The 115343-nt window shown below is 63.4% G+C and carries 103 protein-coding genes, 1 tRNA gene and 3 pseudogenes (2 of these 107 running past the window's edge); 61 read left to right on the top strand and 46 right to left on the bottom strand.

What is annotated here, in order from left to right:
• Positions 1-635, bottom strand: the beginning of a protein-coding gene (locus tag FJV80_RS09980) for an amidohydrolase family protein (RefSeq protein ID WP_142876260.1). It extends 646 nt beyond the left edge of the window; the window shows 635 of its 1281 coding nt (coding positions 1-635); the start codon lies at positions 633-635; its stop codon lies beyond the left edge, outside the window.
• 152 nt (positions 636-787) lie between these two features.
• Here FJV80_RS09980 and FJV80_RS09975 point away from each other — a divergent pair, with 152 nt between their 5' ends.
• Entirely contained in the window at positions 788-2542 is a 1755-nt protein-coding gene (locus tag FJV80_RS09975; protein ID WP_142876259.1) for an ABC transporter ATP-binding protein, read from the top strand.
• A 163-nt stretch (positions 2543-2705) separates the two neighbouring features.
• Here FJV80_RS09975 and ilvD read toward each other — a convergent pair whose 3' ends face one another.
• Positions 2706-4550 (bottom strand): dihydroxy-acid dehydratase, encoded by a 1845-nt coding sequence (ilvD, locus tag FJV80_RS09970; RefSeq protein ID WP_095787197.1) that lies wholly within the window; start codon positions 4548-4550, stop codon positions 2706-2708.
• A 267-nt stretch (positions 4551-4817) separates the two neighbouring features.
• Here ilvD and FJV80_RS09965 point away from each other — a divergent pair, with 267 nt between their 5' ends.
• Positions 4818-5288, top strand: coding sequence for a VOC family protein (locus FJV80_RS09965; protein WP_095771705.1), 471 nt, complete (start codon positions 4818-4820; stop codon positions 5286-5288).
• 48 nt (positions 5289-5336) lie between these two features.
• Here FJV80_RS09965 and FJV80_RS09960 read toward each other — a convergent pair whose 3' ends face one another.
• The 3 genes from FJV80_RS09960 to FJV80_RS09950 all read right to left on the bottom strand — a co-directional run bounded on the left by FJV80_RS09960 (position 5337) and on the right by FJV80_RS09950 (position 8552).
• Positions 5337-6929 (bottom strand): peptide chain release factor 3, encoded by a 1593-nt coding sequence (locus FJV80_RS09960; RefSeq protein ID WP_095771704.1) that lies wholly within the window; start codon positions 6927-6929, stop codon positions 5337-5339.
• 100 nt (positions 6930-7029) lie between these two features.
• Positions 7030-7959 (bottom strand): haloalkane dehalogenase, encoded by a 930-nt coding sequence (locus FJV80_RS09955; protein WP_142876258.1) that lies wholly within the window; start codon positions 7957-7959, stop codon positions 7030-7032.
• On the bottom strand, positions 7956-8552 hold the full coding sequence (locus FJV80_RS09950; RefSeq protein ID WP_142876257.1) for a TetR/AcrR family transcriptional regulator: 597 nt from the start codon (positions 8550-8552) through the stop codon (positions 7956-7958). Before FJV80_RS09950 ends, FJV80_RS09955 begins: the two co-directional genes overlap by 4 nt.
• 127 nt (positions 8553-8679) lie before the next feature.
• Here FJV80_RS09950 and FJV80_RS09945 point away from each other — a divergent pair, with 127 nt between their 5' ends.
• Positions 8680-9753: an FAD-binding oxidoreductase gene (locus FJV80_RS09945; RefSeq protein WP_142876256.1), complete on the top strand. Its 1074-nt coding sequence runs from the start codon at positions 8680-8682 to the stop codon at positions 9751-9753.
• On the opposite strand, the gene FJV80_RS09940 is transcribed toward FJV80_RS09945, so the two are convergent.
• The 3 genes from FJV80_RS09940 to FJV80_RS09930 all read right to left on the bottom strand — a co-directional run bounded on the left by FJV80_RS09940 (position 9747) and on the right by FJV80_RS09930 (position 12364).
• On the bottom strand, positions 9747-11120 hold the full coding sequence (locus FJV80_RS09940; RefSeq protein ID WP_142876255.1) for an amidase: 1374 nt from the start codon (positions 11118-11120) through the stop codon (positions 9747-9749). The two genes, FJV80_RS09945 and FJV80_RS09940, sit on opposite strands and share 7 nt — an antisense overlap.
• Positions 11121-11299: 179 nt before the next feature.
• Positions 11300-12100, bottom strand: a complete 801-nt coding sequence (locus tag FJV80_RS09935; protein ID WP_142876254.1) for a class II glutamine amidotransferase — start codon at positions 12098-12100, stop codon at positions 11300-11302.
• 15 nt (positions 12101-12115) lie between these two features.
• Entirely contained in the window at positions 12116-12364 is a 249-nt protein-coding gene (locus FJV80_RS09930; protein WP_095771698.1) for a DUF6356 family protein, read from the bottom strand.
• 113 nt (positions 12365-12477) lie between these two features.
• Between FJV80_RS09930 and FJV80_RS09925 the strand changes: the two genes are divergently transcribed.
• The 5 genes from FJV80_RS09925 to FJV80_RS09905 all read left to right on the top strand — a co-directional run bounded on the left by FJV80_RS09925 (position 12478) and on the right by FJV80_RS09905 (position 15993).
• Entirely contained in the window at positions 12478-12948 is a 471-nt protein-coding gene (locus FJV80_RS09925; protein ID WP_142876272.1) for an Lrp/AsnC family transcriptional regulator, read from the top strand.
• A gap of 96 nt (positions 12949-13044) precedes the next feature.
• Complete coding sequence (dut, locus tag FJV80_RS09920; protein WP_142876253.1) at positions 13045-13530, top strand: dUTP diphosphatase; 486 nt, start codon at positions 13045-13047, stop codon at positions 13528-13530.
• On the top strand, positions 13530-14189 hold the full coding sequence (locus FJV80_RS09915; protein ID WP_185975175.1) for an HAD family phosphatase: 660 nt from the start codon (positions 13530-13532) through the stop codon (positions 14187-14189). Before dut ends, FJV80_RS09915 begins: the two co-directional genes overlap by 1 nt.
• A 71-nt stretch (positions 14190-14260) precedes the next feature.
• Positions 14261-15115, top strand: coding sequence for a hypothetical protein (locus FJV80_RS09910; RefSeq protein WP_142876251.1), 855 nt, complete (start codon positions 14261-14263; stop codon positions 15113-15115).
• A 74-nt stretch (positions 15116-15189) separates the two neighbouring features.
• Entirely contained in the window at positions 15190-15993 is an 804-nt protein-coding gene (locus FJV80_RS09905; RefSeq protein WP_095771694.1) for an oxaloacetate decarboxylase, read from the top strand.
• On the opposite strand, the gene FJV80_RS09900 is transcribed toward FJV80_RS09905, so the two are convergent.
• Together FJV80_RS09900 and FJV80_RS09895 are read right to left on the bottom strand one after the other, a co-directional pair.
• The gene (locus tag FJV80_RS09900; RefSeq protein WP_142876250.1) at positions 15990-16718 is read right to left on the bottom strand and encodes a sulfate transporter family protein; all 729 of its coding nucleotides are present in this window, start codon (positions 16716-16718) and stop codon (positions 15990-15992) included. The two genes, FJV80_RS09905 and FJV80_RS09900, sit on opposite strands and share 4 nt — an antisense overlap.
• Positions 16719-16806: 88 nt before the next feature.
• Positions 16807-17709, bottom strand: coding sequence for an EamA family transporter (locus FJV80_RS09895; RefSeq protein ID WP_142876249.1), 903 nt, complete (start codon positions 17707-17709; stop codon positions 16807-16809).
• A gap of 247 nt (positions 17710-17956) precedes the next feature.
• Here FJV80_RS09895 and FJV80_RS09890 point away from each other — a divergent pair, with 247 nt between their 5' ends.
• Complete coding sequence (locus tag FJV80_RS09890; protein WP_095771691.1) at positions 17957-18949, top strand: adenosine kinase; 993 nt, start codon at positions 17957-17959, stop codon at positions 18947-18949.
• 231 nt (positions 18950-19180) lie between these two features.
• Positions 19181-19873 carry an antitoxin Xre/MbcA/ParS toxin-binding domain-containing protein gene (locus FJV80_RS09885; RefSeq protein WP_142876248.1) on the top strand — a complete coding sequence of 231 codons (693 nt, stop codon included), beginning with the start codon at positions 19181-19183 and terminating at the stop codon, positions 19871-19873.
• 53 nt (positions 19874-19926) lie between these two features.
• On the opposite strand, the gene FJV80_RS09880 is transcribed toward FJV80_RS09885, so the two are convergent.
• Positions 19927-21012: a sensor domain-containing diguanylate cyclase gene (locus FJV80_RS09880; RefSeq protein WP_142876247.1), complete on the bottom strand. Its 1086-nt coding sequence runs from the start codon at positions 21010-21012 to the stop codon at positions 19927-19929.
• 176 nt (positions 21013-21188) lie between these two features.
• Positions 21189-23468: an NADP-dependent malic enzyme gene (locus tag FJV80_RS09875; protein ID WP_095771688.1), complete on the bottom strand. Its 2280-nt coding sequence runs from the start codon at positions 23466-23468 to the stop codon at positions 21189-21191.
• Between the two features lie 215 nt (positions 23469-23683).
• On the opposite strand from FJV80_RS09875, the gene mutS reads away from it, so the two are divergent.
• Positions 23684-26413, top strand: coding sequence for a DNA mismatch repair protein MutS (gene mutS, locus FJV80_RS09870; RefSeq protein ID WP_142876246.1), 2730 nt, complete (start codon positions 23684-23686; stop codon positions 26411-26413).
• Here the strand turns inward: mutS and FJV80_RS09865 are convergent, their stop codons facing one another.
• The 3 genes from FJV80_RS09865 to FJV80_RS09855 all read right to left on the bottom strand — a co-directional run bounded on the left by FJV80_RS09865 (position 26414) and on the right by FJV80_RS09855 (position 30319).
• Positions 26414-27259, bottom strand: a complete 846-nt coding sequence (locus tag FJV80_RS09865; protein ID WP_142876245.1) for an aldo/keto reductase — start codon at positions 27257-27259, stop codon at positions 26414-26416.
• An 89-nt stretch (positions 27260-27348) separates the two neighbouring features.
• Positions 27349-27741: a DUF305 domain-containing protein gene (locus tag FJV80_RS09860; RefSeq protein WP_095787180.1), complete on the bottom strand. Its 393-nt coding sequence runs from the start codon at positions 27739-27741 to the stop codon at positions 27349-27351.
• 58 nt (positions 27742-27799) lie between these two features.
• Positions 27800-30319 (bottom strand): heavy metal translocating P-type ATPase, encoded by a 2520-nt coding sequence (locus FJV80_RS09855; protein ID WP_142876244.1) that lies wholly within the window; start codon positions 30317-30319, stop codon positions 27800-27802.
• Positions 30320-30736: 417 nt separating this feature from the next.
• Between FJV80_RS09855 and FJV80_RS09850 the strand changes: the two genes are divergently transcribed.
• From FJV80_RS09850 to FJV80_RS09815, 8 genes are all read left to right on the top strand, one after another.
• Entirely contained in the window at positions 30737-31534 is a 798-nt protein-coding gene (locus tag FJV80_RS09850) for a glycosyltransferase family 25 protein (RefSeq protein ID WP_142876243.1), read from the top strand.
• Between the two features lie 90 nt (positions 31535-31624).
• The gene (locus FJV80_RS09845; protein WP_142876242.1) at positions 31625-34426 is read left to right on the top strand and encodes a [protein-PII] uridylyltransferase; all 2802 of its coding nucleotides are present in this window, start codon (positions 31625-31627) and stop codon (positions 34424-34426) included.
• Positions 34427-34576: 150 nt separating this feature from the next.
• Positions 34577-36157, top strand: coding sequence for a murein biosynthesis integral membrane protein MurJ (gene murJ, locus FJV80_RS09840; protein ID WP_095771681.1), 1581 nt, complete (start codon positions 34577-34579; stop codon positions 36155-36157).
• A gap of 165 nt (positions 36158-36322) precedes the next feature.
• Positions 36323-36853 carry a dTDP-4-dehydrorhamnose 3,5-epimerase family protein gene (locus FJV80_RS09835; RefSeq protein WP_095771680.1) on the top strand — a complete coding sequence of 177 codons (531 nt, stop codon included), beginning with the start codon at positions 36323-36325 and terminating at the stop codon, positions 36851-36853.
• 2 nt (positions 36854-36855) lie between these two features.
• Entirely contained in the window at positions 36856-38157 is a 1302-nt protein-coding gene (locus FJV80_RS09830; protein ID WP_142876241.1) for a glycosyltransferase, read from the top strand.
• Between the two features lie 150 nt (positions 38158-38307).
• Positions 38308-39375, top strand: coding sequence for a tryptophan--tRNA ligase (trpS, locus tag FJV80_RS09825; RefSeq protein ID WP_142876240.1), 1068 nt, complete (start codon positions 38308-38310; stop codon positions 39373-39375).
• A gap of 281 nt (positions 39376-39656) precedes the next feature.
• The gene (locus FJV80_RS09820) at positions 39657-40148 is read left to right on the top strand and encodes a universal stress protein (protein WP_010913128.1); all 492 of its coding nucleotides are present in this window, start codon (positions 39657-39659) and stop codon (positions 40146-40148) included.
• A gap of 146 nt (positions 40149-40294) precedes the next feature.
• Complete coding sequence (locus FJV80_RS09815; protein ID WP_095771677.1) at positions 40295-40864, top strand: NifU family protein; 570 nt, start codon at positions 40295-40297, stop codon at positions 40862-40864.
• 149 nt (positions 40865-41013) lie between these two features.
• Here FJV80_RS09815 and FJV80_RS09810 read toward each other — a convergent pair whose 3' ends face one another.
• Positions 41014-41631, bottom strand: a complete 618-nt coding sequence (locus FJV80_RS09810) for a L,D-transpeptidase (RefSeq protein ID WP_095771676.1) — start codon at positions 41629-41631, stop codon at positions 41014-41016.
• A 226-nt stretch (positions 41632-41857) separates the two neighbouring features.
• Between FJV80_RS09810 and cueR the strand changes: the two genes are divergently transcribed.
• The 3 genes from cueR (at position 41858) to FJV80_RS34490 (ending at position 43746) form a co-directional block, all read left to right on the top strand.
• Entirely contained in the window at positions 41858-42280 is a 423-nt protein-coding gene (cueR, locus tag FJV80_RS09805; RefSeq protein WP_142876271.1) for a Cu(I)-responsive transcriptional regulator, read from the top strand.
• A gap of 168 nt (positions 42281-42448) precedes the next feature.
• Positions 42449-42781, top strand: coding sequence for a hypothetical protein (locus tag FJV80_RS09800; protein WP_142876239.1), 333 nt, complete (start codon positions 42449-42451; stop codon positions 42779-42781).
• Between the two features lie 800 nt (positions 42782-43581).
• Complete coding sequence (locus tag FJV80_RS34490; protein ID WP_185975174.1) at positions 43582-43746, top strand: hypothetical protein; 165 nt, start codon at positions 43582-43584, stop codon at positions 43744-43746.
• 231 nt (positions 43747-43977) lie between these two features.
• Here the strand turns inward: FJV80_RS34490 and FJV80_RS34485 are convergent, their stop codons facing one another.
• Both FJV80_RS34485 and FJV80_RS09795 read right to left on the bottom strand, forming a co-directional pair.
• Positions 43978-44121, bottom strand: a complete 144-nt coding sequence (locus FJV80_RS34485; RefSeq protein ID WP_179301035.1) for a hypothetical protein — start codon at positions 44119-44121, stop codon at positions 43978-43980.
• Positions 44122-44351: 230 nt separating this feature from the next.
• A tRNA-Cys gene (locus FJV80_RS09795) sits at positions 44352-44425 on the bottom strand.
• A 162-nt stretch (positions 44426-44587) separates the two neighbouring features.
• Between FJV80_RS09795 and FJV80_RS09790 the strand changes: the two genes are divergently transcribed.
• From FJV80_RS09790 to FJV80_RS34480, 3 genes are all read left to right on the top strand, one after another.
• Complete coding sequence (locus FJV80_RS09790) at positions 44588-45535, top strand: IS1595 family transposase (RefSeq protein ID WP_142876238.1); 948 nt, start codon at positions 44588-44590, stop codon at positions 45533-45535.
• A gap of 81 nt (positions 45536-45616) precedes the next feature.
• The gene (locus FJV80_RS09785) at positions 45617-47068 is read left to right on the top strand and encodes an ATP-binding protein (protein ID WP_142876237.1); all 1452 of its coding nucleotides are present in this window, start codon (positions 45617-45619) and stop codon (positions 47066-47068) included.
• Between the two features lie 124 nt (positions 47069-47192).
• Positions 47193-47465, top strand: a complete 273-nt coding sequence (locus tag FJV80_RS34480) for a hypothetical protein (RefSeq protein WP_185975173.1) — start codon at positions 47193-47195, stop codon at positions 47463-47465.
• Between the two features lie 9 nt (positions 47466-47474).
• Here FJV80_RS34480 and FJV80_RS09775 read toward each other — a convergent pair whose 3' ends face one another.
• The gene (locus FJV80_RS09775) at positions 47475-47729 is read right to left on the bottom strand and encodes a hypothetical protein (RefSeq protein ID WP_142876236.1); all 255 of its coding nucleotides are present in this window, start codon (positions 47727-47729) and stop codon (positions 47475-47477) included.
• Positions 47730-48157: 428 nt separating this feature from the next.
• Here FJV80_RS09775 and FJV80_RS09770 point away from each other — a divergent pair, with 428 nt between their 5' ends.
• Complete coding sequence (locus FJV80_RS09770; RefSeq protein WP_167470424.1) at positions 48158-48658, top strand: MmcB family DNA repair protein; 501 nt, start codon at positions 48158-48160, stop codon at positions 48656-48658.
• Between the two features lie 24 nt (positions 48659-48682).
• Here FJV80_RS09770 and nhaA read toward each other — a convergent pair whose 3' ends face one another.
• From nhaA to FJV80_RS09740, 5 genes are all read right to left on the bottom strand, one after another.
• Positions 48683-49879, bottom strand: a complete 1197-nt coding sequence (gene nhaA, locus FJV80_RS09765) for a Na+/H+ antiporter NhaA (protein WP_142876235.1) — start codon at positions 49877-49879, stop codon at positions 48683-48685.
• 305 nt (positions 49880-50184) lie between these two features.
• Positions 50185-50748 carry an ActR/PrrA/RegA family redox response regulator transcription factor gene (locus FJV80_RS09755; protein WP_010913121.1) on the bottom strand — a complete coding sequence of 188 codons (564 nt, stop codon included), beginning with the start codon at positions 50746-50748 and terminating at the stop codon, positions 50185-50187.
• A 64-nt stretch (positions 50749-50812) separates the two neighbouring features.
• On the bottom strand, positions 50813-52144 hold the full coding sequence (locus tag FJV80_RS09750; RefSeq protein ID WP_095771671.1) for an ActS/PrrB/RegB family redox-sensitive histidine kinase: 1332 nt from the start codon (positions 52142-52144) through the stop codon (positions 50813-50815).
• A 26-nt stretch (positions 52145-52170) separates the two neighbouring features.
• On the bottom strand, positions 52171-54633 hold the full coding sequence (gene hrpB, locus FJV80_RS09745) for an ATP-dependent helicase HrpB (protein ID WP_142876233.1): 2463 nt from the start codon (positions 54631-54633) through the stop codon (positions 52171-52173).
• Positions 54634-54680: 47 nt separating this feature from the next.
• Complete coding sequence (locus FJV80_RS09740; RefSeq protein WP_142876232.1) at positions 54681-55571, bottom strand: DMT family transporter; 891 nt, start codon at positions 55569-55571, stop codon at positions 54681-54683.
• A 27-nt stretch (positions 55572-55598) separates the two neighbouring features.
• Between FJV80_RS09740 and FJV80_RS09735 the strand changes: the two genes are divergently transcribed.
• The 14 genes from FJV80_RS09735 (at position 55599) to dhaK (ending at position 68377) form a co-directional block, all read left to right on the top strand.
• On the top strand, positions 55599-56297 hold the full coding sequence (locus FJV80_RS09735) for a PIG-L deacetylase family protein (RefSeq protein WP_142876231.1): 699 nt from the start codon (positions 55599-55601) through the stop codon (positions 56295-56297).
• A 231-nt stretch (positions 56298-56528) separates the two neighbouring features.
• The gene (locus tag FJV80_RS09730) at positions 56529-57860 is read left to right on the top strand and encodes an ABC transporter substrate-binding protein (protein WP_095771667.1); all 1332 of its coding nucleotides are present in this window, start codon (positions 56529-56531) and stop codon (positions 57858-57860) included.
• A 126-nt stretch (positions 57861-57986) separates the two neighbouring features.
• On the top strand, positions 57987-58934 hold the full coding sequence (locus FJV80_RS09725; protein WP_095771946.1) for a sugar ABC transporter permease: 948 nt from the start codon (positions 57987-57989) through the stop codon (positions 58932-58934).
• Positions 58931-59881, top strand: a complete 951-nt coding sequence (locus FJV80_RS09720; RefSeq protein ID WP_010913114.1) for a carbohydrate ABC transporter permease — start codon at positions 58931-58933, stop codon at positions 59879-59881. Before FJV80_RS09725 ends, FJV80_RS09720 begins: the two co-directional genes overlap by 4 nt.
• Complete coding sequence (locus tag FJV80_RS09715) at positions 59878-60084, top strand: hypothetical protein (protein ID WP_095771666.1); 207 nt, start codon at positions 59878-59880, stop codon at positions 60082-60084. The genes FJV80_RS09720 and FJV80_RS09715 overlap by 4 nt, the downstream gene beginning before the upstream one ends.
• 2 nt (positions 60085-60086) lie before the next feature.
• On the top strand, positions 60087-61199 hold the full coding sequence (locus tag FJV80_RS09710) for an ABC transporter ATP-binding protein (protein ID WP_142876230.1): 1113 nt from the start codon (positions 60087-60089) through the stop codon (positions 61197-61199).
• A complete protein-coding gene (locus tag FJV80_RS09705; RefSeq protein WP_142876229.1) occupies positions 61192-62205 on the top strand; it encodes an ABC transporter ATP-binding protein in 1014 nt (337 codons plus the stop codon). The genes FJV80_RS09710 and FJV80_RS09705 overlap by 8 nt, the downstream gene beginning before the upstream one ends.
• 73 nt (positions 62206-62278) lie before the next feature.
• On the top strand, positions 62279-63922 hold the full coding sequence (locus FJV80_RS09700) for a dihydroxyacetone kinase subunit DhaK (RefSeq protein WP_142876228.1): 1644 nt from the start codon (positions 62279-62281) through the stop codon (positions 63920-63922).
• Between the two features lie 72 nt (positions 63923-63994).
• Positions 63995-64597, top strand: a complete 603-nt coding sequence (gene dhaL / locus FJV80_RS09695; RefSeq protein WP_095771945.1) for a dihydroxyacetone kinase subunit DhaL — start codon at positions 63995-63997, stop codon at positions 64595-64597.
• Complete coding sequence (dhaM, locus tag FJV80_RS09690; RefSeq protein ID WP_010913108.1) at positions 64594-64983, top strand: dihydroxyacetone kinase phosphoryl donor subunit DhaM; 390 nt, start codon at positions 64594-64596, stop codon at positions 64981-64983. The genes dhaL and dhaM overlap by 4 nt, the downstream gene beginning before the upstream one ends.
• A 20-nt stretch (positions 64984-65003) precedes the next feature.
• A complete protein-coding gene (locus FJV80_RS09685) occupies positions 65004-65306 on the top strand; it encodes an HPr family phosphocarrier protein (RefSeq protein ID WP_095771662.1) in 303 nt (100 codons plus the stop codon).
• A 41-nt stretch (positions 65307-65347) separates the two neighbouring features.
• Positions 65348-66922, top strand: a complete 1575-nt coding sequence (gene ptsP, locus FJV80_RS09680) for a phosphoenolpyruvate--protein phosphotransferase (protein ID WP_185975172.1) — start codon at positions 65348-65350, stop codon at positions 66920-66922.
• A gap of 11 nt (positions 66923-66933) precedes the next feature.
• Positions 66934-67359 (top strand): hypothetical protein, encoded by a 426-nt coding sequence (locus FJV80_RS09675; RefSeq protein WP_019862863.1) that lies wholly within the window; start codon positions 66934-66936, stop codon positions 67357-67359.
• Between the two features lie 31 nt (positions 67360-67390).
• Entirely contained in the window at positions 67391-68377 is a 987-nt protein-coding gene (gene dhaK, locus FJV80_RS09670; RefSeq protein ID WP_095771661.1) for a dihydroxyacetone kinase subunit DhaK, read from the top strand.
• A gap of 449 nt (positions 68378-68826) precedes the next feature.
• Here the strand turns inward: dhaK and FJV80_RS34475 are convergent, their stop codons facing one another.
• Positions 68827-69003: a hypothetical protein gene (locus tag FJV80_RS34475; RefSeq protein ID WP_185975171.1), complete on the bottom strand. Its 177-nt coding sequence runs from the start codon at positions 69001-69003 to the stop codon at positions 68827-68829.
• A gap of 142 nt (positions 69004-69145) precedes the next feature.
• Here FJV80_RS34475 and FJV80_RS09665 point away from each other — a divergent pair, with 142 nt between their 5' ends.
• From FJV80_RS09665 to FJV80_RS34975, 3 genes and pseudogenes are all read left to right on the top strand, one after another.
• Positions 69146-71053 carry a propionyl-CoA synthetase gene (locus tag FJV80_RS09665; protein WP_142876227.1) on the top strand — a complete coding sequence of 636 codons (1908 nt, stop codon included), beginning with the start codon at positions 69146-69148 and terminating at the stop codon, positions 71051-71053.
• 365 nt (positions 71054-71418) lie between these two features.
• On the top strand, positions 71419-72501 hold the full coding sequence (locus FJV80_RS09655; RefSeq protein ID WP_095771659.1) for an acyltransferase: 1083 nt from the start codon (positions 71419-71421) through the stop codon (positions 72499-72501).
• Positions 72502-72572: 71 nt separating this feature from the next.
• Positions 72573-72846: pseudogene (locus FJV80_RS34975) on the top strand (OsmC family peroxiredoxin); the annotation flags it as partial.
• Between the two features lie 55 nt (positions 72847-72901).
• Here FJV80_RS34975 and FJV80_RS09645 read toward each other — a convergent pair.
• The 6 genes from FJV80_RS09645 to FJV80_RS09620 all read right to left on the bottom strand — a co-directional run bounded on the left by FJV80_RS09645 (position 72902) and on the right by FJV80_RS09620 (position 80631).
• Entirely contained in the window at positions 72902-75289 is a 2388-nt protein-coding gene (locus FJV80_RS09645) for a polysaccharide biosynthesis tyrosine autokinase (protein WP_095771658.1), read from the bottom strand.
• A gap of 285 nt (positions 75290-75574) precedes the next feature.
• The gene (locus FJV80_RS09640) at positions 75575-76471 is read right to left on the bottom strand and encodes a UTP--glucose-1-phosphate uridylyltransferase (protein WP_142876226.1); all 897 of its coding nucleotides are present in this window, start codon (positions 76469-76471) and stop codon (positions 75575-75577) included.
• Between the two features lie 74 nt (positions 76472-76545).
• Positions 76546-77514 (bottom strand): glycosyltransferase family 2 protein, encoded by a 969-nt coding sequence (locus FJV80_RS09635; protein ID WP_095771657.1) that lies wholly within the window; start codon positions 77512-77514, stop codon positions 76546-76548.
• Positions 77504-78454: a glycosyltransferase family 2 protein gene (locus FJV80_RS09630; protein ID WP_095787162.1), complete on the bottom strand. Its 951-nt coding sequence runs from the start codon at positions 78452-78454 to the stop codon at positions 77504-77506. The genes FJV80_RS09635 and FJV80_RS09630 overlap by 11 nt, the downstream gene beginning before the upstream one ends.
• Positions 78454-79443, bottom strand: coding sequence for a glycosyltransferase family 2 protein (locus FJV80_RS09625; protein ID WP_142876225.1), 990 nt, complete (start codon positions 79441-79443; stop codon positions 78454-78456). Before FJV80_RS09625 ends, FJV80_RS09630 begins: the two co-directional genes overlap by 1 nt.
• A 15-nt stretch (positions 79444-79458) precedes the next feature.
• The gene (locus tag FJV80_RS09620; protein WP_142876224.1) at positions 79459-80631 is read right to left on the bottom strand and encodes a glycosyltransferase family 4 protein; all 1173 of its coding nucleotides are present in this window, start codon (positions 80629-80631) and stop codon (positions 79459-79461) included.
• 188 nt (positions 80632-80819) lie between these two features.
• Here FJV80_RS09620 and FJV80_RS09615 point away from each other — a divergent pair, with 188 nt between their 5' ends.
• Both FJV80_RS09615 and FJV80_RS09610 read left to right on the top strand, forming a co-directional pair.
• Entirely contained in the window at positions 80820-82316 is a 1497-nt protein-coding gene (locus tag FJV80_RS09615; protein WP_095771653.1) for a lipopolysaccharide biosynthesis protein, read from the top strand.
• 53 nt (positions 82317-82369) lie between these two features.
• Positions 82370-83392: a phosphoribosyltransferase family protein gene (locus FJV80_RS09610; RefSeq protein ID WP_142876223.1), complete on the top strand. Its 1023-nt coding sequence runs from the start codon at positions 82370-82372 to the stop codon at positions 83390-83392.
• Positions 83393-83415: 23 nt separating this feature from the next.
• Here FJV80_RS09610 and FJV80_RS09605 read toward each other — a convergent pair whose 3' ends face one another.
• The 8 genes from FJV80_RS09605 to FJV80_RS09570 all read right to left on the bottom strand — a co-directional run bounded on the left by FJV80_RS09605 (position 83416) and on the right by FJV80_RS09570 (position 91816).
• Positions 83416-84495, bottom strand: coding sequence for a glycosyltransferase (locus FJV80_RS09605; protein WP_095792013.1), 1080 nt, complete (start codon positions 84493-84495; stop codon positions 83416-83418).
• 38 nt (positions 84496-84533) lie between these two features.
• Entirely contained in the window at positions 84534-84983 is a 450-nt protein-coding gene (locus FJV80_RS09600) for a hypothetical protein (protein ID WP_142876222.1), read from the bottom strand.
• A gap of 13 nt (positions 84984-84996) precedes the next feature.
• Positions 84997-86439 carry a GMC family oxidoreductase gene (locus tag FJV80_RS09595; protein ID WP_142876221.1) on the bottom strand — a complete coding sequence of 481 codons (1443 nt, stop codon included), beginning with the start codon at positions 86437-86439 and terminating at the stop codon, positions 84997-84999.
• Positions 86440-86503: 64 nt separating this feature from the next.
• Complete coding sequence (locus tag FJV80_RS09590; protein ID WP_095771649.1) at positions 86504-87835, bottom strand: UDP-glucose/GDP-mannose dehydrogenase family protein; 1332 nt, start codon at positions 87833-87835, stop codon at positions 86504-86506.
• A 49-nt stretch (positions 87836-87884) separates the two neighbouring features.
• The gene (locus FJV80_RS09585) at positions 87885-88766 is read right to left on the bottom strand and encodes a family 16 glycosylhydrolase (RefSeq protein WP_095771648.1); all 882 of its coding nucleotides are present in this window, start codon (positions 88764-88766) and stop codon (positions 87885-87887) included.
• 156 nt (positions 88767-88922) lie between these two features.
• The gene (locus FJV80_RS09580; protein WP_142876220.1) at positions 88923-89324 is read right to left on the bottom strand and encodes a hypothetical protein; all 402 of its coding nucleotides are present in this window, start codon (positions 89322-89324) and stop codon (positions 88923-88925) included.
• A gap of 280 nt (positions 89325-89604) precedes the next feature.
• Complete coding sequence (locus FJV80_RS09575; RefSeq protein ID WP_142876219.1) at positions 89605-90627, bottom strand: glycosyltransferase; 1023 nt, start codon at positions 90625-90627, stop codon at positions 89605-89607.
• A 64-nt stretch (positions 90628-90691) separates the two neighbouring features.
• Positions 90692-91816: a nucleotidyltransferase family protein gene (locus FJV80_RS09570; RefSeq protein ID WP_095787155.1), complete on the bottom strand. Its 1125-nt coding sequence runs from the start codon at positions 91814-91816 to the stop codon at positions 90692-90694.
• 517 nt (positions 91817-92333) lie between these two features.
• On the opposite strand from FJV80_RS09570, the gene FJV80_RS09565 reads away from it, so the two are divergent.
• The 6 genes from FJV80_RS09565 to FJV80_RS09540 all read left to right on the top strand — a co-directional run bounded on the left by FJV80_RS09565 (position 92334) and on the right by FJV80_RS09540 (position 98282).
• Entirely contained in the window at positions 92334-92486 is a 153-nt protein-coding gene (locus FJV80_RS09565) for a lasso peptide (RefSeq protein WP_010913078.1), read from the top strand.
• A gap of 137 nt (positions 92487-92623) precedes the next feature.
• A complete protein-coding gene (locus FJV80_RS09560) occupies positions 92624-92923 on the top strand; it encodes a PqqD family protein (protein WP_095792017.1) in 300 nt (99 codons plus the stop codon).
• 88 nt (positions 92924-93011) lie between these two features.
• Positions 93012-93422, top strand: a complete 411-nt coding sequence (locus FJV80_RS09555) for a lasso peptide biosynthesis B2 protein (RefSeq protein ID WP_246688938.1) — start codon at positions 93012-93014, stop codon at positions 93420-93422.
• Positions 93419-95404, top strand: coding sequence for a lasso peptide isopeptide bond-forming cyclase (locus FJV80_RS09550; protein ID WP_246688937.1), 1986 nt, complete (start codon positions 93419-93421; stop codon positions 95402-95404). The genes FJV80_RS09555 and FJV80_RS09550 overlap by 4 nt, the downstream gene beginning before the upstream one ends.
• On the top strand, positions 95401-96429 hold the full coding sequence (locus tag FJV80_RS09545; RefSeq protein WP_142876217.1) for a serine kinase: 1029 nt from the start codon (positions 95401-95403) through the stop codon (positions 96427-96429). The genes FJV80_RS09550 and FJV80_RS09545 overlap by 4 nt, the downstream gene beginning before the upstream one ends.
• A gap of 8 nt (positions 96430-96437) precedes the next feature.
• A complete protein-coding gene (locus FJV80_RS09540) occupies positions 96438-98282 on the top strand; it encodes an ABC transporter ATP-binding protein (protein ID WP_142876216.1) in 1845 nt (614 codons plus the stop codon).
• 23 nt (positions 98283-98305) lie between these two features.
• Here FJV80_RS09540 and FJV80_RS09535 read toward each other — a convergent pair whose 3' ends face one another.
• Positions 98306-98581, bottom strand: a complete 276-nt coding sequence (locus FJV80_RS09535; RefSeq protein ID WP_095771639.1) for an exopolysaccharide production repressor exox — start codon at positions 98579-98581, stop codon at positions 98306-98308.
• Positions 98582-99181: 600 nt separating this feature from the next.
• On the opposite strand from FJV80_RS09535, the gene FJV80_RS09530 reads away from it, so the two are divergent.
• Together FJV80_RS09530 and FJV80_RS09525 are read left to right on the top strand one after the other, a co-directional pair.
• The gene (locus tag FJV80_RS09530) at positions 99182-99859 is read left to right on the top strand and encodes a sugar transferase (RefSeq protein WP_095771942.1); all 678 of its coding nucleotides are present in this window, start codon (positions 99182-99184) and stop codon (positions 99857-99859) included.
• A gap of 84 nt (positions 99860-99943) precedes the next feature.
• Positions 99944-101203, top strand: coding sequence for a polysaccharide biosynthesis/export family protein (locus tag FJV80_RS09525; protein ID WP_185975170.1), 1260 nt, complete (start codon positions 99944-99946; stop codon positions 101201-101203).
• A 292-nt stretch (positions 101204-101495) separates the two neighbouring features.
• Here the strand turns inward: FJV80_RS09525 and FJV80_RS09520 are convergent, their stop codons facing one another.
• Both FJV80_RS09520 and FJV80_RS35690 read right to left on the bottom strand, forming a co-directional pair.
• Positions 101496-102812 carry an O-antigen ligase gene (locus tag FJV80_RS09520; protein ID WP_142876214.1) on the bottom strand — a complete coding sequence of 439 codons (1317 nt, stop codon included), beginning with the start codon at positions 102810-102812 and terminating at the stop codon, positions 101496-101498.
• Between the two features lie 335 nt (positions 102813-103147).
• Positions 103148-103234 (bottom strand): annotated as a pseudogene (locus FJV80_RS35690) (3-oxoacyl-ACP reductase); the annotation flags it as partial.
• Positions 103235-103268: 34 nt separating this feature from the next.
• On the opposite strand from FJV80_RS35690, the pseudogene FJV80_RS09510 reads away from it, so the two are divergent.
• The 6 genes and pseudogenes from FJV80_RS09510 to FJV80_RS09485 form a co-directional block, all read left to right on the top strand.
• Positions 103269-103460, top strand: a pseudogene (locus tag FJV80_RS09510) (helix-turn-helix transcriptional regulator); the annotation flags it as partial.
• Positions 103461-103561: 101 nt separating this feature from the next.
• The gene (locus FJV80_RS09505) at positions 103562-104311 is read left to right on the top strand and encodes an SDR family NAD(P)-dependent oxidoreductase (protein WP_095792023.1); all 750 of its coding nucleotides are present in this window, start codon (positions 103562-103564) and stop codon (positions 104309-104311) included.
• A 227-nt stretch (positions 104312-104538) separates the two neighbouring features.
• Entirely contained in the window at positions 104539-105888 is a 1350-nt protein-coding gene (locus tag FJV80_RS09500) for a glucoamylase family protein (RefSeq protein ID WP_142876213.1), read from the top strand.
• Positions 105878-107407 (top strand): mercuric reductase, encoded by a 1530-nt coding sequence (locus FJV80_RS09495; RefSeq protein WP_142876212.1) that lies wholly within the window; start codon positions 105878-105880, stop codon positions 107405-107407. Before FJV80_RS09500 ends, FJV80_RS09495 begins: the two co-directional genes overlap by 11 nt.
• A 170-nt stretch (positions 107408-107577) precedes the next feature.
• Positions 107578-108801 carry a glycosyltransferase family 4 protein gene (locus FJV80_RS09490; protein ID WP_095771634.1) on the top strand — a complete coding sequence of 408 codons (1224 nt, stop codon included), beginning with the start codon at positions 107578-107580 and terminating at the stop codon, positions 108799-108801.
• On the top strand, positions 108798-110372 hold the full coding sequence (locus tag FJV80_RS09485; protein ID WP_142876211.1) for a glycosyltransferase: 1575 nt from the start codon (positions 108798-108800) through the stop codon (positions 110370-110372). Before FJV80_RS09490 ends, FJV80_RS09485 begins: the two co-directional genes overlap by 4 nt.
• Here the strand turns inward: FJV80_RS09485 and FJV80_RS09480 are convergent.
• From FJV80_RS09480 to FJV80_RS09470, 3 genes are all read right to left on the bottom strand, one after another.
• Positions 110355-111347, bottom strand: a complete 993-nt coding sequence (locus FJV80_RS09480) for a hypothetical protein (RefSeq protein ID WP_142876210.1) — start codon at positions 111345-111347, stop codon at positions 110355-110357. The two genes, FJV80_RS09485 and FJV80_RS09480, sit on opposite strands and share 18 nt — an antisense overlap.
• Before the next feature lie 64 nt (positions 111348-111411).
• Entirely contained in the window at positions 111412-111987 is a 576-nt protein-coding gene (locus tag FJV80_RS09475) for a DUF1349 domain-containing protein (protein WP_095771632.1), read from the bottom strand.
• Between the two features lie 54 nt (positions 111988-112041).
• Positions 112042-113481 carry an aldehyde dehydrogenase family protein gene (locus FJV80_RS09470; protein ID WP_142876209.1) on the bottom strand — a complete coding sequence of 480 codons (1440 nt, stop codon included), beginning with the start codon at positions 113479-113481 and terminating at the stop codon, positions 112042-112044.
• A gap of 240 nt (positions 113482-113721) precedes the next feature.
• On the opposite strand from FJV80_RS09470, the gene FJV80_RS09465 reads away from it, so the two are divergent.
• Together FJV80_RS09465 and FJV80_RS09460 are read left to right on the top strand one after the other, a co-directional pair.
• On the top strand, positions 113722-114381 hold the full coding sequence (locus FJV80_RS09465) for a TetR/AcrR family transcriptional regulator (protein ID WP_179296377.1): 660 nt from the start codon (positions 113722-113724) through the stop codon (positions 114379-114381).
• 149 nt (positions 114382-114530) lie between these two features.
• The gene (locus FJV80_RS09460; protein WP_142876267.1) at positions 114531-115205 is read left to right on the top strand and encodes a helix-turn-helix domain-containing protein; all 675 of its coding nucleotides are present in this window, start codon (positions 114531-114533) and stop codon (positions 115203-115205) included.
• Between the two features lie 36 nt (positions 115206-115241).
• Here FJV80_RS09460 and FJV80_RS09455 read toward each other — a convergent pair whose 3' ends face one another.
• A protein-coding gene (locus FJV80_RS09455) for an epoxide hydrolase family protein (RefSeq protein ID WP_142876208.1) crosses the window boundary here: on the bottom strand, positions 115242-115343 show its 3' portion. The gene runs 1110 nt beyond the window's last position; 102 of the gene's 1212 nt are visible here — the last part of the coding sequence; its start codon lies beyond the right edge, outside the window; it ends in the stop codon at positions 115242-115244.

Here is a 115343-nt window from a genome sequence, read left to right as displayed (position 1 = left end):
TCGCAATGCAGGTCGACCATCAGGCCACGTTTGGCCGCGATCTCGCACAGTTCTGTCACCGAGCGCGTGCCGTCTGCCATGCTGCGTTCGAAATGCGGAATGCCGCCGACGATGTCGACGCCCATGTCCAGCGCACGGATGGTGTTTTCACGCGCCTTCGGCGAGCGGTAGAAACCGTCCTGCGGAAAGGCCACGAGTTGCAGGTCGATGTAGGGCGCGATCGTTTTCTTGACGTCGAGCAGGGCCTCGACCGCCAGCAGCCTGTCGTCGCAGACGTCGACATGGGTGCGGATGGCGAGCAGGCCCATCGACACCGCCCAGTCGCAATAGGCGAGCGCCCGGTCGCGCACCGCCTCATGCGTCAAATGCGGCTTCAACTCACCCCATAGCGCAATGCCTTCCAAGAGCGTGCCCGAGGCGTTGATGCGCGGAATGCCGTAGGACAGCGTGGCATCCATATGGAAATGCGGATCGACAAAGGGGGGCGAGACCAGATTCCCGCGACCATCGACCTCGGCCCGGGCGGAACCCTGCAATTTGGGCTCGATCGCGGCGATCGTCTCGCCGCTGATGCCGATATCGGCAATCCTGCCATCCGGCAGCGTGCCGCCACGAACGATAAGGTCGAAATCCATCTGTCGTCATCTCGCCTGAAGAATCACTTTGCCATCGTGTCGCAAAAGACAGCATGACGCAGCGGTTTCTTTCCAGAAGCCGCCAATGGTTCCATCCGGCGACAACTCCCTCTATAAGCCGCCTTCGTCATTGCGCCACCAAGGATCAGCCTTTGTTTCGTTTCTTCCGCTCGACGGAAAACCAGCGCCTCGTCGCAAGGCTGGTCAAGGAATCGTTCCGGGAGCATATGTTCGGATATGGCGCGGCCATTCTTTCGATGCTGGTGGTGGCCGGCATGACCGCCGCCAGCGCCTGGATCCTGCGCGAAATCACCAATGAATTCGTGATCGACAAGCGGGTCGACCGCGTCAACATGATTGCCGCGGCGGTCGCCGGGATCTTCATCCTCAAGGGCCTCGCCAATTTCGTCCAGGCTTATTTCATGAGCCGGGTCGGCAATGCCATCATCGCCGACCGGCAGCGCAAGATCTACGACCGCATCCTGGCGCAAGGCATCGAATTCTACCATTCGACCTCGTCATCCGACCTGATCACCCGCATGACCAACAATGCCCAGGCGGCACGCAACGTGCTCGACCTGATCGTCACCTCCTATGTGCGCGATCTGGTGACCCTGCTTGCCTTGGTTGGTATCATGGTCTGGCAGCAGCCGGTGCTGTCGCTGATCTGCTTCGTCGCCGGGCCTGTGGCCATCTATGGCGTCAACCGCATCCTGAAGCGTGTGCGCAAGTTCGCCGCCATGGAGTTCCGCTCGGTTGGCCAGATCGTTCAGGTGATGCAAGAAACCGCTATCGGCGTGCGCGTGGTCAAATCCTTCAACCTCGAAAGCTTGATGCGCAAGCGCATGTACAAGGCGGTGGCAGACGTCGAGGATCGGGCCAACAACATTGCCGCGCTGGAAGCGGTGACCAGCCCGGTGATGGAGACGCTGGCCGGGCTGGCGATCGCCGGCGCCGTCATGGTCAGCGGCCTCCTGGTTCTGCAGGGCGGCCAGATGCCCGGCAACATCATGGCGTTCATCGCGGCGCTGCTGCTCGCCTATGAACCGGCAAAGCGCCTGGCGCGCGTGCGCATCTCACTGGAAAGCGGCATTGTCGGCGTGCGCATGATGTTCCAGCTCGCCGACGAGCCGCTGACACTGGCCGAGAAGCCCGATGCAAAGCCGCTTCGGGCCGGACCGGGCGAGATCCGGTTCGACGCCGTCAGCTTCGCCTACCAGAATGGGCCGCCAGTGCTCGACCGGTTCGACCTCACCCTTGAGCCGGGAAAGATGACGGCGCTGGTCGGGCCCTCCGGCGGCGGCAAGTCGACGATCCTGAACCTGATCATGCGCATGTATGACCCGAAGAACGGCAAGGTGCTGCTCGATGGCCAGGACATTTCGCATGCCACCCTCGCCTCGCTGCGGGAAAAGATCGCCTATGTCAGCCAGGACACGTTCCTGTTTGCCGGCACCATCATGCACAACATCCGGCTCGGGCGGCAGGACGCGACCGATGAAGAGGTGATTGCCGCGGCCAAAGCCGCCAACGCGCATGACTTTATCATGGCGCAGGCCAAGGGCTACGAGACAGAAGTCGGTGAGAATGGCGGCCTCTTGTCGGGCGGCCAGCGCCAACGCATCTCGATCGCGCGTGCCATGCTGCGCAACGCCGAAATCCTGCTGCTGGACGAGGCGACCAGCGCGCTGGACGCCGAATCCGAAGCGCTGTTCCGCGACGCGCTGCAGCAGCTGACCGAAGGCCGCACGACGATCGTCATCGCGCACCGCCTGTCGACCGTGCACCAGGCCGACACGATCGTGGTGCTGGAAGGCGGCAAGGTGGTCGAGAGCGGGCCGCATCGTGCCCTGCTCACGCAGGGCGGGCTTTACCAGAAGCTCTATGAATATCAGCTGATGCCGTGAGGATTCTTCCTTCTCCCCGTGTGGGAGAAGGTGGATCGGCGCGTCAGCGCCGAGACGGATGAGGGGTGTTCCAGCGGAGTGAGACGTTGGCGTTCCCTGGAACACCCCTCATCCGTCGCCTTCGGCGACACCTTCTCCCACAAGGGGAGAAGGAAGAAACGTGCTATTCCGGCACTTTCCGCACGGCGCCCTTGTCGGCGCTGGTGGCGAAGGCGGCGTAGGCGCGCAGCGCAGTCGTCACCTTGCGCTTACGCTTTTCCTCCGGCTTCCAGGCCAGGGCGCCCTTGGCTTCCATCGCCGCCCGGCGCGCTTCAAGTTCGGCGTCGCTGACAGCGAGGCGGATGGTGCGGTTGGGGATGTCGATCTCGATCGTGTCGCCTTCCTGCACCAGTCCGATCGTGCCGCCTTCGGCGGCTTCCGGCGAGGCATGACCGATCGACAGGCCCGACGTGCCGCCGGAGAAGCGGCCGTCGGTGACCAGCGCGCAGGCCTTGCCGAGGCCCTTCGACTTCAGATAGCTGGTCGGGTAGAGCATCTCCTGCATGCCGGGGCCGCCACGCGGGCCCTCATAGCGGATGACGACGACATCGCCGGCCTTGATCTCGTTGGACAGGATGGCCTTGACCGAAGCATCCTGGCTTTCGAACACCCGCGCCGGGCCGGTGAACTTCAGGATCGACTCGTCGACGCCGGCCGTCTTCACGATGCAGCCGTCGAGCGCCAGATTGCCTTTCAGCACGGCAAGACCGCCATCTTTCGAGAATGGCGTTTCCGCCGAACGGATGACACCCTTTTCACGATCGAGATCGAGCTCCTCCCAGCGGCGGTCCTGGCTGAAGGCGACCTGGGTCGGCACGCCGCCGGGGGCGGCGAGGAAGAAGTCGCGGACATTCTGGCTGGAGGTACGGGAAATATCCCAATGGTCGAGCGCCTCGCCGAGGCTTGATGTGTGCACGGTCGGCAGGTCGCGGTTGATCAGCCCGGCATTATCGAGCTGGCCGAGGATGGCCATGATGCCGCCGGCGCGATGAACGTCTTCCATGTGGACGTCGGACTTGGCCGGCGCCACCTTGCAGAGCACCGGAACCCGCCGCGACAGCCGGTCGATATCCTCCATCGTGAAGTCGACCTCGCCCTCATGGGCGGCGGCCAGGATGTGCAGCACGGTGTTGGTCGAGCCGCCCATGGCGATGTCGAGCGTCATGGCGTTTTCGAAGGCGCCTTTCGAGGCAATGGTGCGCGGCAGTGCCGTTTCGTCATCCTGCTCGTAATAGCGCTGGGCCAGATCGACGACGAGATGGCCGGCCTCGACGAACAGCCGCTTGCGGTCGGCATGCGTGGCCAGCGTCGAGCCGTTGCCTGGCAGCGACAGGCCGAGCGCCTCGGTCAGGCAGTTCATCGAATTGGCGGTGAACATGCCCGAGCAGGAGCCGCAGGTCGGACAGGCCGAGCGCTCGATGACCTTGACGTCCTCGTCGGAGATTTTGTCGTCGGCGGCCGCGACCATGGCGTCGACCAGGTCGAGCGCCTGGGTCTTGCCGGCCAGCACCACCTTGCCGGCTTCCATCGGCCCGCCGGAGACGAAGACGGTCGGAATGTTGAGGCGCAGCGAGGCCATCAGCATGCCGGGGGTGATCTTGTCGCAATTGGAGATGCAGACCATGGCGTCGGCGCAGTGGGCGTTGACCATGTATTCGACGGAGTCGGCGATCAGCTCGCGCGACGGCAGCGAATAGAGCATGCCGTCATGGCCCATGGCGATGCCGTCATCGACGGCGATGGTGTTGAATTCCTTGGCGACGCCGCCAGCCTTCTCGATCTCGCGTGCCACCAGTTGGCCGAGGTCCTTCAAATGCACATGGCCCGGCACGAACTGGGTGAAGGAATTGACCACCGCGATAATCGGCTTGCCGAAATCCGAATCCTTCATGCCGGTGGCGCGCCACAGGCCGCGGGCGCCGGCCATGTTGCGGCCATGGGTGGTGGTGCGGGAGCGATAGGCAGGCATGTTTTTTCCTTGGTGGCTGGCCGCAGCCCGGGAACGACGCGGCGGAGCTGAATTCGGATCGCTGGCTTTATAGACGCGCAAGTATGGTCTGGCCACATTTTTGCAATGCGCCAGAGTCTCCCGAAAAACGCGAGCTCCCGAAAGAAATTACATGCGGCTGTCGGATCGCGTCGCGCAGGACCGTCCTTGGGCGGACGGTACGGAGATGGCACCATTCTCGGAGTCAACCGTTTCATCGTAACAGCAAAAGCAACCGAGGAGCACGACATGCAAAAGATCACCACCTGCCTGTGGTTCGACGACCAGGCCGAAGAGGCGATGAATTTCTACGTCTCCATCTTCAAGAATTCGAAGGTGCTGAGCGTGATGCGTTGGCCCGAAGGCCACGCCGATGAAGGCAAAGTGCTGGTGACCACGTTCGAGCTCGACGGCGTGCAGTTCCAGGCGCTGAACGGCGGACCGCAATTCAAGTTCAACGAAGCGATGTCGCAGTCGATCGACTGCAAGACCCAGGAAGAGGTGGATTATTTCTGGGACAGGCTCATCGAAGGCGGCGGCGAACCATCGCAATGCAGCTGGCTAAAGGACAAGTTCGGCGTTTCCTGGCAGGTCGTGCCGGAACAGCTGCCGCGCCTGCTCGGGGATGCGGACCGGGCCAAGGCCGGCCGGGTGATGGATGCGATGATGCAGATGGGCAAGATCGACATCGCCAAGCTGGAAGAGGCGGCGAAAGGGTGAGAGCCGTGATCTTCCCTTCTGCCCAAGGGGGAGAAGGGAAACTGGCGCTCAAGCCGCCTTGTCGCGGACCTGATAGTCCTTGATCGTGGCGAAGCGGATCGCTTTCCAGCGCTCGGCTTCGTAGTTCAGCGAGAAAGCGTGCTGGGCCAGAAATACCGGGTCGTTGTCGAGGTCCCTGGCGATGTCGCCGCGATGCGCCTCGATGAAGCGAAGCGTCTCGGCCTTGTCGTCAGCCGAGATCCAGCGGCAGACGGAAAAGCGCGACATTTCGAATTCGACCGGCAGCGTGTATTCGAAGTTCAGCCGCTCCTTCAGCACATCGAGCTGCAGGGCGCCGACGACGCCGACGATGGCCGGTGAGCCATCCTCGGGCGAGAACAGCTGCACGACGCCTTCCTCGGCCATCTGGTGCAGCGCTTCCTTGAGTTTCTTGGCCTTCATGGCGTCGCCGAGGCGCACGCGGCGCAGGATTTCCGGGGCGAAGTTCGGCACGCCCCTGAAAAGAATCTCCTCGCCCTCGGTCAGCGTGTCGCCGATGCGCAGCGTGCCATGGTTGGGAATGCCGACGACGTCGCCGGCAAAGGCTTCATCCGCCGTGACGCGGGTGCGGGCGAAGAAGAACTGCGGCGCCGACAGGCTCATCGGTTTGCCCGTTCGCACCAGCTTGGCTTTCATGCCGCGCTCGAGCTTGCCCGAGCAGACGCGCACGAAAGCGATACGGTCGCGGTGGTTGGGATCCATATTGGCCTGGATCTTGAAGACGAAGGAGGTCATCTTGTCCTCGGTCGCCTCGACCTTGCGGGTGTCGGCCTCCTGCGCGCGCGGCGGAGGCCCGAAGGCGCCGAGCGCCTCGATCAGGTCGCGCACGCCATAATTGCGCAGCGCCGAGCCGAAATAGACCGGCGTCAGATGGCCCTCGCGAAAGGCGTCGATGTCGAGCGGCCGGCAGGCTTCGCGCGCGAGCTCCAGTTCCTCGATGAAGGCCTCGCGCTCGTTTTCCGGCAGCAGCCCGGCGACGCGGTTGGAATCGGGACCGTTCACTGGCGTGCGTTCCCTCTCGTCGTCGCCCTTGCGCACCGCGTTCAACGCCAGGTGATAGGTGCCGGAAAACGTCCTGCCGCGGCCGATCGGCCAAGTGATGGGTGCGGTATCCAGCGCCAGCTTCTGCTCGATCTCGTCCAGAATCTCGAACGGATCGCGGCTTTCGCGGTCCATCTTGTTGACGAAGGTGATGATCGGGATGTCGCGCAGCCGGCAGACTTCGAACAGTTTCAGTGTACGCGGCTCGATGCCCTTGGCGGCGTCGATGACCATGACGGCCGAGTCGACCGCCGACAGCGTGCGGTAGGTGTCGTCGGCGAAATCCTCGTGGCCGGGCGTATCGAGCAGGTTGAAGACGTTGTCTTCATACTCGAAGGTCATCACCGATGTGACGACCGAAATGCCGCGCTCGCGCTCGATCTTCATCCAGTCGGAGCGCGTCTGGATCTTGTCCTTCTTGGCCTTGACCTCGCCGGCAAGCTGGATGGCGCCGCCGAACAGCAGCAGCTTTTCGGTGAGCGTCGTCTTGCCGGCGTCGGGGTGCGCGATGATCGCGAAGGTGCGGCGGCGCGCCACTTCCTCTGGTATTGTTTCGGGCATTCTCTGGGATTTCCGTGTGACAGGCCGGGCTTCTAGCAGCGTAGTGCCGGGCTGGCTACGGGCCCGGCGGCGCGGCCGCCGCCGGATGCCATGGCTTGCCTCAGGCCAACTCGCCCATCCGGTTCGCCGAAACCACCTCCGGAAGCCAACTGGCGATGGCGCCGCCAATCGCGTCGGGATGATCCTCCTGAAGATAGTGCGCACCAGGCCCAAGATTGATGAAACTGCAGTTCTTCAAACCGACCGCGAATTCGCGCGCGGCCTGTGGCCCGATCAGCGCGCCCGGATCACCCGCGAACAGCAGTTTCGGATAGGTGGACAGCCGCAGCGCGCGATGGTCGTGCGCGCTAATGGCGGCGACGTCGGCGGGCTGGCCTTCGATGGGCATTTCCCGGGGCAGGCGCAACACCGGCCTGCGCGATTGCGGCGTCGGGAACGGCGCCCGATAGGCGGCCATTTCCTCGTCGCTCATCGTGCGCAGCACCGAGGCCGGCAGCACTTTCTCGACGAAGACATTGTCCTCCAGAACCAGCTTTTCGCCGACGCCGGGCGTGCGGAGCGCCTTGAACATTTCGCGGGCTTGCGGGCGCTGGTGAAAATCCTCCCAGCGCTCGAAGGGCCGGATGAATTCCATGAAGGCAAGGCCGAGGATGCGCTGCGGCCGCCTTGCCGCGAGATGGAAGGCAAGTGCCGTGCCCCAATCCTGCGCGACCAGCACCACATCGCTGATGTCGAGGGCGTCGAGGAAGGCATCGAGATAGCGGACCTGGTCGAAGAAGCGATAGTCGATATCGGGCTTGCCGGACTGGCCATAGCCGATCAGGTCGGGCGCGATGCAGCGGCCGAACGGCGCGACATGCGGGATGATGTTGCGCCAGATATGGGACGAGGTCGGGTTGCCGTGCAGGAACAGCACGGTCGGGCCGGACGCTCCCGCCTCGACATAGGACATGGTCGAATCGAGTACGGGAATCTGCAAGCGTTTCGGCGCGGTGGCGACGGGCTGAGGCGGGTTGGCTTTCGAACTCATGGGGTCGGCTCCTTTGCAAACACTGTGCTGAAGATGACCTTCTTGAACCGCTCGAGCGGTTCGGGGCTGCGCTCGACCTTCATGCGCAGCATGGCGCCCTGCCAGGACGACAGCAGGAAGTCGGCGAGGTCCTCGGCCTCGAAGGTCTTGGCGATGTCGCCGGCCGCCTGGCCTTCGGCGATGCAGACGGCGAATGGCTGGCGCCAGCGCTCGAAGATGGCGACGAGTTGCAAGCGCAACGGCTCGCTGTGCACGGCTGTCTCGAGGCTGAGATTGCCGATCATGCAGCCGTGCGCCCAGTCATGCGCCTCGAGCTTCGAGGTGATGACGTCGAGGTAGCGGCTCAGCCTGCCTATGGGCGGCGTGCCGTCCTGCGCCAGCGCAGCCTCGACCAGCCCGCTGACATAGGTGAAGTAGCGGTCCAGCACTTCGCCGGCGAACGCCTCCTTGGAGGCGAAATGGTTGGTGAAGGATCCCGGCCGGGCGTCGGCGGCGGCAACGATGTCGCGCACGCCGGCTGCGGTGTAGCCTGAATTCCAGATGGTCCGGAAACCGGCGTCGAGAAGTTTTTCGCGGAGTGATTGTCTAGCCATGGTCAAATAATACGTACGTACGTATTGATGTCAAGCGCATATTTTTGCTGTGTCCGATGTTGGCAAGTGACGAACGGGGTGGCACTGCAAGAGTGTCCTCGGCGGACAACCAGGTAAAGGAGCGAACATGGCTGCGGCGAAACAAGTGATCGTCATCGGCGCCGGCATCATCGGCGCCTCGGTCGCCTGGCATCTGACCAGGGCAGGCGCCCAGGTCACGGTCGTTTCCGAAAGCGGCGCGGGTGGCGTCGCGACGCCCAATTCCTTTGCCTGGATCAACGCCAGCTGGGGTAACCCCGAAATCTATTTCCGGCTGCGCACCCGCGCCATGGCCGAGTGGAGGCGACTGGCGAACGAACTGCCTGCGCTGCCGCTCGCCTGGTGTGGCGGGCTGTGCTGGGACTTGCCGGCCGACCGGCTCGAAGCCTACGCGGCCGAACATTCTTCATGGGGCTACGGCATTGAACGCGTTGGCCGCGAGCGGGCGACGCAAATCGAACCCAACCTGGTCGAGCCTCCTGAATTCGCTGTTCATGTCGCGGAGGAAGGCGTGGCCGAGCCGGTCGCGACGGCCAGGGCCTTGCTGGCGGATGCCGGACGGCATGGCGCGCGGGTCATTGCCAGCACGGTCTCGGCGCTGGCCCAGACCAACGGCAGGACGACCGGCGTGGACACATCGCATGGGCTGATTGCCGCCGACGAAGTGGTGATCGCCGCTGGCGTCGGCTCGCCCGACATTGCCGCGACGGCCGGCATCAAGCTGCCGATCGAAACGCCACCTGGCCTGATCGTCCATTCGCGGCCATACAAGAAGCTGCTCAACGGTCTGGTGCATGTCGAGAGACTGCATATGCGCCAGACGGCAGAGGGCCGCATCATCGCCGGCTCTGATTTCGCCGGCGGCGATCCCGGCCAAAACCCCGAAGCGACGGCGCGCGACCTGTTCGCGGTGACGAAGGCGGCATTGCGCGGCGCCGAAGGGCTGGAGCTCGATTTCCACACCATCGGCTACCGTCCCCATCCGATCGATGGCTTTCCGATCATCGGCCGCGCCGAGGGCATGGACGGGCTCTATGTCGCGGTGATGCATTCGGGCATCACGCTGGCGCCGGCCGTCGGCCTGTTTGCGACCCGGGAAATCCTCGACGGCGAGCGCGATCCGCTGCTGGCACCCTATGGGCTGTCGCGCTTTGCTCAATAAGCCGGCGGGCGGCGAAAGCCACCGGTAAGCGGCTCAATGGCCGCCGCGACACCAAGCAGCCGCGCCTCCGACCAGCGTTTGCCGACCAATTGCAGGCCGATCGGCAGGCCGTCGCGATCTTTTCCGCACGGCATCGAAAGTGCAGGATGGCCGCTGTAGTTGAAGACGGCGCCATAGGCCGGCAGCATCCAGTAGTCTTGATCCTTGCCGTCGACCTTGATCGGCGTGCCCGGCTCGCAATGCGAAAAGGCCGTGGTCATCGCGACCGGGCAGAGCAGCGCGTCCCAGTCGTCCAAGAACCGGTCCCAGGCGAGAATAGATTTGTCGCGGCGGGCAAGCGCCTCGAACCAGCGCGAGACCGACGTCGGCCGCTCCGGCGGCTCGGGCTGCGCGGCCTCCATCATCATGCCGATCAGCGCGCCGCCCTGCGCGAGATCGTCGTGCAGATCGAGCTCGGGCAGCTTCGCCTGTTCCACGATCGCCCCCGCCGATTGCAGCTGCCTTGCGAGATTTTCAACCGCGGCGCCGATAGCGCCGGCCACCGGGAAGCCGGGCAAGGACGGAGCGAAGGCAATGCGCACGGTCTTCAGGCTGAGCTTCGGCGTGATCTCGGCCGGCACCGGCGCCAGATCGGTGTCACGCCCGTCCGGCCCGGCGATGATTCGGTGAATCAGCGACAGATCATCCACGCTGCGCGCCAGCGGGCCGAGGCAAGACATCAGCCGCACGCTGCGCGCGGCATTGCCAGGATTTGGGAAGGCGCCGGCCAGCGAGACGCGGTGTTCGGTCGGCTTCAGGCCGTACACGCCACAGAAGGCGGCCGGAAGCCGGATGGAATCCTGCATGTCGGTGCCGACATCGAACGGCGTCATGCCGGCCGCCACCGCCGCCGCTGCGCCGCCGCTTGAGCCGCCCGCCGTGCGCTCAAGGTTCCATGGATTGCTCGTGCGCCCGAACAGCGGATTGTTCGACTGCCAGTCCGACAGCATGGTGGCGACATTGGTCTTGGCCATCAGCACGCCGCCGGCCGCCTTCAGTCTCGCAACGACCGGGCTGTCGTGGCTGGCGACATAGTCGGCGAAGGGCGGGAAGCCCACCGTGGTTTTCATGCCGATGGTTTCGTGCATGTCCTTCAGCGTGAAGGGAACGCCATGCAACGGCCCGGGTGTGGCCCCGCGCGCAAGTGCCGCGTCGGCCTTCCCGGCGCGTTCGTACGCGCCCTCCCGGTCGAGCGAGATGACGGCGTTGACGCCTTCATTGTGCCTGTCGATCTGCGCCAGATGGGCGTCGAGGGCTTCGACGGCGGAGATTTTGCGACGAGCGATGGCGGCGGCGAGTTCGACGGTTGAGGAGAAGACGATGTCCATGGCGAATGCTCCGGCTTGGCCGCGCTCATCAGATCAAGATGGCGGAGAGCGGCGCGGCTTCAAGCAGAGTTGAGCATTCGGAGCCTGGTAGTGCTTGATCGAAATTGCGCCGACCGTCCGTTGAGGTCTGCGCTCTACGGCGCCCCCTGTCCTGCGGCGGTTCCGACTTAGAGAAGGATTTACCCGACCAAGGCCAACTTCGCCGCCGCCGGAGCAAAGGGCCGAATGCTGATCCCGTCCCCAGTCATGGTGACGAAACTCGACGGCGGGATCGCCTGCCAGTCACCGCCCTCGCGATCGAAAGGTTCGGAGACGATGCAGCGGCCGCCGCCTTTGCGCAAGGAGGAGGTGTAGAGCGTCGGCGCATGGGCGTCGGTGGCATAGCGCACCGCGTGCATCGCCTGCCCGTCCGAGAAGGCGGCGGTGAGTTTCAGTGCAGGTTCGAGGCCGGCCCGGCGCGAGGCCTCGAGCACGCGGGCAGTGGCGCGCGAGACCGCGCCTTGCGGGTCGCCGGCCAGGCCCTCGTCGATCATCAGGAGAAAGAACAATTCGGAATCGGTGGTGCCTTCGCGCTGGTCGAAGACGGCGTCGGACAGCGAATTCTCCAGCGCGCGGCGGATTTTCTCGAAGCCGCCGATCTGGCCATTGTGCATGAACGACCAGGAACCGGAGATGAAGGGATGGCAGTTCATGCGGCTGGTGGCGCCGCCGGTCGAGGCCCGCACATGGGCGAGGAACAGGCCGGATTTGATCTGCCGGCACAGGCTCTTCAGATTGGGATCGGACCAGGCCGGCAGGATGTCGCGGTAGAGGCCGGGCTCCGGCCGGTCGCCATACCAGGCGAGGCCGAAACCGTCGCCATTGGTCGGCGACTTGGCTTCCTGGGCGCAATGGCTCTGGGCAATCAGCGAGTGGCAGGGCGCCGTGAGAATGTCTTCAAGAAAGACCGCTTCACCGAGATAGGCCGCCCACCGGCACATCGCTTCTGTCGTCCTCTAGGCGCGATCCATGAGAGCCGCCGGCTCCTTGGTCGCGTGTGTGCCTCTGTTGTGCGTCCGGTCGTAAAGCTCGCGGACGATTCGGCTGGCGGTAGTCTCGAAGAGAAATGGCAAGAAAGCGTGAACGAGGGCGGCGCCGGCCGCCAGCAGCAGGCGCGAGGAGAACCAGGCGGCAAAGGCCATATGGCCGAAATAGGTTTCGCCGACCTTGGCGGGATGGGAAGTGAAGATCCTTGCAACCGACATTGAGGTCCCCTTCAGCGCTTGCGTTCAGATATGAGTATCCTGACACGCTTCGCCGGTTCATCGGTCTCAAAATGTCCTTGTATTTTGTCACTCTGTGGGACAAACATCCCAACATGATGCTGGATGTCGATGAAATAGACCGAAAACTGCTTACCGAATTGCAACGCGACGGCACGCTGTCGGTCGACCAGCTGTCGGAACGGGTGGCGTTGTCGCGCAATGCCTGTTGGCGGCGCGTCAAGCGGCTGGAGGAGGATGGCGTCATCACCGGCCGCGTGGCGCTGGTCGATGCCGACAAGCTCGGGCTTGGCCTTTCGGTGTTCATCCTGGTCCGTACGTCCAACCATGATCCCGACTGGTTGCAAAAGTTTCGGGCGGCGGTGACCAGCCTTCCCGAGATCACCGGCGTCTATCGCATGTCCGGCGACCTCGACTATGTCTTGCGTGCCCGCGTTGCCGACGTGAAGGCTTACGACCGGCTCTACCAGCGGCTGATCGCCAAGGTGGCGCTGTCCGATGTGTCCGCCTCCTTCGTCATGGAGGAGATCAAGGAGACGACGGTTGTTCCAATGGAAGTGCGCTAAAGCGTGCTCAGGCCATAGTGATGCCTGAAAGAAAGCCGTTGATAGCGGCGCGGGCGAATTGACCGAATCGGCAATCGCGCCGATAGGATCGATTTTATGCGCGCAGCCCTCCAAAACTCCTCCGTCATCGGTCCGACCGTCGGCTTCGTCAGATTGCCGCATGCTGAAGGACTTCCCCTCCCCGCCTACGAAAGCGCCGGCGCGGCCGGCATGGATCTTCGCGCGGCGGTACCCGACGACCGGCCGCTGCTGATCCTGCCTGGGAAACGCGCTTTGGTGCCGACCGGGCTGATCCTCGAGATCCCCGACGGCATGGAAGGCCAGGTGCGGCCGCGCTCCGGTCTCGCTTTCAAGCACGGCCTCACCGTCCTCAATTCACCCGGCACGGTCGACAGCGACTATCGCGGCGAGGTGAAGGTGCTTTTGATCAATCTCGGCGACGAGGATTTTGCCGTGACGCGCGGCATGCGCATCGCCCAGATCGTTTTCGCCGCGGTGACGCAGGTGGCCGTCGAAGAGCGTTCGCTGGCCGGCGGCACGGCGCGTGGTTCGGGCGGGTTCGGATCGACCGGCACCGTCTGATGCAAATACCAAAGCTGGTCATCTTCGACTGCGACGGCATTCTCGTCGACACCGAGAATCTCGCCAATCGACGCCTCGCCGAATGGTTGACGGCCGCCGGCTATCCGACGAGCTTCGAATATTGCCGCAGGAATTTCTCCGGCCGCAGCATGGCCTCGGTGCAGAAGGAGATCGAAGAGCGGACCGAGGTTCGTCTCGGCGCCGAGTTCGTCGATCGCTGGAATGCCGGCCTGCCGGACCTGTTCTCCCATGGCGTCGAAGCGATCCCCTACGTGCGGGAGTTCATCGAGGCGGTCCGCGCGGCCGGCATCCCCTATTGCGTCGCCACCTCGGCCCGGATTTCGAAGATGCACATCACGCTCGGCCAGACCGGGCTGTTGCCGCTGTTCGAACATGCGATGTTTTCCTCGACCATGGTCGGGCGCGGCAAGCCGTTCCCCGACCTGTTCCTGCATGCGGCCAAGACCTTGGGCTTCGCGCCGGCCGACTGCATCGTCATCGAGGACAGCGTCGCCGGCACGCAGGCCGGCATCGCCGCCGGCATGCGGGTGTTTTCCTATCATGGCGATCCTTATTCCGACCGTGACGGCCTGATCGAGGCGGGCGGCATCCTGTTCGACGACATGCGCGAACTGGCCGGGCTTGTGCCGATCCACTGATCCGGGTCCAGCACGGCTGCGCGATGCTGGAACCCGTGCTAGCGTGAGTGGCCTGATCTTGGGGGGCGCTCATGCCAACGAACTTTTTCCGCTTGATCCTCGCCGTGATGATGCTGCCGTTCCTGTGGACCGTGGCCGGCGCTCAAGCCGTCAGCTTCCCGGATCTCGGCAGCTCGCTGCCCGGCCGCAGCGATGTTACCTATCTCGACCTGGCCAGAATGGTCATTCCGAGCCTCGCCGCGGACGGAGACGGTTTCTACAAGGGCGGATTGCCGATCGAGATGCGCCACATCGAGGGACCGGATAGCGGCGGTTCGCCGCCCGAGACATCCAGCTTCCCCAACGCCGCCGTGCTTCCCGTCAAGGCCGGCGGCAAGGACCGGCTGGCCATGCTGTTCGACCTTGGCGATTCTCCCGACAGCGCAGAGGGCTATGCGGTGCTTGCACTCTACGACGTCACGGCCACGCCGAAACTGCTCGATGCGGCCAATGTCGCGGTCGACCGCAGCACCTATTTTCGCGAGCCGAACAAGCTTTCGATCGGCGCCGGCGACGACATGCTCATCACCATGAGCACGCATTTCAATTCGAGCCAGGGCTATGTGATCACCCCGCTGATCATGGTCCGCGACGACAAATTCGAGCTGATCGACATGATCTACACGTTCGACGAAAGGCTCTGCGCCTACAGCCGCAAGCAGGATGTGGCCTTCCAGACCATCGCCGACGGCCAGCCCTATGCCGCCGTCAAGGCGACGGTCACCGACAGCACCGTGCCAAGCGATGAAAGCTGCGATGACGCGCCGCCCCAAGCGTCGTCGCACGACATTTCCGTCACCTATCATTGGGACAAGAAGACATCGCGCTACGTCAAGGATTCCGACGCATTCGAGAAATTGGCAGCAGAGAACGAGAAACGCTTCTGAACCAAGCGCATTTATTTGCCCGGCCGAAGACGGCGCGATAGCATCCGCCCCGACACTTCTGATGGGGAGCATTCATGGACAAGGGCAAGATCTTTCGCGACCTGCATGCCTCGACCTTCGTCATGCCCAATCCCTGGGATCCGGGCACGACCAAGCTGCTCGGATCCTTCGGCTTCAAGGCGCTGGCGACGACCAGCGCCGGCTTTGCCTTTTCGCGCGGCCTGCCGGACGGCGCGGTGACCTTCGAGCAGATGATCCATCACTGCCGCGAGGTGACGGCGGCGACCGACCTGCCGGTCTCGGCCGATCTCGAGAAAGGCAAGGGCGACAGCGCCGAGCGGGCCGCCGAAACCATCTTCGCGGCGGAAGCGGCCGGCCTTGCCGGCTGCTCGATCGAGGACCACACCGGCGATCCCGACAGGCCGATCTATGATTTCTCCCACGCGGTCGAGCGCGTCGCGGCGGCGGTGGAGGCGGCTCGGGCCTTGAAACGCGATTTCGTCTTCACCGCGCGGGCCGAGAATTTTCTGTGGGGCAAGCCCGATCTCGACGACACCATCAAGCGGCTGCAGGCCTTCGAGAAGGCCGGCGCCGACGTGCTCTATGCGCCTGGGATCGGCGATGTCGAGATGGTGAAAACGTTGTGTTCGGCGGTCAGCAAGCCGGTCAACGTCATGGCGAAACCTGGCTTCACCATCGCCGATCTCTCAAAGGCTGGCGTGAAGCGCATTTCGCTCGGGCCCTGGCTGACCAATTTCGCCTATGGCATGCTGGAGACGGCGACGCGCGAAATCCAGCAGGACGGCACGTTCGGCTTCACCCGCGCCGCCATGCCGTTCGGCAAATTGCAGGCGCTGTTCGGCAAATCCGCCGATTAAACGGCGGCCGTCATATGGCGACCGCGGTCAGCGGCGGTTTCCCGCGCCGAGACCGCCTTGTGCAGATGCACCATCATGGCGGCGGCGAAGAGCGGCGTCAGCAAATTGAGCAGCGGCACGGCAAGGAAGGCCGCTATGACCAGCCCGGCGAGAAACACCGTGCCGGCATACTGCCGGCGCAAGGCCCTGGCTTCGTCCTCAGGGCGAAAGCGCATCGCGGCGAATTCGAAGAATTCGCGGCCGAGCAGATAGCCGTTGACGATGAAGAAGGCGGCGATGTTGATACCGGGCACCAGCAGGAGCATGAGCGCCACGATGTTGCCGAGGATGACGACGCCAAGGAATTTTATCGCCAGCACCAGCGAGCGCAATGCCGGCATGGCGCGCCCGACGGGGTCGCGGGGATAGTCGGTGCGCTCGACCACTTCGGCGACATCGTCGAGGAACAGGCCGGCGATCACCGCCGTGACCGGGGCGACGAGCAAGGCCATGCCGAAGGCAAGGGCGATGGCCGCGATGATGCCGCCAAGCCAGCCGGCCCAGGACGGCATGCCCGGCAGCAATGTCTGGAGCCATGGCAAAGCCAGCCACTCGACAAGACTGGTCAGGCCAAACCACAAGGCGACCAGCGCCAGCACGGTCAGGCCGAGCGTCTTGATGAACACGGCACGAAACGGCGGCGAGAGCAGCTCGAGGACCGCGATGCGGGCAGCGTCGAAAATCACCGTGCTTCAACCCCCGGGTCAGCGGACACCGCCGACAGGCGGGACGCTCCCGAGATAGGCAGCGCTGGCCGCGAGCACAAGCATATCGCTATCGGGCAAAGGCCGACTTTCTAACCGGGATGGTCATGGCCGCGACGCCGGACACGACAAAAGCCATGCCCAGCCATGCCGTCGGCCCCAGACTTTCGCCGAGGAAGACGGCGCCGATGCCGACGCCGATCGGCACGCGCAGATAGGCCTGTGACGTGGTGCCGACCGAACCCAGCGTGTGGATGAGGCGGAAATAGATGACGAAGGCAAGCGCGGTCGAAAACACCGACAGGCCGAGCAGAGCCAGGATCGACGCCGTCGATGGCGAGAGCGTCCAGGGCTGGTCGACCACCAGGCTGAGCGGCACCAGCATGACCGCGCCGCACAGCATCGAGCCTGCCGCCGGCAGCATCGGATCGAGGCCCTTGAAGCCACGGCCGAAAATGGCGGCGCCGGCATAGCAGATCGTTGCCGCGACGATGGCGACCTGCGCCCACAGCTCGTGGCCGATGCCACCCAACGCCTCGGTGCCGACGATGAGGCATATTCCGGCTATGCCGGCGCCGACACCGATCAACTTGCGCACCGTGACCGGCTCATGGCGGGTGATCAGAGCGGTGAGCAGGAAGGTGAAGATCGGCGAGGTGGCGTTGAGAATGGTGGCGAGGCCGGCATCGACCGAGCGCTCGGCCGCGGCGATCAGCGTGAACGGTATGACGCTGTTGAGGCAGGCCTGGAAGGCGAAGCGGCGCCAGGTGGCTGTGTCGCGTGGCATGGCAAGTCCGCGCCGGCGGATGATGGCCAACAGGATGCCACCGGCGATCAAGGTGCGCGCGGCGATGAAGGTGACGGGCGGGATGGTCTCGACGCCGATCTTGATGAAGGTGTAGGAGGCGCCCCACAGCACAGCCAGCACGCCGAGCAAGGCTAGGTCGATTGTCGTATCGTTCTTTGCAGACATGGGGACTGGCTTGCCTTTGATGGGTAATCGGCAGAGCCAGCTTGTAAGCGACGGCCAGACGAAATGCTTCGTCCACGGTCGAATTGTCGTAGCGCCTGGCGTGCCGCGCTCCAGGGTTCGTTGCAATGCAAGTCAGGCCGGCAGCACCTCAATAGCAACACACCCTAGGCAAAGCCGCCGCGAATCGCTAAACCCGCGCCCGGCCAGCGTGGCAAGAAGCCGGCTCGGGTTTTTGGCGGAGACATTGATGCCGGATTATGACGTGCTTTGCATCGGCAATGCCATTGTCGACATCATCGCCCAGTGCGAGGAGGCATTCCTCGAAACCAACGGCATCATCAAGGGCGCGATGAACCTCATCGACACCCACCGCGCCGAACTGCTGTACAGCCGGATGGGTCCGGCGATCGAAGCCTCCGGCGGCAGCGCCGGCAACACGGCGGCCGGTGTTGCCTCCTTCGGCGGACGCGCCGCCTTCTTTGGCAAGGTCTCCAACGATGCGCTGGGCGGAATCTACGCGCACGACATCCGCGCGCAGGGCGTCGCCTTCGACACCAAGCCGCTCCAGGGCGAGCCGCCGACGGCACGCTCGATGATCTTCGTCACACCCGACGGCGAACGCTCGATGAACACCTATCTCGGCGCCTGCGTCGAGCTTGGGCCTGAGGATGTCGAGGCCGACAAGGCCTCTGCGGCCAAGGTCACCTATTTCGAAGGCTATCTGTGGGACCCGCCGCGCGCCAAGGAGGCGATCCGGCAGACGGCCCGGCTGGCGCACGCCGCAGGCCGCGAAGTCTCCATGACGCTGTCGGATTCGTTCTGCGTCGACCGCTACCGCGACGAATTCCTCGAGCTGATGCGGTCGGGCACGGTCGACATCGTCTTTGCCAACAGTCACGAGATCAAGTCGCTCTACCAGACATCGTCCTTCGACGAGGCGCTGGCCAAGATCCGCAAGGACTGCGGAATAGCCGCCGTCACGCGGTCGGAAAAAGGCTCGGTCATCGTGCGCGGCGACGAGACCGTGGTGATCCAGGCGACGGCGATCCGGGAACTGGTCGACACGACGGGCGCCGGCGACCTCTATGCCGCCGGTTTCCTGCACGGCTATACGCAAGGCCGCGACCTCAAGACCTGCGGCGACCTTGGCTCACTGGCGGCCGGTCTTGTGATCCAGCAGATCGGCCCAAGGCCGAGGCAGAACCTGCGCCGCGAGGCGGAACTGGCTGGGTTGCTGTAGCAGCCGCTTCTCACCGTCGCGCAGTTGTCACATACCGCTCCTAGACGAAATCGAGAGCGTCCCGTGACTGACATTTCGGGGCGCCCGCAGTCAGATGGGATGTTGAAAAGATGCAAGACAGCAAGCTGTCGGGCGGCGTGACCCGTCGCCGCCATGATTTCCGTTTTCCGCAGTAGAAATTCAGCAATCGGCCGCGGCTGAGGGAGGAGCGCGCGGCCGGAAGACATGTGCATGAGCAGATTTCAGACAACCGGTCTTGGACAGGACGACTTCGCGGAGATGGTCGCGGAGGACGTCGAACGCGCGCTTGCCCATTATGACGAGGCCATAAACCAGTCCACCGTGGTCTCGGTCGGCAAGATCGCCGGCAGCATAGCATCCGCCGTCACCTTGCTGTCGCCGAAGCACCAGCGCGCCATCGACGCCATCCATGCCGACCTTCCCGGCCTTGCCTCGAAATTCGTGCGCGCTCTGGCGGCGGAAGCCGCGCGCCGCAGCGAGGCCGGCTCCACCGATATGCCGACGGCTTTGCCGGCCGATGAAACGCTTGCCGCGCCGCCACGGTCCGACGACCTGGAATCGATGCTGATCGAGGACTGGGCCGGCCGTGTCGCCGGCTCGACCTATCTGGAAGAGAATCTGCGCATCGCCCGCTCGACCCTGCACCGCTGGCAAAGGCGCGGCGATGTCATCGCCTTGCGCAAGGGCAGCCGCAAGCACGTTTTTCCGCTGGCGCAATTCGTCGACGGCAGGCCGGTCGCGGGCATAAGCGACGTGCAGTCGCTGATCGGCAATGCGAGGCTCGCCTGGCTGTGGCTGACGCGCCCGGCAGCACAACTCGACGGCCGCATTCCGATCGACCTGCTGCGGCAGGACCAGATCGAGGACGTCGTCGAAGCGGCACGGGCGTTCGCGCCGGGCTGAAGCCGGCGCGGTCATCCCTTGGATTTTGGAGTCGGCACAGTTCTTGGCGATAACTAGGCCGTCTTGCGAAGGCGAGGCCTGGACGACGGCTGTTGCGGCGCCATTTCGCTGGCGGTGACCAGCCGATTTCGGCCGCTCTTCTTGCCGATGTACATCAGCCGGTCGGCGAGCGCGATCAGCGCTTCGGAGTCGCCAGCTTCCGCCGGATACATGGCCACGCCGACGGTGCAGCCGACCTGGATGGCGCCATTGGGCGTGGGAACCTTGATCCGCAACCTTTCCAGGATGCGTTCGGCGACGCGCACGGCCTTCTGCCGTGCCAGCTCGGTGTCGGCCGAGAACAGGAAGGCGAACTCGTCGCCGCCGAGCCGGGCGACGAAATCGGCGCTGCGCAGGATCGAGCGAAGCTGGCTCGACACGCGCTGCAGCAGCGCATCGCCGGCCTCGTGGCCAAGCGTGTCATTGACTTCCTTGAACCGGTCGAGATCGATGAACAGCAACCCGGCCGCCTCGCCGGTGGCGCCGCAGCGGGTGACGACCGATCTGAGCTCGTTGTGGAAGGCACGCCGGTTGGGCAGGTCGGTCAAGGCATCGTGGTTGGCCGAATGGTCGCTCTGCTGCTTCGCCACCTCGATCTCGCGCTTTTGCGCCGAGAGTTCCTCGTTGGCGATCTTCAGATCCAGGACCAACTGGGCGTTCAGGTCCTCGACGACCTTGCGGTCGCTGATGTCGACGACGAAGCCCTCCAGAAATTCGAGTTCGCCGGCTTTGTCCCAGACACCGCCGCCGATCTCGCGGACCCAGAGCGGTTCGCCGGCCCTCGGCACAATGCGATAGTCGACGTTCCAATTGCGGCGCGCCTCGAGCGCGGCGTCGACGGCGGCATAGACCGACGGGAGGTCATCCGGGTGGATGGCTGAGACGTAGTCGCGCACCGCATTGTGGATGAAATCGCTCGGCCGATAACCGCTGACGGTGAAGATGCCGTCGCTGATATAGAGCATGGTGTAGGACGCGTCGTTGCGGCAGCGATAGAGATAACCGTCCATACGGCCGGTGATGCTGAGCAAGGCGTCCAGCCGCTCGTCGTGGTAGACCACTGGGCCGACCGTGGATACGGAAACTCCGTCATGCTTCATGGCCGCACCCCCATTTAGCGGTCTGAGCGCGCCGTGGATGCCGTTACGGCATGTCGGCAAGAGCTTCCCTATATCAGCTGAATCTTATCAATCTGTTATGGGGAGCCGGCGGCGTTTCGAGCCGCCGGGTTCGAAGAGCCAGATCGTTAGCTTCCGCCTTCCACGCGGACCGCCCCTCAAGTCCCCGCCGTATAGGCCGCGATCGCGGCCATGTTGACGATGTCCGAATCCTTGGCATTCAGCGAGACGATCTGCACCGGTTTGTTCAGGCCGACCAGTAGCGGGCCGATCACTGTCGAGCCGCCGAGTTCCTGCAACATCTTGGTGGAGATCGAGGCCGAGTGGAAGGCCGGCATGATTAGCACATTGGCCGGGCCGGTGAGGCGGATGAACGGGTATTGCGCCATCGCCCGGGCATTCAGCGCGACATCGGCGGCCATTTCGCCGTCATATTCGAAATCGACGCGGCGCTTGTCGAGGATGCGCACTGCCTCCTGGACACGCTCGGACCGCTCTCCTTGCGGGTGGCCGAAGGTGGAATAGGCGAGCATGGCGAGCCTCGGCTCATAGCCCATGCGGCGGGCGAAGCCTGCCGCCTCCTCGGCGATGTCGGCGATCTGCTCGGCATTGGGCATGTCGTGCACGGCGGTGTCGGCAACGAGGACGGTTTTACCTCGCGCCAGCACGATCGAGACGCCGATGACGCGGTGGCCGGGCTTGGCGTCGATGACGCGGCGGATGTCGTCGAGCGCGGTGGAATAGTTACGGGTGACGCCGGTGACGATGCCGTCGGCGTCGCCCAGCGCCACCATACAGGCGGCGAAATGGTTGCGGTCGTTGTTGATCAGCCGCTGGCAATCGCGGAACAGGAAACCTTTGCGCTGCATGCGCTCGTAGAGATAGTCGGTGTAGATGCCGTTGCGGCGCGACAGCCTTGCATTGATGATCTCGATGCCTTGCTTGTTGAGGTCGATGCCGGCGTGCTTGGCGTTTTCCTTGATGACATCGTCGCGGCCAAGCAGGATGGCGGTGCCGAGGCGCTGGTTCACATAGGAGACGGCGGCGCGCATCACCTGCTCCTCCTCGCCCTCGGCGAAGACGATGCGCTTGGGCTGGCGGCGCACGCGGTCGTAGATGCGCTGCAGGGTAGAGGCGATCGGGTCGCGGCGAGCCGACAGTTCCTGCGCATAGCGGTCGAGATCGAGGATCGGCTTGCGGGCGACGCCCGACTCCATCGCCGCCTTGGCCACCGCTAGCGGAATGGCCGAGATCAGCCGCGGGTCGAACGGCACCGGAATGATGTAGTTGGGGCCGAATCTCGGCCGGTTGCCCTGATAGGCGGCGGCGACGTCGTCGGGCACGTCCTGGCGCGCCAGCTCGGCGAGCGCGCGGGCCGCGGCGATCTTCATGTCGTCATTGATGGTGGTGGCCCGCACATCCAGCGCGCCGCGGAAGATGTAGGGGAAGCCGAGCACGTTGTTGACCTGGTTCGGATAGTCCGAACGGCCCGTCGCCATGATGGCGTCGGTGCGGATCTCGGCCACTTCCTCCGGGGTGATTTCCGGGTCGGGGTTGGCCATGGCGAAGATGATCGGGTTCTTGCCCATCGACTGCACCATGGCGGTGGTCAGCGCCCCCTTGGCCGAGAGGCCGAGGAAGACGTCGGCGCCGTCGAGCGCCTCGGCAAGGCTGCGTGCCTCGGTCTTGACCGCATGCGCCGATTTCCACTGGTTCATGCCTTCGGTGCGGCCCTGGAAGACCACGCCCTTGGTGTCGCACAGGATGATGTTTTCGGGCGCGAAGCCCATCGCTTTCATCAGCTCGATACAGGCGATGCCGGCGGCACCCGCACCGTTGCAGACCATCTTCGTGGTCTTCATGTCGCGGCCGGTGATCTCCAGCGCGTTGATCAGCCCGGCGGACGAGATGATGGCGGTGCCGTGCTGGTCGTCGTGGAAGACCGGGATGTCCATCAGTTCGCGCAGGCGCTGCTCGATGATGAAGCATTCCGGCGCCTTGATGTCTTCCAGGTTGATGCCGCCGAAGGAGGGTCCGAGGAAGCGCACGCAGTTGATGAACTCGTCGGCATCCTCGGTGTCGACCTCGAGATCGATGGAATCGACATCGGCGAAGCGCTTGAACAGCACCGCCTTGCCTTCCATCACCGGCTTGGAGGCCAGCGCGCCGAGATTGCCGAGGCCAAGGATGGCGGTGCCGTTGGAGATGACGGCCACCATGTTGCCGCGCGTCGTGTAGTCGAAGGCGCGGCTGGGGTCCTCGGCGATGGCGCGTACCGGCACGGCGACGCCCGGCGAATAGGCGAGGCTCAGATCGCGCTGCGTCGTCATCGGCTTGGTGGCGACGATCTCCAGCTTGCCGGGCCGGCCCATCGCGTGAAATTCGAGCGCTTCCTGCGCGCTGACGGACGGACCGTTGTTCTCGGTTTTCCTGGCCATGATGCTTTTCGATTTCCTCGCCGGTGCAGCACCTCCTTGAAGCGGGTGCTTTGTTTCGGTCCGAATTAAGACCACGCGCCGCCGCGTGTAAACCGCCAGCGCGCGGGAATCGCAGGCCGACGGGCAATTGCTTGCAAACCATCGCCTCGGTCTTCCCCTGCTTTTCGAAGCCCCGGCATTAAACCCGGCCACCACATCTGCTAGCGTGCCGCGCCATGAACATGCACATAGCCAATGAGCCCGACGCCCCCGAGGTGATGACGCCGCCCCAGCCCGGCACGGCCGCCGTCACGCCGATGATGGAGCAGTTCATCGAGATCAAGGCGGCGAACCCGGATTCGCTCTTGTTCTACCGCATGGGCGATTTCTACGAGCTGTTCTTCGACGACGCCGAAAAGGCGAGCCGGGCGCTGGGCATCGTCCTGACCAAGCGCGGCAAGCACCAGGGCCACGATATCCCGATGTGCGGCGTGCCGGTGCATGCGGCCGACGACTATCTGCAGAAGCTGATCGGCCAGGGATTCCGCGTCGCCGTCTGCGAGCAGATCGAAGATCCGGCCGAAGCGAAGAAGCGCGGCTCCAAATCGGTGGTGCGCCGCGACGTGGTGCGGCTGGTGACGCCGGGCACCATCACCGAGGACAAATTGCTGGCGCCGTCGGAATCGAGCTTCCTGATGGCGCTGGGGCGGGTGAAGGGCGGCAGCGACCATGCCTTCGCAATTGCCTGGATCGACATCTCGACCGGCGCCTTCCGCGTTGCCGAGACCACCGCCGACCGGCTGCTGGCCGACATCTTCCGCGTCGATCCGCGCGAGCTGATCGTCGCCGAGCCGGTGTTCCATGATCCCGAGCTGAGGCCGGTGTTCGCCGTGCTCGGCCGCGTCGCCAACCCGCAGCCGCCATCGCTGTTTGATTCGGCCTCGGCCACCGGGCGCATCGCCCGCTTCTTCGAGGTGGCGACGCCGGACAGCTTTGGTACGTTTTCGCGCGCCGAACTGTCGGCGATCTCCGGCGCCATCGCCTATGTCGAGAAGACGCAGAAAGCCGAGCGCCCGCCTTTGTCGCGGCCCGAGCGCGAGGAGCAGGGCTCGACCCTGTTCATCGATCCGGCGACGCGCGGCAATCTCGAGCTCTTACGCACGCTGTCGGGCAGTCGCGAGGGCTCGCTGTTCAAGGCGATCGACCGCACGGTGACCGGCGGCGGCGCAAGGCTGCTCGCCGACCGGCTGATGGCGCCGCTGACCGACCCGGCGGCGATCGGCGCGCGCCTGGATTCGGTGTCGTTCTTCCGCTCCGAAACCCGGCTTTGCCAGGCGGTGCGGACGAGCCTGAAAAGCGTCGCCGACATGCCGCGCGCGCTGTCGCGGCTGGCGCTCAACCGCGGCGGCCCGCGCGACCTCGGCGCGCTACGCGCCGGTTTCGAGGCGGCCGGCGCCATCGTCGAAATCTTCGCCGCGACCGCCCTGCCCCAGGAACTGGCGGAGGCGATGGCCGCCATCCAGGCGCTGCCGCAGGCGCTTGCCCAGCATCTGACCCAGGCGCTCGGCGAGGAATTGCCGCTGCTCAAGCGCGACGGCGGCTTCCTGCGCGGCGGCTATCACCCGGAACTCGACGAGATGCGGGCGCTGCGCGACGAATCGCGAAAAGTGATCGCCGGGCTGGAGCGCTCGCTGATCGAGGAGACCGGCATCCGTTCGCTGAAAATCCGGCACAACAACGTGCTGGGTTACTACATCGAGGTGACCGCCAATCACCACACGGTCATGACCGGCAGCGATGGCGCCAAGGCGCGCTTCATCCACCGCCAGACCATGGCCAATGCCATGCGCTTCACCACGACGGAGCTTGCCGAACTCGAGACCAAGATCGCCAACGCCGCAGACCGGGCGCTCAGCATCGAGCTGGCAGCGTTCGATGCGCTGACGGCGCAAGCCGTCGGCGAGGCGGAAAAGATCCGTGCCGGCGCCGATGCGCTGGCAGCGATCGATGTCTCGGCGGCACTTGCGTTGCTTTCGGAAAGCGAAGCCTGGTGCCGGCCGGTGGTGGATTCGAGCCTTGCCTTCGAGATATCAGGTGGCCGTCATCCGGTGGTCGAGCAGGCCTTGCGCCGTTCGGGCGAGGGACCGTTCGTCGCCAATGATTGCGACCTGTCGCCGGAAGGGAACGGCAAGAACGGCGCGATCTGGCTGCTAACCGGCCCCAACATGGGCGGTAAATCGACGTTTCTGCGGCAAAACGCGCTGATCGCCATCTTGGCCCAAACCGGCTCCTTCGTGCCGGCGGCATCGGCCCATATCGGCGTCGTCGACCGGCTGTTCTCGCGCGTCGGCGCTTCGGACGATCTGGCGCGCGGCCGCTCGACCTTCATGGTCGAGATGGTCGAGACGGCGGCGATCCTCAACCAGGCCGGCGAACGGGCGCTGGTGATCCTCGACGAGATCGGCCGCGGCACCGCCACCTTCGACGGCTTGTCGATCGCATGGGCGGCAGTGGAATATCTGCATGAGAAGAACCGCTGCCGGGCGATCTTCGCCACCCATTTCCACGAAATGACCTCGCTGGCCGGCAAACTGGCGCGGCTCCACAACGTCACCATGCGGGTCAAGGAATGGGAAGGCGACGTCGTCTTCCTGCACGAGGTCGGCAAGGGTGCCGCCGACCGCTCCTACGGCGTGCAGGTGGCGCGGCTCGCAGGCCTGCCGGAGGCGGTGGTCGACCGCGCCAAGCAGGTGCTCCACCAGCTGGAGGAAGGCGAGGTTTCCGGCAAGACCAACCGGCTGGTCGACGACCTGCCGCTGTTTTCCGTGGCGGTGAAGCGGGAAGCGCCGAAGCCGGTGAAGAGCGACGCGCTCGGCGCTGCCCTCGGCGACATCAATCCAGACGAGATGACGCCGAGGGAAGCGCTGGAAGCGCTTTACCGGCTGAAGGGACTGGCGGGGAAGTAGTCAGATCATCTCCAGGCCGCGCCTGCGTGTTGGCGGCGGAAAGGCGCGGTCGAGGTCGGCGAGATCCTCGCCCGTAAGCTCGATGTGGAGCGCCGCGAAATTCTGGCGGACGTGCTCCTGGCTGCTGGCCTTCGGAATGGCGATGACGCCGTCCTGATGCATTACCCAGGCCAAGGCGATTTGTGCCGCGGTCGCATTGTGGCGGTCGGCGACGGCATCGAGCCTGGCATTGCGCGCCAGCGCGCCCTGCTCGACCGGCGAATAGGCCATCAGGGGAATGCCGCGCCTGCGGCTCCAGGGCGCCAGATCGAATTCGGGGCCGCGCCGGACCAGATTGTAAAGCACCTGGTTGGTCTGGACGTTGCCGCCATCGGGCAAGCCGGCCAAGTCCTCCATGTCCTCGGTGTCGAAATTGCTGACGCCCCAATGGCGGATCTTGCCGGCCTTCTTCAAGGCCTCGAAGGCCTCGACCGTCTCGGCCAAAGGCACACTGCCCGGCCAATGCAGGAGGTAGAGATCGATGCGGTCGGTGCGCAGGCGCTTGAGGCTGTTCTCGCAGGCGCGCTGCACGCCCGCGCGCGATGCGTTCGACGGCAGAACCTTCGAGACCACGAAGACCTCGGCGCGGCGCCCGGCAATGGCTTGCGCCACCACTTCCTCGGCGCCGCCGCTGGCATACATTTCGGCGGTGTCGATCAGCGTGAGGCCAAGGTCGAGGCCGAGTTTGAGAGCGTTGACCTCATCGGCACGGCGGCGCGAATCCTCACCCATCTTCCACGTGCCCTGGCCGAGCACCTGAACCGCTTCGCCAGAGGGCAGCGTGGTGGTTCTGATGGTCGATGGCATGGCAGGCTCCGTTCGAGGCCGAATCGCATCACAGGACGGGCGAGAAAATCCAGAGGCGTTGTCGCCCAAATCTAACCGTCGCGAAAGGCTCACTTGACCGGATGCGCGGCGAGCCAGTCCTGCATCTGCTTGATCTCGGCTTCCTGCGCGGCGATGACGCCTTCGGCGAGCTTGCGGATTTCCGGGTCCTTGCCGTTGGCAAGCTCGACCTTGGCCATGTCGATGGCGCCCTGATGGTGCGGGATCATGCCGCGGACGAAATCGACATCGGCATTGCCGGTGTATTGCGACGCCATCATGTCGGCATGCATCTTGTCCATCGCCGCCTTGTAGCCTTCGGTCGAAGGGCCGGTGGTGCCCATCGACATCCCAGCCATGTCGTGTTTCATCTCTTCGCTCTGCGCCGGAACGCTTTCGAGGAAGACGGCGATCAGCATTCCGGCCGCCATCAGCAAAAGCACGAGTTTCTTGGCCAAGGTCATTCATGGTCTCCTGTTGCTTTGGTTCGGTATCTGGGGGTTTCGTATTTGGGGGTTTGGATCAGAGTTTCAACGTCCGCAGCCGCAATGCGTTGGCAATGACCGAGACGGAGGACAGGCTCATCGCCGCCGCCGCCAGCATCGGCGACAAGAGCATGCCGGTGATCGGATAGAGCACGCCCGCGGCGACCGGCACGCCAAGCACATTGTAGAGGAAGGCGAAGAACAGGTTCTGGCGGATGTTGCCGATCGTCGCCTGGGCCAAGGTGCGGGCGCGGACGATGCCGTTGAGGTCGCCCTTGACCAAAGTGATGCCGGCGCTTTCGACCGCGACATCGGCGCCGGTGCCCATGGCAATGCCGACATCGGCGCTGGCCAAGGCCGGCGCATCGTTGACGCCGTCGCCGGCCATGGCGACACCGGCGCCCCTGCCGCGCAGTTCCTCGACCAGGGCTGCCTTCTGTTCCGGCAACAGGCCGGCGCGAACCTCGTCGATGCCGAGGCTTTTGGCGATTGCGTTGGCCGTGCGCTCATTGTCGCCGGTCGCCATGATGATCCTGAGGCCGCTGTCATGCAGCGCCTTGATCGCCTCGGGGGTGGTCGCCTTGATGGGATCGGCGACGGCGACGATGCCGGCCAGCCTGCCGCCGACAGCGACGAACATCGCCGTCTTGCCGTCGCCCTGCAGCGCTTCTGCGCTGGCCGCAAGGAAAGAGACATCGACGCCGAGATCGCCCATCATCGCGGCATTGCCGAGCGCCATGGCCTTGCCCGACACCGTGCCGGAAACACCCTTGCCGGTAACCGCCTCGAAATCGCCGGCGTCGGTGACGGCCGCTCCGCGCGCCGCGGCGCCCTCGACGATGGCCTCGGCCAGCGGATGTTCCGAGCCCTTCTCCAGGCTCGCGGCGTGCCCCAGCAAATCGTCTTCGGAAAAGCCGTCTGCCGCGATGACATCCGTCAGTTTCGGCCTGCCCTCGGTCAGCGTGCCGGTCTTGTCGACGATCAGCGTGTCGACGGAGGCGAAGCGTTCGAGCGCGGCGGCTTCCTTGATCAGCACGCCTGCATGCGCCCCGCGCCCGGTGGCGGTCATGATCGACATCGGCGTGGCGAGGCCAAGCGCACAGGGACAGGCGATGATCAGCACCGAGACCGCCGAGACGATGGCGAAGATCAGGCTGGGCTCGGGACCGAAGACGGCCCAGGCGATGAAGGCCACGACGGCGACAAGGACGACGGCCGGGACAAAGTAGAAGGAAACGCGGTCGGCCAATCCCTGGATCGGCGCGCGCGAGCGCTGTGCCTTGGCGACGAGTTCGACAATGCGCGCCAGCGTGGTCTCCGCGCCGATCCGTTCGGCGCGCATGATCAGCGAACCCTGCCTGTTGAGCGTGCCGCCGGTGAGAGCATCGCCCTCGGCCTTTTCGACCGGCAGCGGCTCGCCCGTGATCATCGATTCGTCGATGGAGGAGCGGCCTTCGAGCACCGTGCCGTCGACCGGCACCGCATCACCGGGCCGGATGCGCAGGCGATCGCCAGCCTTGACGCTGTCCAGCGGCACATCGGTCTCGGAACCGTCTTCGGCCATACGCCGCGCGGTCTTCGGCGCCAGATCGAGCAAGGCGCGGATTGCCGAGCCGGTCTTTTCGCGGGCACGCAGTTCCAGCACCTGGCCGAGGAAAACCAGCGCGACAATGACGGCGGCGGCCTCGAAATAGACCGGCACAGCCCCGCCATGGCCGCGGAACTGATGCGGGAAGATGTCGGGAAACAGGGTGGCGACGACGCTGTAGAGGTAGGCCGCGCCGACGCCCAGCGAAATCAGCGTCCACATGTTGGGGCTGCGGTTGAGGACAGACTCCCAGCCACGGTGGAAGAAGGGAAAAGCGGCCCAGAGCACCACCGGGCTTGCCAGGAGCAATTCTATCCAGACCTTTGTGCGATCATCGACCCAGCTTTCGAACGACACACCAATCATCGGCGCCATCGCGACGATCAGAAGCGGGACCGACAGGACCGCGCTGACCCAGAACCGCCTGGTGAAATCGACCAGTTCGGGATTTGGCCCCTCATCGCCCGATGGCACGCCCATCGGCTCAAGCGCCATGCCGCAGATCGGGCAGGAGCCGGGCTTGTCGCGGACGATTTGGGGATGCATCGGGCAGGTATACTGCGTGCCCTTGGGCGCGGGCGGCAGTGCCGGCCTGTCGCCGAGATAGGTCTGCGGTGCCGCCTCGAATTTCGCCTTGCAGCCGGCGGAACAGAAATAGAAGCCCTGGCCTTCATGGCGCGCGAAGTGCCTGGCTGTGCCACGTTCGACGCTCATACCACAGACGGGGTCGGTGGCCGTCAGGTATTGCTCCGGCTCGGCCTGGAATTTCGAACGGCAGCGCTCGCTGCAGAAATGATAGAGGCGGCCGCCATGCTCCGATGTCGGCTTGCCGGCGGCTGGATCCACGGTCATGCCGCAGACCGGATCGCGCAGAACGGCTGGCGCATCGGCACCGTTCGGCACGCAACAGCTGCCGTGCGGGCCATGTGCGTGGTGATCGCCGCGATGGTCATGGTCTGGGTGCGTCATTCCAAAATGCCTCTATGCCTCTGCCTGATTGCGGAGGTAGTGCTTCCAGTAACTGGAAGGTCAAGGGCTGTTCCGATTTTTTCGTTTCCAGCCCGGCATTGGCCGCTCGCCCGTTACCGGCGGCTGCATCATGTCGAGGCAAATGGCACGCGACGTCCTCGACGCTACCGCACCGGCCTGCGCGTAGCCGATGATCTCGTCTTCAATCCGGCGTTCCCGACATCGGGCGCAATCTCCCGGGAAATCAGGCTGGCCTTGAGAGCTTGGCTCTCTGTTGGCTCTCTCCTTGCGGCATGATATTCACGCCGGAAAAGATCAACAAATCGTAGCGTCCCCCGTGCTAGAAGGCTCCTGCGGTGCTTGGCGGTTCACGCCGGTTCCGTGGAAGCAAGGGTTTCGAAAAAATAGCTCGTGAAAATGAAGCGTCTGGTCATCAACCTCGATCGATCTCCCGAGCGGCTTGCTCACATGTCGAGGGAATTCGCCCGCATCCGCATTGGGTTCGAGCGGGTCGCGGGGATCGATGGCAAGGAACATCCCGACCTGATGCTGCAGCCGCAGCACGCAATACACGCCACCCGGCCGCTCTCCGGCAGTGAAATCGCCTGCCTGCACAGTCATCGAGCCTGCTGGACGATCATTGCACAGGACGGGGCCCCATACGGCGCCGTGTTCGAGGACGACATGGTCTTCTCCAGTAAGGCCGGGGCGTTGCTGGGCGATACGAGTTGGGTGCCGGCGGACGCCGATGTCGTGAAGCTCGAGACGTTCTTCTCCAGAACCGTGATCCAGAGGAGAAGGACCCCTGCCGGGCATGGTTTTTCCATGTTCCGTCTCCGCAAGGGCCATCCGGGGGCGGGCGGCTATCTGCTCTCGCGGCGAACGGCACGCGATTTTCTGCAGGCAACGGCGCAGGCCAACATTGCTGTCGATGATCTCATCTTCAACCCCATCATGTCGGCCGGCAAGACCATCTACCAACTTGTTCCGGCGCTCTGCGCACAGGATCAATTCGTCGACGGAAGGCTGGCGAGCCTGCTTGACCAGGAACGCGATGCCGCGCGGACCGCGAGCGGGCTTATGGCAAGGCAGAGGAAGCCGATGGCCGTGAGAATCAGCAGAGAGGCCGGGCGAACCGCACGGTGGATCGCCGATTTCTGCAGATTCCGGCAACGGATCGTCGTTCCCCTCGATCCGGTCGAGGCATCGGAATAAGTCGCTTGCCGGGCCATCAGCGGGCCCCATACCCAGCGCCGCGAAAACACGCTATAGACGCCGCCCAAATGGCAAGGCCGACTGATACCTATGGCGAAAATCTCCCTGAAGCTCGATGAACTGATCGACGGCGAAGCCTTGCGCCGCGAGATGACCGCGCTGACGACGGCCACGGCGGGTGATGGTTCGGGACCCGCCGCCCGCGCCGGCGTGCTGCAGCTTCTCAAGGCCCGGCTCGCCGAAGGCCGAAGGATTGCCGAGGCCATGCTGAAGCAGGATGGCGGCGGCAATGCCTGCGCCGAGCGATTGTCGCATTTGATGGATGATCTGATCCGGGCGCTTTACGATTTCGCGGCGACGCATGTGTACCGCGTGAAGAACCGTTCGTCGGCCGAACGCATGGCCGTCGTGGCGGTCGGCGGCTATGGCCGCGGCACACTGGCGCCGGGATCCGACATCGATCTGCTGTTCCTCTTGCCCTACAAGCAGACGCCGTGGGGCGAACAGACCGTCGAATACATGCTCTACATGCTGTGGGATCTCGGCTTGAAGGTCGGCCACGCCACCCGCAACATCGATGAGTGCCTGCGGCTGTCGCGCACCGACATCACCATCCGGACCTCGATCCTCGAGGCGCGGTTCCTGTGGGGCGAACGCAAGCTCTATGACGAGCTGATGGTGCGCTTCGACCACGAGGTGGTGCGCACGACCGGCCCCGAATATGTCCAGGCCAAACTTGCCGAACGTGACGATCGCCATGCCAAGGCCGGCGAAAGCCGCTATCTGGTCGAACCCAACGTCAAGGACGGCAAGGGCGGCCTGCGCGACCTGCAGACGCTGTTCTGGATCGGCAAGTATTTCTACCGCGTGCGCACCGGCGAGGAACTGGTCGAAAAGGGCGTCTTCACCGAGGCCGAGTACCGCGAGTTCCAGAAGGCCGAGGACTTCCTGTGGGCGGTGCGCTGCCACATGCATTTCCTCACCGGCAAGGCCGAGGAGCGGCTGCATTTCGACATCCAGCGCGAGATCGCCGAGCGGCTCGGCTACACCACCCATCCCGGCCTGTCGGCGGTCGAGCGCTTCATGAAGCACTATTTCCTCGTCGCCAAGGATGTCGGCGACCTGACCCGCATCTTCTGCGCGGCGCTCGAAGAGGAACAAGCCAAGCACGTTCCCGGCTTCAACCGCATCTTCCTCACCTTCCAGCGCCGCAAGCGCAAGCTTGCCGGCACTTCCGATTTCATTGTCGACAACCACCGCATCAACATCGCCGACGACCAGGTGTTCGAGCGCGATCCGGTCAACCTGCTCAGGCTGTTCTGGTTCGCCGACAAGCACGGGCTGGAATTCCATCCCGATGCGCTGAAACTGCTCACCCGCTCGCTCGGCCTGGTCAACAAATCGCTGCGGCGCGACGAAGAGGCCAACCGGCTGTTCCTCGACATATTGACCTCGGACCGCAATGCCGAACTCAATCTGCGGCGCATGAACGAGGCCGGGCTGCTGGGCAGGCTGATCCCCGATTTCGGCAAGATCGTCGCCATGATGCAGTTCTCAATGTACCACCACTACACGGTCGACGAGCACCTGATCCGCTGCATCGGCGTGCTGGCCGAGATCGAGCGCGGCGATGGCGAAAAGGTGCATCCGCTGTCGCATTCGCTGATGCCCGGCCTCAAGAAGAGCCGCGAGGCGCTTTATGTCGCCGTCTTGCTGCACGACATCGCCAAGGGCAGGCCGGAAGATCATTCCGAGGCCGGCGCCCGCATCGCACGGCGCATCTGCCCGCATATGGGGATGTCGGTGGCGGACACGGAAACCGTCGCCTGGCTGGTCGAGAACCACCTCGTCATGTCGATGACGGCGCAGACCCGCGACCTCAACGACCGCAAGACCATCGAGGATTTCGCCTCGATCGTGCAGTCGGTCGAGCGGCTGAAGCTGCTGTTGGTCCTCACCGTCTGCGACATCAGGGGTGTCGGGCCGGGTGTGTGGAACGGCTGGAAGGGCCAGTTGCTGCGCACGCTCTATTACGAGACAGAACTGCTGCTGACCGGCGGTTTTTCGGAAGTGTCGCGCGCCAAGCGCACGGCGGCGGCGCGCGAACGCCTGGCCGAGGCGCTCGCCGACTGGTCCGGCAAGGACCGCAAGCGCTATGTCGGGCTGCATTACGAGAACTACCTGCTGACCGTCGACCTGCCGGATCAGCTGCGCCACGCCGAATTCGTCCGCGAGGCCGACGCCGCCGGCAAGAAGCTCGCCACCATGGTCAAGACCCACCAGTTCGAGGCGGTGACCGAAATCACCGTGCTGGCGCAGGACCATCCCCGTCTCCTCTCGGTCATTGCCGGGGCATGCGTCGGCGCCGGCGGCAATATCGTCGACGCGCAGATCTTCACCACCGCCGACGGCCGCGCGCTCGACACCATCCTGATTTCGAGGGAATTCGACCGTGACGAGGACGAACGCCGGCGCGCCGAGCGTGTTGGCCGGCTGATCGAGGACGTGCTGTCGGGCAAGAGCTGGCTGCCGGAGATGATCGAGAAGCGCACCAAGCCAAAGCGCGGCGCCAAGGTGTTCAAGATCCCGCCACGCGCCGAAATCCGCAATACGCTCTCGAACCGGTTTTCGGTCATCGAGGTCGAGGGGCTCGACCGCCCGGGCCTGCTGTCGGAGATCACCGGCACGCTGTCCGACCTGTCGCTCGACATCGCATCGGCACACATCACCACTTTCGGCGAAAAGGTCATCGACACCTTCTATGTCACGGACCTCACCGGCCAGAAGATCGACAGCCCGACCCGCATCGCCACCATCCGCAACCGGCTGACGACAACGCTCGAAGGCATCTCGCCCGAACGCGGCGGCAAGGCCAAGGCGGCCGCCGAGTGACTGCCATCCCCACCTTGTCCCACGCTCCAGGGCTGTTCATTGTTTCATGGAAACGGCGAACCGCTCCAGCTTTTTGTTCCAACGCAATTCCCGAGGCAAAGCGCGACGCGCTTTTTCCGGGAAAACCGCTCTAAGGCAGTCTTCGAACGCATGAGCCTCGTCAAGAAATTCGCTACCGTCGCTTCCGGCACGCTGATGAGCCGCGCGCTCGGTTTCGGCCGCGAGATGCTGATGGCGGCGGCGCTCGGCACCGGACCGGTGGCCGACGCCTTCAACGCGGCGTTCCAATTCCCCAACACCTTTCGCCGGCTGTTCGCCGAAGGCGCCTTCAACGCAGCCTTCGTGCCGCTGTTTGCCAAGGAGATCGAGACGCACGGCACCGACGGCGCCAAACGTTTTTCCGAGGAAGTGTTCGGCGTCCTGTTCTCGGCACTGCTGGCGCTGACCATCGCCATGGAACTGGCGATGCCGCTGCTCGTGCGCTACCTGGTGGCGCCTGGCTTTGCCGACACGCCGGGCAAGTTCGAGACGACCGTCCTGCTGGCGACGATCATGTTCCCCTATCTCATCTGCATGTCGCTGGCGGCCATGATGGCCGGCATGCTGAATTCGCTGCGCCGCTATTTCGCGGCAGCGATCGCGCCCGCCTTCCTCAACATCATCCTGATCAGCGTGCTTGGCTATGCCTGGTACCGCGGGCTGGACGCGCATGCCGTAGGCTTCAGCCTGTCCTGGGGCGTGCTGGCTGCGGGGCTCGTGCAGCTCGCCATCGTGTGGGTGGCGGTGCGCAATGCCGGCATCTCGATCGGCTTCCGCCGGCCGAAGATGACGCCGAACGTCAAGCGCCTGCTGATCCTGGCCCTGCCGGCGGCGATCACCGGCGGCATCACCCAGATCAACCAGCTGATCGGCACGGCGATCGCGTCGGCGCAGGACAGTGCGGTGTCCTCGCTCGCCTATGCCGACCGCGTCTACCAGCTGCCGCTCGGTGTGGTCGGCGTGGCGGTGGCGATCGTGCTGTTGCCGGAACTGTCGCGGGCGCTGAAATCGGGCAATCTCATCGAGGCGGCCAATCTGCAGAACCGCTCCGTCGAATTCACCCTGTTCATGACGCTGCCGGCGGCGGCGGCGCTCTGGGTGATGTCGGAGCCGATCGTGCGGCTGGTCTATGAGCGCGGCGCGTTCGCCGCCAACCATTCGACGCCGACCGTGGCGGCGATCCTGGCGATCTTCGGCCTTGGCCTGCCGGCCTTCGTGCTGATCAAGGCCTTCACCCCGGGCTATTTCGCCCGCGAGGACACGCGCACGCCGATGATCTTCGCCGCCATCTCGGTGGCGGTGAACGTCGCCACCGCGCTGACGCTGTTTCCCAGGATGGGCGCACCCGGCATTGCGGTGGCCTCGGCCGTGGCCGGCTGGGTCAACGCGCTGATGCTGCTTGCGGTCTTGATCCGGCGCGGCCATTGGGGCCGCGACGTGCCGCTCCTGAAGCGCATTCCCCGACTGGTCCTGTCGGCGGCGGTGATGGCGGTGGCGCTGTATTTCGCCGAGCACTGGCTGGCCGCCAGGCTCGGTCCCGGCTCGCCGCTGGTCGTCAAGGCGACGACGCTGCTGGCGTTGGTGGCCGGCGGGGCGTTGCTCTACTTCGTCACCGCCTTTGCCACCGGCGGCGCTGATTTCGGCATGATCCGGAGAAATATCGGGCGTAAGGGATCGCCGCCTGTCGGCTGACGATCACCGGACTCTTGATACTGCCGCCGCGGATGCCGTGCGACCGCCTTGAACCCTGTGGATATGCGAGTGCTGAGGCGCCATCGCCTCTTCGTGTATTGCCTTTGGCGCCGACTGACAGCAGGACAAGCCTAGATTGCGTTGCCACTAACGTTGGAGGGCTCGATGGACAGGCTATCACTCGAAGATTTTGTTGATGATCAGCCTTGGGGAGACGACGTTCCGCTTCTGGAAGACATTTCCATTGAAAATCCGATAGCGGGCGTGCGGATGCAGCGGCTGGTTACAAGGGGCGACAAGCGTGGCGAGCTTACGGTCCTCATGTCGGCACTGCTGGAGCCCATAAGTCCGCCGCCACATGTCTATCTGGTATCGGCCGAGGCGGGATCGATCAGGGCGTGGGTCTATCACAAACGACAGTTCGACCGGCTCGCCTATACAAATGGCGACCTCAGGGTCGTACTCTACGATCTGCGCGAGGATAGCCCGACATACCAAAAACTGGAGGTCCTCGACGTCGGTGCGGCGAACAAGATCCTGCTGACGATTCCGCCCTGTGTCGTTCACGGGATTCAGAATCGGGGCAAGAGCATCGCGACATTCATCAACATGCCGACAACCGTCTACGATCCTAAACATCCGGACAAATCACGAATCCCCTACGATCATCCAGGCATCCCTTACAAATTCGGATAAACATGACCACGTTTTCCGTCATCATGGCCACCTACAATCGCGGCAGACATATTCTTCCGTCGATACAATCGGTGCTGCGCCAGACCTGTCGGGACTTCGAGCTGTTGGTGGTAGGCGATTGCTGCACTGACGATACGGCCGATGTGGTTCGGGCGCTCGCGTCTCCGCAAATCCGCTGGCTGAACCTGCCCGAGCGCGGCGGCAGCCAAGCCTTCCCCAACAATGCGGGCATAGAGATGTCGCGCGGGCAATACATTGCCTATCTCGGTCATGACGATATCTGGGCTCCGGACCATCTCCAGGCACTGGCAGATCTTTTCGGGCACAACCCGCAGCCGGACTTTGTCGTGAGCGGCGCGATCTTTCATGGCCCCAGGGCAAGCAATTTTCGGTGGGTGACCGGCATTTTCGACGAATCGGACACCGCTCTCAGGCACTTCTTCCCGCCTTCCAGTTTCGGTCACCGACGCGACGTCACCGATCGAATTGGGAAATGGCGCCATGCCAAAGAGATCACAGCGCCCGTTGACGCGGATTTCCTTTTGCGGGCGGCAAGGTCCGGGATGAATTTTGTCTCGACACAGCGGGTCACTGTCCACAAGTTCGCGGCCGGCCACCGCTACCTGAGTTATACGAGCCACACTTCGGACGAGCAGGAGCGAATGGTCCGGCGAATAGCCCGGCCGGGATATGACGGCTATCTGGCGTCCGAACTGGCCAAGGCGAAGGCCGCCGGCGCTTACATGATCGTCGTTCATCCGGACTACGAGCGCTATGAAAATGGTCAGGTTTCGAGTCAGAATGCGATGGCCAAGGGCGTCGTCCGCCCGGATCTGCGCAAGCTCAGACAGCGCGAGGTCATCAAGCAGGACAACTCGCCAAAAGCGCTCGACTGGTTTCCACTCGAAGCGGGCGGCGACTGGGTATTGTGGGTCGGCTGCAATCCGCGCCCAAAGCTGCTTGTGCCGTTCAAATATGCCGGCAAGGCGTGGATTCGCCTGGACATCCGGCACCCCCTACGCGAGGCGCTGACCGAGCTCAAATTGTCCGCAAACGGACAGCCGGCTGTGGCAAGCCTTTGCAACGTGCGCCAGGAAGGCAATCTCTGGAACGCACAAGCGACGTTTGAAACGGCGCTACGAAGGCACGATCATACGATTCTGGAACTTCATCTGACCAGATTGCAAAGACCCGCGGGACGCAGCGGCATCGGCGTTGCCGACATAGTGGTGACCCCGTTGGGGTGGCGAAGCATTGTTGCAAAAGGCACGCGGCTGCTGGCAAAGTTCCGCCCAGCCCGCTGATACCTCTTGCCGGTTTTTCACCCGTCGTCCATAAGCGCGCCGTCGCAAGACTTTCGCCGCGCGCGGTTTCCAGCCGCGTGATTGGCTCCAAAAAGTCTGCAACTTTTTGGAATCATGCTTATACGGCCCTCCACAAGCCATGAGGAACCCATGTCCGCCTTCAAGCCACTCGTCTTTTCCGGCGTCCAGCCGACCGGCAACCTGCATCTCGGCAACTATCTCGGCGCCATCAAGAAATTCGTCGCCCTGCAGGACACGTCCGATTGCATCTACTGCGTCGTCGACCTGCATTCGCTGACCGCGCAACTCGTTTATGACGACCTTGCCGACCAGACGCGCTCGATCACCGCCGCCTTCCTTGCCTCCGGCATCGACCCGAAGAAGCACATCGTCTTCAACCAGTCGCGGGTGATGCAGCATGCCGAGCTTGCCTGGATCTTCAATTGCGTCGCGCGCATCGGCTGGATGAACAAGATGACGCAGTTCAAGGACAAGGCCGGCAAGGACCGCGAAAATGCTTCGCTGGGCCTGCTCGCCTATCCCTCGCTGATGGCTGCCGACATCCTGCTCTACCGCGCCACGCATGTGCCGGTGGGCGAGGACCAGAAGCAGCATCTGGAGCTGACCCGCGACATCGCCCAGAAATTCAACAATGATTTTTCCGACCGCATCGCCCGGCTTGGCGTCGGCGTCGAGATGCAGGTCGGCGAGGAGACGGTGAACGGCTACTTCCCGATCACCGAACCGGTGATCGGCGGCCCGGCGGCGCGCATCATGAGCCTGCGCGACGGTTCGAAGAAGATGTCGAAGTCGGACCCGTCGGACCTGTCACGCATCAACCTGACCGACGATGCCGACACCATCTCGAAGAAGATCCGCAAGGCCAAGACCGATCCCGAGGCTTTGCCGAGCGAAGTCGACGGGCTGGAAAGCCGGCCGGAAGCGGAAAACCTGGTCGGCATCTATGCCGGGCTGGCCGAGATGTCGAAGGCCGACGTGCTGAAGGAATTCGGCGGCCAGCAGTTTTCCGTGTTCAAGCCGGCACTGGCCGACCTTGCGGTGGAGAAGCTGGCGCCGATCGCCGGCGAGATGCGCCGCATCGAAGGCGACCGCGCCTATGTCGACGCGGTGCTCAGGGATGGCGGCGAACGCGCCGGCGTGCTCGCCGAGGCGACGATGAAGACGGTGCGCGACATCATCGGGCTGCTTCAGAACTGATCCGCATCGTCAGTGCAGCGCACCATTCCGGCGCAAGACATACTGGCCTAAGGTCGGCGGCTTGCCGCCGGTCGGCGGCGGTGGCAGATTGCGGCCGAAAACGCACTCGCGTCACTGATTTTGAAGTTCGCCAGAGTTGGATATCAAGGGCAATGCGAATTTCAAAATCAGGGACACGAGCAAACTATTGATTTCCAGTGTCGTTTTTGATTTCGAAGTTCGCTCGGAGCGCGATATCGAAAGCAGGCGAACTTCGAAATCACGACACTAGGTAGATAGACATGGTCTCCAAACGCCTCAGCCGCGAAGCCGGTCATCGCAGGAAATTCCTGACGATCATCGACGATACGCCCGAGTGCGAGCGCGCCGTCGCCTACGCCTCGAAGCGGGCGCAGAGCACCAGCGGCACGCTGGTGCTGCTCTATGTCATCGTGCCGGACGATTTCCAGCATTGGCTGGGCGTCGAGAAGATCATGCGCGAGGAGGCGAACGCCACGGCGCGGGCGGCTCTCGATGGCTACGCCAACAAGGTACGCCAGAAGCTTGGCATCGAGCCGGAGATGGTGGTGCGTGAAGGCAAGCCGACGGAAGAGATCCACAAACTGATCGAGGAGGACCAGGACATCGCCATCCTGGTGCTGGCGGCCGGCGCCGGCAAGGAAGGTCCCGGGCCGCTGGTCGGTGCCGTGGCCGGCAAGGGCGCCGCCTTCCCCATTCCGGTCACGGTGGTGCCGCAGAATCTGTCGGACGAGGAGATCGACAGCCTCGCCTGACGCCCGCCCGGGATTCTGTCCCCCAGCCAGCAAAAACATTCCGCCAGCCAACCGTTCGGGCGATGCGTTTCGCTTGAATGTCCAGCCGATAAAGCCTATTTAGAACTATTCCAAACTATCTGCCCGTAGCGGGCACGGAGACGGCCATGTTCATACAGACCGAATCGACGCCCAATCCGGCGACGCTGAAATTCCTGCCCGGCAAGGAAGTGCTGGTGGAAGGTACCGCCGATTTCCGCGATGCCGACAGCGCGGCAACAGCCTCGCCGCTGGCCGGCCGGCTGTTCGAAATCCCCGGCGTCACCGGCGTCTTCTTCGGCTACGATTTCATCACGGTGACCAAGGACGGGCCCGACTGGCAGCACCTGAAGCCGGCGATCCTCGGCGCCATCATGGAGCATTTCATGTCGGGTGCGCCTGTCATGGCGAAAAGCGGCCCGGCCGCGGAGACCAGCCAGACCGGCGAGTTCTACGACAAGGCGGACGAGGAACTTGTCATCACCATCAAGGAATTGCTCGACACCAGGGTGCGCCCGGCGGTGGCCCAGGATGGCGGCGACATCACCTTCCGCGGCTTCGAGAACGGCACGGTGTTCCTGCACATGAAGGGTGCCTGCGCCGGCTGCCCGTCATCGACGGCGACGCTGAAGCACGGCATCCAGAACCTGCTTCGGCATTTCGTGCCGGAAGTGCAGCAGGTCGAACAGGTCGCCTGATCGTCCCCGTTGCCAGCACGACTTCAGTCGTAAAAAACAAAAAACCGAGCCGAATTGCCCGGTTTTCTGTTTGGGACGTCCGTTGTTGCCTAGACGGTCCGCGTATGAACTTGTCTTCTCGTCCGTGACCCCGCGAGGGATCATGGTCCTTACATCACGATGACCTTGGCGCCGACCGAGGCGCGGTCATAGAGATCGATGATGTCCTGGTTCATCAGCCTGATGCAGCCGGACGACATCGCCTTGCCGATCGAATTCCATTCCGGGCTGCCGTGCAGGCGGTAGCCCATGTCGCCGCCCTTGTTGAAGAGATACATGGCGCGCGCGCCAAGCGGGTTCTTCAGGCCTGGCTCCATGCCATTGGCGAACTTCGCCAGTTCCGGCTGGCGCCTGATCATTTCGCGGGGCGGCGTCCAGGTCGGCCATTCGCGCTTCAGCGCGATATGGGCGGTGCCGTGCCACTCGAAGCCTTCGCGACCAACGCCGATGCCGTAGCGGATCGCCAGGCCGTCACCCTCGACGAAGTAGAGGTACTTGTTCTGCGTATCGACTATGATGGTGCCCGGCTTTTCCTTGGTGTCGTAGTTCACTTCCTGCCGGCGATACTGCCTCGGCACCTTTTCGATCGGGACGCGCGGCAGTTGGTAGCCAGCATCGGTCACTGCGCCGTAGTCGTTGGAGAAGATCTGTCCGCCTATGGTGCTGCAGCCGGCGATGGCCGTGGACAGCGCCAATGCGGCAATTATTGCAAGCGACTTCATGCGCATGAGATGATCCGGTGCCCTGCCCAAACTTCAGCGGCACGAGTCGGCCGCTTTCTTGCCTTCATTCATGCTGGCATTTGCTTTGCTTGCCAAGCGCACGATGCCTATATGCTGGGACTTACGTGCTGGTAAGCGTATCAGTATGGCATTTCGGCAACAGCCTTCACCGGATTGTGAAGGAAATTCAATGGGCCTGACTCGCGGGCCCGGCAAGATCGAGGACAACGCCATGAATGTCGGCGACGCCGCCCATCGTTCAGGCCTGCCGGCCAAGACCATCCGCTACTATGAGGAGATCGGCCTGATCGCGCCGGCGCGCGCCGCCAACGGTTACCGCGATTATTCCGGTGACGACATCCATCGGCTGACCTTCCTGCGCCGCGCGCGCAACCTCGGCTTTTCCATCGACGATTGCCGCCAGCTGATGGCGCTTTACCAGGATCGCAGCCGCGCCAGCGCCGACGTGCGCGAGATCGCCGCCGCCCATGTCACGGCCATCGAGGAGAAGGTGCGCGAGCTGCAGTCGATGCGCTCGACCCTGCAGAAACTGATCCACGCCTGCCATGGCGACGAGCGGCCGGATTGCCCGATCCTGGATGACATGGCAGGGGCCGCGGCGCCTGGCGACAAGGCCGTCCCGGCGAGACCATAGCAGACCCCTAGCAGGGATTTTGGGCAGAGCGAGAGAGATGGCTTTCCGTCATGCACCGCATTGGGCGCCAGTGTTCGCCTTCTGCCGGCCGGAACGGCGCGCCATTAAGTTAGACAATGCTTATAGACACATCGCCGGAGCGGCGGCATTCTCCCCTCGGGAGGGGGAGTGGACAAGTCTCGCTACGACAATCGTTCCGACCGCTGGCGAAGGCGCGCCAGGCGTCGCCGGCATTGGCGTCCCTCGCGCAACACCATCTGGTGGACGTTGATTGCCGCGGCGATCGCCATCCTGGCCAGCCTGATCGCAGTCAAGGCCGGGCCGCCTCTGGTGGGCTGCAACATCAAGGGAAACATCAGCTACAATACGGGCGAGCGCATCTATCACGTTCCCGGACAGCAATATTACAACGAGACCCGGATCAGCTTGTGGAAGGGCGAACGCTGGTTCTGTTCGGAGCAAGAAGCCCGGAAGGCTGGCTGGCGAAAATCAAGATTATGAGGACGTCCGGCCAGGTCCGGTGGAACCAGGGACTTCAGTCTTATTTGCGCGATTGCTAATATACATATAGGTTAATCAGCGCGGGGACAATCACACCCAAAGCCCAAACCCGCAATGGCCGGTGCAGCCCCCTATAACCCAAAGCCAAACTGCGCCGGCCATTCCGCCAGGCATATTCCTTACGCCAACCCTTATATGCCGACTATCTAAAGTAATGGAACGTCTAATGGACATTTGAGGAACCTAAAAGGTCCCCTCAGACCTTTGTACACCGGCACGCAAGACTTTAGTCTTGCCGCTCTCTAGTGAAGAGCGCAAGTTGATCGCCACGACATAGGGCTCCACAGAGATGAATACCAGACTGCCCCCAGCCGGATATTGCGCGATCACGGAAGGTCCCCAGGGCTGGGGTTCGCCACCTAATCGGCCGGCATATCGCGATTGCATAATCGACAGACCATTGTTCCGCGAGCGATCGCGCCTTGGATGCGCCGCTTGCCACGCACCCGCAGGAACGACCCGGCACGCTCGCAGTCGGGGGGACATGGGGTCGTGCCGGGTCGTTGCGGGTCAGGCTTTTGGGATCGTCTCCGCACTGCCTAAGCTATATCTATATTAGCTTCATCTCAATTAAGACTGAAGTCCTGCCCATGGACTGCCAACTTCAGAGAGCAGAACCTGTTCCGCACTTCCACGGGATGAATATTTAAGGCCGATACACCCAAAAGAAGTCAGGATCGGTTCTTGAAGGCTTGACTTGAAGGGCATACCGTCAGCCCAATGGGCCTGGCGACACAATATTGAACGACGAAAAAGACAAGCAGTTTTGGGCTTTGGACCTGGACGCTCTGCGCAAGGCTTTCGACACATACGTTCAAGAGCACAAAACCACGGCAGCGGAGTGGGGGGAACACGCCAAGCGGTTCCTCGAAAAACAACGCGTACGTCAGCGCGAATCGAACTGATTCCCAGCCGCAGGGGTCTGCATCGGTCTGCTAGACAGATTCGACTTCCCTACCACCACCCCCTACGGGCCTGCATCGGTTGTAGGTCTGCCCGCGTATAATGTCGCCTATCACGAGCCGATCATATATTTGACAAACCCGTAGCCCGCAGGACCAAGATCGCTCACGCGCCAAGCTCACCAATGAGCAGATAATGGAATCGGCGCGGCAGAAGCGTGGGCAATAGAAGGGCTAGACCACAAACCACGTCAGCCCTAGCATCAACATGCCGAACGTGACGATGCAGTCGAGAATTCTCGCCTGCCGAACGCCGATTAGAGCCATCCCGCTGCCAAGAAGGCCGCCGATCGTTCCAGCAAGTATCAACTGGGTCATGCTGCCTCCGACATTCAACCATGGCACATTGCCGGTAGTATGCCCAGCGCATCCGCTCGGGAGAGGCACCATTAGGTGATTCCCTAGAGGTGGGCGCGGATCAATCCGACGACGCTTTCGAGGCGGCGGTCAACAAGATCGCCCACGCACCGAAGCTCACCAATGAGCAGATAAAGGAACTGGCGCGACGGAAGCGTCAACAAGAGGACTGAACCGGCCTGCTAGGGGGGTGGAGGTCTGAATGGGAATTGAACCCATTACGTCGGTTTTGCAGACCGATGCGTCACCGTCCCGCCCTCAGACCTTGTATGCCTCTATGCCCAATCCGTCAGCAACTAGTCAACCTTGTCATCGGGGGCTCCCTCGGACTCTTGGTTTGTCAACCAGATAATCGCCCGTCACAAGGCGATTATATATTTGACAGACCCAAACGGACGTGCGATAACGATTCCAAAGAGTTATCGCTATGTCCGTTCTGTCCCGCCCCTACTTCCACGACGAAGCCGCCGCCTTCGAACACGTCGAGGGCATGCTGTGGCCGCAGGGTCCGGTCTGCTTTCATTGCGGCTCGATGGAAAAGCACTATGCCTTGAAGGGCGGTCGCACCAAGCCTTCCAAGAAGAACCCGCATGGCCTCGAAATACACGGCCTCTACAAGTGCAGCGATTGCCGCAAGAAGTTCACCGTTCGCATGGGCACCATCTTCGAGGAAAGCCATTTGCCACTTCACATTTGGTTGCAGGCTCTGCATGCTATGTGTGCCAGCAAGAAAGGCGTTTCGGCTCATCAGCTGCACCGCGCGCTGGAGATCACGTACAAGACCGCTTGGTTCCTTTGCCATCGCATCCGCGAAGCCATGCGCTCGGATGACTTCACGCCCATGGGTGGAGCTGGCAAGTTTGTCGAAGTGGACGAAACCTACATTGGCCGCTTGAAGGGCACGCCGGTTAAGCCCGGTGGTGGCGCGCACAAGAACACCGTGGTTGCTCTGGTTGAGCGCGGTGGCCGCGTCCGCACCTTCCATGTCGATACTGCCCGTATGGGCACGGTGATGCCTATCGTCCGCGCCAACATTTCCAAGGAAAGCGCGATCATGACGGACGAAAGCGGCATCTATCGCCGCGCCAGCCGGGATTTCGCCTCGCATGAATTCGTCACTCACTCGAAGGACGAATACGTTCGCGGCAACGTCCACACCAACACGGTCGAAGGCTATTTCTCTATCTTCAAGCGCGGCATGAAAGGCGTCTATCAGCATTGCGCCGAACACTATCTGCATCGCTATTTGGCGGAATTCGACTTCCGCTATTTGAACCGCGTTGCCATGGGCATTGACGACAACGTTCGTTCGCTCATCGCCTTGAATGGTGCCAAGGGCAAGCGACTGACCTATCGCAGGCCTGTTGAAATCTAAGGAAACGCACTATCGTAAACCGGTCCAATTGACGTTGCCTCTTTGGCGTTTTGAACGTCGCAGCCGTAAGCGGTCCAAGTAATGACTATCCATGACGCTGAACAACTGGTGCGACGGCTGGTCGGTTATCCTCGCGAGAGCGAGTGGCTTGAATTTAAGGTCAATGAGTTTCAGCCAGACACGGTTGGAAAATATGTTTCGGCGCTTTCAAACGGTGCCATTCTAGCCGACGAAGACTGCGGCTATCTTGTGTTCGGCGTCGAAGATGGAACCCACAATATCCTTGGCACGACCGTTAAGCTTGCGCATGAAAAAGTCGGGAATGATACTTTCCTGCACTGGCTTAACGGACGCCTCTTTCCGCGCGTCATGATCGATCTGAAAAGCGTCTTCATAGAGGGCAAACGTGTTGAGGTGCTAGCGGTCTCCCATGGCTACCAACAGCCGGTAAAGTTCAATGGAACTGCATACATTCGGATTGATACGTCGCTTCACCCGGTGGGTAACGACAGCGAGCGAGAGCGGGCACTTTGGCAGACCACAAACCGCTTTTCGTTCGAGCAGGCATTCGTTCAGTCTCACGTGCCTGTAGAGCAATTGATGGACAGGTTTCACGTGCCAGAATTGCTTGGCGGATTAGGCCTCACAAGGCAGACTGTCGGCGGGTATGTGGAATACCTCATCCAAGAGGATCTGATACGCGACAACAGGCAAGGCGGCTTTGACGTGACAAATCTTCTTGCCATCGCGGCTGCCAAGAACATGCGGAAAATTGCTGGTCTGGAGCGAAAGGGGGCGCGGGTAATTGCCTATCGGGGAAAAGCAAAAACCGAAATGCTGCGGGAGCTTCACGGCCAAAAAGGCTACGGCGTAACATTTGAGGCGTTGCTCGATTTTGTAATGGGGTATCTCAATCCCAGCGAAGAAATGCAGCACGGGAAAAGAGTGGTTGTTCATTCCATCCCAAAGGTCGCGGTCCGCGAGATCGTGGCGAACGCAATTATCCATCAGGATTTCACCGCCAACGGCGACGGCCCGGTTATTGAGGTCTTCACCGACCGCCTGAAAGTTACAAATCCTGGGAAGCCTCTCGTGCCGCTCGACAGATTCATCAATGCGCCGTCCACCTCGCGCAACAGCCGCTTCGGACATTTGATGCGCCGTTTGGGTATTTGTGAGGAACGGGGCAGCGGCGTAGATCGAGCATTGACCGCTATTGAACGCGCAATCCTGCCACCACCACTCTTTCAGGAGGAAGAAAACTCGACTGTCGTTACGCTTTATGGGCCGAAAACCTTTGCAGATATGACGAAGGAAGAACGAGTTAGAGCTTGCTATCAGCATGCCTGTTTGTGCACGGAAAAGAACGAGCACATGAGCAATGCGTCATTTCGAACGAGGCTCGGTTTGAGCGAGAAACAGTACCCACAGGTCTCGCTGGTGATAGCGGACGCGAGAGACGCAAATCTGATTAGGGCGCTAGACGAGGACCAAGCAAAGCGCAATGCGCGCTATGTTCCGTATTGGTTCTAGTTTATGTAATTGGTTCGCCGCCAGATTCTTAAACTTTTGTCAACACCCGGAAAAAGCGCCGGTAAAACAATGCGTTACAGATAAGTCGATCTAGACCGATTATGTAATTCGAAAGGTGCTAGAGATGCCGAAGACCCCCACCAAGCCCCAAATCGAAAAATTTCGCGATCTGGCTCGCAAGATCGAAACCGTCGATTCCGAAGAGCCGTTGAACGCGGCGCTTAGAAAGGTAGCAAAATCATCCCATGGGCTGAAAGTCTGTCCCGAGTGCCAGCATGTGTTTCAGGGCAACGGGTGGGACGGAATTGACGCTCATTGGAAGGCTAAGCACGAAAGCGTCATGCCCTACGCTGAAGCGTGGCCGCTTATTAAGGCGGGCAAATACTTGAAGGCGTGAAGCCATTTCCTACGGCTGGGTAGCGGCCTTCTTCGTCGGCAGAAGGGGGAGGCGCCTTGTAGGCGCAGGCTTCACCGGCTCTTTCGCCTCAACCTTGTTCTGCCTGGCGCGGTATTGGAGCATCTCGGCAATAACTGCCTTTGCGATGCGTTTGAAGTCCTCGGACTTTTCGGAGGCCTCAACCAGTTTCTTGAAGTCTGCGATAACTTCCGCCTCGTTGAAAAGATGCCGGGGGAAGTTTACGACTTTTTTCGCCTTCGCCATTTGCGTTCCCTTTCCTCTATATTGGGAATGAGACCCTATCAGCGCCAGCTTATGAAACGCAAACGGCCCGCCTTGTGAGCGGGCCGCCTAGTTCACTTGCGTCGCAGATGGGCGCGGATAGCAAGGAGGGATGCAACCATCCCGACCATGCTCGCCGCTATACTCAGCGCGGCGGCGACTTCACCCACAGTCATAGGATACTCCTACAAATGCGGGCCTATGGGTACGACGCGCCGCCGGCGTTCACGCGTCAGAATGGTGGGGTTAACGATAGGACATTATCGCTGTTGGAATTAGAAATAGGTGGCCCAATTAGCCCTAAAGCCAACGAACCCGCATTTTACTCCTGCTAATTGGGTCTGTCAAATATACAGTCGCCTATCACAAAAGAGTTCAAACCGTGAACAAAATCTGGCATGGTGCCTGCCATGCCGATCATTTCCCCTATCGCAATCAACCCCCTCATCGACGGTCGCCAGTCCGAACGCGCCATGCTGGTGCGGCGCGGCGTGCAGCGGCTGCTCATGGCGATGGGCGCGCATGTGCTGCCTGAACTGTCGCTGGCCACCGGCCGCCGCGCCGACCTCGTGGCGCTGACACGTCAGGGCGACATCTGGATTATCGAGATCAAATCCTCGATCGAGGATTTCCGGGTCGACCGCAAATGGCCCGATTACCGGCTGCATTCCGACCGCTTCTTCTTCGCCACCCATCCCGGCGTGCCGGCGGAGATCTTTCCGGAAGAGTGCGGCTTCATCCTCTCCGACGGCTATGGCGCCGAGATCCTGCGCGAGGCGCCGGAGCACCGTATGGCGGCGGCAACGCGCAAGGCGCTGATGCTGCGCATCGCGCGCGCCGGTGCGGCGCGGCTGCTGGCGGCGGAACTGGCCGGCGTCTCGGTGCCGGCGCTGGAAGGGGAGAGCGAATAGTTCGCGGAACCGCGAACCGCGCCGCTACTCCTCACCGTCTTCCGCCCCACCCGCGGCCGGCGCCATCAGCAGCACGGCGGCGCCGAAGATGGCGGCGACGAAGGAGCCGGCGAGGATGCCGACCTTGACCGCATCCTGAAGGGCCACGTCGCCGGCAAAGGCGAGCAGGCCGATGAACAGGCTCATGGTGAAGCCGATGCCGCAGAGCAGCGAGATGCCGATCATATGCGACCAGCCGGCATGGGCCGGCAGGTCGGCCAGGCCGAGCCTTATGGCGAGTGCCGAGGAGCCGAACACGCCGACCAGCTTGCCGGCCACCAGGCCGGCGGCGACGCCCAGCGTCAGCGGCTCGATCAGCGCGCCAAAACTCAGGCCGGCGAGCGAAACGCCGGCATTGGCGAAGCCGAAGATCGGGATGACGAAAAAGGGGACGATCTTGTGCAGGCCGTGCTCGAGCCGGTGCAGCGGCGAATGGTCGAGATCGTGGCCGATCCCGGCGGAGCGCTCGAGCGGAATGGTCAGCGCCAGCGCAACGCCGGCAAGCGTGGCGTGGACGCCCGATTTCAGCACCAATACCCACAGGATTGCGCCGAGCACGAGATAGGGCACCAGCGTCATCACCCGCATGCGGTTGAGCACGACAAGCACCGCAATGACGGCGAAGGCGGCGCCGAGATAGATGAGCGACAGGCCGCTCGTATAGAAGATGGCGATGATGATGACAGCGCCGAGGTCGTCGATGATGGCGAGCGCGGTCAGGAAGACCTTCAGCGAAGCCGGCACGCGGCTGCCGAGCAGCGACAATACGCCAAGCGCGAAGGCGATGTCGGTGGCGGTCGGGATCGCCCAGCCGGAGAGTGCCGCCGGATTGTTGCGGTTGATCAAGACATAGACCAGCGCCGGAACCACCATGCCGCCGGCCGCGGCGATGCCGGGCAGGACGCGGCGCGGCCAGGTCGACAGCTGGCCGTCCAGCATCTCGCGCTTGATCTCCAGCCCGACGAGCAGGAAGAACACCGCCATCAGCCCGTCATTGACCCAGTGCGAGATGCTGAGCGGGCCGAGATAGGCATGGAGAACGGAGAAATAGGTTTCGGCGAGCGGTGAGTTGGCGACGATCAAGGCGAGTGCCGCCGCCACCATCAGGATGATGCCGCCAGCCGCCTCGCTGTCGAGGAATTCGCGGAAGACGGAAACCGGCCGCTGCTTCAAATCCTGCATGTCGCCTCCGTTAAGCCGCCTGATCAGCAGGCTTCACTATCCAAACGCCGGTGTCGCCCCTCACCTGCCTGCCGGCATCCTCTCCCCGTATAGTGACGGGGAGAGGGGCGCTGTCATCGCCGATTTCGCCAATCGCCAACGTCGCAAGAAGGGCGCCGGCATCGCGGCCAGCCCCCTTCTCCCCGTCACTATACGGGGAGAAGTGCCCGGCAGGGCGATGAGGGGCGGCGCTGACTTTGAGAATTGACGGCCTCCACCGCGAACTCGAAATCGGCCCAAGGCAATTGCCTTGCGTGTCCTGGATCCTAACGCGGCGCGCGCTTGGCCAGTATGCGCTGCAGCGTGCGGCGATGCATGTTGAGCCGGCGCGCTGTTTCGGAAACGTTGCGCTCGCACATTTCGTAGACGCGCTGGATATGCTCCCAACGCACGCGGTCGGCCGACATCGGGTTTTCCGGCGGTGCGGCGCGCTCGCCCGAGGTGCGGGTGAGGGCGGCGAAGATGTCGTCGGCATCGGCAGGCTTCGACAGATAATCGACGGCGCCAAGCTTCACCGCGGTCACCGCGGTGGCGATGTTGCCGTAGCCGGTCAGGATGATGGTGCGGGAATCTTCGCGCTTCTCGCGGATGGCGGCGACGACATCGAGGCCGTTGCCGTCGCCGAGCCGCATGTCGACCACAGCATAGGCCGGCGGATTGGCGCGGGCCTTGCCCACGGCCTCCTCGACGCTCTCGGCGGTCTCGACCACAAAACCCCTGGTTTCCATGGCGCGGGCCAGACGCGTGAGGAACGGCTTGTCGTCATCGACGATCAGAAGCGAGGTGTCCTCGCCTTCAACCATTGCGCCAATATTTTCATCGCCTGTCATCGTCGTGAGAATTCCTGCTGCCTTAATTTTACGCAGATATAGTTTTGCGCCGCTATTGTCCAATTCACGCAGTGTCAAACATGGTGGCCGGGGCCGTTTCCGGGTTCAGGAAGACCGATCTCGGCCACGAAATCTGCACCACGGCGCCCTCGCCCAGGCCGCTCGAATTGCGGAAATCGAGCGTGGCGCCCGAGCGTTCGAGCAGAGTCTTGGCGATGAACAGGCCGAGTCCCAGGCCGCCGCCGGCCTCGGTGCCCTGGCGCGTCGACATATAGGGCTCGCCGATGCGGTCGATGATTTCGGGTGGGAAACCAGGCCCGTCATCGATGATCGAGAAGGTGACGGTCGCCTCGTCCCAGCTCCAGCGCACGGTGACGCTCTTGCGGGCGAAATCGACGGCGTTCTCGACCAGATTGCCGAGGCCGTAGATGACGCCCGGATTGCGGCGCCCGACCGGCTCCGGGCCGGTGCGTTCGCCCGGGCGAAGCTTGATCGAGATGCCGAAGTCGCGATGCGGCGCGGTGACCTCCTCGACCAGCGACGTCAGCGGCAAACGGGAAAGATGCGCCTCGCCCTCCGACGAAAGGCTGGTCAGGCGCTTGAGGATCTCGCGGCAGCGTTCGCTTTGCGAGCGCAGCAGCTTCACGTCTTCCCCGTATTTCGGGTCGCTGCCGAGCGCCTTTTCCATCTCCTTGGCGACGAGCGTGATGGTGGCGAGCGGCGTGCCGAGCTCATGCGCGGCCGCCGCCGCCAGGCCGTCGAGCGCCGAAAGGTGCTGTTCGCGCTGCAGCACCAGCTCGGTGGCGGCAAGCGCATTGGCCAAAAGCCGCGCTTCGGCGGCCACCCGGAAGGCATACATGGCGGTGAAGGCGATCGAGGACAGCACCGCCATCCACATGCCGGCGACATAGATGAAAGGCATGGCCAGCGGCGCGCCTTCATACCAGGGCAACGGCAGATGGAAGAACACCAGCAAGGTCGCCGCCAGCATCACCAGTCCGCCGAGGATGGCGGTGAGGCGTAGCGGCAGCGACGTCGCCGAAATGACGACAGGCACGGTCATCAGCAGCGAGAACGGATTGGTCAGGCCGCCGGTCATATAGAGCAGCCCGGCAAGCTGCAGGCTGTCGAAGATCAGGATGCCGAAGGCGGCAAACGGGGTGAGCCGGTGCGCCGCCGGAAAGCGGAAGGCCAGGAACAGGTTCATCCAGGCCGAACAGGCGATCAGCGCGAAGCACAGGCTGACCGGCAGCGGGAATTTCAACCCATAGGCGACGACAAGCACCGCCACGCTCTGGCCGACGATGGCCAGCCAGCGCAGCCGGATCAGCGTGTTCAGGCGCAGCCGCTGGCTTTGCTGAAAATCGGGCGCGTTCAGGATGTTGATCATGGCCATGGATTACAGCCGGGAAAGCAGGAGCGCTAGCTCCCGCGTGGCTTGGCACGGGCTGTAGCGGCGGCAAGCAGCGGATTTTCCGGCCAGACATGCTTGGGATAGCGCCCGCGCATGTCGGCGCGCACATCGGCCCAGGAGCCGCGCCAGAAGCCGGGCAGGTCGCGTGTCGTCTGGATCGGCCGGTGCGCCGGCGACAGCAACTCGAGTGTCAGCGGCACGGTGCCGTTGGCAATCGAGGGGTGGCGGTCGAGGCCGAACAGCTCCTGCACGCGCACCGCCAGAACCGGCCATTCGCCGTCATAGCGGATCGGCACATGGCTGCCGGACGGCGCATCGAAATGCGTCGGCGCCAGTGCATCGACCTTGCGCTGCAGCTCGTGCGGCACGAGCGAGGCCAGGGCGGCCGAGACAACTCCGGGATCGATGGCGGCCAGGGACGCCGCCCCCGACAGGAAGGGCAGCAGCCAGTCGTCGAGGCGTTCGATCAGCGCTTCATCCGACATGTCGGGCCAGGGTGCGCCGAGGCCACGATGCAGCCAGGACAGCCGCTGGCGCAGCGTCTCGGCCTCCTTGCTCCAGCCGAGCAGCGACAGGCCGTGCTCGCGCAGCGCATCTATTATGGTGCGGTCGGCATCGGCGCCTGAAGGAGCCGGCAGCATCCGTTCGGCGAGCGTGATGGCACCGAGGCGAACGGTTTCACGCACACGCACGGCGCGGCGCTCGCGATCGAAGCTGGTCCGCCGACGTGTTTCGATCCGGTCGGCCAGCGTGGCGCGGATGTCGTCCTCGCTTATTGCCGCGGCAGCCGCGATGCGGGCATTCTGCGCCTTGCCCTGCAGGTCGGCGACGACCAGAAACGGCTCGCCGGCCAGCGGGTCGGCGGCATCGAGCATGGCGCCGGAGCCATTGGCCAGCACGAAGCGGCCGCGCTCGCCACGCGCCTTGGCGACGCGGTCCGGCCAGGCGTTCACGAGGAGCGCGCCGGCGGAAACGGGTTCACCGTTCTTCGCGCCGCCGGCCTGTTTGGCCAGCCGTTCGGCGAGCTGGCGCGCGGCGGTGGCGCGGGGCGATCTTTCCCCGCGAAAGCGCATCAGCCGCCGCTCCAGATCGGCGCCGTCGCCGCCAAGGCCGCGTTCGGTGAGCAGCACGGCCAGCATGGCCGCCTCGCCCGCATGGCCGCTCTTGGCGGCCTCGGCAACCATATGCGCCAGCCGCACCGGCAGAGCGAGCTTGCGCATCGAAGCGCCCGCTTCCGTCAAACGCCCCGCATCGTCGATGGCATGGAGCGCGCGCAGCAGCAGCCTTGCCTCGTTGAGCGCCGGCGCCGGCGGCGGATCGAGGAAGGCGAGACCGGTCGGGTCGGCGACGCCGAAGGCGGCACAGTCGAGCAACAGGCCCGAAAGGTCCGCTTCGAGGATTTCCGGCGGCGTGAAGGCGGGAAGTGCCGCCGTCTGTTCGGCGCGCCAGAGCCGGATGGCGACGCCGGCCTGCGTGCGCCCGGCGCGGCCGGCGCGCTGGTCGGCGGATGCCTTGCTGACGCGCACCGTCTCCAGCCGCGTCAGGCCGCTCGCCGGCTCATAGCGCGGCAGGCGCGACAGGCCGGAATCGATGACGACACGCACGCCGTCGATGGTGATGGAGGTCTCGGCAATCGACGTCGCCAGCACCACCTTGCGGCGGCCCGGCGGTGCCGGCTTGATCGCGGCGTCCTGCGCCTTGCCGTCGAGCTGGCCATAAAGCGGGACGATGTCGGTGTCGGCGCCGACCTTGCCGGCCAGCCGTTCGGCGGTGCGCTCGATCTCGCGCTGGCCGGGCAGGAAGGCAAGCACGCTACCGCTCTCGTCGGCAAGGGCGGCGCGGATCCCCTTGGCCATCGCATCCTCGATCGGGACGCCGGCCGGCCGTTCGTCGTAGCCTATGTCGACGGGGAAGGCGCGGCCCTCGCTTTCGATCACCGGCGCGCCCGAAAGGAGTTTTGCCACGCGCGCGCCATCCAGTGTCGCCGACATCACCAGCAGCCGCAGATCCGGCCGCAGCGCACCCTGCACGTCGAGCGCCAGCGCCAGGCCGAAATCGCCGTCGAGCGAGCGCTCGTGGAATTCGTCGAAGAGGACCGCCGAGACGCCGGGCAGTTCGGGATCGTCGAGGATCATGCGCGCCAGAACGCCCTCGGTGACGACCAGTATCCTGGTCTTGGCCGAGGTGCGGTTTTCCATGCGCATGGCATAGCCGACTGTCGCGCCGGGCTCCTCATCCAGCAATTGCGCCATGCGACGCGCGGCGGCGCGGGCGGCGAGCCGGCGCGGTTCGAGCAGGACGATCTTGCCTGTCCCCAGCCATGGCGCATCGAGCAGCGCCAGCGGCACCAGCGTCGTCTTGCCGGCGCCGGGCGGCGCCACCAGCACGGCGCTGTTGCGTTCGGCCAGCGCCGCACCCAGCGCCGGCAGCACGGCGGATACCGGAAGCTCCGGCAGGGATCTTGTCGTCATCGCGTCCGCATATCAGCGGTCACGGTCACCGTGCAACCGGCGTCGGCTCAAAGCCGGGTGCGCGCAAACGGGTTCCAGCGCACGGTGCCCAGCCGCACCTCCTCGCGCACCATGGTCAGCAGGCCCGCCCCGCCGACGACCGCAAGGCCCACCAGCGACAGCCAGTCCGGGTATTCCCGGAAGAACAGCGCGCCGAGGATCACCGCCCAGACGATCTGCGAATAATGCGTCGGCGCGATCCGGTTGGCGGGAGCGTATTTGGCGGCGAGCAGCTGCATGAATTGCCCACCCGCGGTGAAGGCGCCGGCCATTGCCAGCCAGACGAGCTGCATGGCATTCGGCAAGGTGAAGGAGGTGGCCGCAGTGCCCGCCCCGTTGAACAGCAGACCATAGCCGACAAGCACGCCGAGCATCGAGGTGCGCTTTTCCTGCTGGGCGAGCGACCGCAGCAGGATGACGCTAGCTGCTGCGAGGAAGGCGTTCACGAAGGCAGCCAGGTGGCCGAGGTTCAATTCGCGAAAACCCGGCCGCACCACCAGCATCACCCCGGCAAAGCCGGCCACCACCGCCAGCCATCGCCAGGGGCCGACCTTTTCCTTCAGGATGACGGTGGACAGGATGGTAACCAGCAAGGGCGCCAGGAAGATCAGCGCGTAGACTTCGGCAAGCGGAATGTGGGTGAAGGCATAGACGCTGAGCACACCGGAGGCGATGCCGGCCCAGGCGCGCGCCTGCACTGCCCATGGCCGCTTCATGCGCCAGAAATCGCGCCAGCGTTCAGCGGCCGGGCGGGTGAAGAACAGGAAAAAGCCGGCAAACAAAGTGACGAAGAAGCCGATCTCGAAGACGGTGAACTGTCCGCCCAGGCTCTTGATAACGGCATCGCTGCCCGAATAGCTTGCATAGGCGAGCAGAGCGAGCAGGATTCCGTTCGGCACGTTTTTCCATTTCCGGGAGAGAGCAGCTTGAAAATTTTGGCGCTCGGTGCGCATCCGGACGACATCGAGATCTTCATGTTCGGTACTCTGGCCGCCTACGCGGCGCAAGGCGCAGAACTGACTTTTGCCGTGGCCACGGATGGGGCCAAGGGCGGCAAGAGTGATGCCACGGTCCTTGCGCGTGTGCGCCGCGAGGAAGCAACGGCGGCGGCAGCACTACTTGGTGCCGCGCCACGCTTTCTCGACTTTCCCGACAGCGAGCTGGTGGCCGATGCCGCGCTCATCGGCGCGCTGAAAACGCTGATCCGCGAGACCGGGCCTGAGCTGGTGATCACGCACGCGTCCAACGACTATCACGCCGACCACCGCGCGCTGTCGGACGGCGTGCGCATCGCGGCCTCGTTCGCGGTTCCGGTGCTGCTTGCCGATACGATGGGCGGCACCGGGTTCTCGCCGACGCACTATGTCGATATTTCCGCCTACCGGGATATCAAGACACAGGCGATCCGCATGCACCGGTCACAGCGGCCGGAGCAATATGTCGACCGGGCGCGCATCCAGAATGAATTTCGCGCCGGCCAATGCAACGCCTTCCCCGGTTCTCTGGCCGAGGCTTTTCGCTTCGAGCCTACATTTCCCTTCGCCGACATACGCGCCTTGCTGCCGCCCGCGCCGCCGGTCCGGCCGGTGACGCCACAGACGAACGCCATCAGCGAGGCCGGCTGAGCCGCTGCCGGAGAAACATCCGGCGACCATTTCCCAACAATTTCAATCATCCGTTTCGTCATGTTGCGACGCAGCAACGAATTCGCTTGCGTTGTTTAGTAAAAATTGCATCACTAAACAAATTACTAAACATCTGCCGTGCTCCGGCGCCGCCATGTTTAGGCCTCTGAGGAGAGAGGTTGAGGCTCTTGAAACCGTCATCCGGGCGCGTTTCGCAAATGGGAGGAAGGCATGAAATCGAGCTTGAAACTGGCGTTGGGACTGGCCTCGGCGATTGCAGCGTCGACAGCCGTCTCAAACGCCGCACACGCTGAAGACCTGACGCTTTGCTGGGCCGCGTGGGACCCGGCCAACGCACTCGTCGAACTGTCCAAGGATTTTACCAAGGAAACCGGCATCGGCATGAAATTCGAGTTCGTGCCGTGGACCAACTATGCCGACCGCTTCCTCAACGAACTGAACTCGCACGGCAAATTGTGCGACCTGATCATCGGCGACAGCCAGTGGATCGGCGGCGCGGCCGAGAACGGCCACTACGTCAAGCTGAACGACTTCTTCGACAAGGAGAAGATCAGCATGGACGACTTCGTGCCGGCGACCGTCGTCGGCTATTCGGAATGGCCGAAAAACACGCCGAACTACTGGGCGCTGCCGGCCATGGGCGACGTCGTCGGCTGGACCTATCGCAAGGACTGGTTCTCCAAGCCCGAGCTGCAGAAGGAATTCAAGGAAAAGTATGGCTGGGACCTCGGCCCGCCGGCCACTTTCGACCAGCTGAAACAGATCGCCGAATTCTTCCAGAAGCGGCAGATCGACGGCAAGACGGTCTATGGCGCCTCGATCTACACCGAGCGCGGCTCGGAAGGCATCACCATGGGCGCCATGGACGTGCTCTACAGCTACGGCTTCCAGTATGAGAACCCGAAGAAGCCCTACGAGATGGAAGGCTTCGTCAATTCCGAGAAATCGGTGAAGGGGCTGGAATTCTACAAGGCGCTCTATGATTGCTGCACGCCGCCCGGCGCCTCCAACAGCTATATGGGCGAAGGCGTCGATGCCTTCAAATCCGGACAGGTGGCGATGCACATGAACTTCGCCTTTACCTGGCCCGGCCTGCAGAAGGACGAGAATGTCGGCGGCGACAAGATCGGTTACTTCGTCAACCCGAAGGGACCCGACGGCGACCAGTTCGCCCAGCTCGGCGGCCAGGGTATTTCGGTGGTGTCCTATTCCGATAAGCAGGAATCGGCGCTGAAATACATCAAGTGGTTCGCCAACAAGGACGTGCAGGCCAAGTGGTGGTCGCTCGGCGGCTATTCCTGCCTGAACGCCGTGGTGAAGGACCCGAAATTCCCGGCCAGCCAGCCCTATGCGCAGACCTTCCTCGACTCGATGGCCATCGTGAAGGACTTCTGGGCCGAGCCGAGCTACGCGCCTTTGCTGCAGGCCTCGCAGAAGCGCTTCCATGACTATGTCGTCGCCGGCCAGGGTTCGGCCAAGGATGCACTCGACGGCCTGGTCAAGGACTGGACCCAGGTGTTCCAGGACGATGGCAAGATGTAACCGGGGCAAGATATAACCGGCTCCTCCCGAGCCAGACCGACGCGTCCCGTGCCACCCTTGGCACGGGACGCAGTTCAGATAAATTCCATCACAGAGACGACCCAAGTGACCGAAGCAGGACTGACCATGCTCAATCGGACCGCGGAGAACGTTGCCCGGGCGACCCCGGAACCGTTGGCTCGCAAGGTCCGGGGCATCAGCGACAAGGGCCTCGCCTGGCTGTTCATTTCGCCGACGATCCTGTTGCTGCTGGCCATCAACATCTTCCCGCTGTTCTGGGCGATCTACCTATCCTTCACCAACTTCCGGGCCAACCGGCCGAACGAAGTGGTGAAGAATCTCGGCTTTGCCAACTATCAGCGCATCCTCGGCGACCAGGACATCTGGATCGCCATGCAGACGACGGCGCATTTCGTGTTCTGGACCATCCTGTTGCAGACGCTGATCGGCTTCACCCTGGCCTGGCTGATCGACCGGAAATTCCGCGGCCACGCCTTCTGGACGACGCTGATCCTGGTGCCGATGATGCTGTCGCCGGCGGTGGTCGGCAATTTCTGGCGCTTCCTCTACGAGCCGCAGATCGGCCTGTTCTCCTATGTCATCTCGTTCGTCAGCGGCATCCCGCCGACAAGCATCCAGATGCTTTCCAACGTGTCGCTGGCGCCATGGTCGATCATCATCGTCGATACTTGGATGTGGACGCCCTACGTGATGCTTATCTGCCTCGCCGGGCTGCGCTCCATCCCCGAATACATCTATGAGGCGGCCGAGGTCGACCGCGCGTCCAACTGGCGGCAATTCTGGTCGATCACGCTGCCGATGGCGCTGCCCTTCATCATGCTGGCGGTGCTGTTTCGCGGCATCGAGAACTTCAAGATGTTCGACATGGTCAACCTGCTGACCGGCGGCGGGCCGGGCTCGACCACCGAGGTCGCCTCGATCACGCTGAAGCGGCAGGCTTTCGAGAGCTGGCGCACCGGCTATTCCTCGGCCTTCGCCATCATCCTGTTCGTGGCGGTGTTCGGGCTGGCCAACATCTACGTCAAGGCGCTCAACAAGGTGAAGCAGAGATGAGCCTGACCACTGCCCATTCGGTCGTCGCACCGTCAGCGAATTCGAAGCGCATCGCCGGCGCGATCATCATCGCCTACGCGCTGATCTCGATCGTGCCGCTGTTGTGGATCTTCGCCACCAGCTTCAAGACGCCGCCGGATTCGATCGCCTATCCGCCAAAAATCGTGTTCCAGCCGAGCATCGAAGGCTATTGCAACCTGTTCACGACGCGGACGCGGCAGACGCCGGAATACATCAACTCGCTGGGGCCGGCGACCGGCTTCTGCGACGAGACCGTGCGCAAGCGCAACATGGTGATCGCCGGCCCGTCCAACTTCCTGCCGCGCTTCCTCAACTCGCTGATCATCGCCTTCGGCTCGACCTTCTGCGCGGTCTTTCTCGGCACGCTGTCGGCCTATGGTTTCTCGCGCTTCAAGGTTCCGCTCGCCGACGACCTTCTGTTCTTCATCCTGTCGACCCGCTTCATGCCACCGATCGCGGTCGCCATTCCGATCTACCTGATGTACCGCGAGCTTGGCCTGTCGGACACCGCGCTCGGCATGATCCTGCTCTACACGGCGGTCAACGTGTCGCTGGCGGTATGGCTCTTGAAAGGCTTCATCGACGAGATCCCGCGCGAATATGAGGAAGCGGCGATGATCGACGGCTACACGCGGCTGCAGGCCTTCTGGCGCACCGTGCTGCCGCAGGCGACCACCGGCATTGCCGCGACCGCGATCTTCTGCCTGATCTTCGCCTGGAACGAATATGCTTTCGCGGCACTCTTGACCTCGGGCACGGCGCAGACCGCGCCGCCTTTCATCCCGACCATCATCGGCGAAGGCGGCCAGGACTGGCCGGCTGTGGCGGCCGGCACGACGATCTTCCTGGTGCCGATCCTGGTTTTTACCATCCTGCTTCGCAAGCAATTGCTGCGCGGCATCACCTTTGGCGCGGTGCGCAAATGAGCATGACCAATCCCGTCAAACGCAAATCGCGCTGGCCGGCCTGGGCGCGGCGCGGCCTGATGGAAAACATCGCGACCGCACTGATCGCCATCGGTTTCCTGATGCTGTTCCAGCCTTTCGCGCTGTCGCTCTACACCTATTCCTTCATCACCATGCTCGCCGGCACCGTGATGTTCATCATCGTCTCGAAGTTCCCGGAATAATCATGGCCGAGATCCGTGTTCAGCACCTGAGAAAGGCCTTCGGCGATTTCGTCGCCGTGCAGGACTCCAACTTCGTCGTCGAGGATGGCGAGTTCTTCGTCATGCTCGGGCCGTCGGGCTGCGGCAAGACGACGACACTGCGCATGATCGCCGGGCTCGAACTGCCGACCGGCGGCCAGATCCTGCTCGGCGGCGAGGACGTCACCATGCTGCGGGCACGCGAGCGCGACATCGCTTTCGTCTTCCAACTGTTCGCGCTCTATCCGCATATGAATGTGCGCAAGAACATCGGTTTTCCACTGCTGGCGCAGGGCATGCCGTCGGCCGAAATCCGCGCGCGCGTCGAAGAGACGGCAAAACTCCTGCGCATCGACCATCTGCTCAACAAGTCGGTCTCCGGCCTTGCCGGCGGCGACCGTCAGCGCGTGGCGCTTGGGCGCGCCATCGTGCGGCGGCCGAAATGTTTTTTGATGGACGAGCCGCTCGGCACCTTGGACACCGAATTCCGCGACCTCATGGTCCATGAACTGCGCGAACTGCACAACCGCATCCACGCCACCACCGTCTATGTCACGCATGACCAGATGGAGGCGATGTCGATGGCCGACAAGATCGCTGTGATGAACCACGGCGTCATCGAGCAGTTCGGCACACCGCGCGAAATCTACGACCGCCCGGCGACCATGTTCGTCGCCGACTTCATCGGCTCGCCGCCGATGAATTTTCTGGGCTTCGGCGGCGGGCTCGCCAAAGGCGCGAAGGAAATCGTCGTCCAGGGCGCGAAGGTCGCGGTGCCGGAGGTGCGCGAGGATATCGCGCCGGCCGACATGGCGCTCGGCATCCGGCCCGAACATATCCGTTTCGACGACACTTCCAAGCTGCGCGGCGCCATCTACGGCACCGAATATCTCGGCACTACGCAGATCGTCGCGGTGGAAACGGCCGACGGCATCATCAAGGCGCGGGTGCCGGCCGAAATCCGGCTCAATGCCGGCGATCATGTCGGCCTGGCCCTGAACAGCGCCCGGCTGTCGCTGTTCGACAAGGAATCGGGCCGCGCGGTGAGAACAGCGGTCCACGACACCGCCTCTCAGGGGAGAGCGCAGCATGGCTGACGTGCACATCAAGAACGTGACCAAGAGCTTTGGCGAGCATGTCGCCGTCAACGGTCTCGACCTGCACATAGCAAACGGCGAATTCGTCGTGCTGCTCGGGCCGACCGGGGCCGGCAAGACGACGACGCTGCGGCTGATCGCCGGGCTGGAACGGCCGGATGCCGGCACGATCGAAATCGGCGGCCATAATGCGACGACGCTGTCGCCGGCCGAGCGCGACACCGCCTTCGTGTTCCAACAGTACTCGCTCTATCCACATCTGTCGGTCTACGACAATCTCGCCTTCCCGCTGCGCTCACCGGCGCGGAAGATCCCGGAGGACCAGATCCGCCGCCGGGTCGAGGAGGTGGCGAAGATGGTGCGTATCCACCACAAGCTCGCCAACCGCTCGACCAAGCTTTCGGGCGGCGAAATGCAGCGCGTCGCCATCGGCCGCGCCTTGGTGCGCAAGCCTGCCATCTATCTTATGGACGAGCCGCTGTCGTCGCTCGATGCCAAGCTGCGCGCGGATCTGCGGCTGGAGCTGAAGCGCATCCAGTCCGAACTCGGCGCCACCATGCTCTATGTGACGCACGACCAGATCGAGGCGATGACCATGGCCGACCGCATCGGCATCCTCGCCGATGGTGTGCTGGTGCAGATCGGCTCGCCGCGAACCATCTATTCGGAGCCGGCAAACCTGCATGTCGCGGCAAGGCTCGGCCAGCCGGCGATCAATCTTCTGCCGACCGGCCTGCTGCCCGATGCCGGGGCGCCGGCCGGCACCAGGACGATCGGCGCGCGCACCGAACATCTGATGATCGAGAAAGCGATGAATGGCCATGCCGACGGCGTCGTCGACTGGGTCGAGCATCTCGGCGACCAGAACCATCTGCATGTGACGGTCGGGCCGAAGAAGCTGGTGACGCTGACCGACCCGGACACCGATCTGTCGCAAGGCAACAAAGTGGTGATCCGCTACCGCTCGCCGCTCTATTTCGGCGCCGATGGACAAAGATTGATGTGAACGGTTTCGGTGTTTCCCCACCAAAGGGACAATGCCTCCTCCGATTGACGATCGCGAATACGGGACGAATTCGATGAAGCACTTTTTCAACCGCAGGGAAACGATCGTCACCGAGGCGCTGGACGGCCTGTTGTGCACCATCGGCTCGGGCGATCTCGCGCGCCTCGACGGCTATCCCGAGATCAAGGTCGTGCTGCGCGCCGACTGGGACAAGTCGAAGGTGAGCGTCGTCTCCGGCGGCGGCGCCGGGCATGAGCCTTCGCATGCCGGCTTTGTCGGCAAGGGCATGCTGACGGCGGCGGTCTCCGGCGAGATCTTCGCCTCGCCCAGCGTCAAAGCGGTGCTGGCGGCCATCCGCGCGGTCACCGGCTCGGCCGGCTGTCTGCTGATCGTCAAGAACTACACCGGCGACCGGCTCAATTTCGGCCTGGCCGCCGAGAAGGCGCGCGCCGAGGGCTTTCGCGTCGAGATGGTGATCGTTGCCGACGACATAGCCTTGCCTGACATCAACCAGCCGCGTGGCGTCGCCGGCACCTTGTTCGTGCACAAGATTTCAGGCCATCTGTCGGAGGCCGGACATGATCTTGCCGACATCGCGGCAGCGGCGCGGGCGGCGGCAAAGGATATCGTATCGCTCGGCATGTCGCTGTCGTCCTGCTCGATCCCCGGACAGCCGCATGAAGACAGGTTTGGCGCGGACGACGGCGAACTTGGCCTCGGCATTCATGGCGAGCCGGGCGTCGAGCGGATTGCCTTGCAAAGCGTCGACAGGCTGGTCGCGATCATGGCGGAGCGCCTCGCCGCTGGGCTCGACCCGAAGGCGAGCCATGCCTTGCTGATCAACAATCTCGGCTCGGTGCCGCCGCTCGAAATGTCGCTGATTGCCAATGCGGTGCTGGCCTTGCCGCTGGCCAAGACGGTCAAGCTGACGATCGGCCCCGGGCCGCTGATGACGGCGCTCAACATGAACGGCTTCTCGCTGTCGCTGATCCGGCTCGATGCGGCGCGTGAAGCCGCCCTGCTGTCGCCGGTCGGCCCGCATGCCTGGATGCCGGCCAAGCCGGTCGCGGCGCCTGTCATCATGCCGATGGCGAAAGCAGCCGGACAAAGCGCTGCGCACAAGGCCAGCCAGCATGCCGGCACCAGGCGCCTGATCGTCACGGTCTGCGAAAGACTGATCTCGCTCGAGGCGTCATTGAACGGGCTCGACGCCAAGGCGGGCGACGGCGACACCGGCTCGACGGTGGCGACCGGCGCGCGCAGCGTCCTCGATCGGCTCGACACGCTGCCGCTTGCCAACCCCGCTGCGACGCTTGGCGCGATAGGCGACATATTGAGCGCGTCGATGGGTGGTTCCAGCGGGGTGCTGCTGTCGATCTTCTTCACGGCGGCGGCGCAGGCCCTCGGCGGCGGGGACAGTTTGTCCAAGGCGCTGCTTGCCGGACTTGAGCGGATGATCTTCTACGGCGGCGCCAGACCGGGTGATCGCACCATGGTCGATGCGCTGGAGCCCGCGCTGAAGGCACTTGATGCCGATGGTCTGGAGGAGGCAGCAACAGCGGCGAGGCGTGGTGCCGAGGCCACGGCCGCCATGGAGAAGGCGAAGGCCGGACGGTCGGCCTATGTCGGCACCAAATTGCAAGGCGTGGTGGACCCCGGTGCCCATGCGGTGGCCGAGGTGTTTTCGGCCGCCGCCACGCTGCTCGTCGCAGCCTGACGCATGCACCAGTTGTCGAATGACCGTTCTTTCGCTACTGCCGGCAAAGTGGAAACCGGGATTTTGGGCGATATGGCGGCGTTGCACCTTGCCAGGCTGATCGCGGTGGCCGCCGATACGATTGCCGCTCACGCCGAGGAATTGACGGCGCTCGACCAGGCGATCGGCGACGGCGACCATGGGCTGAACATGAAGCGCGGCTTCGAGGCCGTGCGAGCCGAGGCCGATGCGTTCGCCGCAAAGCCGTTGCCTGACGCCCTGAAAGCGATCGGAACCAAGCTGGTGATGACGGTGGGCGGCGCTTCGGGTCCCTTGTTCGGCACGCTGTTCATGGCCTTGGGCAAGGAGATCGCGGCGGACCCCGATCGCAAAAACCTGGCCGCTGCCTTCGGCAAGGCTGTCGAAGCCGTGGCCGCTCGCGGCAAGTCGCAGATCGGACAAAAAACCATGCTCGATGTGCTGCAGCCGGTGCATGACGCCTTGGCCGGGGACAAGACGGCGGCTGAGATCGCCGACATCGCCGACGCCGCCGCCGAAGCGACGGTGCCGATGAAGGCGCTGCGCGGTCGCGCCTCGTTCCTTGGCGAGCGCTCGATCGGCCATATGGATGCCGGCGCGCGCTCAACCGCGCTGCTGGTGCGCTCGGTGGGGCAAGCGATCGGGGAAAGTGCATGAGCAATGTCGGGATCGTGATCGTGTCGCATTCGCCGCTGGTCGCGGAGGGCACGGCCGACATGGTACGCCAGATGGTGGGCGACGAAGTGCCGCTTGCATGGTGCGGCGGAAACGGCCATGGCGGGCTCGGCACCAATGTCGAGGCGATCATGGGCGCCATCGACAAGGCCTGGTCGGAAGCCGGTGTCGCCATCCTTGTCGATCTCGGCGGCGCCGAGACCAACTCGGAAATGGCGGTGGAGATGATCGGCGAGCCGCGTGCGCAGAAGATCATCGTGTGCAACGCGCCGATCGTCGAGGGCGCGGTGATGGCCGCGACCGAATCCTCCGGCGGCGCTTCACTGAAGGAAGTGGTGGCGACGGCGCACGAATTGTCGCCGTCGTGAGTAAACGGGATTTCTGAAAAATGTCCGCAGCCGCCGAAGCGACCGTCCTGATCACCCACGACGTGGGGCTGCACGCGCGCCCGTCGGTGAAGTTCACCAAGCTGGCCAAGACCTTTGCCGCCGACGTGGAAATCGCGCTGGCCGCCAACGGGCCGTGGTTCGACGCCAAGAGCATCGTCAAGGTGATGGCAGCCAAGGCGCCGAAGGGCACGGTGCTGCACATCAGGGCCAGGGGCAACGGCGCCGATGATGCGGTGCGGGCGCTGATCGAGCTGGTGCAGCGCGACTTCGACGAGGACGCCGGTCATGTCCGCTCGGCGTGAGGCTGGCGCGCTTCTTCGCCGGCCCGCAGGGAATGCGGGCCATGCGGATTGAGGGCGTTCCGGCCTCGGCCGGCTATGCCGAGGGGCCGCTGTTCGACCTCGATCGGTCGCCGGCCGTCTACGCAGGCAAAGCCACCGCTACGGAAGAGAAGACGTCGCTGCAAGCCGCGATCGGCACGGCAGTGAGCCGGCTTGCCGCCATGGCGGAGACCGCCGACAGCGACGCCGCCGGCATACTCGAATTCCACATTGCCATGCTGGAAGACAACGCCTTGAGCGGGCCGGCCTTCGCGTCGATCGCTTCCGGACAGACCGCCGACGTGGCATGGCGAGAGGCGCTCGATGCCGAGATCGCCGGTTACGAGGCCTCCGACCAGGACTATTTCCGTGCCCGTGCCACGGACCTGCGCGATATCAGGGACCAGGTGCTGCGTGCCTTGACCGAGGACGTCGACAGCACGGCACCGTCCGGTGCCATCCTCTGCGGCGAGGACATCGCGCCGACGCGCTTCCTCGAAACCGACTGGAGCCATGGCGGCGGCATTGCGCTGAAGGCGGGCAGCACCGCCAGCCATGTCGCCATGCTGGCGCGCTCGCGTGGCGTGCCGATGGTGGTGGGGCTGCGCGAACCGCTTGCCGATCTTGCCGGCATGGCACTGCTCGACGCCGAGCATGGCAGCATCGTGCTGGCGCCCTCGCCGGCGGAGATCGGCGCGTTCCGACAGTCATCCGCTTCCTTCGTCGCCCGCCAGGGCGTGGCCCGGCGTTTTCTGGCGCGGCCGGCGGTTACCAAGGCCGGCACGGCGGTGCGGGTGCAGGTCAACATCGCCGATCCGTCCGATGTCGACGGCATCGACATCGCGACCTGCGACGGTGTCGGGCTGATGCGAACTGAGTTCCTGTTCGGCAAGAATTTGCCGGATGAGGAGACGCAATATCGCGCCTATCGCAAGGTGCTGGAATGGGCTGGGGAAAAACCAGTGACGATCCGTACTGTCGACGCCGGCGGCGACAAGCCGGTACCGGGCTTCACCGTCGAGGAAGGCAATCCATTCCTTGGCCTGCGCGGCATCAGGCTGTCGCTGGCGCGGCTCGATATTTTTCGCGTACAGATCAGGGCATTGCTGCGCGCCGCGCCACACGGCACTCTCAAGGTGATGTTTCCGATGATCGCCATGGCCGATGAGTATGAGCGCGCAGCCGCCCTGTTCGCCGAAGAGCAGGCAGCCCTTGCCGCGCGTGGCGTCGCCCACAGGATGCCGCCGCTGGGCATCATGGTCGAGGTGCCGTCGGTGGCCATCGCGCCGGAAGCATTCGCAGGCGTCGCCTTCTTCTCGATCGGCTCCAACGACTTGACGCAATATGTGATGGCGGCCGCGCGGGATAACGCTGCTGTGGCCCATCTCAATTCGGTCCGTCATCCCGCTGTGCTGCGGTTGATCGGCTCGGTCACGGCCTTCGGACGGGAAAACGGCATTCCAGTCAGCCTGTGCGGCGATGCCGGCGGCGATCCCGCGTCGATCCCTTCGCTGCTGAAGGCTGGTTTGCGCGATCTGTCCGTTGCACCGGCGCAACTCGCTATGGCCAAGGCGGCCATATCCGATGTCCCGGTCTAGGCGCGGCCGGCATGGTTGACATCAAACCCGAACCCGGCTCCGAAGAGGCGATCCGCGCCTACAAGACGATCCTGTCGCAGGTCATCGACCAGCGACCGTCCGGCATGCGCCAGCGCCTGGCCGACGCGCTTGGCAAGCACCGCAGCTTCGTGACGCAGATTTCAAGCCCTGCCTATACGGTGCCGATTCCGTCGAAGCATTTGCCGGCTATTTTTTCCGTCTGCCATTTCAGTCCAGCCGAGCGGGATCAGTTTCTTGCCGCCTACCATCAGGCGCATCCGGGAAAAATGTCGATCGCCGCGGGCATGCGCAAGACGCGGCATGTGTCGCTCGTCGTGCCGGATTTCGGCGACGACAAGCAGAATGCGGCGCTCGATCGGGCGATCAATGAATTCATCCAGAAGATCACCAGCATCGCCGGCAAGGGTGGCAGCTGACCATTCTTGCCGGGCTGTTTGGGAGGACGCCATGAAGAAATTTATGAATGCGGTGGACACGGTGCTGACGGAGAGCCTCGACGGTTTCGTGGCCGCCCACGCCGATATCCTCGTGCTTGGCGAGGAGCACAAATTCGTCCGCCGCAGGACGTTGCGGCCGGGCAAGGTGGCGCTGATCTCCGGCGGCGGCTCGGGCCACGAGCCACTGCATGGCGGCTTTGTCGGCCATGGCATGCTGGACGCCGCCTGCCCCGGCCAGGTGTTCACCTCCCCGACGCCGGACCAGATGCTGGCGGCGGCGCAGGCCGTCGACACCGGCGCCGGCTGCCTGTTCATCGTCAAGAACTACGAGGGCGATGTGATGAATTTCGACATGGCTGCCGAAATGTCCGATGGCGTCCAGCAGGTGGTGACCAATGACGATGTCGCCGTCGAGAATTCGTCCTACACGACCGGCCGGCGCGGCGTGGCGGGTACGCTGGTGGTGGAAAAGATCGTCGGCGCGGCGGCCGAGCACGGCCTGGCACTGCCGGTGCTGAAGACGTTGGGCGAGCGCGTCAACGCCGCGACCCGCTCGATGGGCGTGGCGCTGACCAGCGGCACCGTGCCGGCCGCCGGCAAGCCGACCTTCGACATCGGCGACGGCGAGATGGAATTCGGCGTCGGCATCCATGGCGAGCCTGGCCGCCGGCGCGATGCCTTAAAGAGCGCCGACGCGATCGCCGGGGAGATCTGCACAGCGATCCTCGGCGATCTCGGCGACAAAGCGAAAGGACCGGCGCTGCTGTTCGTCAACGGCTTCGGCGGCACGCCGCTGATGGAGCTCTATCTGATGTACAACAGCGCGCGAAAGATCTTCGAGACGCATGGCGTGACGGTAATCCGCTCGCTGGTCGGCAGCTATGTCACCTCGCTCGACATGGCCGGCTGCTCGATCACGCTCACCATGCTCGACGAAGAGATGACCGGCTGGTGGGACGCGCCTGTCCATACGGCGGCGCTGCGTTGGGGCATGTAGCAATTCGAGTGCGCGGCGATTTTCCCTGGAAGAGCCATAGCGCTTCCGTTGGGAATGGCGATCTAAGCGCTATCACCTGCTCTCAGCGGAAATCACCCCAGAAATAGTCGTCACCATGAAGCCTCCGGTAAGTGCGTTGACTCGCCGGGCCGTTGCCTTTCTTCACCAAAGTAAGGTAAGGACTCCCAGGATTTTTGGGGAGATAGCGTATGCGTTACAACTGGGAGCGGGCGCCGACGACTTTCGAACGTCATCGGAAAGCGCTAGCGGCGGCCATTTTGATCTTCGGTGGCGTGGGCCTCATGCTTGTGGCCCTGCCGATCTAGTGCGGTAGACATTTCGTCCCATGAATAGCGTTTGTTAGGCGGCTATCGGCCGGCCTCTCAACGAGGCTGCCCGGTCACGGCGATGAAGCGGCGGTCGCGCCCTTCAAAGTCCCAGCACGACAATCACCGCCGGTTTGCCGGAAGGCGCTGGCCGTACTGCTCGAAGGCGAAATAGGGCCATCGGGCGAAAAGCCGATGATGGGCCGCGGCATCTCCGGCCAAGGCGGTTGAGATCGCGAGCACCGCGCCGATCGCCAGCGCAAACTCCGGTTTTGCCATGATCGACGCCGGATGGCGCATCGCTGAGATCCCGTCCCCCGAGAAGACCTCACTTCACGATCCAAGCCGGGACCGGTTCATACGAAAATCAGGGGAGACAGCGCCGGAAAAAACAGCATAGGCTGTTGGCAAAGACGTCAAATGGTTCCTGGGGAGGTTACGGATGGCTTCACGCTATCATGAGGTCTATGACGGCTGGAAACGCGACCCGGAACAATTCTGGGCGGACGCGGCCGGCGCCATCGACTGGTATTCGCCCTGGGACAAGGTGTTCGACGCCACCGCCGGCGTCTATGGCCGCTGGTTTACCGGCGCGACCTGCAACACCTGCTACAACGCCATCGACCGGCATGTCGCCGGCGGACGCGCCGACCAGATCGCACTGATCTATGACAGCGCCATCACCGGAACGGTGAAAAAATTCACCTACGCCGAACTCAAGCGCGAAGTGGTGGCGCTGACCTCGGTGCTGAAGAACCGGGGCATCGGCAAGGGCGACCGCGTCATCATCTACATGCCGATGGTGGCGGAGGCGGCCATCGCCATGCTTGCCTGCGCCCGCATCGGCGCCGTGCATTCGGTCGTGTTCGGCGGCTTTGCCTCGCATGAACTGGCCACCCGCATCGACGATGCCAAGCCGAAGCTGATCATCTCGGCCTCCTGCGGCCTGGAGCCGGGCCGGGTCGTCGCCTACAAGCCGCTGCTCGACAAGGCGATCGAGATGTCCCACCACAAGCCGGATGCCTGCCTGATCCTGCAGCGCGACCAGCTGCGCTGCGACCTGAAGGAGCATTTCGACATCGACTATGCCGACGCCGTCGCGCGTGAGCGGGCGGCCGGCGCCAATGTCGACTGCGTGCCGGTGCTGGCCACCGACCCGCTCTACATCATCTACACGTCAGGCACGACCGGCCAGCCCAAGGGGATCGTGCGCGACAATGGCGGCCACATGGTCGCGCTGAAATGGACGATGGAAAACGAGTTCGGCGTCAAGCCGGGCGAAGTGTTCTGGGCGGCGTCCGATGTCGGCTGGGTCGTCGGCCATTCCTACATCGTCTACGGACCGCTGCTGCATGGCAGCACCAGCGTCCTGTTCGAAGGCAAGCCGATCGGGACGCCGGATGCCGGCACCTACTGGCGGGTCATCTCGGACCATGGGGTGGTCGCGCTGTTCACCGCGCCCACGGCGTTCCGGGCGATCAAGGGCCAGGATCCGCGGGGTGAGTTCGTTGCCAGATACGATCTGTCGAAATTCCGCACGCTGTTCCTCGCCGGCGAGCGCGCCGACCCCGAAACCATCAAATGGGCGGAGCAGAAGCTGAACCTGCCAGTGGTCGACCATTGGTGGCAGACCGAGACCGGCTCGCCGATGACCATCAACCCGGCGGGGCTCGGCCTGCTGCCGGTGAAATACGGTTCGCCCGGCGTGCCGATGCCCGGCTATGACATCCGCGTGCTCGACGATGCCGGCCACGAGGTGCCGCGCGGGACGCTCGGCAATGTCGTGGTCAAGCTGCCGTTGCCGGCCGGCTGCCTGCCGACGCTGTGGAACGCCGACGCCCGCTTCCGCCAGGCCTATCTCGATGAGTTTCCCGGCTACTACAAGACCGCGGATGCCGGCATGATCGACGAGGACGGCTATCTCTACGTGATGGCGCGCACCGACGACATCATCAATGTCGCCGGCCACCGGCTGTCGACCGGCGCCATGGAAGAGGTGCTGGCCGCCCATCCCGATGTCGCCGAATGCGCCGTCGTCGGCATTGCCGATGCGATGAAGGGGCAAATTCCGCTCGGCTTCGTGGTGCTGAACGCCGGTGTCGCGCGCGACGGCGGCGCCATCGAGAAGGAGGTCGTGGCGCTGGTGCGCGAGCGGATCGGGCCGGTCGCCGCCTTCAAGACCGTGGTGACGATCAAGCGCCTGCCCAAGACGCGGTCCGGAAAGATCCTGCGCGGCACCATGCAGAAGATCGCCGACAAGGAAGAATGGACGATGCCGGCGACGATCGACGACCCGGCCATCCTCGACGAGATCGCCGCTGCGATAAAGGCGCGGGGGATCGGGGTTTAGGGGCAGCCAATCGCATAATGCATGCCGCCCAAAAGTGGCCCCGGTTTTGGGAGAACGACATGCATGAAAACAAAGACCTAAAGCGCGTCGTATGAATCCGTTCAGACGCGACGCGCTTTAGGCCATCGCCGGTCCTCCGGCGGACAAGAGAACTGTCACCCATGCTACCGGTCCATTCTGTTACCTATCTATCCGGTTCGGACACGCGCCAAGGCCGGCGAACTCGCGCCGTTCTCTCCCCGGAGTGGGAGGGTGCCTCGGCGAAGCCGAAACCTGACGCGATTACCCTTCAGCACCAATCTCTTATTGTGCAATGCAGCAAGCCACCCTACAGTGTCTCCTGGGGGGCCATCCGACGGTGCGGTATGGCTCAGCAAAAAATTACCTTTGGCGGCGTCGACATCCTGCGGTTTCTCGCAGCCGTTCTGGTCATGGTCTACCACTATGGCTTCTGGGTGTGGGCCTATCCCGATGGCATCTCGGCACAGGCCACGGGCGGCGTGCCGGCGCAGCCTGACATAGGCGCCTGGGTCGGATCCGGATGGGTCGGCGTCGAGATCTTCTTCGTCATCAGCGGTTTCGTCATCGCCTTCAGCGCCGAGAAGTCGACGCCGCTGCGGTTCTTCGAGGCCAGGGTGAAGCGGCTGGCGCCGGCGGTCTGGATCTGCGCGCCGGTCACCGCCGTGCTGCTTCTTGCCATCGGCCTGAGCTGGCCGACCGACGCGGTGGTCAGGCTGGTTCGCACCGGGCTGTTCGTGCCCTATGGTCCCTGGGTGGACAGCGTCTACTGGACACTCGGCATCGAGATCGCCTTCTACGCCATCGTCTGGATCCTGCTGCGGCTTGGCCGCTTCGATCTGATGGAGGCGGTCGCCATCGTCATCGGCCTGGTCAGCACGCTGTTCTGGTGCCTCTATTATCCGCTCGGCTGGGCCGACTTCGCCGAGACGCGGCTGCTCCAGCTCACTTTGGTGCATCACGGCTGCTTCTTCGCCGTCGGCGTGCTGCTGTGGCTGATCCGGTTCAAGGCGCTGACGGCGCCTCGCCTTGGCTTCTGCCTGCTGTTCCTCGGCGGGGGCGTGCTGCAGATCGCCAGTTCAGTCGACGTCCACAGCATCAAGGTCAATGCCGTGATGCCCTATGCGCCGCCGATCCTGATCTTCCTCGTCGCCATCGCGCTGATGGCGTGGTCGCTGCGGCTCGACCTCAGCTGGAGCGGCTGGCGCCGGATCGGCCTGATGACCTATCCGCTCTACCTGATCCACGACGTCGTCGGCGCGGCGATGCTCGGGGCGATGGTCCGTGCAGGGATGCCTTATCTCCTGTCGATGGCAGTGGTCGGCGCGACCATGATCGCGGCAAGCTGGCTGGTGGCGACGGAAGCCGAACCGCGCATAAGGCTGCTGCTCGACCACACCGTCTTCCGTTATCGGCTCAAGGCAGCGTAGCCGCGATCGTCCGTTTGAGGAAATGGTGTTCGTCCATGCCGGCGTGAGGCCGGCGTCGACCGGAAGAACCAGTACATTGGGAGCGCGAAGGAGCGGTCTTCACTGACGTTACAGCCGCGCGCACATTTGGCGCTTTGACGGCGGCCAGGTCGTGCCGGCGTCGGCGTCGCCGCATATCGTTCCGCTTCCTTATTCCGTCGAGGCCAATGTCGATCCGGAGGAGGCCTACATCGCGGCGATTTCCAGCTGCCACATGCCGCAACGCAAGCGGAGTTGCACCACTTGGCGCATGAACAGTGCTTCATCGCCAATTCCGTCAAGACGGAAATCCAGGTAGCCGCTTGAGATATTCATTTTGGAGCCGCTCCAGGAAAGCGTGAAACGGCTTTCCTGGAATGCTCTATACCGTCGCCTTGCTGCGCACTTCGGACTTGTCGAGATAGTAGCTCGAATATTTGTCGAAGAATTTTTCCGACGCGCCGAACGATCCGTATTTGGCGAGCTTCTTCAGGTCGACCTTGTTCAGCACCGCGCCGACGATCTTGTTGGCGACATAGGGTTCGGATTCCAGCATCGACCTGACCATGGCGCGCGGCGTGCGGCCCCATTCGGTGACCAGCACGAAGCCGTCGACCAACGGCGCGAAAGCCTTGGCGTCGACCACCGGCCCGAGCGGCGGCAGATCGACGACGATGTATTCGAACGTCTCCTTGGCGTTCTCGATGAAGCGCCGCATGCCAGCCGAGGACAACAGCTCGCTGGTGTGCGAGAAGTGGCCGCGCAGCACGGCCGGGATGATGGCGAGTTTCGTCTGCCGGTCGATCTTGCCGACCGACTGCCAGGTCTGGCCATTCATCACCGCTTCCATCAGGCCCTGCTCGGCTTCCATGCCGAGGCTGCGGCTCAACCCCGGATTGCGCAAGTCACCGTCGATGAGCAGCGTCCTGGCGCCATTGGCGGCCAGCAGTCCGGCAAGATTGGCCGCGACCGTCGACTTGCCTTCGCCGGGAAGCACCGAGATGACGCCGACGACGCGGCTGCCCTGTCCTTCCATCACGACATCGAAGGCGATCTTGGCGCTGCGCAGCGTTTCGGAGAACATCGATGCCGGCGCGTCGATGCTCACCCGCATGCGCGCGCGCCTTTCGATGGCCGCCGGCGACCTCGCTGCCTTGGCATCCGGCTGAGCCTCGGCCGGCTTGTCGTCCTTGGCGGGCCTGCTGCCGATGGTCGGCAGATAGCCGAGGAATTTGAGGCCGACGCGGTCGCGGACCTCCTCGCCGGTCCGGAAGAACCGCTCGTTGAACTCGTTGAGGCCGCCGAAGCCGGCGCCCATCAGCACGCCGAGCACGAGAGACAGTCCGAGCACGATGATGGTGCGCGGGCTCGAGGCGGAGAGCGGCGTCGAGGCATCCGAGATGATGCGGATCTTGCCGACCGGGAAAGATTGCTGCTGCGCGGCTTCCTCGTAGCGGCCGAGGAACGTCTGATAGAGCGTGGTGAGCGCCGTCGCCTTCTGGTCGAGGTCGCGCAACTGCACCTGCGACTGGTTGTCGACGGAGCTCTTGCCCTGAGCGGCGGCAACATTGGCCCTGAGCGCGGTCTCGCGCGCCAGCGCCACCTCATACTCGTTGCGATAACTTTCGGTGAGCTGCTTCAGCTCGCCGAAAATCTGCGCCGATATGTCGGCCTTTTCCTTGGCAAGCGCCACGGCCTGCGGATGTTGAGGACCGAAATTCGCCTCGACATCCTGCTGACGCTTGGAGACGGTGAGGTAGCGGGTCTTGAGCGCCGAAATGACCGAGCTGCTCGGCTGATCGCTCGAAATGGCGGCATCCTTGAAAGCGTTGTCCGAGCCGCTGTCGACGATCGACTTGTACTGCTGGTAGCGGGCGCTGGCGCGCGCCGTGTCGGCCTGCGCCACGATGAGCTGGGCGTTGAGGTCGGCAAGCTGCTTGTCGCTCAACAGCTGGCCATCGCTGTTGGCGGACAGGCCGTGTTCGGCCCTGAATTTTTCGACCGCCAGCGACGCCTGCTGCGAGCTCTCGCGCAGTTCCGTCAGCCGGCCCTGCAGCCAGACCGCCGCGCGCTCGGTGGCGTCGAAGCTGGCATCGAGCTGATCGGCCAGGTAGGCGTCGGCATAGGCCTTGGTGATCGCTTTCGCCAAGCCCGGATCGGTCGCCTGATAGCCAAGCGCGATGACGTAGCTTCGTCCGACGCGATCCGCCTGGATCTCGTTCTGCAGCTTGAGGATCGCATAGTCGCGGCTTGACGTGGCGATCAGCGCATTGCGGGTGGCAGGATCGAGCTTGCTGATGTCACCCATGCCCGGGATAGGCGGGCTGGGGCGGACATACTGGATAAGGCCGCGGATCAGGCCGACGCCCTGGGCAAGCGCCGACTGCGGCGGGTTCATAAACGCATCGTTCTGGTCGAGCTTGAGCTTGTCGACGACCACCGCGGCAAGCCGCGTCGAGGTCAGTATCTCGATCTGGCTCAGAATGGCGGAATCGGTCTGCATGGTCGTCGACGCCGCTGAAATGTCGTCGACGATCTTGTTCAGGCCCTCGTCGATCAGCACGCTCGAGACCGACACATATTTGGGCGGGGTTGTCTGCAGATAGAGCATGCCCAGGAAAAGACCGATGACGGCGCATACGGCAACCACCTTGGCCTGCCGCGCAGCCATGCCAAGCAGCCGCTCGATATCGATGAAGTCTTCGCCGTTTCCTGCGTCCGAATTCGGCAATGGCATCCTCTTGTCGAGAGGAAAGTTGGCATAATTCATCGTCGGTCCAATCCCAGAGCCCGCTGCGTTCCCGATAATCGGGTTGAGGCTCTATCTCTTTGTTTGGGCATGATCTTTTCCGAAACCTTCGGGAATCATGACCTGTCTAAGTTTAAGCATGACCTTTGCGGAAACCGGGAGCCACTTTCCGGGATCATGCTTGGGCTTGCAGGCGCCCCAACGGTCGGGAGCATTGCCAAGAAGCAACGCAAGCTTCATGCCAGACGACGGGGCCTGTCGGCCCCTCGCCGCCAGCCATCCGGCAATACTCCCGAAAGATGGGCATTATGCGGCTTCTTCCTGGCGTTCATGCGACCGGACGAACTCCTGAAGCATCGCGAAAACCGGGCCTTTCATGTCGTTGCGCGCCAGCGCAAAAGCGATGTTGGCCTGGATGAAGCCTTCCTTGGACCCGCAGTCGAACATGCGTCCCAGGAAAGGCTGGGCAAAGAACGGCTGGTCCTTCGACAGGCGGACCATGGCGTCCGTCAGCTGGATCTCGTTGCCGGCGCCACGCTGCTGATTGCCCAGCAGCGCGAAGATCTCGGGCTGCAGGATATAGCGGCCGTTGATGTAGAAATTTGACGGCGCGTCGGCCGGGGCCGGCTTTTCGACCATCGCTGTGACTTCGAAGCCGCCGCCGATTTCGGCACCGCGGCCGACAATGCCGTATTTGTTGGTCTCGCTCGGATCGCAGCGTTCGACGGCGATGACATTGCCGCCGGTGCGCTCATAGAGGTCGACGGTTTCGGCAAGACAACCGCGCCCGCCGAAGGAGACCATGTCCGGCAAAAGCAGGGCGAAGGGCTCGTTGCCGATGACCTCGCGGGCGCACCAGACGGCGTGACCGAGACCTTGCGGCGACTGCTGGCGGATGAAGGAGGTGGCGCCGGCCACAGGCAGCATGCTTTCGAGCGCCTCCAGCTGGGTCTTCTTGCCGGTCTGCTCCAGGGTTCCGATCAATTCCGGATGCAGGTCGAAATAGTCCTCGATGACCGCCTTGTTGCGGCCGGTCACGAACACGATGTGCTCGATGCCGGCTTCGAAGGCCTCGTCCACCGCATATTGCACGACAGGCCTGTCGACCACCGGAAGCATTTCCTTCGGCATCGACTTGGTCGCCGGCAGGAACCGTGTTCCAAGCCCCGCCACCGGTATCACGGCCTTCCTGATTTTCTTCATCGCAAATTCCTTCTGAGGAGATCGACTTCAGTCCATTCACAGGCCACGAAAAATCCCTCCATGTGCCTGCATCTTCACCTCCCCGCCCCCACGGCAAATTGTGCCGCTACTCGTCGCAACCGCACGGCGATCGGCATGCCCATATGCCTGACCGCCGCCGGGTCGCTGAGCGCCGTCCGGATCGCTTTGAGCGGGGACCGCGCCTTGATGTGCTGGACCATCGCCAGGAAGGAGGCTGCCTTGCGCAGGCTGCGGCCGCGCCGGGCAAAGGCCGCCTGGGCCGCCTCGTCCATCCGATGGGTTTGAGCGAATACGGCATCCGCCTTGCGCATCGCTTCTACATGGTGAAGCTCGAGCACACGCGAGATGGAGCCACTGCGAATATGGTAGGCGTAGCCGATCTCCGGCTCGACCACGCATCTGCCGCCCTTGGCGAGCGCCTCGGCAAACAGGATGTAGTCTTCGCCGATCCTCAGTTTCTCGTCATAGCGAAGCCGGTTTTCGTCCAGGAACCGGCGCTGGAAGATCGGCTTGAGGTAGCCGAGGTTGAACTTCGATTCGAAGACGACGTTGCCGGCGATGTAGGTGGCCAGCGAAATCTCGCGCAGGCCTTCCAGATAACGCCTTGGGAACATCGCATCCTCGACGACGCCGTCCTCGCGGATGACCTGGAGATTGTCGACGGCGATCTGGGCATCCGCTTTTTCGGCACGGCCGATCATGGCGGCGATACGGCCAGGGAAGACGGCATCGTCGGAATCGAGCACCGCGACCCACCTGCCGCGGGCGACGTCGAGTCCGGCATTTCGGGCGCCGCCGGGACCGCGATTCCTGGCAAGCGCGACGACGCGCACAATGTCTTGCGGATAGGCCCGCGCCACATCGAGCGTGGCATCGCGCGACTGGTCGTCGACGACGATGATCTCGACGCTGACACCCTTCTGCGCCATGGCGCTGGCAATCGCGCGGTCGAGCGTCGCCTCTGCATTGTAGGCGGCGATGACAAAGGAAACATCCGGAGCGAAGGAAACGTCAGGCTGCACGCTTGCCTCCTTCCGGGGATGACGATTGGCCGTAGAGCCGGAGTTCGCGGACGCCGACAAGGCCGCTGACGACGCCGACATGCATGATGCCGCGCAGCACGCTGCGGTTCCTGCGCACCGGGCTGGCGACCACGGGAAGGGCCGCGGCGAAACAAAAGGCTGCCTTTGCGGCGGCAAGGCCGACATGCTTGATCAGCCCGATGCCGCGCGCATTGCTGCCCAAGAGGTGACCATGCGTCTGGCCGACGCGAAAACGGCGGCGGCCGAGCCAATCGAACGCGGCCCTTGAGCGCGGCACCACCTCGTCCACCCAGGCCTCTCGAGCGAAGGCGATGCGGCCGCCGACCTTGACCATCTGATCGAAGAGTTCGGTGTCCTCGCCGCCGGTCTGGCCGCGCGCCAGGCTGAAGCGACGGCCGCGCAGGCTGTCCGACCGCATGCGCAGCAGGACGTTGCAGGTGTAGCCGGTGCGGATCTCGCCGCGCACCCAGACCGGCAAGGTCGAATGGAAATCGCCCCGGCGCATCCATTCGGGTGCATCCGGACGGTAGAGCGCCCGCACCGGACCGAGCACGGCTGTTGCACCACTGTCCTCGGCCGTCGCCACCAACTCGGCCAGCCAACGGGCGGAGGCAGTCTCATCGTCGTCGATGAAGGCGAGGAAATCCGCCTCGCTGGCATCGAGGCAAGCGTTGCGGGCGACCGAGATGTTGCGCGCCGGGGCATGCCGGTAGCGGACCGGCAGCGCCAATTCCTGCGACAGCGCGGTCACCAATGCCTGCGCGCTCGGCGTGTCGTCATTGTCGGCGACAATGACGCCGATATCGAAGCCCTCGGGCATCTCCATGGCGGCAAGCGAGCGCAGCGTGTCGGCCAGCTCCGGCCGGCGGAACGTGCACACGCCGATGTCGATGCTGCGGTTCTTGGCCTGAGCCACCATCACGCCACCCCGCGTCGCGCGCCGAGGCCGAGAAGCTGCAGCCAGAAGCCGACGGACCAGCCGAAATGCATGACCATGGCCGAAACGCCGGCCAGTGCGATGTCGGCATTGCGCTGGCGAATGGCCGTCACCAGGCCATAGCCGAGGCAGACCGAAGCCCAGACCAGCAGCGGCACAGCCGCGATCCAGTGCACGAAGGAGAAGGCCGCCAGAAGAACCACCGGGAAGACCGCCAGCGGCACCATCTGCCGGACCTTCGGGATGACGCGGTGCTTCAGCACATTCTTGGCGCGGCCGCGGCCATAGCCGAGATACTGGAAATAGAGGCCTTTGAGCGAGGCGCGCGGATAGTAGACCATCTGCGTCTTGCCGCTCATCCAGATTCTGTAGCCGGCCTGCCGCAGCCGGTAGTCGAGCTCGGCATCCTCATTGTGGCTGAAGCTCTCGTCATAGCCGCCGACAGCGCCGAAGGCCGATATCCGCATCAGCGCGTGATGGCCGTGGTCGACCCATTCTCCGGCCGAGAGGTGACGATGCTTGGAACCACCGGTGCCGAGTTTCGAATTCTGCGCCGCCGCAACCGATTTCTGCACGGCGCCGCTGCCGCTGGTCAGCATCGAAACCACGACCGAATCGGCTGATGTGGCCAGCGCTTCCTCCAGCAGCCGGTCGCAGTAATCGTCGGGATAGCCGCCATGCGCGTCGATGCGGATGAGATATTCCGCGCCTTCGCCAAAAGTGCCGACGGCGAGATTGATCGCCGCGCTCTGGATGCGCCGCCTGTTGTGAAGCAGGACAACGCGCGGGTCCTTCGCGGCGATCTGCTCGACAATGGCCAGCGTGCCGTCGGTGCTGCCGCCATCGGCAACGACGATCCGGGCGCCAAGCCTTGCCGCAGCCGGGCAAAGCTGGCCGAGCAGGGCGCTGATATGGGCTGCCTCGTTCAGGCAAGGGATCACGATCAGGCTGGAGGGAAGCGCTTGCGTCATCGGGAGAAGTCCATCCTATGCCAGGGCTTCAGTCGCGAGGGACTCGCGCACGGTGGTCAGGCGGCGCAGTTTTTCGACCAGCGCGCTGCAGTCGCTGCGATCGTAGCTCCACGTCCTCGGATTGCGGGCAAGCACGCGCGCCTTCAGTCTGCCGAAGCGCTGCTCCTCCATCGTGCCGAGTGCGGTTTCGAGCGCCTCGGGCGTCGCCTGGGGCAGCAGGATGCCGATGTCCTGCTGGCTGAGGAACCGTCCGGTTTCCGTATGGCCCATCGAGATCGGCACCGCCCCGAAGCGGCAGCCTTCATAGAGGCGGTTGGGCAGCAGCCATTCCGAATTCTGTCCCTCCTCGAAGAAATCGATCGCCCAGGAGAAATGCACGTCCTGGTAGATCGCCGCCATGTCCTCCGGATTGCGGTAGGGTCCACGAAACGACAGATAAGGTTCGGCATCGACGAAGGCGTGGAAATCGGGGAATTCGGAAAGCGCCGGACGGCCGCGCAGCACGATTTCGAAACGTCCATCCATGCGGCGGGTGAAATCAGCCAGAAGCTTGAGCGAGCGGCGGCAGCGCAGCGCTCCGAACCAGCCGATCCGCCATGGCGGGGCGGCGGGCGCTTCGACCGTTTCACGCTCGCCGGGCAGGATCGCCGCTGCCTCGAAATATTTGTTCTCGATCAGCTCGACGGGTGCGGCGACCTGGCGGAAGGGCTTGAAATAATTGGCGATGAAGGCGGGCGAACTGGTCACCAGCAGCTTCACGTCGCGCGCCAGATGGCGCTCGGTGGCGCGCAGCGCCTTGCCGAAGATGTCGTCGCGAAGCACCAGGCGGTGGATGTCGAGGCATTCATAGACTATCGGCACCGAGGCGCCGAAGGCCGACCTGGCGCGGCGCGCCAGCGCCAGCATTTCCAGATTGCGCGCGATGATGAGATCGGGCCGCGGCGCGCCCTTCAGCTTCGAGCCTATCGAAACCGCCGCTTTCGCCACCGCCGCCAGGCGCTGGGCGAATCGGCCGTCGCGCGTCGCGCCGAGGTCGACCGGCTGCAATCCTTCGATGTCGGCGATCGGGGTCGCGGTGCGGCGAAAGCCCGCCAGAGTGACCCGGGCACCGCCTGTCCTGAGCATTGTGATCCGTCGGCGAACCGCCGGATCGGAAACATCGTGCACCAGGTACAAGACATGCAGCATGAAAACTCGACCGCTGTTTGACCCCACCCACAAGGATGCTAGTACAGCTCTTGCTGCATCGCAACATTTTTGGCGCGGCAATGGACATTTTCTGTTGCACTGCAAAATTATTGCCGTAGTTTGGGGATGGCGGCGGTCGTGGATTTTCAGGGTTCGGAAATCCGCGCAAAAAATCAGGAATCCTGAATTTGGAAGCCAACCCATTCGATCCGCCGGAAGGCTCGCTGCGTAAATCGGTCGGGCGCGGCGCGGTGGTGACCGCCATGTCGCAATCGGTGCGGGTCGCGACGCAGATCATATCCGTCATCGTGCTGTCGCGGCTCTTGTCGCCGCAGGATTTCGGCGTCGTGGCGATGTGCGCGCCGGTGCTGGCCTTCATCGCGCTGTTCCAGGATTTCGGCCTGACCCAGGCGACGATCCAGAAATCGGGCATCCGCCATGAGGAGGTGAACTACCTCTTCTGGATCAATGTCGCGGTCAGTGCCATCCTGGCCTGCGTGCTCGCGGGTGCGGCACCGCTGGTCGCCGCCTTCTACGGTGAGCCGCGCGTGGCCGGGCTGGTCGCCGCGTTCGGGCTGCAGATCATGGCCTATGGGCTCGGCGCCCAGCATTTGGCGCTTTTGACACGACGCATGCAGTTCGGGCGCCTGGCGGTCATCGACGTCGCCAGCGCGGTTGCCGGGCTGGTGGTGTCGATCGCCTGGACCTTCATCGACCGCTCCTACTGGGCGCTGTTTGCCGGCACGCTGACCGGCGCGGTGCTGCCGACGCTGTGCTACTGGGCAAGCTCGCGCTGGCGGCCAGGCCTGCCGCGCAAGGTCGCCGGCATCGGCGAGTTGATCAATTTCGGCGCCGGCATCACCGGCTTCAACTTCGCCAATTTCTTCGCCCGCAACCTCGACAATGTGCTGATCGGCAAATACTGGGGCGAGCAGCAACTCGGCCTCTACGACCGCGCCTACAAGCTGCTTCTGTTCCCGCTCAGCCAGATCACCAATCCGCTGTCGAAGGTCATGGTGCCGGCGCTGTCCAGGCTGAAAGACGAGCCGGACCGCTACCGCAGCGCCTATCTGCGCGTCATGCCGCTGATCCTTTTGGTGGCGCTGCCCGGCGTCGCCTTCGCCACCGCAATGTCGGATGTGCTGATCCCCTTCGTGCTCGGCGAACAGTGGCGCGCAAGCGCCTCGATCTTCCTGGCGCTCGGCTTTGCCGGGCTGCTGCAGCCGCTCAACAACCCGGCGGGCTGGCTTTTCGTCAGCCAGGGCCGCTCCGGCGACTTCATGCGCTGGGGCATCATCACCGCCGTGACCTCGGTGCTCGCCTTCGCGCTCGGCCTGCCCTATGGCGCGCTCGGCGTGGCGATAGCCTATGCGGTCAGCGAATATCTGCGCACGCCGTTCCTGTGGCTCTATGTCGGCAAGAGCGGACCGCTGCGGGCCAGCCATGTGCTGCGCGCGGCAACGCCATTCGTGCTCGGCGCGCATCTGGCACTGGCGGCGGTCTGGCTGATCAAGCCGATGCTGCCGCAGCAGCATGTCGTCGCCCTGGCCAGCGGCGCCATGCTTGCCTACCTCATCACCATTGTCGTCGCGCTGGCCTTCGCATCCGGCCGCGAGGCCTTGCGCGAGGCCCTGAAGATGCTGCCGGCACGACAGCCGGCGGCAACGCCGCGCGAGGCGCAATAATTTCGGCGCCTTCGCCGGCTACCCAATATCCACACGAACATCAGGTCTGATGCATGCACTACCGATCGATCTCCGACATGAACGACACGATTGTCGGCAACCTTCACCGGCTGCCGCGCGACATCGACCTGGTGGTCGGCGTGCCCAGAAGCGGCGTGCTGGCGGCGACGCTGGTCAGCCTTGCGGCGAACATTCCGATGACCGACCTGGATTCCTTCCTGGACGGCCGGGTCTATACGTCCGGCATCACCAAGCCGCGCGCCGCGCTCGACCGCAAGGTCTCGGACATGCGCAAGGTGCTGGTGATCGACGACAGCATCGCCGGCGGCAACGCCATGCGCGATGCCCGTGCCCGTATCGAGGCTGCCGGCATAGAGGGTGATTTCATCTATGCCGCGGTATTCGGCCTGGAGCCGAAGCATCGGGAAACCGACGTCGTCTTCGAAGTCGTGCCGCATCCGCGCATGTTCCAGTGGAATTTCATGCATCACAAATTCCTGGCGCAATGCTGCGTCGACATTGACGGCGTATTGTGCCTCGATCCGACCGAGGCGGAAAACGACGATGGTCCGGCCTATGAGAAATTCCTCAGCGAAGCGCGCCCGCTTCATGCCCCGACCCACCGGATCGGCTGGCTGGTCACCAGCCGGCTGGAGAAATACCGTGCGCTGACCGAGGCGTGGCTGGCCAAGAATGGGATCGTGTACGACCAACTGATCATGCTCGACCTGCCGAGCAAGGCGGAGCGCCAGCGGCTCGGCGCGCATGGCAGTTTCAAGGCTGATTTCTACCGCAAATCCAACGCTATCCTGTTCATCGAAAGCGAGCATGCGCAGGCGCTGAAGATCACGGAGCTGTCGGGCAAGCCGGTGCTGTGCGTCGAAACCCATATGGTGAGCTTCCCCGATGCGCTGTCGCTGCCGGCGCTCGGCCAAGCCGCGCGCAATCTGCCGGCAAGGCTGCGGCAGATCAACTCGCAGCAAGGCCGCAAGGGCGCCGCCAAGGCCCTGGCCCGCGCCCTGCTCGGCGCCCGCGGCTACGAGACGCTGAAAAGCCGGGTCAAGCGCCCGGCCTGATCGGCTGGCTTTCTGAGCGCCGGCTACGCCGCCTGGCGCGCCCGCTGCTGAACCGCCCTGTCCAGGATAGAGAAGAAGGTGACGAACTGGCGGTCCGGATCGAGCTCCGGACGCGCCGCGAAGCCGCGCGCCAGGTTTGAAACCCCTTCATATTCCTTGTTATCGTTCCACAGCTGCCTGACAGCCGCGACCCAGTCGATGAGCGGAGCATCGTAGTCGAGTACCGTGCCGCCGGGGCCGATGGCTTCGGGCAGGCCACCGCGCCGCGAACCGACGACCGGGATGCCGCTGCAATGGGCCTCGGACGCGACTCGGCCCCAGGCCTCCTCCCATTTCGAGGGCGCAAGCAGGATCCTCGTGCGGCCATAGACCGTCTTCATGTCGTTGGTGCGGCTCTCCAGCGTGACGTTGCCGAGCGGCGCGATCGTCTCCTCGATGCGCGCGCGGTGGTCGTCGTCCAGCTTCCAGCTTTCGACGAACAGGAACGGGATTTCCGGGCAGGCGCCGGCGATGCGGACCGCCAGTTCGAAGCCCTTTTCCTCATAGGGGTTGATCAGCGTGACGAACTGGCCCGTGGTCGGCGTGCTGTACTGCGTCGGGTTGATGGTCGGCGGGATCACTGTCGCCTCGATGCCGAATTCCCGCTTGTAGGTGCGCGCGGTGAACTCCGAATTGGCGATGTAGAGTGCGGAACCCAGTTCGCGCAAATCGCCGCCCAACTCGTGGAACTCGACATTTCTGAGATAGACGACCAGCGGCACGCCCTCGGCCTTCAGCGCTTTGCCGAGGGGCACCGATTTGTGGCACTGAACCACCGCCACGTCCGGCCTCAGTTTCTTGACGGCAAAACCCGCCGCTTCCCAGGGAAACCACGCCCGGATCACCGGGTAGCCGGGAAAACTGTCGACGACCGCAGGCTGGCGCAACAGCTTCATCTTGGCACGCGCCTTCAAGCCGAAGACGCCGTCGCCGAAGAGGGCGGCAAGCACCGCGGCCTCATGTCCGTGCTCGATCAGCTGTTCGGCCAGATGATGCGTGCTCGACTGAACGCCGCCGCTGAACTCCGGCGGGTAGCCGTTGCCGCCTGCAAAAAGAACTTTCATGGTCGTGGCTCCTGTCTTTTCGCCGTGTCGAAAGCGCCTCACGCGCTCTTTGGCGGGTCAAGCGTCGCGAACGGATTGGTACATGAGTGCCATCCGGTGAACCGGATCGGATCGTCAGGCGAACTGCGCCAGGCGTAGTCCGTCAGCATATGGAATTCGGCGATGACCCAGCGGTCGAAATGTACCAGATCTTCCCGCTTTTCATGGGGCAGCAGACGGCGGACGGCGCCCAATTTGAGCTCCTCGATCAGAGTGACTGCGTCGCTCAATTTCTCGCTCGGAAAGATCCAGGGATTGCGGTTGCGGAACTCCAGCACGAATTGCTGCAGGTGCTCGATGCGCATATTCAGCCTGCCGAGATATTTTTCCAGCGTGACGCGAACCAGATCCTCGTCCGAAAACGAGGAGACCGCGGCGTAGGCAACGCCCGTCGAGGCAACGCCACCCGCCAGGATGGCCAGTGCCGAACGCCGTGTGACTTCGATCATCGGGCCGCTCCTCTCACGCGATCCGGCTCGCCGCCCGCAGGGACAAAGCCGCCGCGGTCAGGCTTGGGTTGGCGCAGGAGCAGCTCGGATAGGTGCTGGTTCCGACGACAACCAGGTTTCTCAACCGGTGATGGATCATGTTGCTGTCGATCACCGAATCAGCGGGGCCGGTACCCATCCTCAGCGTACCCTGGACATGCGATTCCGTTGGCCGGATGCCGCGGTCGAAGAGCCGCTCGACCGGCAGCGGGGCAAGCAGCGCCGGCAATTTGTCCAGCGCCCGGGCCATGCCCTTGACCGCATAGTCCGACGGTGCCTTGAAGGAGACGAAGGCATTGTCGTCCTCGTCGAGGGTGACGAAATTCTCGTGATCGAGCAGGTTTTCGGTGACCACGACCAGCGGCAGCGTCTGGCGCAACCGCCCCTGCTCGGCGCGCATCCCGTGCTGCCAGCGGTTTTCGAAATAGACCAGTGCCGCCGCATGCTCGGACCGGTGCGGACCGTCATAGAGGCCAAAATTCAGGCCGGTGGTGATGGTGCTGCCGTCGAAATTGTCGACGCCGTCGAGATAGACCTCGAAATTCCAGCCATAGGATTCATGCAGGCCGCGCCCGACGAATTCGTCTCCCAGGCCGGAGCGCAGCATGATCGCCGCGCTCTGGATGGCGTTGGCGCCGAGAATGAAAAGGTCGCCGCTGACCTGATACTCCTTGCCGTCATGAACGAAGGTGACCGAACGGACCGCGCCGCCGACCTGATCGAGCCTGCGCACTTCCGCACCGAGGCAGACCGAAACGTCGGGATGCTCGAAGACATGCATCAGGCCATTGTTGGCGGTGAATTTCGCGTCGACCGGGCACAGCCAGCAGCGCAGATTGGCACAGCACGAGGTGCGCTGCGCGGTCGGGACCCGGGCGCGAGCGGTCGGCATGACGAAATGCTGGCCGGGCTGGGCCACCTTCATCATCTTGTCCGGCGTCGACATGCGATGCGGCGGCTGCGGAAACGGTTTCGAGCGCGGCAGCATCGCCGCCATGTCGGGATCGCCGGAGATCGACATGATCTCTTCGGCATCGCAGTAGAATGGCTCGACGTCGTCATAGCTGATCGGCCAGTCATTGCCGACGCCATAGGTGCTTTTCAGCCTGAAGTCATTGGGATGGAACCTCGGCGTCTGGGCGAACCAGCAGTTGGTCCCGCCACCCAGTCCGATCGTGTAATTCCACGGCTTGTCGGAGTTGGTCTTGTAGGTCGACTCGTCGTCGATGTCGGTGTTGGCGTTCTGGGCGAGCTGCCATTCATGCGTGTTGTGCCGACCCCATTCCAGGATCAGGATGCGCGCCTTACGCCGCATGGCGAATTCGTGCAGGAAGAAGGTCGAACCGAAACCGGAACCGATCGCGATGAGATCGAAATGATCCTTGGTGATTTGCTCTGGCTTTACGTCCAGCACCATCAGCCGCAACTCCTTTCCGCGCCGGGCGCGTATGCCAAATTCCGCTTGCTTCCCGCGGTCGCTCTCATGCCGCCATTCTGCCGATCGAGTGATATTCGATGCCGTGGCGCGCCACGACCTTGGGGTCATAGAGATTGCGGCCGTCGAAGATGACCGGCGTCGTCAGCGCGTCCTTCAACGCGTCGAAGGACGGGGCGCGAAAACTCTTCCATTCGGTGGCGATGAGCAGCGCATCGGCGCCGCGCAAGGCCGCTTCCTTGGTGCCGCACAGCAGCAGGTCGTCGCGCAGGCCGTAAATGGCCTGGCATTCCTGCATCGCCTCCGGATCATAAGCCTGTACGGTCGCGCCGGCCTTCCACAGCGCTTCCATCAGGACGCGCGCCGGTGCCTCGCGCATGTCGTCGGTGTTGGGCTTGAAGGCCAGGCCCCACAGCGCAAAGGTCTTGCCCTTGAGACTGCCCTTGAAATAGCGGTTCACCTTGTCGAACAGCACGGATTTCTGGTCATTGTTGCGTTCCTCGACGGCGCGCAGCAGCTTGGCGTCGAACTTGACGCCCTCGGCGGTCTTGATCAGGGCGCGGACGTCCTTGGGAAAGCATGAGCCGCCATAGCCGAGACCCGGATAGATGAAGTGGTAGCCGATGCGCGGATCGCTGCCGATGCCCTTGCGCACCTCCTCGATGTCGGCGCCGAGCTGCTCGGCCAGATTGGCCATCTCGTTCATGAAGCTGATCTTGGTGGCCAGCATGCAGTTGGCGGCGTATTTCGTGAATTCGGCGCTGCGCACGTCCATCACGATCATCTTTTCGTGGTTGCGGTTGAAGGGCGCGTAAAGCTCACGCATCACCACCTCGGTCTCCTCGCTCGAGGTGCCGACGATGATACGGTCGGGCTTCATGCAATCGGCGACGGCCGAGCCTTCCTTGAGGAATTCGGGATTGGAGGCGACGTCGAAGGCAAGATCCTCACGCCCTCTCTTCTTCAGCGTCTCGGCGATCCTGGCTTTCACCTTTTCGCAGGTACCGACCGGCACGGTCGACTTGCCGACGACGATCTTGGCGCTATCCATCTCGCGGCCGATGGTCTCGGCGACCGCCAGCACGTATTTGAGGTCGGCCGAGCCGTCCTCGCCGGGCGGCGTGCCGACCGCGATCATCTGGATTTCACCGTGCCGGACGGCGGCGGCGGCATCGGTGGTGAATTTGATGCGGCCGGCGGCATGATTCTCCCTGACGATGCTTTCGAGGCCTGGCTCGAAGATCGGGACGAAGCCCTGGTTGAGGCGCTCCACCTTGCTTTCGTCGATGTCGACGCAAACCACCTGGTGGCCAACCTCGGCAAGCACCGCCGCCTGCACGAGGCCGACATAGCCAATTCCAAACACCGTCAAGTTCATTCGGTTTCATTCCCATCCATGGCCGCGACCCGTTCTCGGTCCGGCCGGTTCAATTCGTCTTTCCCAACTCTTTTACGCTGCATACGAGCGATTCCGGAAACTGGCATGGCTCGCCGAGCGCGGTGAAGGCAACGCGTTCGACCTGCAGCGAAAGCTTGCGGCCCGGATCAGCGAAGGCGCCCATCCAACCCTTCATGGTGTCGCTGCCCCAAAGGCTGAAGAAGATCTTCTGCGCGTGGCTGGGCAGCTTCGCCGGGTCGGTGATGGTGTTCACCAGCTGGCCGTTGACGTACCAGCGCAAACTGTCCTTCTCCCAGACGAAGGCGTAGTCGTTGAAGGCCTTGTCGGTGCCGCCCGGCACCTCGACCAGCTTCTCGTTCTTGCCCTTACCGTCGATATAGGCGTTGACCTGCACCTTGGAGGTGTCCTTGGTCAGGATCTCGAAGTCGATCTCGTCCCAGGGCTGCTTGTCCGACGGGCCGATATAGGTGAAGAAGGCCGCGTTGAGGCCGGAACCGGTGTCGGTCTTCAGCCGCGCCTCATAGGTGCCATAACCAAAGCGCTGCTTGGTCTGGATCTCGCCGCAGGCGAATTCGCGATCCTTCAGCTTCTGTTTTCCGAAGCCGAGCGACAGCACACCGTCTGAAAGCTCGACCAGCCCCTTCGACCAAGTGCAATTCTGGTGGCTGCCGTTGCTCCAGCCGTCGGAGACATACCAGCGAGACTTGTCGAAGCTCTTGAAATCATCGACGAAAGAGGGAGCGGACTGGATATCCTGCGCATGGGATGGAGTCGCAAAGAGGCTGCCGAGAGCAGCCAGCAGCAATCCGCCGATCAAGCCCAACCGCCGCAGGTCGCCTTGCCGGATCTCATGCGCGACGGAGGTTGCGGCAATTGCTGTCGTGGACGTGGTTTTCGGATCTAAATTCATACCAAACTCACCTTTGTGCTGTGCGTCCCCAACCCAAAGTCGACGTTTGAACCGCTTCCAAACGGGCCAACCTTGGCCTCCTTTTCGAGCCCCCAGAAATCCCTCTCCTGTCCTGCATCATAGCTTTGAAGCTTGCATCATGCCTTTGAAGTAGTCTCACGCCCGGCTCGCGCCCGCGGGCCTGGCGAAATCCGCCGTGGCGGCCGAATTGGACTCCCCACCCGCGTCGAAGACCATATCGAGCGAATGACGCAGTTCCTTCATCAAACCGTGCTGGCGCGACAGTGCCGCGATGCGGCGCTCGCAATTCAGGATCGATTGCGTCAGCGCGCTGACTTCGGATGAGCGCTTCTCGGAAGCGGAGCCGTTTTCAATGGCTTCGACGAGAAAGGCCGCGTTGGTCGCCGTCTTGCGGTAGCGGCTCTCCAGACCCGTTTTCTCGGCTGCGATCTCGGCGGAGATCTGCTCGAACAGTTTCGCCAGCCGGTCGAGGCGGGCGATGTCGGCCTGTCGGTCGCGGGCAGGATCCCTTGATCTGAAGCCAAATATTGAGGCCATGGGCTTAAATTCCTGTCATCGCCGGCTTACTGCCGACCACTGGCCGATCCCCGCAAGCAGGGCTGAAAAGCTCGTACCGCATCGTCCAACTCCTTTGACGGGAGAGACGTCGGACCAATCCGATCGGGGGCCAGTTCGGTTGGTCATTCGATTTGCTGCACCGCAACATAGACTGCCATCGTCGGAGCCGTGAGGCAACCACCCAATTCGTAAACTCTTAAATCCAGTGGAAATGGTTTGCACAATGCGAATGCTGTTTGAGGGGTGACGCGGGCGCCCCTTACCGCTCCTTGCCCGCACTGGTCCCGGCCATCAGGAAACGCAACGGCGGCACGCGCTTTTGCCTGGACACAAGGCCAACGCGCCGAAACAGCGCCTCCAGCTTGTCGGAGGCCACGCCCTGGACGATGGGGACCAGGTTGGATTGACTTGCAAAGGCGTAGGCCGCGGCCGAAGCCAGCCCGCGCTCGGCCTTCACGTCAAGGAAATTGCGCAGCCGGTATTTGTCGCGCACATGCCGCTCGTGCCGCCGCAGCACCGCCTTGGAGCCTTCCGGCAAGCTGTCTATCGCCAACAGCGCCAGATCGGCGTCGGCCAGCCGCTTCAGATCCTGCGTCTTGTGGCGGCCGCTGAGCGAATCAGCGCGTACGATGGCGCCGTAGCCGCAGGAACGGATGACCTTGAACCGCGCGCCGTGGGCGACCGCGCGGGCGTAGAGTTCGTAGTCCTCGCCCAGCCGCAGGCTTTCGTCGTAGCGCAATCGGTGCCGATCGAGGAAGGCGCGGCTGATCACCGGCTTCAAGAAGCCCAGCTCGCCTCTTTGCACGCGGCGCCTGGAGATGTTGCCTTCGACGAAGCGCGCGAAGTCGAGGAATTCCGGATCGGCGGCAAAATCCGGAGCGACGATCTTGGTCGCGTCATCAGTCGCATCATCCCTGATGAGCATGATGTTGTCGGCCGCGAAATCCCAGTCGGCGGCGGCAAACAGATTGCGGAACCGGCCCCCGAGGAAGAAGTCGTCGGCATCCAGAATGCTGATGAACGGCGCTTTCGAACCGGCGATCGCGGCATTGCGCGCGAAGGAGGGGCCACGATTGACCTCAAGGCGCATGACCTTGAGCCGGCCGCTGCCGTCGTCGGCGGCGCGGGCGACCTCGGCCGTATTGTCGGTAGAGCCGTCGTCGACGACAACGACCTCCGCCACCTCGGGCTCGCGCAATGCGGACGCGATGGCGACCGCGATCGTGCGTGCCGCGTTTTTGGCCGCGATGATCACGCAGACCTCTGATTTCGTCATCGACATGGGTTAGCCTCTTGCACAGGTTCCGATTTGCCCTCGCCCTGTACGTATTGCAACACCACCGCCATCACGGGCTGGCCGGCCGCTCGAAGATGCGGCGACTGATATCCGCCGACGCTGCCCAGCCGGCTTCGGCCAGGTAGCGGACGGGAGCCCTGCCGCACAATTCCCACAACACCGTTCGCCGCTGCGGCCACCGCAAGGATGACAGCCATGGCGCGATGACCATGTTGAGCAGGTCCTCGTTGCCGATGCGCGACAAGACCGGCTTGGCCCGCTCCGACAGAAGCGTGCCGGTGGCGCCCAGCAGCACATCGGCGGCGCGCAGGCCGAGCAGCAACGTGTCGTCCAGCCCCTGGCTCACCGCTGCATCCAGCACACGCTGCTGATCGGCCTCGCCAAGACGGTTGGCGCTGGCCCTGATATCGCAGACATAGCCGGCGCAGGGTTCGCGGTTGAACAGTGCCTTGGCGACGCTGATGCAGGACAGCATCAACGTGTCGGCGGCCGACGTGAACGGCACTTCGGTGCCGGTGATCTCGACCAGCCGCTTGCGCCGCAGGAAACCGTCGGCATCGCGCGGACTGGGCGAGCCGGGCTGCTGGAGGCGGTAATGAAGGTCGACCGTGGACGGCCCGTTGCCACGGATCATGTGCTGCTCGCCAAGGAAGCGGACCCACCAGAGGGAGCGTGACTTGCCTGAGACCTCATAGCCGATCGAGCGCAGCGCATTGCGTGCTTTCGTGAATCCGGACGGGGAAACCAGGATGTCGACATCGCCCGAAGGCTTCATGAAATGGTCGTCATAGAGCAGATGCTGCTGGAAGGGACCTTTGAGAAAGACGAAATCGATCTGCCTGTCGCGCAGCGCCCGATGGATCGCCATCGAATCCATGAGACAGGCGGCGTTCATCGACACCGTCCGCCGGCGATAGGTGTCGAGCCATTGGAAAAGTACGGCGGGCCTTTCGGTGGCCGGGGCGCGCGACAGCGCTTTCAAAACGAAGGTGGCGACCTTGTTCAGCCTGGCGATATCGGCGACGGCGGCGGCGGAAAGGCTCGGCGTCGACACATTGCCGGCCAGAGCCGCCGCGCCTGAGAAATACAACCGCAGGCAGGCCTGCACATAGGCAATCTCGTCGGCACAGTCGGCGGCGCGCAGTCGTTCATAGGAACTTTCCGGCAAGGCCATTGAGCGCATGGTCTCCAAAATGCGGTTTGCACGGCGTTTATGCTGCAAGTGCGAAACAAAGCATCCTCAAAAACCTGGACGCCGTAAAGTCTTTCCTTTCGCAGTGCGAAATTTTGCAACCAGAGCGTTTGCCGCGCTTCCTCGATGCGGCGCAACATTCGGCTGAAATTCCGACGCAATCGTGGCGCTACAGTTGATCATCGACACCAGCTGGCTGACAAGAATCCATCATTTTAGACATGCCTAAAAAAGCGTCATCGCCATGAACTTTTTATGCAAGCAAATTCAATTGCTTAAAGAATCGCCAGCGCTGAAGGCAGACTGCATCGAGCTTCAACTCGACAAAGGTGGAATCTTGAGCATTCCGCACACGCATGGTGACGTCCGCAACCCGTAATTGATTAACCAGAAGTAAATCAGGCTTGACTCATAAATGTTGCTATGCAGCTATTGCATCGCAGCATGAAAGTGCTGACGGCACTCGACAGGCCGTTTCCAGTCCTCAGTGGAGAGTAAAATGGAACAGAATGTTGAAAAGCATGAGTACGAAACGCCAAGCCTGACAGTACATGGTTCGATCGAAACCATTACCCAGGGCGGTGGCGGCAGCACGGCAATCGACGCGTCGTTTCCGGCGCACACCCCGATTGGCGATCTGACGTTCTCCTGAGACTAGCTTGGTTCTGGAGGAGTGACGTTGGGCCTCCAGGATTGAAGACCGCAAATGGAGCCGGGGATGAAAATCCCCGACTTTCCGCTTTTTGAACTGACGACGCGTAGACCGTGTGTTGCTAACGAGGTTTTGGCATGAACTGGAACCCATCCGAGCACGATTGCGTAAGGGCCACCGGGGATGCGGTGGCCTGTGAATTCGGCGATGGCCTGGCGCTTCTCAACCTGAAATCCAATATCTATTACAGCCTCAACAGCGTCGGTGCGTTCATCTGGGAGCAGATCCAGGAGCCGAAGTCGATCGCCGATATCCGCAGCGCCGTGCTTGCGCGCTACAATGTCGACGCCGAGCGCTGCAAGGCTGACGTCGACGCCTTGCTTAAGGGCTTCGCCGAAAACGGACTTGCGAGGCTGCACAATGAGGCACTTGTCTAGGCAGGTTCCGCAGAAGGCCATGATCTCGCGGCAGAGACCTGCGACGGACCAAAGACCGAGGCCTGCCAAACGCCGGCCCGGCCGGGGATTGGCCAGGGTCCTGTCCCTGAGCGGCTCGGAAGCGCTTTTCCTCTGCCACTGCCTGCTGGTGGTCGCGACCGTCCGGCTGGGGCTGACCTTGTTCTCCTACAACCGTGTTCGCGGCATGGTGACCCGGCTCGACGCGCGCCAGTGCGCCAGCATGGGCGAGCTGCGGCTCGTCGCCTGGGGGGTTGCCGCGACCGCACGGTTCGTGCCGCGCGCCACCTGCCTTACCCAGGCGCTTTCGGGCCAATACATTCTCGCGCGCCAGGGCAATGCCTCCAACATCCGCATCGGCATCGAACGCGGCACGGGCGAGCAGTTGAAGGCGCATGCCTGGCTGGTCAGCGACAACCATGTCGTGCTTGGCGGCTCCGTCGATGGTTTCGCGCATCTGGTCGACCACGGCAGCCGATGAGCGGCGTGGTCGGAATCCTGCTGCGACAGGGACACGCGGTAGCGGTCCGGGGACACGCGGTAGCGGTCCGAGGACACGCTGAAACGGTCCGGGGACACGCGCCGGCGGACGCGGCGACCGATATCCAGCGGATGCTGGCCCGCATGCGCCATCGCGGTCCCGACGGAAATTCATGGTGGCTGGACAGCGCCGTCGCCCTTGGCCACGCCTGGCTCAACACCACGGATGAAGCCGGCCCCGGCCCGCTGACGATGGCCGGCGGCAAGCTCGCCATCACCGCCGATTGCCGGCTGGACAATCGCGACGAGCTGATGGCGAGGCTTGGCATACGCGACAGGTCGGTTGCGGACGCCGTATTGCTGATGCGGGCCTATCTGCGCTGGGGCGAAGCCTGCCCCGTGCATCTGCAGGGCGATTTCGCCTTTGCCATCTGGGACGCCGAGCGGCAGCTGCTGTTCTGCGCGCGCGACCATTTCGGGGTCAAGCCATTCTACTACCACGCGGCGGACCGGCGTTTTGCCTTTGCCTCCGAGATCGGGCCTATGCTTGGGCTTGACGGGGTCGGCGCGCGCATCAGCGAGCATCGGATTTCGGGATTCCTGGCCGGGCTTCCCGACGACCCGCAATCCACCCCCTACAGCGATATCTTCAGCCTGCCGGCGCGTCACAGCCTGACGGTCACCGCGCAACAAGTGGTGCTGCGCCGATACTGGCAGATCGAGCCGTCGGCACGACCGCCGCGGTCGGATGCGGCGGAGGAATTCGCGCATCTGTTTTCGCAATCGGTGCGCAATCGCATGCGCGGAAGCCCGTCGGTCGGCGCGATGCTGAGCGGCGGCCTCGATTCCTCCTCGATCGCCTGTGTCGCCGGCCTGCAGAACGCCGCCGAGCGGAAACCCAGGCTGCCGACCTTTTCGCTGGTTTTCGAGAAGGGCTCGTCGATGGACGAACGGGTCTTCATCGATGCGGTGCTCGATCAGCAGAAGACCGATCCGACATTGATCCCCGTCGGCAATTATGCGCCCTTCGCCGAGTTCGAACGGGTGCTGGAGGAACAGGAGGGCACCTTCCTGGCGCCGGGCCTGACGCTGACCCGCGGCATCTACCGGACGGCGGGCGCAAAAGGCGTCAAGGTGCTGCTCGACGGCCATGGCGGCGACGAGGTCGTCTCACAGGGACATGGCCATCTGCACGAGCTTGCCAATGGCGGAAGGTGGCTGGACCTTTGGCGCGAGGTTCGCAGCGCCTCCAACACCTATGGCGACAGCACGCTCGGCCTTTATTTCCAGTTCCTGACCCTTTACGGACCGGCCTGGCGCATCGCCAAGGCGAGACAGCTGGCGAACCGTGCCCTCAACAGGATACGCAAGCCCACGCAAATGCAGCGCGGCCGCAGCTGGCGCGACCTGATCAATCCGGACCTGGCCAGGCGGACCGAACTCATCGACCGCTTCCATCGGGCCGGCTACATGCCGCCCGGCGTCCAGGCCAGCGACGCGCTCAGCCATCGCTGGATCCTGTCCAACGGCTATGTGCCGCACTCTTTCGAAGTGCTCGACAAGGCCGCTGCCAATTTCGGCGTCGAGCCGCGCTATCCGTTCTGGGACAAGCCGCTGGTCGAATTCTGCCTGGCGCTGCCGGGCGAGGAGAAACTCAGCCACGGCTTTGGCCGCTACGTGTTGCGGCGGGCGATGGAGGGCATCCTGCCGGCAGCGGTGCAGTGGCGGCGCGACAAGATCGATTTCACCGCCAATCTCGTCAACGGCATGGTGCGCAACCACCGCGACCTCCTGCAACAGCTGCTGGTTTCGGATGCCGGCCGTATCGCGCCCTATGTCAACCTGCCGCAGGTGAGCGCCGCCTATGCGCGGCTGCTGCGCCAGCCCGATCAGGCAGCGCCGCTGGATGTCCAGTATGTCTGGCGTTCGGCCTCGCTGTCGTTGTGGCTGCGGCAGGTCCAGCACGGCGGGAGCCCCGCATGATGCCGCGCAACCAGCCGCTCGCCACATATGTCGGCGATCCCCCCCATGGCCGGACCACGAGGGAGCGTCGCTACTACCGGGCCTACGGCCTGACCGTGGCGTCCGACGTGGCGCTGCCCGAGCTGGAGCCGGCGGAGCCGGCTGCGGCGGATATACTGATCGCCATCGGCACGATCGACATGCCGAAGCCTTCGTCCGAGGCCGCGACGATCTTCCGCTTCGGGCCGGACCGGCAATATCTGGCTTGGCATGCCGTCGGCGCCTTCCTGATCAGCGATGCCAGCCGCATCGACATCGAGCCGGCACCCGGCGTGGATGACGCCCTGCTTGCCTTTCCATTGCTTGGGCCGGTGATGGCGCTGCTGCTGCACCAGCGCAGCCTGCTCGTCCTGCATGCCAGCGCCATCGCGGTGGCCGGCAGGGGAGCCATCTTCATGGGCGACAAGGGTGCCGGCAAATCGACCACGGCAAGCGCCATGATCCGGGCCGGTCATCATCTGCTTACCGACGATGTCGTGGCGCTCGATCTCGCCAGGCCGGACGCGCCGATGATCGTTCCGGGCTTTCCCCAGATCAAGCTTGCCGCGGACGCCGCGGCCGCGATCTCGCTTGGCCAGGCGGAGGTGCGGCCGCAAGTGCATCCGGCGATCGAGAAGATGCAGCACCGCCTGCATGGCGCCTTCTCCGGCGGCATGGTGCCGGCGACCAGGATCTATGTCCTCGAGCGCGGTGCGAAGGCCGCGATCACGCCCTTGCCCGGCATTGCCGCCCTGCCGGCGATCATCAAGTTCTCCTATGTGACGCGGTTCGGCCGCGCGGCGCTCCCTGGCGATTTCGCGGCGCTGCATCTTCGCCAATGTTCAGCAATCGCTAACCATATCGGCGTCTTCCGGCTGGAAGTTCCGACCGGCCTCGACAGGATTGGCGAGGCCGTGGCGCTGATCGAAGGCGACCTGGCGGCCGGGGATCTGGCGGCCCCGGACCTCACGACCAGAGAGCTGGCGGCCGGCCGTCGGCGGCGGTGAGCGCAATCATGTCGAAATCTTCGATCCTTCGCCTGTCGCTGTTTCGCGATGTCGCCGCGTTCGGCGCCGTCATCGCCCAGATCGGCGGGCGGCGGACCTGGACGGCACTGCTGTTCCTGATCCTCGGCAGCCTGACGGAAGGCATTTCGATCCTGCTGCTTGTGCCGCTGCTGCACCTGGTCGGGCGCGCCGACCAGGATTTCGCGGTCCGCTTGCCGAACAATGATTTCGTGCGCTGGCTGGTGCCCGAGGGAACGCTGCAACTGACGACGGTGCTGTGCGCGCTGGTCGGGCTCGTTGCCGTGCAGGCAGCATTCAACCGCTTCAAGTCGGTCTACATGGCCAGGCTTCTCTTCGATTTCGTCAACCGTTTGCGCATGAACCTGTTCGAGAGCATCGGCAAGGCGCGCTGGGGCGTGTTCTCGCGCATGCGAAGCTCCGATCTCGACCATGCCCTGACCGGCGACATCGATCGCGTCCAGGGCGCCGCCTTCTCGCTTTTGATGCTGGTGCAGATCGCGGTGCTTTTGGTGGGCTATCTCGTGATCTCGATGTTCATCTCACCGGTGATGACGGCGTTTGCGATCGTCATCGGCATCGTGATGTTCATAGCGCTGCAGCCGTTTCGCGCGCGCGCCACCGCTTTCGGGCGTGTCCTGACCAGCAATCGCCAGGATCAGTACCGCACGGTCTCGGAGTTCCTCGGCGGCATCAAGGTGGCCAAGAGCCTGAATGTCGAGGCCAGCTATTTCGCGCAGTTGCGGTCGACGTTGGAAAAGATGAAGGCCGACAATATCGACTATGTGCGCAACAGCTCGATCGGCACCGCGGTGTTCCAGGTGGCGAGCGTGGTAGGCCTCAGCCTGTTCATCTATGTGGCGCTGGTCCGCTTCAACCTGTCGCTGGCCGAGATTGTCGTTCTGCTTCTCGTCTTCATGCGCATCGCGCCGCGCTTCATGGACATGCAGACGCAGGCCCAGCAGGTGCTGATCAACCTGCCTGCCTATACGGCCATGCGCAGCCTGCAGGCCCGTTTCGACGCCGAGCGCGAACCCGGCCATGCCGAATCCGGGGATGCCGGCAAGCTGTCGCTCGATACCGGGCTGAACATTCGCGGCGTCTCCTTCGGCTACGACGACGGCTCCGGCAAGGCAGTGGTGAGCGACATCACCTTCGGTCTCCCTGCCGGAAAAGTCACCGCCCTGATCGGCCCCTCGGGATCGGGCAAGAGCACGATCGCCGACATGCTGCTCGGCCTGCTCGAGCCGACCGCCGGCAAGATCCTGGTCGACGGCGTCGAGATCGATGCCGGCAATCGCCGGCGCTGGCGTGATCAGGTGGCCTATGTGCCGCAGGACGTGTTCCTGCTGCATGACACGATCGCGGCGAACCTGCGCCTTGCCGCGCCGCAGGCCAGCGACGACGATCTGTGGATCGCGCTGCGCGCCGCTCATGCCGGTGACTTCGTCGAACGGCTCGACCTGCAGCTCAAGACGGTGGTCGGCGACCGCGGCGTGCGGCTCTCCGGCGGCGAGCGCCAACGCATTGCGCTGGCGCGTGCGCTGCTGCGCAAGCCGTCGCTGCTCATCCTCGATGAGGCGACCAGCGCGCTCGACTGGCAGAACCAGTCGCTGATCGCCCGGTCGATCGACGGCTTGCGCGGCGCGATGACCATCCTGACCATCGCGCACCGGCCATCGATGATCGCCTTCGCCGACTGGGTGGTGGCGATGGAAGACGGCCGTATCGTGGAGGTCGGCCAGTATCAGCGGCTGAAGGCCAAGCCGGCGAGCCGGCTGTCGAGGATGCTGTCGGGGGAACAATCGGAAACCGAACCCGCCGATGTGGCCTGAGGCCGCGGATACCTTTGCAGGAGCTAATGCAGGCTGCGCCGGGCGTTGCCCAGCTTCTCGCCTTCGGTCACGTCGGGCGCACTCAGCTTTCTCTCAGCTTCGCGCAGCCTGTCGGCTTGCGTCGGCGCACTCCTGGCGATCATGGCATAGACGAGGACGAAATAGCCGGCCTGGATGATACCGGCACAGATGATGACGCGCATCAGCGTCATGCCCAGCGAAGCGCCGCCAAGCCATGACCAGGCGACGACGATTGCAAGAGCGAAAATCATCCCAACGATGAATTTTGGAAGCGACATACCCAACAGCCCATAAACCGGCCCGGGTTATATCAAACGATAGCCCCACCCGAGCGCCGTCCCTTGTCATGCGGGCTTGTAGAGGTGCCCGCTATCGGCCGGTTGCTTCCGGCCTTTCAACCTGTCGCCACTCTGACAGGTATAATTTGCAATTCTATTAAGGCGAGCAGAAGGCGGCAAGGGCAACCGCACATATTTTTGATTGAGCTTGCGCGATCGACTCTGGCATGCTGCAACGCACACCACCGCAATTCACTCAACCTGCAGCCGCCGACCCGTTTCAGTACAATTCCCAATATTATGTAGTATTTTATGTTAATAGTCGGGAACTTTGCGCCTTCCTAAAGCTCTAATATGTACCATTCCGGGCCTGCGAGAACGCCTTGCCCCAGATTCGCCGCGAAAAGGGCTGCATTTTTTTACGCTTGCCCATTTATTGTCACAATTGTGCTAAACATCCTGAAAAATGTGCATCGCTAGCTTATTATTTAGTCAATTCATGACGTGACTATTTCAGTGGGCCGGGAAATTGTGTGTTGCGCTGCAACATTTTTTTGGTATCGTGTGGTGAACCATTCGTTCAACGCATGGAGTTTCCGCATGAGGGATATTGCCAAGTCGGCCACGGCGGGCTTTTCGCAGGCTGACACCGATTTTCCGCCGCCTATCGGCGGCCTCATCAAGCGCAGCTTCGATATTGTCGGTTCACTGGTTGGTCTGATCGCGCTCAGCCCGCTGTTCATCATGGTAGCGCTGCTGGTCAAATTTTCCGACGGTGGATCGATTTTCTACGGCCATCGGCGAATCGGGCGCGGCGGACGGATTTTTCCGTGCCTGAAATTCCGCACCATGGTTCCGGACGGTGACAAGGTGCTGGCCGCCTATCTCGCCACCAATCCGGAGGCCAATGCGGAATGGATAGCGACCCGCAAGCTGAAGAACGATCCGCGCGTCACCCGTGTCGGCGCGGTGTTGCGGAAGCTCAGCCTCGACGAATTGCCGCAGATCATCAACATCCTGCAGGGCGATATGAGCCTTGTCGGGCCTCGCCCGGTGGTGCGCGACGAGCTGGAAATCTACGGCAGCGCCGCCGTCTACTATCTGAAGTCGCGGCCCGGCCTGACCGGCCTGTGGCAGGTCAGCGGCCGCAATGACGTCTCCTACGACAGCCGCGTCGCCTTCGACCGCCACTATGTCGAGAACTGGTCGCTGTTCGGCGACGTGCGCATCATCATCAAGACCGTGCCGGCCGTCTGGATGTCACGCGGCTCCTACTGACCGGACGCCGGGACCAGGCATCCGGCGGCAAGCTCATCGGGCGATGGGGCTAAAACGGATCGGAACGTTCAGTTGAAAAAAGACATGTTCGAAGCTTTTGGCAGCGGCCGCTTTTCCGGCCGCTCTCGGCTTATGGCCACCTGCCTTGCGATGTCGCTCGCTTTGCTTCCCCAGGTCGCCATCTCAGGCGAATACCAGCTCGGCTCGCAGGACAAACTCAACATCCGTATAGCCGAATGGCAGACCGTCGAAGGCACGTTCCGCGACTGGTCGGCGGTGAACGGCGAATACACGATCGGCCCGGCCGGCACGCTGTCGGTGCCTTTCGTCGGCGAGTTGCCGGCGGCCGGCAAGACCACGGCGGAAGTCGCGGCGGCAATCGGCGAGGCACTGCAGCACAAGCTCGCTCTGTCGGACAAGCCCGAGGCCTCGGTCGAGATGGCGCAGTTCCGACCCTTCTATATTTCGGGCGAAGTGCAGAATCCCGGCCAGTTTCCTTTTGTGCCCGAACTGACGGTGCTGAAAGCGATCAGCGTCGCCGGCGGCATCAGGCGCAGCGCCGATTACGGTCCCCAGCTCGGCAAGGACCTGGTCACCGCCAAGGGCAATTTCGATATCTCCGACGACCAGCGCGTCCGGCTGCTCGTCAGGCGCGCCCGCATCGATGCCGATCTGGCCGGCAAGGCAAGTTTCGAAGCGCCCAAAGAGGTCGAGGGCGATCCGCGGCTGCCGACCATCGTCGCCGACGAAATGACGATCCTGACCGCAGATCAGAAGGCGCTGAAGCTGAAGCTCGAGGCGCTCGACGATCTCAAGAGTGTCCTTCAGTCCGAAATCGAATCACTGCAGAAGAAGATCGTCAACCAGCAGAAGCAGGTCGACCTGGCGCAGCAGCAGCTCACCAGCATCGGTCCGCTGGCGCAGAAGGGACTGGTCGCCAATGCGCGACTGCTGGATTCGCAGCAGTCCGTCACCGACCTGCAGGGCAAGATCCTCGACTACGAGACGGCCATTCTCACCGCCAAGCAGTCGATCAGCAAGGCGACGCAGGATGCCATCGATGCCCAGAACACGTTGAGCTCGAGCCTCGCCGCCGACCGGCAGCAGACCGAAGCCGACCTGAACGAGGCCGCGCTGAAGGTGAACATGCAGAAAGGCCTGATAGCCCAGGCCAGCGATCCCGCGACGACGGCCGCCATCACCAATGGCCAGCAGCCTAACCTGCTTTATTCGCTGGTGCGCAATGTCGACGGCAAGACCAGCGAAATCGCGGCGAAAGAAGAAACACCGGTGCTGCCCGGCGACGTGATCAAGGTCAAGCTGGCACCGCTGGCCAGCCAATAGGTCGCGGACTTCGGCGCGATCCAGCCGCTCCGATCCAGGCCCGTCTGGTGGAGGTTTTGCCATGATGAGCGATCCAGGCCACGAAATGATAGAGCGTTTCACCGTTTCACGGAAACGGCGAGCCGTTCCATCTCTTTGTTCCGACGCAATTCCCAAGGGAAACCGCCACGCGCTTTTCCCGCAAAAAACCGCTCACACTTTTCGTGGAATTGCTCCAGAGCGCGCCGCCTCGAAGGACGGGAATGTCTCGTTGCCGCAAGGCGCTATGCGCCTTTGGGCAACGTGGATGGGCTCATGATGGATCGGCTGCGGCCGGACGGCCGACATGCCGGGGCCAGGCCGGCTCGCCCCTTGCCGCCGCATCCGCCGGCTCGAAGGCCGGCGACCAGCGCGTGCGGGTGACCGGCAGCCGTGTCAGCTTGAAGTAGCTGAAATACATCAGGAAGGAGCCCATAATGTAGGGGTTGAGGACCTCGACCTCGACGAAGGAGCGGATGAGCAGCAACACCATCACGCCGAACAGCACCACCGATTCGGCCTGCCATGCCTTGAAAATCACCGTAGAGACATGGCCGTAGAGCGTTCGCAGCATGATCAGCGAGATCATCACCGCACCGGTAAAGCCGAGTTCGACAAGCGCCTCGACATAGGTGTTGTGGAAATGGAAGCCGGTGCGGGTGGTGATGTAGAATTCATTCCACAGCCGCTCGGCCTCGGCAAAGCCCTGCACCCAATAGGCGGCATAGCCGACGCCGAGGATCGGCGAGCGCTGCGCGGCGTTCCAGCCCTGCTCCCACAGATAGGTCCGCCCGGTGAGCGTCGAATCCTTGCCGAAGAGGCCAAGCACGAAGTCCATGAGCCCGAGATTGAGGGCCACAACGGCCACCACCACGATCAGGCCGGCGCCGACCAGGAAGATCACCCGGCGATAGCGCCGTGACAAAAGCTTGGTCATGGCAAGAAGCGCGATCAGCGCCAGGACCGCCGGTATCGAGGCCATCGACGTGGCGGAATGCGAAATGACCAGCAGGTAGGCCGACAACAGCACGACAGGCACGGTCAGGATGAAACTCAGCCGGCCACGCCGCAGGAAAGCGAGGAACACCACGGAGAAATAGATGCCGAGCGAGCCGACGAAGCCGATCTGGTTCTTGGAGGCAAAAGCGCCGACGAAATTGTAGGTGCCGTCAAGGACGTCCTCGGAATAGGCCCCGACCTTGAGCGAATAGAGCATGACGAAGAAAATCCCGACCAGGGCGCCGAGCGTCAGGGTGCGCACGCTGACGGTGCGCGCCGCGACATAGGCACAGGCGATGTGGGACAGGTACTGGACCGCCGTTCTGGCGGTGACGCCGGGCGCCTGCGACCAGAAGATGGAAAAACAGATATACGCCGCGAACAGCAGCGGCAGCCAGGCGCTGGAGAGCTGGCGCAGGAAGCGCCGGTAGTCGACCAGGACGAGCGGAAGCCAGACGGCGTAGTAGGCCAGGATCAGCACCTGGCCGAAAATGACGGAATAGGAGAACGCCCAGATCGAAACGGCAACGGCAAAAGCGCCGTAGACCGAGTTCCTCTCGGGATCGACCAGCAGGGACTTTGGAATTTTCATCTCAGAGTCCGGTCGGCGCGGCCCAAGACCAGCAAATCCGGCAGGCGGCAGGCCAGCCGGCATATCCGCAAAGAGGGGCGTGCAATAAACGGCATCTCCATTGTGCAGTGCAATATAACCTATCGCACCGCATGCTCAATGGCAAATCCGGTCACCTTGTCTTACATCAGGGCAGTTCACCGTTTAACGGAAACGGCGAACCGCTCTAACTCTTTGTTTTGACGCTATTCCGGACGGAAAACCGTTCACACTTTTCCTGGAATTACCCTAGCGGACGGCGAGAGAGCAGCCGGTGGTCCGTCCCGCGACAGCCGCCTGGATCAGCAACGAGAACGCTACCACAGTGCTCCGCCGGTGATCTGGATGTTTTCCATGGTGATGCCCGTGGCCAGATCCGAGCAGAGGAACACCGCCAGTGGAGCCCCAGGGCTGCGTGCCCTCGAAGTCCATGAAAGCCTGTGGCCGGAACTGTCGCTGCGCGAGCGGGAACTGGTGCAGCTGGTCCTCGCCGGCCATCCGACAGCCAACATCGCCGAGCGTCTCGGCATCACCGTCGGAACCGTCAACAACCACCGCCGGCGCATCCAGGAAAAGCTCGACATCACCACCGAGCGGGAGCTGTTTTTGCAGTTCTTTCAGCACCGATAGCGCCCCTGCTGGCCTACCAATATCCCGTTCGGCGAGCCCGATCCCGCCTTGAACTTGGTTGCCGTTGACTTCACATTCGCCACCGATTGGGAGGAAGATATATGTTGAACTTCGCGGGACGCTTCGCTGGCCGGTCAGCCGTCATCACCGGCGGAGCCTCGGGCATCGGCCTGGCGGTCGCACAACGGATCGTCGAGGAAGGCGGGCGCGTCTGCGTCTGGGACCGTGATCCGGCCCAGATCGAACAGGCGAAAACTCTCATCCCTGGCCTGCATGGTGTCGCCATTGACGTCGCCGATGCCGCCGGCGTCGAAGGCGCCGCCGCAAGGACGATCGAAGCGCTTGGCGGCGTCGACATTCTGGTGACCAGCGCGGCCATCACCGGGCCGAACATGACAACCTGGGCCTATTCGACCGAGGATTGGCAGAAGGTCATCGACATCAACATCAACGGCGTCTTCTACTGCAACAAGGCGCTGGTGCCGCACATGCTGGAACGCAATTATGGCCGCATCGTCAACATCGCCTCGATCGCTGGCAAGGAAGGCAATCCCAACGCTTCCGCCTACAGCACGTCCAAAGCCGCCGTGATCGGGCTGACCAAGTCGCTCGGCAAGGAACTGGCCAAGACCAAGGTGACGGTGAATTGCGTGACGCCGGCGGCTGTGCGCACAGCGATCTTCAAGCAGATGAAACAGGAGCACATCGACTTCATGCTGTCCAAGATTCCGATGGCGCGCTTTGGCGAGGTCGAGGAAGTGGCGGCGCTGATCTGCTGGATCGCCTCGGAAGAATGCTCGTTCACGACCGCCGCCGTCTTCGACGTTTCCGGTGGCCGCGCCACGTATTGATCCGGGCCGGAACATCCCCACATTGGCCGGTGCAACTACAAATCCGCGTGACGAGGCAACGATCGGAACTGGACAGGCTTATAGTCGCTGACGTCTGTATTGGCGACAGAACAGGGTTTGAGGGAAAGCCATGACACGACGAGACAGTTTGGCGATGACCGATGGCCGCCGTGCCGACGCCGGGAGATCGACAGGGCCCACGGCCATCGGGCTGGAGATTGCATCGCTTGCCTGAAGCAGAGCCCGCAGCGCTGTCCGATGACGAACTTCTGGACCGCTACCAGCGCGCGGCCTTCGGCTATTTCCTGGAGAATGTGAACCCCGACAACGGGCTGGTCGCCGATACATCGCGGCCGAATTCGCCGGCCAGCATCGCGGTCGTCGGTTTCGCCCTCTCCTGCTATCCGATCGGCGTCGAACGCGGCTGGATGACGCGCTCGGCGGCGGTGGAGCTCACGCTTGCGGCGCTGCGTTTCTTCTCGGCCAGCCCGCAAAACGGTGGTGATGGCGTCACCGGCCACAAGGGTTTCTACTACCACTTCCTCGACATGCGCACCGGGCTGCGCGTCTGGCGCTGCGAGCTGTCGATGGTGGACACCGCCTTGCTGATGGCCGGCATATTGGTGGCCGGCGCCTATTTCTCCGGCGGGAACGAGAAGGAGGCCGAAATCCGGCGACTGGCCGAAGCGCTCTACCGGCGCGTCGACTGGCGCTGGGCGCAAGGCAGCAGCCCGACCTTGCGGCAAGGCTGGAAGCCGAAGAGCGGTTTTCTCCACTATGGCTGGGAAGGCTATAACGAGGCGACCATCCTCTATGTGCTGTCGATGGCCTCGCCGGACAGCCCGACTTCGGACGACAGTTACGAAGCCTGGACGGCAACCTACCAGTGGGAAAACATCTACGGCCATGACGTGCTCTATGGCGGTCCGCTGTTCATGCATCAATTCTCGCATGCCTGGATCGATTTCGCCGGCATCCGCGACGCTTTCATGCGCGAGAAGAACTCGGACTATTTCGAAAACAGCCGCCGCTCGACCTATCTCCACCGCGACTATGCCCGCCACAACCCCTATGGCTTCGACGGCTATGGCGAGAACCTTTGGGGCCTTTCGGCCGGAGACGGGCCGGGCGGCTTCCGCGCCAGTGTGGAGCGACGGAGGCACCGGTTTTCGGGTTATGCCGCGCGCGGTGCACCGTTCGGGCCGGATGACGGGACGATCGCGCCATGGTCCTATCCAGCGTCGCTGCCTTTCGCGCCTGACATCTGCCTGGCAGCCATGCGTCATCTCGGCGAGCGCTATCCGCAAGTGATCGACAATTTCCGCCTGCCGAGCGGCTTCAATCCGACCTTGGCCAATCGGCGAAAATTCGGTGGCAACGGCTGGGTGTCGGAAGGCCATTACGGGCTGGACCAGGGCATTGTGGTGATGATGATCGAGAACCACCGCTCGCGCCTGATCTGGGAGCTGATGCGCTCCAATCGGCACATCCGCCGCGGCCTGGACAAAGCGGGTTTCACCGGCGGCTGGCTGGCACAGCCGTCAGGCTCCGCATCGGGAGCCTGCGATGGCGCATGAACAGACAAGGGCGGCCTCCTTCCCGGTCGACCGCAACGACGTCGACCTGGTCCGGGGCGCGCATCCGCCGCACTGGAAGAACCCTACGCCCGACGGCCCCTACAATCTCGTCGTCATCGGCGCCGGACCAGCCGGGCTGACCGCGGCGCGCGACGCCGCAAGCCTTGGCGCGAAAGTTGCGCTGATCGAGCGCGGGCTGATCGGCGGCGCCTGCATCAATGTCGGCGGCATCCCGTCGAAGTCGATCATCCGTACGGCCCGGCTCTATGCCGACATGCGCGATGCCGAGAATTTCGGCGGCGACACGCCGGCGCGTCTTCCGGTCGACTTCGAACGGGCCATGATGCGGATGCGGCAGATCCGGCAGCGGCTCAGCCGTGCCGATTCGGCCGCTGCCATCACAGCCGAAGGCATCGACCTCTATTTCGGCGAAGCGCGCTTTGGCGGACCCGATACGGTGTTGGTCGCCGGCAAGACGCTGCATTTCAAGAAGGCCCTGGTCGCGACCGGCGCGCGTCCCAGCGGGCCGGCGATCCCCGGACTTGCCGAGGCCGGCTATCTCGACAATGAGAGCATGTTCAACCTCACGCGACGTCCCGAGCGGCTCCTGGTCATCGGCGGCGGGCCGCTTGGCTGCGAGACGGCGCAGGCCTTCTGCCTGCTCGGCGCGAAGGTCATCCTGGCGCAGAGCGATCCGATGTTCCTGCCCGGCGAGGAACGCGACGCCGCGCAGATCCTATCGGACGCGCTGGCGCGCGAGGGGGTGGAGGTACGCCTGAACACCGAGGTGGTGGCGGTGCGCAAGGAAGGCGGCAAGAAGCACGCCGACCTTTTGCGGGACGGCGACACGACAACGATCTCCGTCGACGAGATCATCACCGGCGTCGGCCGTTCGCCCAATGTCAGGGATCTCGGGCTGGAAGAGGCCGGGGTGGTGTATGACGCCAGCGGCATCAAGGTGGACGATCACCTCAGGACGACCAATCCGCACATCTACGCGGCGGGCGATGTGTGCCTGGAGTACAAGTTCACCCATACCGCCGAGGCAACGGCACGTATTGTCGTGCGCAATGCCCTGTTTCGCGGGCGCGAAAGGCTCAGTGACCTCGTTGTTCCCTGGTGCACCTATACCGATCCGGAGATCGCCCATGTCGGGCTCTATCCAATCGAGGCGCGGCAGAACGGCATTCCGGTCAAGACCTATACGGTGCTGATGCATGACGTCGCCCGCGCCGTGATGGACGGCGAGGAGGAAGGGTTCGTCAAGATCCATGCCCGGGAGGGATCCGACCGCATCCTGGGGGCGACGGTCGTCGCGGCCCATGCCGGCGAGATGATCAATGCGGTGACGCTTGCCATAAGGTCCGGCATGGGATTGCAAGCCCTGGCCGACGTCATCCATCCCTTCCCGACGCAGGCACAAGGCATCAAGATGGCGGGCGATGCCTACAGGCGAACCCGGTTCACCTCCTTGCGCAGGCGTCTGGCGGCGCGCTGGCTGGCCTGGTCGAGGCGATGAGCCTGGCCGCGCGCCGAGGACTCGGGGGCGCGGCGGACTCAAAATATCCAGTGCTTGACGAAAGCCTTGTTCAGCTAAACAAGGTGGCGCTGATGCCTGTAGTCACGGAATCGTTCTGAATGCCATCCGAATTGGACCCCCTGCCTGGCACAAAGCCCCAGGCGTCAGCATTGAACGGCACAGGCGCGCAACCAGCTGTCTGCCAGCCCGGGCGGGCGACCCAGAAGCGTACGCTGGTCGTGTCGCACGACCCGGGCTTTCCGCCGGCTTCAGGCGCGGATCTGAGAAACTATCGCAACGCCGAAGCGGCCGCCAGGTTCGGACCGGTGTGCCTGGTTTCGGTGAAGCCGAACAAGGCAAGGAATGCGCCTGATCCATTGATCCGGGTCGAGGCCCTGTCGATCGAGGGGGAGCCTCGCACGGCCTCGATCGGTTGGTGGCGCTCAAGGGCGGAGAATCGCATACCGCGTTCCGCGCTGACCCGGCTTGAGGCACTCGTCCGTGAATTCCGCCCTGACACCATCATTGTCGAGGGGGTCGGCCTGTTCAAGCTGCTGCGGCCGCTGCGGCCGCTGGCGGAGCAGCTCATTCTCGACATGCACAATGTCGAGTCCGACCTGGCCGGACAGATCAGGCGTCTCAGTGCCAAGCGAAGCGCGGCAGCATTCGGCGTCCGGTTCCTCGAGAGAAAAGCACTGTCCCTTGTCGACAGGGTATGGGTCTGCTCGAACCTCGATCGCCAGAAGCTGATGACGCTTTCCCGGCACAAGATCCCGATCGACGTTGTTCCGAACGGAATTCCGCAGCCCGGGGACAGCCGCGCGCGCCTGCCCGCCGAGCCGCCGACCGACAACGGCTTTCCGGTGATCGTGTTCATCGGCCATCTCGCCTACCCGCCAAACATCGATGCCGCCCAGCGGCTGGCCAGTGTCATATTGCCCCGTATCCGAAACGCCCTGCCGGATGCCAGGCTCGTCCTGGCGGGACGCACCCCGCGACCGGAAGTGCAGGCATTGGCCAGCTTGCCTGGTGTGGAGCTCATCGAAGATCCCGCGGATGTCGCGCCGCTGTTGTCCAGCGCGCATCTCACCATCGTCCCGCTGACGGCGGGTGGCGGCACACGCATCAAGATCCTGGAAGCAATGGCCGCGGGCGTGCCGGTGATCGCCACGCCGATCGCGGCCGAAGGCCTGGATCTGGTCGAAAATGACGAGGTGTTGCTGTCTCAATCCGACGAAACGCTTGCCGAGATGGCCATCGGACTCTGTCTCGATCCCGAACGCAGGGCGCGGCAACGCCTTCGGGCGCATCAGGCGGTATGGGCAAGGTTCGGCCCGCAAGCGATCCGCGATGCCGTTCGTGACGGGCTTGGACCAAACGGCGCTGCTGGATGATTCCGGCAATCCTGCACCAGACCTGGAAGAGCGACGCCATTCCCGCGCGCTTCCAGGCATATGCAGACAGCTGGAAGCGGCACAATCCGCACTGGACGGTGATGTTCTGGAGCGACCGGATGCTGCTCGAATTCGTGGCCGAGCACTACCCTGATTTCCTGTCGATGTTCTGCGGCTACACGAGGGGCGTGCAGCGCTCGGATGCGGCCCGCTACATGCTGCTGCATCATTTTGGCGGGGTCTATGCCGACATCGACTGCGAATGCGTCGCGGCCTTCGATCCCATCATGGATGAGACCCGTGTCGTGCTGTGCAAGGAGCCGGCGTCGCATGCGGCCGTCCAGGCGGATTTCCGGGGCCTGCCCTATCTTCTGTTCAACGGAACAATCGCCAGCCCGCCCAGGCATCCGTTCTGGATGCATGTCCTGGCCATGATGCCCGGGCTCGCCGGCGCCAAGGACGTGCTCGACGCGACCGGTCCCTGCCTTTTGACCTCTGCCCAGCGCAGCTACGGCGATCAGGAAGCCTTGGCCATTCACCCTTCCGGCCTGTTCACGCCGGTGACGTCCGCGGGGAGCATGGAGCGTGAGGCCGGCGACGATACTGCGGCACTTTCGATCCATCACTGGGCCGGCACATGGTGGATCCCGGAGCCGCCACCGAGATGGACGACCAGGCTGCGCAATCAAGCCTATCGGCTCCGGTACCAGCTGACGCGCGGCGCGTATCTGGATGAGGCCGAGGCCAAAGCCGGCGTCGACAAGGCGGTTCTGGCGGCGCCGCCGCCTTCGGGCCAGAACATCGCCGTTCTGGTGCCGCTTCGCGACGCCGCCGACCTCATCCAACCCTTTCTCGATGCGCTGGACGGGCTCGACTACCCCAAGGACAGGCTCAAGCTGGTCTTCTGCGAAGGCGACAGCCTGGATGGCAGCTGGGAACGGCTGCAGGCTGCGACGGCGGGACTGGCCGGCAAATATCGCGATATCGTGCTGCTGCAACGACATGTCGGCACCGGGCTGGACAGGGCAAAACGGGCCAAGCCGAGGATGCGACGCGTGAGGCGCGGCGCGATTGCCAAGGTGCGAAATTACCTCATCGACCACGGGCTGAAGGAAGACGACGACTGGGCGCTGTGGATCGATATCGACGTCTGGCGCTTTCCCGGCGATGTGCTGAACCGGCTGATCGCCACGCGGCATCGCATCGCTGTGCCCAACTGCGTGAAGATCGCCGGCGGCAGCAGCTTCGACCTCAACAGTTTCGTTATCCGACGGCAGACCAGGGATTATCGCTATTACCGCGAGATACGCGGCGGTCTGCACCAGCCTCCCAGGGAGACACCATATCGATATCACCTGAGCGATGTCAGGCATCTCGACATCATCGGCCTCGATGCGGTCGGCGGGACCATGCTTCTGGTCGATGCCGCTCTGCATCGCGGCGGCCTTCGCTTCCCTGAAATTCCCTACCGCGACCTGATCGAGACCGAAGCCTTTGGGGTGCTCGCCAACGATCTCGGCATCCGGCCGGTCGGCCTGCCGAAGCTGGAGATCCTACACGTCCCCTGGTGACGCGGCAGCCTGCCGAAGTTGCTGCCTGAGGGATTCCAGATAGGCCTGCGGCCGCAGGCGCCGCCACAAATATTCCCGGTCCGTCAGATGCGCGGCCTTGCCGATCCAGCGCTGTGGCGCTTCTGGATCCCTGACCTCGTGCCAATCCTCGACAATGATGACCGGCAAGCCTTCGTAGAGAGGATCGAGCGGCGAGGTCTTGGTCACCACGATGCACCCGAGATATAGCAGCTCCCATGTACGGTGGCAGTCGAGGCCGTTTCCCGTGGTCGAAAGCACGAGCGGATATTGCGAATACAGCTGCCAGATGCCGCGCTGCGAAACGCGCCTTTTCAGGAAGTCGACATGCGGGCATCCGTCCAGGACATCAAGCAATTCCCGACGCTCGCTCGAGCCGCTGCTGACGCTGAAATCACAGAATATCCTGGGCTGACGACGATCCGCATTGCCTTGCCGGCCGCGCAGGGTTTGCAGTTGCCGCACCAGTCCGGCAGGCGTCGCAAGGGAGCGTGGCGTATGGAGGTCCAGCCCGATCGGGAACGGATTGATCCGGGGATGAACGCCATCGCAGTTCTGGCTGTACCAGGACACCAGATTGGGGTTGGCGAGAAGCCGCTCGACGGTGTCCTTCGCCAGGTCCGACGGCACCGAGGCATCGCCGTCTGTCGTCAGCAGGATGAAGGGAGCCTTGATGGTCGGCAAGACGACCCGGGTGAACGTATCGAGGTCGCAGTTTCGCCGCTCCCTGGCCAATGTGCTCAGCCGCACCCAGACGATGCCGTGCGCGCCACTGTAGTGGTCGCGGAAAAAGGCCTCGCTCTGCGTCGATTCGGTCGGCGCGTTGCGATACCACTCGGGTCCGGCGAAGTCGCAGAAGCAAGCGATGCCTTGCGACCACAGCACGGACGGAACGCCGAGAGATCTCAGCGCCCAGGACCGCACCGCCTTTTTGAGTTTTGCCCGCCAACGCGACATGCCCATCGGCAAGGCTTAGCCCAGACACCGTCGCGCCTGCAATGTCCCAGTTCCCGCCCGAACGTCAGCCGTGGAGTTCCCGGGAAATCGGCGGGCCGACCGAAAATCCGGAGAATGTGACCTCGAAACCCTCGCGCTGCGGCGAACAGCACATCATGCCGACATCGACCGTCTTCGAGATCGGAAAATAGGCGAGCCGCACCGGCTTCCAGCGACCGTCCGAAGTGTCGAGATACTGGACGCGGATCGCCTCGCCGTGGCGGGTCAGACGGATGCTGACCCCGTTCGGACCGGCATGAATGGCGACCAGCGACCAGTCCGATGTGTCGTTGGTGACGACGACGGAGAAATAGGCAAGGCCGTCGGTGTATTCGATGCCGGCCTTGATCCAATGCGTTTGGCCGAGCCGGACCATCAGTCCGGCCTGGTCATAGAGCACCTTGTAGTCGCCCTTGACGGTGACTTCGGCGGTGAAATCGCCCTCGACCGGCCGATGCAGGAAATGGCCGTTGTCGCGCCAGAAACCGTAGAAGGTCTCGCGCCAGAAATCGGTCTCCTTGCCGGTGCGCACGCGCACCGCATCGCCGTCGATGGCGTGATGCGGCGGCGGGTTGAGCCAGGTCAGGTCCTGCAATGTCATCGCCTCATGCCGGTTCCGTGGTGAAGGTCGCCGGCCCGACAGGCCGGCGCCCGATCAGCCCGCGAATGTATAGGCGGTCTTTACCGTGGTGTAGAACTCCATGGCATAGCGGCCCTGTTCGCGCGGGCCGAAGCTCGAGCCCTTGCGGCCGCCGAAGGGAACATGGAAATCGACGCCCGCCGTCGGCAGGTTGACCATCACCATGCCGGCCTCCGAATTGCGCTTGAAGTGGGTGGCATGTTTCAGGCTCGTGGTGCAGATGCCCGAGGTGAGCCCGAAAGGCGTGTCGTTGGCGACGGCAAGCGCCTCGTCAAAATCCTTGACGCGGATGACGCTGGCGACTGGGCCGAAAATCTCCTCGCGCGAGCTGCGCATGCCATTGGTGGCTTCGGTCAGCAGGGCCGGGCTGAGGTAGAAGCCGGGCGTCTTGCGGTCGAGCCGTTCGCCGCCGAAGGCGAGCGTGGCTCCCTCCCTGACGCCGATGGCGATATAATCCTCGTCCTGCTTCAGCTGGGTCGCGTCGACGACCGGGCCAATCTGGGTCTGCGCATCGAGCGCATCACCGATCACCAGCTTGCCCATCCGCTCCTTCAGCGCATCGACGAAACGGTCATGGATACCTTCGGTCACGATCAGCCTGGACGAGGCGGTGCAGCGCTGGCCGGTCGAGAAGAAGGCGCCGTTGAGCGCGCAATCGACGGCGACCGCGAGATCGGCGTCGTCGAGCACGACCAGCGGGTTCTTGCCGCCCATTTCGAGCTGGAACTTGCGCATATGCTCGACACTTGCCGCGGCGACGCGTTTTCCCGTGCCGACCGAACCGGTGAAGGTGATGGCGTTGACATCGGGGCTATCGAGCATCGCCTGGCCGACCACCGAGCCCTTGCCCATCACGAGGTTGAGCACCCCCTTGGGCAGGCCGGCGCGGTGCAGGATATCGACGATGGACCAGGCGCTCTCCGGAACCAGCTCGGCCGGCTTGAAGACGATGGTGTTGCCATGGGCGAGTGCCGGCGCGATCTTCCAGGCGGGGATGGCGATGGGGAAATTCCACGGCGTGATGATGCCGACCACGCCGACAGCCTCCCGGGTGATCTCGACGCCGACGCCCGGCCGCACGCTCGGCACCATCTCTCCGGTCAGGCGCAATGTTTCGCCGGCAAAGAAATCGAATATCTGGGCGGCGCGGATGGTCTCGCCAATGCCTTCGGCCAGCGTCTTGCCTTCCTCACGCGCCAGATTGCGGCCGATCTCGTCCTTGCGCGCCATGATCTCGTCGGAGGCCTTTTTCAGCACCGCATGGCGGGCCAATGGACCGGAACGGGACCATGAAGGAAACGCCGCCTTGGCCGCCGCGATTGCCTGCTTGGCCTCGTCGACCCCAGCCGAGGCATATTCGCCGACGACATCGCCGGTGTCCGAAGGGTTGATGTTGCGGGAGCCGGCATCGCCGACCCATTCGCCATCGATGAGGTTCTTTCGAAACTGTGCCATATCTGGTCTTTCCTGCTGGTAGGCCGCGCGGCGGCATCTGTGTGAACTGGTATTTGCCAGACAAATGCCTTGCGGGAAAGCACGCACTGGTCGAACAGCCGCGACAAAAATCCCCGGGCCAGCCGTTGCAGCCAGCCCGGCTGGTATCCGCGGAGCGTTGTTTCCGACCAGGCGAGTTGCCCTGCACACCTATGTCCATAGCCTTGATTTGGCTGATGCGGCGTGTCATGCGTCGTACAGATGGCAGCACTCGAAACGACGATCCAGCGCGCCGGCGCCACCGGCAACATCAAGGCCACGCGTGAAGACTGGCTGAAGTTGGCGCTTGAGACACTGATCTCGGATGGTGTCGAACGCGTCCGCGTGCTGACACTTGGCCAGCAGCTCGATGTCTCGCGATCCAGCTTCTACTGGTATTTCAAAAGCCGCCAGGATCTGCTCGACCAGCTGCTGGACTATTGGCGGCAGACCAACACAAGGTTCATCGTCGAGCGCGCCTCGCGGCCTTCCGCGACCGTCATCCGCGGCGTGATGAGCATTTTCGAATGCTGGGTGGACGAAAGGCTGTTCGATCCCCGGCTGGACTTCGCGATCAGGGCCTGGGCCCGGCGCTCACCCACCATCAGGCGCGCGCTCGACGAGGCCGACGAGGAGCGCGTCAATGCCATACGCGACATGTTCAAGCGTCATGGCTATGAGGACGAGGACGCCTTCGTGCGCGCTCGCGTCCTCTATTTCATGCAGATCGGCTATTACTCGCTTGAGCTCAATGAGCCGATGAGCACCCGTCTCGCGCACGTCGCCTCCTATCTGCGCAGCTTCACCGGCCAGGAGCCTCCGGCGGAAGATGTCGAGGACTTCGCGCGATACGTCGAGAAGACGCTTTCTGGCAAACGATAGACGCAGTCGCCGGCCGGCCCTGACCCGACAGTTTTCCAGACGCGATCCGTAGAACGCCCACCCCCCATAGCCAGCATCGCGCAAGGGTTCGACTGTATGATCTCCATTCATGAATCGAATTCGCAGTTTTGCCGGAGCAATTGCCGATCATGGTCCAAAAGCATACGAGCCGGTCATCCCCCCATCCCTGGATCGACACTGTCTGGCAAACCGTGTGTTTAAGAGACGGGATTTACAAAGCCACACCGGACGGTTCGTGGGATCTGATCCGCAGCGTCGCGCCGGACGGGATTTCCGTGGTGTTCTTGAGCGGCCAGGCAACCGAGCCGGTCGACGTGCCATATGTCGAGGGTGAGCACTCGGTTGTCATCTCATTTGCCGCCCATGTCTATCTTGCGCGCGACATGGAGGTGCGAACCGGCGCGACGGTCCGTTTTCTGGATGTAGAAGAAGACGAATTTCTATTGGATGGCGTGGAACTGCCGTTACCGACTTTCCTGAACGCCGAAGCTCTTGTCGACGAGATGATCGCCGCGGGGCTGCTTGCGTCCGACGACGTCGTGGCCAGCGCCTTTACCGAGAAGCCCAAGGCCGCCTCCAAACGCTCCGTGCAACAGCATTTCAAAAACACCACCGGCATTACGCAGAAGGATTTCCAGTTGATCCGCCGCGCCCAGGAAGCGGTTCGGCGTTTGAAAGCCGGCCATAGTGCCACAGCCGTGGCTTTCGATCTTGGCTATACGGATCAACCGCACATGATCAAATCCATAAAGAGGATCATGGGTTCTCTGCCCTCAAACCTCGATGCGGTTCACAAGATCTGACGCCGGGTGAAGGTTTCGCCCGGCGGATTCACGGCGCTATTTCGTGACGAGCGCGGCGAATTGCTTGATGTCTTCGACATAGAATGCGGGATCTTCCCACGCGGCGAAATGGCCCGCTTTCTCCATATCGTGAAATTG

This window comes from Mesorhizobium sp. WSM4310, assembly GCF_007003935.1.
Taxonomy (GTDB): domain Bacteria; phylum Pseudomonadota; class Alphaproteobacteria; order Rhizobiales; family Rhizobiaceae; genus Mesorhizobium.
The sequence above is the reverse complement of the archived record's forward strand: the minus strand, read 5'-3'. Positions and strand labels throughout refer to the sequence as shown.

Coding starts and splice junctions, on each gene's coding strand:
- ptsP (WP_185975172.1), top strand. CDS start 65,348: ATGCGGATTGAGGGCGTTCCGGCCTCGGCCGGCTATGCCGAGGGGCCG.
- FJV80_RS09715 (WP_095771666.1), top strand. CDS start 59,878: ATGAGCATGACCAATCCCGTCAAACGCAAATCGCGCTGGCCGGCCTGG.
- FJV80_RS09525 (WP_185975170.1), top strand. CDS start 99,944: ATGTTCGAAGCTTTTGGCAGCGGCCGCTTTTCCGGCCGCTCTCGGCTT.
- FJV80_RS09565 (WP_010913078.1), top strand. CDS start 92,334: ATGGAACAGAATGTTGAAAAGCATGAGTACGAAACGCCAAGCCTGACA.
- FJV80_RS09485 (WP_142876211.1), top strand. CDS start 108,798: ATGATTCCGGCAATCCTGCACCAGACCTGGAAGAGCGACGCCATTCCC.
- FJV80_RS09755 (WP_010913121.1), bottom strand. CDS start 50,748: ATGACAGGCGATGAAAATATTGGCGCAATGGTTGAAGGCGAGGACACC.
- FJV80_RS09750 (WP_095771671.1), bottom strand. CDS start 52,144: ATGGCCATGATCAACATCCTGAACGCGCCCGATTTTCAGCAAAGCCAG.
- cueR (WP_142876271.1), top strand. CDS start 41,858: ATGAATGTCGGCGACGCCGCCCATCGTTCAGGCCTGCCGGCCAAGACC.
- FJV80_RS09890 (WP_095771691.1), top strand. CDS start 17,957: ATGCCGGATTATGACGTGCTTTGCATCGGCAATGCCATTGTCGACATC.
- FJV80_RS09810 (WP_095771676.1), bottom strand. CDS start 41,631: ATGCGCATGAAGTCGCTTGCAATAATTGCCGCATTGGCGCTGTCCACG.
- dhaK (WP_095771661.1), top strand. CDS start 67,391: ATGAAGAAATTTATGAATGCGGTGGACACGGTGCTGACGGAGAGCCTC.
- FJV80_RS09875 (WP_095771688.1), bottom strand. CDS start 23,468: ATGGCCAGGAAAACCGAGAACAACGGTCCGTCCGTCAGCGCGCAGGAA.
- FJV80_RS09910 (WP_142876251.1), top strand. CDS start 14,261: ATGCCAACGAACTTTTTCCGCTTGATCCTCGCCGTGATGATGCTGCCG.
- FJV80_RS09460 (WP_142876267.1), top strand. CDS start 114,531: ATGGTCCAAAAGCATACGAGCCGGTCATCCCCCCATCCCTGGATCGAC.
- FJV80_RS09945 (WP_142876256.1), top strand. CDS start 8,680: ATGGCTGCGGCGAAACAAGTGATCGTCATCGGCGCCGGCATCATCGGC.
- trpS (WP_142876240.1), top strand. CDS start 38,308: ATGTCCGCCTTCAAGCCACTCGTCTTTTCCGGCGTCCAGCCGACCGGC.
- FJV80_RS09675 (WP_019862863.1), top strand. CDS start 66,934: ATGGTTGACATCAAACCCGAACCCGGCTCCGAAGAGGCGATCCGCGCC.
- FJV80_RS09540 (WP_142876216.1), top strand. CDS start 96,438: ATGTCGAAATCTTCGATCCTTCGCCTGTCGCTGTTTCGCGATGTCGCC.
- FJV80_RS09585 (WP_095771648.1), bottom strand. CDS start 88,766: ATGAATTTAGATCCGAAAACCACGTCCACGACAGCAATTGCCGCAACC.
- FJV80_RS09570 (WP_095787155.1), bottom strand. CDS start 91,816: ATGGCCTTGCCGGAAAGTTCCTATGAACGACTGCGCGCCGCCGACTGT.
- FJV80_RS09790 (WP_142876238.1), top strand. CDS start 44,588: ATGTCCGTTCTGTCCCGCCCCTACTTCCACGACGAAGCCGCCGCCTTC.
- FJV80_RS09655 (WP_095771659.1), top strand. CDS start 71,419: ATGGCTCAGCAAAAAATTACCTTTGGCGGCGTCGACATCCTGCGGTTT.
- FJV80_RS09625 (WP_142876225.1), bottom strand. CDS start 79,443: ATGACGCAAGCGCTTCCCTCCAGCCTGATCGTGATCCCTTGCCTGAAC.
- FJV80_RS09950 (WP_142876257.1), bottom strand. CDS start 8,552: ATGGCTAGACAATCACTCCGCGAAAAACTTCTCGACGCCGGTTTCCGG.
- FJV80_RS09580 (WP_142876220.1), bottom strand. CDS start 89,324: ATGGCCTCAATATTTGGCTTCAGATCAAGGGATCCTGCCCGCGACCGA.
- FJV80_RS09850 (WP_142876243.1), top strand. CDS start 30,737: ATGAAGCGTCTGGTCATCAACCTCGATCGATCTCCCGAGCGGCTTGCT.
- FJV80_RS09530 (WP_095771942.1), top strand. CDS start 99,182: ATGAGGGATATTGCCAAGTCGGCCACGGCGGGCTTTTCGCAGGCTGAC.
- FJV80_RS34480 (WP_185975173.1), top strand. CDS start 47,193: ATGCCGAAGACCCCCACCAAGCCCCAAATCGAAAAATTTCGCGATCTG.
- FJV80_RS09595 (WP_142876221.1), bottom strand. CDS start 86,439: ATGGTGCTGGACGTAAAGCCAGAGCAAATCACCAAGGATCATTTCGAT.
- FJV80_RS09630 (WP_095787162.1), bottom strand. CDS start 78,454: ATGGTGGCTCAGGCCAAGAACCGCAGCATCGACATCGGCGTGTGCACG.
- FJV80_RS09955 (WP_142876258.1), bottom strand. CDS start 7,959: ATGAGTTCGAAAGCCAACCCGCCTCAGCCCGTCGCCACCGCGCCGAAA.
- FJV80_RS09820 (WP_010913128.1), top strand. CDS start 39,657: ATGGTCTCCAAACGCCTCAGCCGCGAAGCCGGTCATCGCAGGAAATTC.
- FJV80_RS09785 (WP_142876237.1), top strand. CDS start 45,617: ATGACTATCCATGACGCTGAACAACTGGTGCGACGGCTGGTCGGTTAT.
- FJV80_RS09895 (WP_142876249.1), bottom strand. CDS start 17,709: ATGTCTGCAAAGAACGATACGACAATCGACCTAGCCTTGCTCGGCGTG.
- FJV80_RS09930 (WP_095771698.1), bottom strand. CDS start 12,364: ATGTCGGTTGCAAGGATCTTCACTTCCCATCCCGCCAAGGTCGGCGAA.
- mutS (WP_142876246.1), top strand. CDS start 23,684: ATGAACATGCACATAGCCAATGAGCCCGACGCCCCCGAGGTGATGACG.
- FJV80_RS09725 (WP_095771946.1), top strand. CDS start 57,987: ATGCTCAATCGGACCGCGGAGAACGTTGCCCGGGCGACCCCGGAACCG.
- FJV80_RS34485 (WP_179301035.1), bottom strand. CDS start 44,121: ATGACCCAGTTGATACTTGCTGGAACGATCGGCGGCCTTCTTGGCAGC.
- FJV80_RS09885 (WP_142876248.1), top strand. CDS start 19,181: ATGAGCAGATTTCAGACAACCGGTCTTGGACAGGACGACTTCGCGGAG.
- FJV80_RS09860 (WP_095787180.1), bottom strand. CDS start 27,741: ATGACCTTGGCCAAGAAACTCGTGCTTTTGCTGATGGCGGCCGGAATG.
- FJV80_RS09865 (WP_142876245.1), bottom strand. CDS start 27,259: ATGCCATCGACCATCAGAACCACCACGCTGCCCTCTGGCGAAGCGGTT.
- FJV80_RS09550 (WP_246688937.1), top strand. CDS start 93,419: ATGAGCGGCGTGGTCGGAATCCTGCTGCGACAGGGACACGCGGTAGCG.
- FJV80_RS09610 (WP_142876223.1), top strand. CDS start 82,370: ATGCACTACCGATCGATCTCCGACATGAACGACACGATTGTCGGCAAC.
- ilvD (WP_095787197.1), bottom strand. CDS start 4,550: ATGCCTGCCTATCGCTCCCGCACCACCACCCATGGCCGCAACATGGCC.
- FJV80_RS09470 (WP_142876209.1), bottom strand. CDS start 113,481: ATGGCACAGTTTCGAAAGAACCTCATCGATGGCGAATGGGTCGGCGAT.
- FJV80_RS34475 (WP_185975171.1), bottom strand. CDS start 69,003: ATGCGCCATCCGGCGTCGATCATGGCAAAACCGGAGTTTGCGCTGGCG.
- FJV80_RS09960 (WP_095771704.1), bottom strand. CDS start 6,929: ATGCCCGAAACAATACCAGAGGAAGTGGCGCGCCGCCGCACCTTCGCG.
- FJV80_RS09575 (WP_142876219.1), bottom strand. CDS start 90,627: ATGTCGATGACGAAATCAGAGGTCTGCGTGATCATCGCGGCCAAAAAC.
- murJ (WP_095771681.1), top strand. CDS start 34,577: ATGAGCCTCGTCAAGAAATTCGCTACCGTCGCTTCCGGCACGCTGATG.
- FJV80_RS09855 (WP_142876244.1), bottom strand. CDS start 30,319: ATGACGCACCCAGACCATGACCATCGCGGCGATCACCACGCACATGGC.
- FJV80_RS09545 (WP_142876217.1), top strand. CDS start 95,401: ATGATGCCGCGCAACCAGCCGCTCGCCACATATGTCGGCGATCCCCCC.
- FJV80_RS09560 (WP_095792017.1), top strand. CDS start 92,624: ATGAACTGGAACCCATCCGAGCACGATTGCGTAAGGGCCACCGGGGAT.
- FJV80_RS09830 (WP_142876241.1), top strand. CDS start 36,856: ATGACCACGTTTTCCGTCATCATGGCCACCTACAATCGCGGCAGACAT.
- FJV80_RS09590 (WP_095771649.1), bottom strand. CDS start 87,835: ATGAACTTGACGGTGTTTGGAATTGGCTATGTCGGCCTCGTGCAGGCG.
- FJV80_RS09685 (WP_095771662.1), top strand. CDS start 65,004: ATGTCCGCAGCCGCCGAAGCGACCGTCCTGATCACCCACGACGTGGGG.
- FJV80_RS09940 (WP_142876255.1), bottom strand. CDS start 11,120: ATGGACATCGTCTTCTCCTCAACCGTCGAACTCGCCGCCGCCATCGCT.
- FJV80_RS09645 (WP_095771658.1), bottom strand. CDS start 75,289: ATGAATTATGCCAACTTTCCTCTCGACAAGAGGATGCCATTGCCGAAT.
- dhaM (WP_010913108.1), top strand. CDS start 64,594: ATGAGCAATGTCGGGATCGTGATCGTGTCGCATTCGCCGCTGGTCGCG.
- FJV80_RS09520 (WP_142876214.1), bottom strand. CDS start 102,812: ATGAAAATTCCAAAGTCCCTGCTGGTCGATCCCGAGAGGAACTCGGTC.
- FJV80_RS09465 (WP_179296377.1), top strand. CDS start 113,722: ATGGCAGCACTCGAAACGACGATCCAGCGCGCCGGCGCCACCGGCAAC.
- FJV80_RS09905 (WP_095771694.1), top strand. CDS start 15,190: ATGGACAAGGGCAAGATCTTTCGCGACCTGCATGCCTCGACCTTCGTC.
- FJV80_RS09475 (WP_095771632.1), bottom strand. CDS start 111,987: ATGACATTGCAGGACCTGACCTGGCTCAACCCGCCGCCGCATCACGCC.
- FJV80_RS09640 (WP_142876226.1), bottom strand. CDS start 76,471: ATGAAGAAAATCAGGAAGGCCGTGATACCGGTGGCGGGGCTTGGAACA.
- FJV80_RS09705 (WP_142876229.1), top strand. CDS start 61,192: ATGGCTGACGTGCACATCAAGAACGTGACCAAGAGCTTTGGCGAGCAT.
- FJV80_RS09730 (WP_095771667.1), top strand. CDS start 56,529: ATGAAATCGAGCTTGAAACTGGCGTTGGGACTGGCCTCGGCGATTGCA.
- FJV80_RS09915 (WP_185975175.1), top strand. CDS start 13,530: ATGCAAATACCAAAGCTGGTCATCTTCGACTGCGACGGCATTCTCGTC.
- FJV80_RS09880 (WP_142876247.1), bottom strand. CDS start 21,012: ATGAAGCATGACGGAGTTTCCGTATCCACGGTCGGCCCAGTGGTCTAC.
- hrpB (WP_142876233.1), bottom strand. CDS start 54,633: ATGACGACAAGATCCCTGCCGGAGCTTCCGGTATCCGCCGTGCTGCCG.
- FJV80_RS09775 (WP_142876236.1), bottom strand. CDS start 47,729: ATGGCGAAGGCGAAAAAAGTCGTAAACTTCCCCCGGCATCTTTTCAAC.
- FJV80_RS09505 (WP_095792023.1), top strand. CDS start 103,562: ATGTTGAACTTCGCGGGACGCTTCGCTGGCCGGTCAGCCGTCATCACC.
- FJV80_RS09935 (WP_142876254.1), bottom strand. CDS start 12,100: ATGTGCCGGTGGGCGGCCTATCTCGGTGAAGCGGTCTTTCTTGAAGAC.
- FJV80_RS09835 (WP_095771680.1), top strand. CDS start 36,323: ATGGACAGGCTATCACTCGAAGATTTTGTTGATGATCAGCCTTGGGGA.
- FJV80_RS09480 (WP_142876210.1), bottom strand. CDS start 111,347: ATGTCGCGTTGGCGGGCAAAACTCAAAAAGGCGGTGCGGTCCTGGGCG.
- FJV80_RS09845 (WP_142876242.1), top strand. CDS start 31,625: ATGGCGAAAATCTCCCTGAAGCTCGATGAACTGATCGACGGCGAAGCC.
- nhaA (WP_142876235.1), bottom strand. CDS start 49,879: ATGCAGGATTTGAAGCAGCGGCCGGTTTCCGTCTTCCGCGAATTCCTC.
- FJV80_RS09700 (WP_142876228.1), top strand. CDS start 62,279: ATGAAGCACTTTTTCAACCGCAGGGAAACGATCGTCACCGAGGCGCTG.
- dut (WP_142876253.1), top strand. CDS start 13,045: ATGCGCGCAGCCCTCCAAAACTCCTCCGTCATCGGTCCGACCGTCGGC.
- FJV80_RS09665 (WP_142876227.1), top strand. CDS start 69,146: ATGGCTTCACGCTATCATGAGGTCTATGACGGCTGGAAACGCGACCCG.
- FJV80_RS09925 (WP_142876272.1), top strand. CDS start 12,478: ATGATGCTGGATGTCGATGAAATAGACCGAAAACTGCTTACCGAATTG.
- FJV80_RS09495 (WP_142876212.1), top strand. CDS start 105,878: ATGGCGCATGAACAGACAAGGGCGGCCTCCTTCCCGGTCGACCGCAAC.
- FJV80_RS09535 (WP_095771639.1), bottom strand. CDS start 98,581: ATGTCGCTTCCAAAATTCATCGTTGGGATGATTTTCGCTCTTGCAATC.
- FJV80_RS09770 (WP_167470424.1), top strand. CDS start 48,158: ATGCCGATCATTTCCCCTATCGCAATCAACCCCCTCATCGACGGTCGC.
- FJV80_RS09720 (WP_010913114.1), top strand. CDS start 58,931: ATGAGCCTGACCACTGCCCATTCGGTCGTCGCACCGTCAGCGAATTCG.
- FJV80_RS09965 (WP_095771705.1), top strand. CDS start 4,818: ATGCAAAAGATCACCACCTGCCTGTGGTTCGACGACCAGGCCGAAGAG.
- FJV80_RS09605 (WP_095792013.1), bottom strand. CDS start 84,495: ATGAAAGTTCTTTTTGCAGGCGGCAACGGCTACCCGCCGGAGTTCAGC.
- FJV80_RS09710 (WP_142876230.1), top strand. CDS start 60,087: ATGGCCGAGATCCGTGTTCAGCACCTGAGAAAGGCCTTCGGCGATTTC.
- FJV80_RS09600 (WP_142876222.1), bottom strand. CDS start 84,983: ATGATCGAAGTCACACGGCGTTCGGCACTGGCCATCCTGGCGGGTGGC.
- FJV80_RS09815 (WP_095771677.1), top strand. CDS start 40,295: ATGTTCATACAGACCGAATCGACGCCCAATCCGGCGACGCTGAAATTC.
- FJV80_RS09620 (WP_142876224.1), bottom strand. CDS start 80,631: ATGCTGCATGTCTTGTACCTGGTGCACGATGTTTCCGATCCGGCGGTT.
- dhaL (WP_095771945.1), top strand. CDS start 63,995: ATGGCGGCGTTGCACCTTGCCAGGCTGATCGCGGTGGCCGCCGATACG.